The sequence below is a fragment of the Enterococcus sp. C63 genome, assembly GCF_040887215.1.
Taxonomy (GTDB): Bacteria; Bacillota; Bacilli; order Lactobacillales; family Enterococcaceae; genus Enterococcus_B; species Enterococcus_B hirae.
Window position 1 is genome coordinate 1 of the sequence record NZ_JBFOFI010000001.1, and the last position, 115,343, is coordinate 115,343.

At 36.0% G+C, this 115,343-nt stretch carries 96 protein-coding genes, 1 tRNA gene and 1 pseudogene (1 of these 98 running past the window's edge); 76 read left to right on the plus strand and 22 right to left on the minus strand.

The genetic code is table 11. The features are described from left to right. The 25 genes from AB3H90_RS00005 to holA form a co-directional block, all read left to right on the plus strand. Window positions 1-2,444 (plus strand): transposase (locus AB3H90_RS00005; RefSeq protein ID WP_368015889.1); only part of this gene is annotated, 2,444 nt, incomplete at its 5' end. Between the two features lie 192 nt (window positions 2,445-2,636). Continuing rightward, the gene (locus AB3H90_RS00010) at window positions 2,637-4,490 is read left to right on the plus strand and encodes a helix-turn-helix domain-containing protein (RefSeq protein WP_368015890.1); all 1,854 of its coding nucleotides are present in this window, start codon (window positions 2,637-2,639) and stop codon (window positions 4,488-4,490) included. Window positions 4,491-4,970: 480 nt separating this feature from the next. Continuing rightward, window positions 4,971-5,147, plus strand: a complete 177-nt coding sequence (locus tag AB3H90_RS00015; protein WP_158000817.1) for a hypothetical protein — start codon at window positions 4,971-4,973, stop codon at window positions 5,145-5,147. Continuing rightward, entirely contained in the window at window positions 5,147-5,500 is a 354-nt protein-coding gene (locus tag AB3H90_RS00020; RefSeq protein ID WP_368015891.1) for a hypothetical protein, read from the plus strand. Before AB3H90_RS00015 ends, AB3H90_RS00020 begins: the two co-directional genes overlap by 1 nt. A gap of 386 nt (window positions 5,501-5,886) precedes the next feature. Next, a complete protein-coding gene (locus tag AB3H90_RS00025; protein ID WP_368015892.1) occupies window positions 5,887-7,185 on the plus strand; it encodes a hypothetical protein in 1,299 nt (432 codons plus the stop codon). Between the two features lie 352 nt (window positions 7,186-7,537). Continuing rightward, the gene (locus AB3H90_RS00030) at window positions 7,538-7,984 is read left to right on the plus strand and encodes a hypothetical protein (protein ID WP_368015893.1); all 447 of its coding nucleotides are present in this window, start codon (window positions 7,538-7,540) and stop codon (window positions 7,982-7,984) included. A gap of 805 nt (window positions 7,985-8,789) precedes the next feature. After that, complete coding sequence (locus AB3H90_RS00035; RefSeq protein ID WP_368015895.1) at window positions 8,790-9,689, plus strand: hypothetical protein; 900 nt, start codon at window positions 8,790-8,792, stop codon at window positions 9,687-9,689. 289 nt (window positions 9,690-9,978) lie between these two features. Continuing rightward, a complete protein-coding gene (locus AB3H90_RS00040; protein WP_095454273.1) occupies window positions 9,979-10,254 on the plus strand; it encodes a UPF0223 family protein in 276 nt (91 codons plus the stop codon). Window positions 10,255-10,258: 4 nt separating this feature from the next. Further along, window positions 10,259-11,047, plus strand: a complete 789-nt coding sequence (locus AB3H90_RS00045; RefSeq protein ID WP_368015897.1) for an inositol monophosphatase family protein — start codon at window positions 10,259-10,261, stop codon at window positions 11,045-11,047. A 151-nt stretch (window positions 11,048-11,198) separates the two neighbouring features. Further along, on the plus strand, window positions 11,199-13,028 hold the full coding sequence (gene typA / locus AB3H90_RS00050) for a translational GTPase TypA (protein WP_010737451.1): 1,830 nt from the start codon (window positions 11,199-11,201) through the stop codon (window positions 13,026-13,028). Between the two features lie 673 nt (window positions 13,029-13,701). After that, entirely contained in the window at window positions 13,702-15,453 is a 1,752-nt protein-coding gene (recQ, locus tag AB3H90_RS00055) for a DNA helicase RecQ (RefSeq protein WP_368015898.1), read from the plus strand. 162 nt (window positions 15,454-15,615) lie between these two features. After that, window positions 15,616-15,918, plus strand: a complete 303-nt coding sequence (locus AB3H90_RS00060; RefSeq protein WP_010719354.1) for a DUF1507 family protein — start codon at window positions 15,616-15,618, stop codon at window positions 15,916-15,918. Window positions 15,919-15,920: 2 nt separating this feature from the next. Further along, window positions 15,921-17,087, plus strand: coding sequence for an FtsW/RodA/SpoVE family cell cycle protein (locus AB3H90_RS00065; RefSeq protein WP_010719353.1), 1,167 nt, complete (start codon window positions 15,921-15,923; stop codon window positions 17,085-17,087). 20 nt (window positions 17,088-17,107) lie between these two features. Further along, complete coding sequence (locus AB3H90_RS00070) at window positions 17,108-20,536, plus strand: pyruvate carboxylase (protein ID WP_010737454.1); 3,429 nt, start codon at window positions 17,108-17,110, stop codon at window positions 20,534-20,536. 13 nt (window positions 20,537-20,549) lie between these two features. Next, window positions 20,550-21,677 carry a CAP-associated domain-containing protein gene (locus tag AB3H90_RS00075; RefSeq protein ID WP_368015899.1) on the plus strand — a complete coding sequence of 376 codons (1,128 nt, stop codon included), beginning with the start codon at window positions 20,550-20,552 and terminating at the stop codon, window positions 21,675-21,677. Beyond that, entirely contained in the window at window positions 21,664-22,092 is a 429-nt protein-coding gene (locus tag AB3H90_RS00080; protein WP_034700682.1) for a YlbF family regulator, read from the plus strand. Before AB3H90_RS00075 ends, AB3H90_RS00080 begins: the two co-directional genes overlap by 14 nt. Beyond that, a complete protein-coding gene (locus AB3H90_RS00085) occupies window positions 22,085-22,426 on the plus strand; it encodes a YlbG family protein (RefSeq protein WP_010719349.1) in 342 nt (113 codons plus the stop codon). The genes AB3H90_RS00080 and AB3H90_RS00085 overlap by 8 nt, the downstream gene beginning before the upstream one ends. 70 nt (window positions 22,427-22,496) lie before the next feature. Further along, on the plus strand, window positions 22,497-23,129 hold the full coding sequence (gene rsmD / locus AB3H90_RS00090) for a 16S rRNA (guanine(966)-N(2))-methyltransferase RsmD (RefSeq protein WP_368015900.1): 633 nt from the start codon (window positions 22,497-22,499) through the stop codon (window positions 23,127-23,129). Next, window positions 23,126-23,617, plus strand: coding sequence for a pantetheine-phosphate adenylyltransferase (gene coaD / locus AB3H90_RS00095; protein WP_010719347.1), 492 nt, complete (start codon window positions 23,126-23,128; stop codon window positions 23,615-23,617). Before rsmD ends, coaD begins: the two co-directional genes overlap by 4 nt. Then, window positions 23,607-24,650: a SepM family pheromone-processing serine protease gene (locus AB3H90_RS00100; RefSeq protein ID WP_025480486.1), complete on the plus strand. Its 1,044-nt coding sequence runs from the start codon at window positions 23,607-23,609 to the stop codon at window positions 24,648-24,650. The genes coaD and AB3H90_RS00100 overlap by 11 nt, the downstream gene beginning before the upstream one ends. A gap of 595 nt (window positions 24,651-25,245) precedes the next feature. Further along, complete coding sequence (locus tag AB3H90_RS00105; RefSeq protein ID WP_088745726.1) at window positions 25,246-25,533, plus strand: hypothetical protein; 288 nt, start codon at window positions 25,246-25,248, stop codon at window positions 25,531-25,533. Between the two features lie 566 nt (window positions 25,534-26,099). Continuing rightward, window positions 26,100-26,795 (plus strand): helix-hairpin-helix domain-containing protein, encoded by a 696-nt coding sequence (locus tag AB3H90_RS00110; RefSeq protein ID WP_368015903.1) that lies wholly within the window; start codon window positions 26,100-26,102, stop codon window positions 26,793-26,795. Between the two features lie 18 nt (window positions 26,796-26,813). Then, on the plus strand, window positions 26,814-27,296 hold the full coding sequence (locus tag AB3H90_RS00115; RefSeq protein ID WP_010719343.1) for a ComE operon protein 2: 483 nt from the start codon (window positions 26,814-26,816) through the stop codon (window positions 27,294-27,296). After that, the gene (locus AB3H90_RS00120; RefSeq protein ID WP_368015904.1) at window positions 27,289-29,559 is read left to right on the plus strand and encodes a DNA internalization-related competence protein ComEC/Rec2; all 2,271 of its coding nucleotides are present in this window, start codon (window positions 27,289-27,291) and stop codon (window positions 29,557-29,559) included. Before AB3H90_RS00115 ends, AB3H90_RS00120 begins: the two co-directional genes overlap by 8 nt. A gap of 36 nt (window positions 29,560-29,595) precedes the next feature. After that, on the plus strand, window positions 29,596-30,639 hold the full coding sequence (gene holA, locus AB3H90_RS00125; RefSeq protein WP_034700673.1) for a DNA polymerase III subunit delta: 1,044 nt from the start codon (window positions 29,596-29,598) through the stop codon (window positions 30,637-30,639). A gap of 212 nt (window positions 30,640-30,851) precedes the next feature. Here holA and rpsT read toward each other — a convergent pair whose 3' ends face one another. The 8 genes from rpsT to AB3H90_RS00165 all read right to left on the minus strand — a co-directional run bounded on the left by rpsT (window position 30,852) and on the right by AB3H90_RS00165 (window position 37,300). Continuing rightward, a complete protein-coding gene (gene rpsT, locus AB3H90_RS00130; RefSeq protein WP_010719340.1) occupies window positions 30,852-31,106 on the minus strand; it encodes a 30S ribosomal protein S20 in 255 nt (84 codons plus the stop codon). Between the two features lie 401 nt (window positions 31,107-31,507). After that, window positions 31,508-31,777, minus strand: a complete 270-nt coding sequence (locus tag AB3H90_RS00135) for a hypothetical protein (protein WP_005878685.1) — start codon at window positions 31,775-31,777, stop codon at window positions 31,508-31,510. 318 nt (window positions 31,778-32,095) lie between these two features. Continuing rightward, window positions 32,096-32,227, minus strand: a complete 132-nt coding sequence (locus AB3H90_RS00140; protein WP_010719339.1) for a hypothetical protein — start codon at window positions 32,225-32,227, stop codon at window positions 32,096-32,098. A 77-nt stretch (window positions 32,228-32,304) separates the two neighbouring features. Continuing rightward, complete coding sequence (locus AB3H90_RS00145) at window positions 32,305-32,760, minus strand: DUF441 domain-containing protein (protein ID WP_368015905.1); 456 nt, start codon at window positions 32,758-32,760, stop codon at window positions 32,305-32,307. A gap of 82 nt (window positions 32,761-32,842) precedes the next feature. Continuing rightward, window positions 32,843-34,762, minus strand: coding sequence for a heavy metal translocating P-type ATPase (locus AB3H90_RS00150; RefSeq protein ID WP_368015907.1), 1,920 nt, complete (start codon window positions 34,760-34,762; stop codon window positions 32,843-32,845). Between the two features lie 180 nt (window positions 34,763-34,942). Then, the gene (locus AB3H90_RS00155) at window positions 34,943-35,776 is read right to left on the minus strand and encodes an undecaprenyl-diphosphate phosphatase (RefSeq protein WP_010737464.1); all 834 of its coding nucleotides are present in this window, start codon (window positions 35,774-35,776) and stop codon (window positions 34,943-34,945) included. A 165-nt stretch (window positions 35,777-35,941) separates the two neighbouring features. Then, window positions 35,942-36,646: a histidine phosphatase family protein gene (locus AB3H90_RS00160; protein WP_368015908.1), complete on the minus strand. Its 705-nt coding sequence runs from the start codon at window positions 36,644-36,646 to the stop codon at window positions 35,942-35,944. A gap of 27 nt (window positions 36,647-36,673) precedes the next feature. After that, window positions 36,674-37,300 (minus strand): MBL fold metallo-hydrolase, encoded by a 627-nt coding sequence (locus AB3H90_RS00165; protein ID WP_368015909.1) that lies wholly within the window; start codon window positions 37,298-37,300, stop codon window positions 36,674-36,676. A gap of 638 nt (window positions 37,301-37,938) precedes the next feature. Here AB3H90_RS00165 and AB3H90_RS00170 point away from each other — a divergent pair. Then, entirely contained in the window at window positions 37,939-40,290 is a 2,352-nt protein-coding gene (locus AB3H90_RS00170) for an ATP-dependent DNA helicase (RefSeq protein ID WP_368015910.1), read from the plus strand. A gap of 146 nt (window positions 40,291-40,436) precedes the next feature. Here AB3H90_RS00170 and AB3H90_RS00175 read toward each other — a convergent pair whose 3' ends face one another. Continuing rightward, complete coding sequence (locus AB3H90_RS00175; protein ID WP_010719331.1) at window positions 40,437-40,928, minus strand: YajQ family cyclic di-GMP-binding protein; 492 nt, start codon at window positions 40,926-40,928, stop codon at window positions 40,437-40,439. 152 nt (window positions 40,929-41,080) lie between these two features. On the opposite strand from AB3H90_RS00175, the gene AB3H90_RS00180 reads away from it, so the two are divergent. The 6 genes from AB3H90_RS00180 (at window position 41,081) to AB3H90_RS00205 (ending at window position 45,153) form a co-directional block, all read left to right on the plus strand. Then, on the plus strand, window positions 41,081-42,028 hold the full coding sequence (locus AB3H90_RS00180; RefSeq protein ID WP_174270241.1) for a YitT family protein: 948 nt from the start codon (window positions 41,081-41,083) through the stop codon (window positions 42,026-42,028). A 131-nt stretch (window positions 42,029-42,159) separates the two neighbouring features. Next, on the plus strand, window positions 42,160-42,504 hold the full coding sequence (locus tag AB3H90_RS00185) for a metal-sulfur cluster assembly factor (protein WP_010719329.1): 345 nt from the start codon (window positions 42,160-42,162) through the stop codon (window positions 42,502-42,504). Between the two features lie 298 nt (window positions 42,505-42,802). Then, window positions 42,803-43,081, plus strand: a complete 279-nt coding sequence (locus AB3H90_RS00190; RefSeq protein WP_010737470.1) for a DUF2089 family protein — start codon at window positions 42,803-42,805, stop codon at window positions 43,079-43,081. After that, window positions 43,074-43,364 (plus strand): hypothetical protein, encoded by a 291-nt coding sequence (locus AB3H90_RS00195; protein ID WP_368015911.1) that lies wholly within the window; start codon window positions 43,074-43,076, stop codon window positions 43,362-43,364. Before AB3H90_RS00190 ends, AB3H90_RS00195 begins: the two co-directional genes overlap by 8 nt. Window positions 43,365-43,771: 407 nt before the next feature. Further along, window positions 43,772-44,533: a class I SAM-dependent methyltransferase gene (locus AB3H90_RS00200; RefSeq protein WP_368015912.1), complete on the plus strand. Its 762-nt coding sequence runs from the start codon at window positions 43,772-43,774 to the stop codon at window positions 44,531-44,533. A gap of 83 nt (window positions 44,534-44,616) precedes the next feature. Beyond that, window positions 44,617-45,153 (plus strand): ClbS/DfsB family four-helix bundle protein, encoded by a 537-nt coding sequence (locus AB3H90_RS00205; protein WP_368015913.1) that lies wholly within the window; start codon window positions 44,617-44,619, stop codon window positions 45,151-45,153. 66 nt (window positions 45,154-45,219) lie between these two features. Here AB3H90_RS00205 and AB3H90_RS00210 read toward each other — a convergent pair whose 3' ends face one another. Then, window positions 45,220-45,837 (minus strand): LysM peptidoglycan-binding domain-containing protein, encoded by a 618-nt coding sequence (locus AB3H90_RS00210; RefSeq protein ID WP_010737411.1) that lies wholly within the window; start codon window positions 45,835-45,837, stop codon window positions 45,220-45,222. 343 nt (window positions 45,838-46,180) lie between these two features. On the opposite strand from AB3H90_RS00210, the gene AB3H90_RS00215 reads away from it, so the two are divergent. The 3 genes from AB3H90_RS00215 (at window position 46,181) to AB3H90_RS00225 (ending at window position 47,229) form a co-directional block, all read left to right on the plus strand. Beyond that, a complete protein-coding gene (locus tag AB3H90_RS00215) occupies window positions 46,181-46,615 on the plus strand; it encodes a universal stress protein (protein WP_010719320.1) in 435 nt (144 codons plus the stop codon). 12 nt (window positions 46,616-46,627) lie between these two features. Further along, window positions 46,628-46,930, plus strand: a complete 303-nt coding sequence (locus AB3H90_RS00220; RefSeq protein WP_010719319.1) for a hypothetical protein — start codon at window positions 46,628-46,630, stop codon at window positions 46,928-46,930. Between the two features lie 107 nt (window positions 46,931-47,037). Next, a complete protein-coding gene (locus AB3H90_RS00225; RefSeq protein WP_010719318.1) occupies window positions 47,038-47,229 on the plus strand; it encodes a hypothetical protein in 192 nt (63 codons plus the stop codon). An 80-nt stretch (window positions 47,230-47,309) separates the two neighbouring features. Here AB3H90_RS00225 and AB3H90_RS00230 read toward each other — a convergent pair whose 3' ends face one another. Continuing rightward, window positions 47,310-47,567 (minus strand): hypothetical protein, encoded by a 258-nt coding sequence (locus AB3H90_RS00230; RefSeq protein ID WP_010719317.1) that lies wholly within the window; start codon window positions 47,565-47,567, stop codon window positions 47,310-47,312. A gap of 163 nt (window positions 47,568-47,730) precedes the next feature. On the opposite strand from AB3H90_RS00230, the gene AB3H90_RS00235 reads away from it, so the two are divergent. The 3 genes from AB3H90_RS00235 (at window position 47,731) to AB3H90_RS00245 (ending at window position 48,798) form a co-directional block, all read left to right on the plus strand. Continuing rightward, window positions 47,731-47,994, plus strand: coding sequence for a hypothetical protein (locus AB3H90_RS00235; protein ID WP_368015914.1), 264 nt, complete (start codon window positions 47,731-47,733; stop codon window positions 47,992-47,994). 18 nt (window positions 47,995-48,012) lie between these two features. Then, entirely contained in the window at window positions 48,013-48,201 is a 189-nt protein-coding gene (locus AB3H90_RS00240; RefSeq protein WP_010719315.1) for a hypothetical protein, read from the plus strand. A gap of 225 nt (window positions 48,202-48,426) precedes the next feature. Then, a complete protein-coding gene (locus tag AB3H90_RS00245; protein WP_088775782.1) occupies window positions 48,427-48,798 on the plus strand; it encodes a YxeA family protein in 372 nt (123 codons plus the stop codon). Window positions 48,799-48,875: 77 nt separating this feature from the next. On the opposite strand, the gene AB3H90_RS00250 is transcribed toward AB3H90_RS00245, so the two are convergent. The 3 genes from AB3H90_RS00250 to AB3H90_RS00260 form a co-directional block, all read right to left on the minus strand. Continuing rightward, a tRNA-Gln gene (locus AB3H90_RS00250) sits at window positions 48,876-48,948 on the minus strand. A gap of 45 nt (window positions 48,949-48,993) precedes the next feature. Further along, entirely contained in the window at window positions 48,994-49,413 is a 420-nt protein-coding gene (locus AB3H90_RS00255) for a hypothetical protein (protein ID WP_010737477.1), read from the minus strand. Window positions 49,414-49,471: 58 nt separating this feature from the next. Next, window positions 49,472-50,203 carry a C39 family peptidase gene (locus AB3H90_RS00260; protein WP_010737478.1) on the minus strand — a complete coding sequence of 244 codons (732 nt, stop codon included), beginning with the start codon at window positions 50,201-50,203 and terminating at the stop codon, window positions 49,472-49,474. Between the two features lie 346 nt (window positions 50,204-50,549). Here AB3H90_RS00260 and AB3H90_RS00265 point away from each other — a divergent pair, with 346 nt between their 5' ends. From AB3H90_RS00265 to AB3H90_RS00275, 3 genes are all read left to right on the plus strand, one after another. After that, the gene (locus AB3H90_RS00265) at window positions 50,550-50,747 is read left to right on the plus strand and encodes a hypothetical protein (RefSeq protein WP_010719311.1); all 198 of its coding nucleotides are present in this window, start codon (window positions 50,550-50,552) and stop codon (window positions 50,745-50,747) included. 109 nt (window positions 50,748-50,856) lie between these two features. After that, window positions 50,857-51,345 (plus strand): hypothetical protein, encoded by a 489-nt coding sequence (locus tag AB3H90_RS00270; protein WP_094940446.1) that lies wholly within the window; start codon window positions 50,857-50,859, stop codon window positions 51,343-51,345. Window positions 51,346-51,740: 395 nt separating this feature from the next. Beyond that, complete coding sequence (locus tag AB3H90_RS00275) at window positions 51,741-54,197, plus strand: phosphatidylglycerol lysyltransferase domain-containing protein (protein WP_368015915.1); 2,457 nt, start codon at window positions 51,741-51,743, stop codon at window positions 54,195-54,197. A 555-nt stretch (window positions 54,198-54,752) separates the two neighbouring features. On the opposite strand, the gene AB3H90_RS00280 is transcribed toward AB3H90_RS00275, so the two are convergent. After that, window positions 54,753-55,349 carry a nitroreductase family protein gene (locus tag AB3H90_RS00280; RefSeq protein ID WP_368015916.1) on the minus strand — a complete coding sequence of 199 codons (597 nt, stop codon included), beginning with the start codon at window positions 55,347-55,349 and terminating at the stop codon, window positions 54,753-54,755. Window positions 55,350-55,713: 364 nt separating this feature from the next. Here AB3H90_RS00280 and AB3H90_RS00285 point away from each other — a divergent pair, with 364 nt between their 5' ends. From AB3H90_RS00285 to pheT, 6 genes are all read left to right on the plus strand, one after another. Then, the gene (locus AB3H90_RS00285) at window positions 55,714-57,180 is read left to right on the plus strand and encodes a peptide MFS transporter (protein ID WP_010719307.1); all 1,467 of its coding nucleotides are present in this window, start codon (window positions 55,714-55,716) and stop codon (window positions 57,178-57,180) included. Window positions 57,181-57,454: 274 nt separating this feature from the next. After that, window positions 57,455-60,985: a PD-(D/E)XK nuclease family protein gene (locus tag AB3H90_RS00290; protein ID WP_368015917.1), complete on the plus strand. Its 3,531-nt coding sequence runs from the start codon at window positions 57,455-57,457 to the stop codon at window positions 60,983-60,985. Further along, window positions 60,982-64,698: a helicase-exonuclease AddAB subunit AddA gene (gene addA / locus AB3H90_RS00295; protein ID WP_368015918.1), complete on the plus strand. Its 3,717-nt coding sequence runs from the start codon at window positions 60,982-60,984 to the stop codon at window positions 64,696-64,698. Before AB3H90_RS00290 ends, addA begins: the two co-directional genes overlap by 4 nt. 70 nt (window positions 64,699-64,768) lie before the next feature. Then, window positions 64,769-65,110: a helix-turn-helix domain-containing protein gene (locus AB3H90_RS00300; protein ID WP_010719304.1), complete on the plus strand. Its 342-nt coding sequence runs from the start codon at window positions 64,769-64,771 to the stop codon at window positions 65,108-65,110. A 294-nt stretch (window positions 65,111-65,404) separates the two neighbouring features. Then, window positions 65,405-66,448: a phenylalanine--tRNA ligase subunit alpha gene (gene pheS / locus AB3H90_RS00305; RefSeq protein WP_010719303.1), complete on the plus strand. Its 1,044-nt coding sequence runs from the start codon at window positions 65,405-65,407 to the stop codon at window positions 66,446-66,448. A gap of 5 nt (window positions 66,449-66,453) precedes the next feature. Then, window positions 66,454-68,874 (plus strand): phenylalanine--tRNA ligase subunit beta, encoded by a 2,421-nt coding sequence (pheT, locus tag AB3H90_RS00310; RefSeq protein ID WP_368015919.1) that lies wholly within the window; start codon window positions 66,454-66,456, stop codon window positions 68,872-68,874. A 62-nt stretch (window positions 68,875-68,936) separates the two neighbouring features. On the opposite strand, the gene trpS is transcribed toward pheT, so the two are convergent. Further along, entirely contained in the window at window positions 68,937-69,947 is a 1,011-nt protein-coding gene (gene trpS / locus AB3H90_RS00315) for a tryptophan--tRNA ligase (protein ID WP_010719301.1), read from the minus strand. Between the two features lie 250 nt (window positions 69,948-70,197). Here trpS and AB3H90_RS00320 point away from each other — a divergent pair, with 250 nt between their 5' ends. From AB3H90_RS00320 to AB3H90_RS00350, 7 genes are all read left to right on the plus strand, one after another. After that, window positions 70,198-70,935 carry an amino acid ABC transporter ATP-binding protein gene (locus tag AB3H90_RS00320; RefSeq protein ID WP_010719300.1) on the plus strand — a complete coding sequence of 246 codons (738 nt, stop codon included), beginning with the start codon at window positions 70,198-70,200 and terminating at the stop codon, window positions 70,933-70,935. 13 nt (window positions 70,936-70,948) lie between these two features. Further along, window positions 70,949-71,764, plus strand: coding sequence for a transporter substrate-binding domain-containing protein (locus AB3H90_RS00325; protein ID WP_010719299.1), 816 nt, complete (start codon window positions 70,949-70,951; stop codon window positions 71,762-71,764). 12 nt (window positions 71,765-71,776) lie between these two features. Beyond that, window positions 71,777-72,424, plus strand: a complete 648-nt coding sequence (locus AB3H90_RS00330; protein WP_010719298.1) for an amino acid ABC transporter permease — start codon at window positions 71,777-71,779, stop codon at window positions 72,422-72,424. Between the two features lie 15 nt (window positions 72,425-72,439). Beyond that, window positions 72,440-73,096, plus strand: coding sequence for an amino acid ABC transporter permease (locus AB3H90_RS00335; protein ID WP_368015920.1), 657 nt, complete (start codon window positions 72,440-72,442; stop codon window positions 73,094-73,096). Window positions 73,097-73,399: 303 nt separating this feature from the next. Next, the gene (locus AB3H90_RS00340) at window positions 73,400-73,609 is read left to right on the plus strand and encodes a hypothetical protein (protein ID WP_010737487.1); all 210 of its coding nucleotides are present in this window, start codon (window positions 73,400-73,402) and stop codon (window positions 73,607-73,609) included. A 514-nt stretch (window positions 73,610-74,123) separates the two neighbouring features. Further along, the gene (locus AB3H90_RS00345) at window positions 74,124-75,023 is read left to right on the plus strand and encodes a hypothetical protein (RefSeq protein WP_010737488.1); all 900 of its coding nucleotides are present in this window, start codon (window positions 74,124-74,126) and stop codon (window positions 75,021-75,023) included. A gap of 355 nt (window positions 75,024-75,378) precedes the next feature. Beyond that, window positions 75,379-77,172 (plus strand): hypothetical protein, encoded by a 1,794-nt coding sequence (locus AB3H90_RS00350; RefSeq protein ID WP_368015921.1) that lies wholly within the window; start codon window positions 75,379-75,381, stop codon window positions 77,170-77,172. 386 nt (window positions 77,173-77,558) lie between these two features. Here the strand turns inward: AB3H90_RS00350 and AB3H90_RS00355 are convergent. Continuing rightward, a pseudogene (locus AB3H90_RS00355) lies at window positions 77,559-78,257 on the minus strand (transposase). A gap of 470 nt (window positions 78,258-78,727) precedes the next feature. Between AB3H90_RS00355 and AB3H90_RS00360 the strand changes: the two are divergent. Further along, complete coding sequence (locus AB3H90_RS00360) at window positions 78,728-79,537, plus strand: hypothetical protein (protein WP_161638126.1); 810 nt, start codon at window positions 78,728-78,730, stop codon at window positions 79,535-79,537. A 192-nt stretch (window positions 79,538-79,729) separates the two neighbouring features. On the opposite strand, the gene AB3H90_RS00365 is transcribed toward AB3H90_RS00360, so the two are convergent. Then, on the minus strand, window positions 79,730-80,281 hold the full coding sequence (locus AB3H90_RS00365) for a DUF6580 family putative transport protein (protein WP_081129009.1): 552 nt from the start codon (window positions 80,279-80,281) through the stop codon (window positions 79,730-79,732). A 143-nt stretch (window positions 80,282-80,424) separates the two neighbouring features. On the opposite strand from AB3H90_RS00365, the gene AB3H90_RS00370 reads away from it, so the two are divergent. The 9 genes from AB3H90_RS00370 (at window position 80,425) to cbpB (ending at window position 96,543) form a co-directional block, all read left to right on the plus strand. Further along, on the plus strand, window positions 80,425-82,923 hold the full coding sequence (locus AB3H90_RS00370) for a vitamin B12-dependent ribonucleotide reductase (protein ID WP_368015922.1): 2,499 nt from the start codon (window positions 80,425-80,427) through the stop codon (window positions 82,921-82,923). A 22-nt stretch (window positions 82,924-82,945) separates the two neighbouring features. Continuing rightward, on the plus strand, window positions 82,946-83,509 hold the full coding sequence (locus AB3H90_RS00375) for a cob(I)yrinic acid a,c-diamide adenosyltransferase (protein WP_368015923.1): 564 nt from the start codon (window positions 82,946-82,948) through the stop codon (window positions 83,507-83,509). A 111-nt stretch (window positions 83,510-83,620) separates the two neighbouring features. Further along, complete coding sequence (locus AB3H90_RS00380) at window positions 83,621-84,019, plus strand: DUF4430 domain-containing protein (RefSeq protein ID WP_223603268.1); 399 nt, start codon at window positions 83,621-83,623, stop codon at window positions 84,017-84,019. A gap of 605 nt (window positions 84,020-84,624) precedes the next feature. Beyond that, window positions 84,625-87,324 carry a hypothetical protein gene (locus AB3H90_RS00385; RefSeq protein ID WP_368015924.1) on the plus strand — a complete coding sequence of 900 codons (2,700 nt, stop codon included), beginning with the start codon at window positions 84,625-84,627 and terminating at the stop codon, window positions 87,322-87,324. Between the two features lie 561 nt (window positions 87,325-87,885). Beyond that, window positions 87,886-92,982, plus strand: coding sequence for a hypothetical protein (locus AB3H90_RS00390; RefSeq protein ID WP_368015925.1), 5,097 nt, complete (start codon window positions 87,886-87,888; stop codon window positions 92,980-92,982). Between the two features lie 269 nt (window positions 92,983-93,251). Further along, window positions 93,252-94,073: a glutamate racemase gene (gene racE / locus AB3H90_RS00395; protein ID WP_010737494.1), complete on the plus strand. Its 822-nt coding sequence runs from the start codon at window positions 93,252-93,254 to the stop codon at window positions 94,071-94,073. 3 nt (window positions 94,074-94,076) lie between these two features. Then, window positions 94,077-95,426: a ribonuclease PH gene (rph, locus tag AB3H90_RS00400; RefSeq protein ID WP_368015926.1), complete on the plus strand. Its 1,350-nt coding sequence runs from the start codon at window positions 94,077-94,079 to the stop codon at window positions 95,424-95,426. After that, the gene (locus tag AB3H90_RS00405; RefSeq protein WP_368015927.1) at window positions 95,423-95,935 is read left to right on the plus strand and encodes a metallophosphoesterase; all 513 of its coding nucleotides are present in this window, start codon (window positions 95,423-95,425) and stop codon (window positions 95,933-95,935) included. The genes rph and AB3H90_RS00405 overlap by 4 nt, the downstream gene beginning before the upstream one ends. A 107-nt stretch (window positions 95,936-96,042) precedes the next feature. Then, on the plus strand, window positions 96,043-96,543 hold the full coding sequence (cbpB, locus tag AB3H90_RS00410) for a cyclic-di-AMP-binding protein CbpB (RefSeq protein WP_010719279.1): 501 nt from the start codon (window positions 96,043-96,045) through the stop codon (window positions 96,541-96,543). A gap of 90 nt (window positions 96,544-96,633) precedes the next feature. Here cbpB and AB3H90_RS00415 read toward each other — a convergent pair whose 3' ends face one another. Then, window positions 96,634-97,548 carry a mechanosensitive ion channel family protein gene (locus tag AB3H90_RS00415; protein ID WP_034697771.1) on the minus strand — a complete coding sequence of 305 codons (915 nt, stop codon included), beginning with the start codon at window positions 97,546-97,548 and terminating at the stop codon, window positions 96,634-96,636. A 168-nt stretch (window positions 97,549-97,716) separates the two neighbouring features. On the opposite strand from AB3H90_RS00415, the gene AB3H90_RS00420 reads away from it, so the two are divergent. Then, window positions 97,717-98,730: a branched-chain amino acid aminotransferase gene (locus tag AB3H90_RS00420; protein ID WP_063627060.1), complete on the plus strand. Its 1,014-nt coding sequence runs from the start codon at window positions 97,717-97,719 to the stop codon at window positions 98,728-98,730. A 451-nt stretch (window positions 98,731-99,181) separates the two neighbouring features. Here AB3H90_RS00420 and fabI read toward each other — a convergent pair whose 3' ends face one another. Then, window positions 99,182-99,937: an enoyl-ACP reductase FabI gene (fabI, locus tag AB3H90_RS00425; protein ID WP_010719275.1), complete on the minus strand. Its 756-nt coding sequence runs from the start codon at window positions 99,935-99,937 to the stop codon at window positions 99,182-99,184. 216 nt (window positions 99,938-100,153) lie between these two features. Between fabI and fabZ the strand changes: the two genes are divergently transcribed. Continuing rightward, window positions 100,154-100,594 (plus strand): 3-hydroxyacyl-ACP dehydratase FabZ, encoded by a 441-nt coding sequence (gene fabZ, locus AB3H90_RS00430; protein ID WP_010719274.1) that lies wholly within the window; start codon window positions 100,154-100,156, stop codon window positions 100,592-100,594. 127 nt (window positions 100,595-100,721) lie between these two features. On the opposite strand, the gene AB3H90_RS00435 is transcribed toward fabZ, so the two are convergent. Further along, entirely contained in the window at window positions 100,722-101,480 is a 759-nt protein-coding gene (locus AB3H90_RS00435) for a peptidylprolyl isomerase (RefSeq protein ID WP_010719273.1), read from the minus strand. Window positions 101,481-101,664: 184 nt separating this feature from the next. Between AB3H90_RS00435 and AB3H90_RS00440 the strand changes: the two genes are divergently transcribed. The 3 genes from AB3H90_RS00440 (at window position 101,665) to AB3H90_RS00450 (ending at window position 106,393) form a co-directional block, all read left to right on the plus strand. Continuing rightward, a complete protein-coding gene (locus AB3H90_RS00440) occupies window positions 101,665-102,759 on the plus strand; it encodes a DUF871 domain-containing protein (RefSeq protein WP_010719272.1) in 1,095 nt (364 codons plus the stop codon). A 342-nt stretch (window positions 102,760-103,101) separates the two neighbouring features. Then, window positions 103,102-104,037: an alpha/beta hydrolase gene (locus AB3H90_RS00445; protein ID WP_010737499.1), complete on the plus strand. Its 936-nt coding sequence runs from the start codon at window positions 103,102-103,104 to the stop codon at window positions 104,035-104,037. A gap of 355 nt (window positions 104,038-104,392) precedes the next feature. Beyond that, complete coding sequence (locus AB3H90_RS00450) at window positions 104,393-106,393, plus strand: hypothetical protein (RefSeq protein ID WP_368015929.1); 2,001 nt, start codon at window positions 104,393-104,395, stop codon at window positions 106,391-106,393. 131 nt (window positions 106,394-106,524) lie between these two features. On the opposite strand, the gene gap is transcribed toward AB3H90_RS00450, so the two are convergent. After that, entirely contained in the window at window positions 106,525-107,535 is a 1,011-nt protein-coding gene (gene gap, locus AB3H90_RS00455) for a type I glyceraldehyde-3-phosphate dehydrogenase (RefSeq protein WP_010719268.1), read from the minus strand. A gap of 329 nt (window positions 107,536-107,864) precedes the next feature. Here gap and obgE point away from each other — a divergent pair, with 329 nt between their 5' ends. The 7 genes from obgE to AB3H90_RS00490 all read left to right on the plus strand — a co-directional run. Next, window positions 107,865-109,178, plus strand: coding sequence for a GTPase ObgE (gene obgE, locus AB3H90_RS00460; protein ID WP_010719267.1), 1,314 nt, complete (start codon window positions 107,865-107,867; stop codon window positions 109,176-109,178). A 267-nt stretch (window positions 109,179-109,445) separates the two neighbouring features. After that, entirely contained in the window at window positions 109,446-109,997 is a 552-nt protein-coding gene (locus AB3H90_RS00465; protein WP_010737501.1) for a hypothetical protein, read from the plus strand. A gap of 164 nt (window positions 109,998-110,161) precedes the next feature. Beyond that, the gene (gene rnz, locus AB3H90_RS00470; RefSeq protein WP_368015931.1) at window positions 110,162-111,115 is read left to right on the plus strand and encodes a ribonuclease Z; all 954 of its coding nucleotides are present in this window, start codon (window positions 110,162-110,164) and stop codon (window positions 111,113-111,115) included. Further along, window positions 111,099-111,887: an SDR family oxidoreductase gene (locus tag AB3H90_RS00475; protein WP_010737503.1), complete on the plus strand. Its 789-nt coding sequence runs from the start codon at window positions 111,099-111,101 to the stop codon at window positions 111,885-111,887. Before rnz ends, AB3H90_RS00475 begins: the two co-directional genes overlap by 17 nt. A 10-nt stretch (window positions 111,888-111,897) precedes the next feature. Next, window positions 111,898-112,335: a lipopolysaccharide assembly LapA domain-containing protein gene (locus tag AB3H90_RS00480; protein WP_010719263.1), complete on the plus strand. Its 438-nt coding sequence runs from the start codon at window positions 111,898-111,900 to the stop codon at window positions 112,333-112,335. A 207-nt stretch (window positions 112,336-112,542) separates the two neighbouring features. Further along, window positions 112,543-114,840 carry a single-stranded-DNA-specific exonuclease RecJ gene (recJ, locus tag AB3H90_RS00485; protein WP_094940435.1) on the plus strand — a complete coding sequence of 766 codons (2,298 nt, stop codon included), beginning with the start codon at window positions 112,543-112,545 and terminating at the stop codon, window positions 114,838-114,840. A 13-nt stretch (window positions 114,841-114,853) separates the two neighbouring features. Next, window positions 114,854-115,343: the 5' portion of an adenine phosphoribosyltransferase gene (locus tag AB3H90_RS00490; RefSeq protein ID WP_010719261.1), read on the plus strand. 23 nt of this gene lie beyond the right edge of the window; the window shows 490 of its 513 coding nt (coding positions 1-490); the start codon lies at window positions 114,854-114,856; its stop codon lies off the right edge, out of view.

The following is a 115,343-nucleotide window of genomic DNA, read 5'->3' on the forward strand; positions in this document are numbered from 1 at the left end:
TGACAGAAGAAATAACGGAAATATTAATGAGATTTGATGAGACATTAAACTCAGGAAAAAAACCAATGAAGTATGTAATGGAATTAAGTGAACGTCAAGAATCGAACAAATTATTCGATGAATCGTCAAATAGTCAACAGGTAGAATATCCTATAATGGAACAAACAATGGCAGGAAAAGCAGTTAATCAGCCTGGTTCGGAAAATAATCAAGTAAACTTTATAGAGGATCAGAATCAGGAATATCTGATTGATGAAGAAAAACATCCCCAGAATCCGCATAACATACATAATGATAGGGGCACAGGTGAGTTTATACAAAAGAAACAGGATAAGAGTATAAAAAATTCAGAAAACACCCCAGTGAATCAGAATCAGGAAACGGCTCTTGATGAAGAAAGACATCCAAAAAGAGCTGCTGCTCATTTATCTGAGAATCTACATAGTATACAAAACTTAGAAAGTAACCTAGGGCATCAAACAACCAAACAAACGGATAAGCAGACTATTCCTCAAACGGGGTATATTCTTGATCCTGTTCTTCTACAAAATGTCACTAAGAATAATTATTTAGAATATATTCAACTATATCAATCTATTCAGTCGACCATCAAAATAGAGACATTTTGTGACATAATGGAATTGTCACAAGATACATTTCAAGAGTTGCTTAAAGAAGCTGTTCCAGCTGAGTCAACTAATAGTGAATTAGGATATATAGAGAATAAAAGGGAAATTATACCGAGAGAATATAAATTAGAAAAGATCAATTTATATCTCAATTCTCAACATTCTTACGAATCTAAACGGCAGTTTTGTGATAAGAACAATTTAGACTATGATTCCTTTAGATCTTGGATAAGGGAACATAAAAAGGGGGAATTACCTCGTCAATCAATATCGACTATTGAAGAATTGATCAGTAGGGAACAAGATGGGAGAAATCTGTATTGTACTGCTAAGGTTAAGAAAGCCTGTGTACTTTTATGGAGAAGTAAGCGAATAGCACACAAGGTATTGTGTAAAAAATTGAACATTTCTGATGCGACTTTAAGAACTTGGAATAATAGATACGACCAGGCACGTGGTAAGAAGCAGGAGTTAATAACAACTCTCACAGAATTAAAAGAAAGGAAGTTAAAGCTAGGAAAGCTGTGTTGTACGGAGGAAGTTAAAAGAGAATGTGTTCTTTTATATAAGAATCAAGAAATGTCCATAGAGCAATTATGTAAGATTTATCATTTGACTCCGAATACGGTTAATGCTTGGATCGAAGAATATGACCGATTACTCCAAAATTCAGAAAGAACATCCCAAGCACGCCAAACTTTTTCAACTAATGTCGGGAATGCTAAATTTACAACAGCAGACAATAATGCGAGGTTAGCTCATGAACAAGGTAAGAGTCAAGGCAATCAAAGGATGCAACATAGTATACAAAACTTAGAAAGTAACCTAGGGGATCAAACAACCAAACAAACGGATAAGCAGCTTAATCCTCCAGCGAGGCACTCTCTTGACCCTGTTCTTCCACAAAAAGTCAATCAATCATACACTAAAAATGATTATTTAAAATATATTCAACTATACCAATCCATTCAAACGACCATCAAAATAGAGACATTTTGTGACATAATGAAATTGTCGCAAGATACATTTCAAGAGTTGCTTAAAGAAGCTGTTTCAGCTGAGTCAACTAATAGTGAATTAGGATATATAGAGAATAAAAGGGAAATTATACCGAGAGAATATAAATTAGAAAAGATCAATTTATATCTCAATTCTCAACATTCTTACAAATCTAAACGGCAGTTTTGTGATAAGAACAATTTAGACTATAGTTCCTTTAGTTCTTGGATAAAGGAACATAAAAAGGGGAATTTAACTCGTAAATCAATCTCTACTATCGAAGAATTGATCAGTAGGGAACGAAATGGGAGAAATCTGGATTGTACCGCTAAGGTTAAGGAAGCCTGTGTACTTTTATGGAGAGGTTGCTCAATGACTAAGACTGAATTAAGTAACAAATTGAACATCAATGATATGGTTGTAAGATCTTGGGAAGATAGGTACAACCGGGCACATGGAAATGAGCAGAAGAAAATAATAACAACTCTCTCAGAATTAGAAAATAGGGATTTAAAGTTCAGGTATTTGAGTTGTACGGAGAAAGTCAAAAAAGAATGTATTCTTTTATTAAATGATACAAAAAATACCAAGGGACGAATATGTCAAAAGTATCATTTGAACGTTAAAACATTTTATAATTGGTACAATAAATATAAACTACTACTTAATGGTGCAGAAAAAGATTCAAAAGAACGCCAAACTTTTTCAACCAATGTCGGGAATGCTAAAATTACAGCAGCAGACAATAATGCGAGGTTAGCCAATGAGCAAAATAAGAGTCCAAATTTATTCTTGGGTAATCAAAAGATCCAATAAAATTCTAATAAGTTAATTATAGGTAAAGTGGAATGAACGTTAAATATAATTGAAATAAATTAAACAATTACTTTGAAAAAAAACAATAGTTGGATCTTGATCGAACATTTTTTTCTAAAAAGGAGAAAGAATAAACTATTTGCTAGAAAATTTGATATTAAAATAGATAAATAATTAGAAAAGGAAATTACTATGGAAAATGAATGGACGGAACAACGATACATAACAAAGAATGTAATAGGTTCCAATGGAAATGGGCAACAGTCATATGGTGAGCTAGGACAAGATAATCATCTGGTTAATGAGTCCAGTCCGGAGGAGGAGCTAGTAAGTCACATAATCAACCAAGGTCCTCCAACTATTCAAGAATTAGAAGCGGCGTATACTCTTTTTTCTAATCTTGAACCAAAGGAGCAAAGGATAGGGCAAATAGAGGAACAAGGAATAAAAGATGTCAATATGTTTGATTCAGGAAATAAGCGAGTGCACCCTAGATCAGACGAAAACGTGGGATATCCAAAAAGGCTAAAAGGCGCAAATAACCATTTATTTAATGAGCGAGACACCATAAATGATTCACAATTCCCACCTCAAACGACAAGAGAATCGGGCAATAAGCCCAGTCCAGAAGAAGACCTAGTACGCTACGTGTTCGAACTGGGTCCTCTGACTCGTCAAGAATTAGAATTAGCCGATACTCTTTTTTCTAATCATGAAACAAAAGAGCAAAGGATAGCCGAGGAGAGGAAAGGACAAACAGAGGGACAAGAAATAGAAACTGGAAATATGTTTGATCTGGAAAATAATCGAATGAACTCTGTAGTGGGCCAAAATTCGGAATCTTCGATTGATGAAGAAAAACATCTCCAGAATCCGCATAGCGTACATAATGATAGGGACACAAGTGACTTTACACAAAAGAACATACAAGACAAGAGTACGAAAAATTCAGAAAGCACCCCAGTGAATCAGAATCAGGAAACGGTGCTTGACAAAGAAAGACATCCAAAAAGAGCTACTGCTCATTTATCTGAGGGTCTACATAATATACAGCACTTAGAAAGTCAAACAACCAAACAAACCGATAAGCAGCTTAATCCTCAAACGAGGCACTCTCTTGACCCAGTTCTTCCACAAAAAGCCAATCAATCAGACACTAAGAATGATTATTTAGAATATATCCAACTGTATCAATCCATTCAGTCGACCATCAAAATAGAGACATTTTGTGACATAATGGAATTGTCAGAAGATATATTTCAAGGGTTGCTTAAAGAAGCTGTTCCAGATGAGTCAACCAATAGTGAAATAAGATATCCAAGGGATAAAAGAATAGTTTTCCCAAAAGAATACAAATTGGAAAATGTTAAATTATATCTTAATTCTAAACATTCTTACAATTCTATCACTTATTTTTGTTATAAGAAAAATTTACCCTATATGCCCTTTCTAAATTGGCTCAAAGAGTATACAGAGTGGAAATTAACTCGTGAATCAATATCGACTATCGAAGAATTAATAAGTAGCAAACAAACTGATGGGTATCTGGATTGTACTGATAAAGTGAAGGAGACCTGTGTACTTTTATGGAGAGGTTGCTCAAAGACTAAGACTGAATTATGTGACAAATTGAACATCACTGATGGGGTTTTAAGAGCTTGGATGGATAAATACAATCAAGCACATAGAAATCAGCAGAAGAATATAATAACAACTCTTACAGAATTAAAAGAAAGGAAGCTAAATTCAGGAAAGCTGTGTTGTACGAATGAAGTTAAAATAAAATTAGTTCTTTTATATAAGAATCGAGAAATGTCCGTGAAGCAATTATGTAAGATTTATCATTTGAATCCGAAAACGGTTTATAACTGGATCAAGAACTATGACCGATTACTCCAAAATTCAGAAAGAACATCCCAAGAACGCCAAACTTTTTCAACCAATGTCGGGAATGCTAAAATTACAGCAGCAGAAAATAATGCGAGGTTAATCCATGAGCAAAATAAGAGTCCAAATTTAGTCTTGGGTAATCAAAGGATTCAATAAAATTCTAGCCAGTTAATCACAAGTAAAATTGGAATGAACATTAGATACAATGAAAATAAACCGACAAATTATGTTGACCAAGTCCAATGGATTAATCTTGGTCGAACATTTTTTTCTAAAAAGAAGAAAAAGTAAACTAGTTGTTAGAACATTCGATGTTAAAATAGATAAATAATAAATGAATAAAAAAGGAAATGATTATGGAAAAGAAGTCAAGTTCCTTAGATTGCATTATATGAACGTTTGTAAGTCTCTGATAGTATTTTAGCGGCTGGACAAAAGCTATGGTTAAGTTGTTATTAAACAGAATCTCACAAAAACGGTAAACTTGTTTTATAAATATTGAATATAACAAAGATTTAGCAGCAAAAATAATAAATGGAGCTCTATTGTCAACGGGAATGACTTAATTTTATTTTTTGGAAAAAATCTATATACAATGAATCAAGTCAGATACGTTAGAAAGAAAGGTCGGGAATGATGAGTAAAAGAGAAGAAGGGGTTTATGTTGACCCTCATACAAAAGATGTCAGGTGCCATTCTCAATGGGACGATATTAGAAAAATCATCAACAAGAATCAAATGAACTATTTCAATCATCTATCAAAACTCTTTGAAAAAAAACCGTTAATTTATTTTGAAATTGAAAAAAAATGATGGATAAACAGGATATTAAAGGTATCTCTTTATTGGTTTTGTTAAAAAGGGAAGGAAAAGGTCTGGCATCCAGCGAATTATTATATCCACCATTGAAAAATATTCGAGAGATTATGATAAAAGGATTGATGAAGGAATGTAGACAACAGGCATTCATTCAATTGAATGAAAAATACCAACAAAATGGGCATAGAATTGTTGAAATCACAGACCCATACTTTATATCATCTGACAATAAAGAAGAAAAACGTGATCTAGTGGGGATAAGAAAACACCTGAAGAAGGAGTTCGCAAAATATCCTAAAGAAGAACAAAGTGTAAAAATAGAGGAGAATCGAGATAATCGCTTTTAGCTCTTTGTCCAGCCGGATAAGGTTAGCTAATACATATCAAAATTAGTTTTTTTACAACTAATGTTGGTAAAGAGAAATCTTAGAATAAAAAGGACAGAAAGAAGAAAAATTCCTTTTTGTCCTTTCTATTAGCTATAGATTGTTAGGTCTAGTGTATTTAAGGTATCTTTGATAAGTTGAGTATAAGACAGCTTGAATCCTTTTATGACTTGGTCAGTCAAATCCATTCTAAATGGTTTCGAGGTGTCTTTTCTTATTTTTACCTTTTTTTCTGAAAAATAAAAAAGCAATTGGATCGACACATTTCGATATCAATTATTTGATTTTTTAGCGGAAGTAGTTATTTACTAACTTAATGTTAAATTACTCTAAAGGAGAGTGCCCCTATGAAAAATGAAACGATTAAAATTCCTCAAGAGGGCTGTCATGTAGGTGATGAGAATGAGGAAATAAAAGGTTCGAATGATTTAAACGAGGCAAATGAAGATCATCGTTTGCTTCACCAAGACTCGGGCAATTTATTCAACCCTATATTAAAGGATAAACTTCCGATAGCTCAAACAGTGGAAGTGTCAGACAATACAGTTCACACAAAAAGAAAACAAATGTTTGATGAGCAGAAATCAGTTAATCTTCAAGGATGGGACGAATTATATAATCCGCTGTTAAATGGCAATTATACGATAGAGCAAGCAGTGAAAGTGTTAGGTGATATATATGAACCAAAAAGAATACGAATATCTGATGAGGCGAAATCAAATGAACATCAAGAACAATCTGATCATCAGAATCGAAATATAAGTGACTTTACAGAAAAGGAAATACAAGATAAGCGTACGAAAAGTTCCGAAAACATCCCAGTGGCTCAGGCAATCAAACAAATTGATAAACAGCCTATTTCTCAAACGGCGCACTCTCTTGAGCTTGCTCTACCAAAAAAAGTCAATAAAACATATCCTAAAGTGGATTACGTTCAACTATATCAATCCATTCAATCAGTTATCACAAGAGAGACATTTTGTGACATATTGGAATTATCAATTGATACATTTCAAAAGTTGCTTGAACATGAAGATGTTGTCCCCGATCAGTCAGCCAATAGTGAATCAGAACATATAGATAAAAAAGAGAAGTTAACTCGTAAAACAATATCGACTATCGAAGAGTTGAGGAGTAGGGAACAAACTGAGGAGTATCTGAATTGTACTAATGAGGTTAAGGAAGCTTGTGTACTTTTATGGAGAAGTAAACGATTAATTCAGAAAAAATTGTGTGACAAATTGAACATTTCTGATAGGAATTTAAGAAATTGGGATAATAAATACAATAAGGCACTTAGAAATAAGTACATAATAACAACTCTCAAAGAATTAAAAAATAGGGAGCTACTGCCAGGAAAGTTGTCTTGTCTAGCTGAAGTTAAAGTAGCATGCGTTCGTTTACTTAAGAATAAAAAAATGACTAAAAAGCAAGTATGTAAATACTATCGTTTGGTTCCGAAAACGTTGGATAATTGGATTAAAAATTATGATCTATTACTAAAAGAAATAGAAATAAAATCACAAGGACTTCAAACTTTTTCAGCAAGTATTGGAAATGCTAAAATTACGGCTACAGAAAGTAATATAAGGATAGAACATAAACAAGATACGAGTCCAAATTTAATTTTTGGCGGAAGGACGTAATAAAATTCTAACAGGATAATCATTAGTAAAATCGAATAAACCTTAGAAAAAAATAAAACAAACAAAAAATTATTCAGAAAAAGACCAAGAATTTGATTTTGATCGAACATTTTTTTCTAAAAAGAAGAAAAAGTGAATTATTTGTTAGAACATTCGATGTTAAAATAGAGAAACAATAAATGTATTAAAAAGGAATTGATTATGGAAAATAAGTGAAATGCCTGAGAGTGGATGTATAGACGTTTGTACATAAGTGGTAGTGTTTCTGATAATTGAATAAAATGATCTGAGCAAGTGCTGTAGAACAGAATCTTACAAAAACAGTAAACTTATTTATTAACGGAACGATATTATGAAAATTATCAAAAAGAATCAAATGAACTATTTCAACCATCTATCAGATCTCTTTGAAAAAAATCCGTTAGCGTATTTTGAAATTGAAAAGACCATTATGGATAAATACGAAATTAAAGGTATTTCTTTATTGCTTTTGTTAAAGCGAGAAGGAAAAGGGCTTGCTTTCAGCGAATTATTTTATCCGCCATTGAAAAATATTCGAGATTTTATGATAACAAGATTAATGAAGGAATGTAGACAACAGGCGTTCATTCAATTGAATGAGAAATACCATCAAAATGGGCATAAAAATACTGAAATTACTGGTCAATATATTAGTCAAACACCTTGTGATAAAGAAGAAAAACATGAATTAATGGAAATAAGAGAACGTTTGCAGAAGGGTTTCGTAGCATCTCATACAGAAGAACAACGTGTAAAAACAGAAGAGAAATCGAGATAATTATAGCTCTTAGTTCTTTATCAAATCTAATAAGATTTCTAATAAACATCAAAATTAGTAACTTCAACTAGTTTTGATGTTTTTTGCTTCACATTAAAGTATGTTCTTTCAGCATTTCTTGTAGTAACTAGGAAAAAGTAGCGTTTTCTCAATCATAGTTAGTTGGTATCTCTTTGTGGTAACAATAAGCTGAAGTTCCTGGGGAAAGTAAATGATCCACGACTTCATTTGCTGTTGAATAGTGCTATAAAAAATTCCGCATAATAACCTACAACACTCCATTATACTAAAAATTTTTCATATACAGTGTTGTAATATGAACATAATTTTCAAAAAAAAAAATAAAAGGGTCTGTCTTGTGACCGATTTCATGATAAGCTTTTTTTATAAAAAAGTTAATGAACTTATCTAGCTTAATTGGCAATAATTTTAGACTACGGTGATAGAATATGAAAATTGGAGAAAAAAGAGAAAACATCAAAACAATTTGCACACGCATTTATCTAGTTTGAATGATAAGATCTCGGTTACAACACAGAAAATTCAAATCAACCAGATGAGCGATGCACTACAAACCACAAATAAAAAATGATATAAAAGTAAAAAGTATTGAGAGGGACGTTAGAGAGTTATGTAAAAAAAGAAATGGGGTAAAAAGATGAAGTTTACTCAAATACAAAAAATTCATGTAAATCCAAATGTTGGCAATGTGAATCGACATAATGACTATCGAACAATCCAACTATACTTAATGTAGAACTAAATAGATAGCAACTATTAATATTTTGTAGGAGGTAGTCAACAGATGAATAAAGAAGATAATAAACTAACAAAATCTTTTTTACTTAGGCCAGACAAAGATCTTCAAACTTTTGCACATTCAAATAAGATTAGTACCAAAAGTATGAAACAAGTATTAGAAGAAAAGCTAAAATTTCCATGGGAAAAATTAAACGATTATTTACCAGAGCTATTAGAAAAATCAAGCTATCATTGTATCGTTGAAAAAATTTTGAGTGAACATTCAGAGTTTGGTAAAGTAGTTCCTCTCAGTGAAGAGGCCAATAGGGAAATAAGTATTATTATGAATAAAATAGGAATTTCTGAACAATCTCAGTTCAGTGAAATTTTACCCAAATCAATTTTAGAAAATCCAATAAGTTTGGAGAGGTTTTCTGAAAATTTAGAAAAATATGTTTCTTCGTCTGAATTTACGATGTATATTAATGCAGCAGAGATTCCAAGTACTATATCATCAGAAGAGATACTTAGCGATAATATAATAAATTTTGAACTAAACAAAACGATTCAAAAATACAATGAACTAGCTGTTAATGGAGGAAATATCATTACTAAACGAGATGTTAAAAGCACCTTACTTCATTATTTAAGTAGAAAGGATAATGAATCATATAGGCCTAAGGTCGATACAGAAGTACTTATTGAAGTTGTTGTCAAAGCATCGCCACATTGCCATTATATTAAAAATTCGTCTTTATCCTCTCAAAATTGGTTCTATAAGATTTTTTTAGAAAATGAAGGGAATTCTAAATTTGCTGAGCTACAGAAGGGAATGTTTAAATTAATTTCAAAAGATGAAACATACACTGCCACTAAAATAAATGAACAATATCGGATAAATCATAGTTTTGCTAATGAAGCGTCTATGAGCTCGTTAAACATACCTGAACATGAAGGACGTTAGTTTCATATGAAATCCCTTAGGAAAAGTAAAAATGTTAGATCTTTTTCTCTTATCTTAATAAATAAACATACGTCACCAACAGAATTTATTTTCTCTATTTTGTTGGTGACGGTTCTTTGTATGAATGTGTGAATTTTTATAGACTATTACTTATTTTTCTTAGCTAGCGATATAAACTTTGTTATTCAACCGTAAATTAATTATGTAAACCATTTAATCAAAACTATTTGGTTATGTACTTACTCTTATGATACACTGATTTTGACTATAGGAAATAGGAGAATGAAGCATGCAAGATTATCAATACCCGCTTGATTTAGATTGGACCACCGAAGAAATGGTCATTGTAATGAAGATGTGGGAGGATTTAGAGTTAGCCAACGAAAAGGGCATCGATAATGCTCGTTTTTTAAAATCATACCAACAATTCAAAACAGTTATTCCATCTATCGGGGAAGAAAAAAGATTAGGAAAAGAATTTGAAAAAGTATCAGGTTATTCATTGTATCGAACAGTTCAAGCAGCAAAAAAGAATCAGAAAAAAATCCTAAAAATGAATGGGTGAGAACATGAATAAACAAGAGCTGATCCATCAGATCAAAATCTGGCTTGAAGAAGCAGCGGAGAAAATACGTGCGGTACAAATCGAGACGCTTAAAGTTGATCAAAAATCCAATCGAAAAGATCTGGTTACCAATATGGATCGTGATATCCAAGCTTTTTTGATTGAAAAGATTCAGGCGTATAATCCAGAAGCGAAAATTCTTGCGGAAGAAGAAGGATATAGTGAGTTAGAAAATTTTGAAGGTCAGGTATTTATTATTGATCCAATTGATGGAACTATGAACTTCGTGCTTGAACAAGAGAATTTTTGTATTATGTTAGGTGTTTATCAAGATGGTATTGGACAACTTGGTTTTATTTATGATGTGATGAAAGAAGCGCTGTATTGGGGTGGAAAAGATTTAGGTGTTTATATGAATGACCATCCGTTAACTAAGCCAGAAGACCTTCGTTTAAAAGATGGACTTATTGGTTTGAACGGTTATCTTTTTAGTCATAATCGGTGGAATGTCCGAACGATTGGTGAACAAAGTATGGGTGTTCGTATTTATGGATGTGCAGGACTAGAAATGATTGCACTTTTAAAAGGGAAACATATTGGTTATATTGCAAATTTGAGCCCGTGGGACTATGGCGCAGGGAATGTTTTACTCGCTGAATTTGGAATGAAATATAGCGGTATCTCAGGAGAAAAGCTAAAATTTCGAGGAAGAGAATATTATATTGCGGCTACACCTCAAGCCTATGATGAAATTCGGGCACTTATTGCTGCGGCTGATTCGCTAAATAAGTAAAAAAACCGCAAAATTAAGAAAAATATGGCTAAAATATTAATTTTCTCGAAAAAATGAAAACATTTTACTATATTTCATGAAAAAAGTTTGCTATAATAAACAGTCGAGTAAAATTGCACTGTCATAAAGAACCGAGAAGGAGTTAGTTACATTGAACTATAGAAATGATATCCGTAACGTAGCGATCATCGCCCACGTTGACCACGGAAAAACCACATTGGTTGATGAATTATTGAAACAATCAGATACATTAGACGCACACACACAATTACAAGAACGTGCGATGGATTCAAATGCTTTAGAAAAAGAACGTGGAATCACGATTTTAGCAAAAAATACCGCAGTTGATTATAAAGGGATTCGTGTCAATATCATGGATACACCTGGGCATGCGGACTTTGGTGGCGAAGTTGAACGAATCATGAAAATGGTTGACGGCGTTGTCTTAGTAGTTGATGCTTATGAAGGAACGATGCCACAAACTCGTTTTGTTTTGAAAAAAGCGCTAGAACAACATATTACACCGATCGTAGTTGTGAATAAAATTGATAAACCTTCTGCACGACCTGAGTTTGTTGTTGATGAAGTATTAGAATTATTTATTGAACTAGGTGCAGATGATGATCAATTAGATTTCCCAGTTATCTATGCTTCAGCATTAAACGGAACATCTAGCTTGTCTGATGATCCAGCTGATCAAGAACCAACAATGGCACCGATCTTTGATACAATTGTTGAAAAAATCCCTGCGCCAGTAGACAATAGCGATGAACCATTACAATTCCAAGTATCATTGCTTGATTATAACGACTATGTTGGACGTATCGGGATTGGTCGTGTCTTCCGTGGAACGATCAAAGTAGGGGACCAAGTTGCCTTACTAAAATTAGACGGTTCAGTTAAAAAATTCCGTGTAACTAAATTATTTGGTTTCTTCGGCTTGAAACGTTTAGAAATTGACGAAGCAAAAGCTGGAGATCTAATTGCCGTATCAGGAATGGAAGATATTTTCGTTGGGGAAACAGTGACACCTGTGGACCATCAAGATGCTCTGCCAATTCTACACATTGACGAACCAACACTGCAAATGACTTTCTTAGTGAATAATTCACCATTTGCTGGCCGTGAAGGGAAATATGTCACTGCTCGTAAAATTGAAGAACGCTTGATGGCTGAGTTGCAAACGGATGTTTCATTGCGTGTTGAACCAACAAATTCTCCAGATGCTTGGACTGTTTCTGGTCGTGGAGAACTTCATTTGTCAATCTTGATCGAAAACATGCGTCGTGAAGGTTATGAACTACAAGTATCTCGTCCTGAAGTTATCGAAAAAGAAATTGATGGCGTGAAATGTGAACCTTTTGAACGTGTTCAAATCGACACACCTGAAGAATATATGGGTAGCGTAATCGAATCATTAAGCTTACGTAAAGGTGAAATGCAAGACATGATCCATACTGGTAATGGACAAATCCGTTTGACATTTTTAACACCAGCTCGTGGCTTGATCGGTTATTCAACTGAATTCCTTTCAATGACTCGTGGCTACGGAATCATGAACCACACATTTGATCAATACCTACCAATGTTACCAGGTCAAATCGGTGGACGACACCAAGGTGCGTTAGTATCGATTGATACTGGAAAAGCAACAACTTATTCAATCATGAGTATCGAAGAACGTGGAACTGTTTTTGTTGAACCAGGTACAGAAGTTTATGAAGGCATGATCATTGGTGAAAATAGTCGTGACAATGACTTGACTGTTAACATTACGAAAGCAAAACAAATGACTAACGTTCGTTCTGCTACCAAGGACCAAACATCTGTTATCAAAAAACCAAAACAATTGACGTTAGAAGAATCGTTAGAATTCTTGAATGACGATGAATATTGTGAAGTAACACCGGAAAGTATCCGTTTAAGAAAACAAATCTTAAACAAAAATGCACGTGAAAAAGCTTCTAAAAAGAAAAAATAATCATCTGTTCAACTTGTTGATACAGTGATGTTTAGTTTTGAGAAATAAACCGAAGAAGTCCCAAAATAGGAGTAACTATTTTCGGGCATCTTCGGTTTATTTTTTGTTCAGATGACTGGTAAATCAGCATTAAAGTGGATGAAAAGAAAAATACTGTCGGAAAATTTTGCTTCTCAATTTTTTAGAACGTATTCAATTGTTTGAAATTAAAAGGAGAGAATTGTTTTTCCTTTTTCTAAAATTGTTATCTGTGGAGAAGTTAATAAAAATTAAAAGAAAAATTCAATAAGTACGCTAAAAGTTTATTAAAAGTCTTTTTAAAATCTTTAATTACCTCGGTTTTTGTTTCACGAAAAGCGTAAGTTTCACAAAAAGCATGTTGTACTTGATTGCTTGGAGAAGTAAAATATAATTGACGTATTATAGTTATAGAGGGGCGATAGAAGAGTCAATAATAAAAGATTGCTCTAGGCTTTTTATAAATAAAAAAACTAAACCGGGACGAGCGACAGTTTTTTGACATAAAGCTGAATTTCGTAAAACATGGGGAGCTGTTTCGAGATTTTCATCCTTAATGCTCCTTCGATTACTCGGCGCAGTTTTTACTTGGTGAGCGCTCAGGTCAAAGCGCCCTTTTCACAACCTCTTAAATCAACTAAAAAGTAGGGATAAAATGAATGATATATTAAAACAATACTTTGGTTATGAAGTATTTCGCCCTGGACAAAAAGAAATTATCCAAAAGGTACTTGATCATGAAGACGTCCTAGGGATCATGCCTACAGGAAGTGGGAAGTCCATTTGTTATCAATTGCCAGCGTTGATGCTGGATGGCTTGACTGTAGTCATTTCTCCTTTGATCTCTCTGATGAAAGATCAAGTAGATGCTGCCAATCAGTTAGGCATTTCAGCGACATTTATCAATAGTTCATTGGATAGTTATGAGACTGCTTCTCGGTTTCGATTACTCGAACAGCAACAAATCCAATTATTATATGTTGCGCCAGAACGGTTTATCATGCCAGATTTTATCCAATCAATGAAACGTTGGCACGTGCAACTGATAGCGATTGATGAAGCGCATTGTATCTCACAATGGGGACATGATTTTCGTCCAAGCTATCTTCATATGGCAGAAACATTAAACACGTTTGATCAACGACGGGTCATTGTGGCATTGACTGCTACTGCAACAAAGCAAGTAGCAGAAGATATTAAAAGACTTTTAAAGATACCAATGGATAATCATATTCAAACGGGTTTTGCACGAGAAAATCTACGTTTACAAGTAGTAAAAGATCAAAAAAAAGAGCAGTACTTAATTGAGTATCTACGTATCAATAAAAAGCAATCAGGGATCATTTATGCCGCTACCCGCAAAGAAGTTGATCGAATCTATCATTTGTTAAAGAAATTTGATTTCAGTGTTGGCAGATATCATGGTGGGATGAGTGAAAGCCAACGAACAGAAATCCAAGAAGACTTTTTATATGACCGTACAGAATTATTAGTTGCAACGAATGCTTTTGGCATGGGGATCAATAAGAGTAACATCCGCTTCGTCATTCATTATCAGATTCCTGGTTCTTTAGAAGCTTACTATCAGGAGGCGGGAAGAGCAGGTCGTGATGGGCTCTTAAGTGAGGCTGTCTTGTTGTTTGCTCCCCAAGATATCCAGGTCCAAAAATTTTTTATCCAACAATCCCAACGAGAAGAGTCACAAAAACAAAAAGAATACGAAAAATTAAAAGCAATGACGGAATACGTCTACATCGAATCCTGTCTGCAACAATATATTCTTACTTATTTTGGCGAAAAAAGTATCCCATGTGGAAGATGTGGTAACTGTTTAGATGAACGTGAACTAGTCGATGTAACGACTGAAACACAGATGGTGTTGTCTTGCTTGAAACGCATGGGTGAAAATTATGGGAAACAATTGTTGATGAAGGTATTAGCTGGTTCGAAAGAACAAAAAGTCAAGATGCTAGGTTTTCAAGCGTTATCAACTTATGGCTTATTAAAAAAATGGGCACAAAAAGATATTCTTCAGTTGATCGAGTATCTTATTTCTGGTGGTTATCTGTATTCAATGAACGGTGAATACCCCACGTTGAAAGTAACGGAACTAGGAATCGAAGTGTTAAAAGGGAAACAAAAAGTATTTAAAAAAGAAGCTGAAAAAGTCCAACAACTTTCTGATGAAGAAGCTGACACCTTATTTGAAACGCTAAGAGAGTTACGAACTGACTTAGCTTCTGAAGCAGGCGTGCCGCCTTATGTGGTGTTTTCAGATGCGACTTTAAAAGAAATGAGTCGACAACGTCCAAAAGATCGACTTTCTTTATTGCAGATAAAAGGGGTAGGACAAAGCAAGTTAGACAAATACGGGGACGCTTTTTTAGCACTGATACTTTCTAGTTAAGTAGTGTATCGTTTGTAAAATTAGTGCATCTATTGTTTTTGCTCATGATAGGCTAGCAAATAGTAAAAAAAGAAGAAAATCCCTGAGCGAAAACTGGGATTTTTCCCCGTTAGAATTTTAAGTATGTTATAATAAATAAACTTAGAATGGGGGTAGGCTTAGATGGATTCTCTATCAAATGAATTTGCAGTTCAAGTGCTTAAAGATGAATCAGAACGAATCAAACGCTTGATCAAAAATCAAAAAAATAGCCTGTGTATCTCACAATGTAAGGCATTTGAAGAAGTAGTAGATACGCAAATGTATGGCTTCTCACAACAAGTCGGATTTGCCGTTCGTGTAGGCATCATCGATAAAACGGAAGGACAATTGTTGCTGAGTGAGCTAGAGCGTGAACTGAACCGATTATATAGTGAGGTTTACCAAGAAAATTACGATAAAAAAGAAATTGGCAAGGAGGAGTAAACTTGCCTAAGAAAGTAAAAAAAAGGCATTTATTAAACTATAGTATTTTGATTCCTTACTTGATTCTATGTATTTTAGGTTTAATCATGGTCTATAGTTCATCATCTTATTTATTGCTAGAAAATGGAAGCAGTCCTTCCGCCTCTTTTTTTAACCAAAGTTTGTTTTGGGGCGTTAGCTTAGTAGCTATTGGACTTTTATATAAAATGAAAACATCCGTATTAAAAAATCAACGACTGATTATGGCAGCTATTGCTGTACTGACGATCTTGCTATTGATCGTTTTATTCTTCGGGAAAGAGATCAATGGAGCGAAAGGATGGCTTCAAATCGCTGGATTCTCTCTCCAGCCAGCTGAATACTTAAAGATCATTGTGATTTGGTACTTAGCATTAACGTTATCTAAAAGACAAAGAAGCGTTCAAAAAGATTTTGTTTCTACTGTTAAAAGACCGTTACTGTTAGTGTTGGCACTAACAGCGCTAGTTGCTATTTTACCCGATTTTGGTAATGCAACTGTCATTTTTTTAATTATCTTAGTCTTACTTTTGGCTAGTGGTATCAACTACGTTTATACGTTGATCGTTGGGGTCGGTGGGGTTGGCTTGAGTGCTTTAGCAATCTGGTTGATCAATATCACCCACGGGAAAATATTTCCCGGACGTTTACAATATATCTATAACCGATTTGCCATTTATCAAAATCCTTTTTCTGACGAGTTGAACAAAGGTCATCAATTAGCTAATGGTTATTATGCGATGTTCAATGGAGGGCTTTTTGGTCGAGGTCTTGGAAATAGTATCCAGAAAAAAGGTTTTTTAAATGAAGCGCAGACGGACTTTATTTATGCCATTGTGGTAGAAGAGTTAGGCGTGATCATGGGGATCTTGATTCTTGCTTTACTGTTTTTCATGATTGTTCGGATCTTTTTGGTGGGGATTCGCTCAAAAGATCCATTTAATTCTCTATTATGTATTGGGATTGGTGCCATGTTCATGATCCAAATATTTATCAATTTGGGAGGTATAACAGGCGTTATTCCGTTAACTGGGATCACTTTCCCATTTTTGAGTCAGGGAGGATCTAGTTTATTGATGTTATCAATTTGTGTTGGCTTCGTCTTGAATATCAGTGCAGATGAAAAACGAAAAAGTTTAGGTTTATACTAAAAAGATGTAGGAGTGGTTTGATGGAAAAAGTTTTAGTTGCTAACAGAGGAGAAATTGCTGTACGAGTGTTTCGAGCATGTACAGAATTAGGAATTAAAACTGTAGGTATCTACGCAAAAGAAGATGAGTATTCCGTGCACCGGTTTAAAGCAGATGAAGCATATCTAGTTGGCGAAGGGAAAAAACCGATTGATGCTTACTTAGATATTGAAGGGATTATTGCCATTGCGAAAGCCTGTGGAGCGGATGCGATCCATCCAGGCTATGGGTTGTTATCTGAAAATCTAAGTTTTGCAAAACGATGCAAGGAAGAAGGCATCACTTTTGTAGGACCAGACTTACATCATTTGGATATCTTTGGTGACAAGATCAAAGCAAAAGCAGCAGCTATCGCAGCTGGAATTGCTTCGATTCCTGGGACTGATGGACCGATTGAAAAGGTCGAAGATGCTTTGTCTTTTGCTGAAACGTACGGTTATCCGATCATGATTAAAGCCGCTCTAGGTGGTGGGGGACGAGGCATGCGTGTCGCCCATGATGAAAAAAGCGCTCGAGAAGGCTATGATCGTGCGAAAAGTGAAGCAAAAGCGGCATTTGGCAGCGATGAAGTGTATGTTGAAAAATATATTGCAAATCCTAAACACATCGAAGTCCAAATTTTGGGCGATAAACATGGAAATGTGATCCATTTATTTGAAAGAGACTGCTCTGTACAAAGACGTCACCAAAAGGTAGTAGAGGTAGCACCTTGTGTCTCCATGTCGACTGAACAACGCGAACGCATCTGTCAAGCAGCCGTTCAATTAATGAAACACGTTGGTTATGTCAATGCTGGGACGGTTGAATTTTTAGTTGAAGGAAATGACTTTTATTTTATCGAAGTCAACCCTCGAGTCCAAGTGGAACATACGATTACAGAGATGATTACCGATGTGGACATCGTGACTACTCAATTATTGATTGCCCAAGGGAAAGATTTACACAGTGAAATTGGTCTGCCGCAACAAGCAGATATCAAACTAAATGGTTCTGCGATTCAATGTCGGATCACTACAGAAGACCCGTTGAATCATTTTCTTCCTGATACAGGGAAAATCGATACTTACCGTTCACCTGGTGGTTTCGGAGTGCGTTTAGATGTTGGTAATGCTTATGCAGGATATGTGGTTACCCCATACTTTGATTCACTTTTAGTCAAAGTTTGTACGCATGCGGCAGATTTTGATACGGCAATCCAAAAAATGGAACGTTGCTTAAAAGAATTTCGGATTCGTGGAGTCAAAACCAATATCCCATTTATGTTGAATGTGATTTCCCATCCTGAATTTCAATCAGGAAATGCTAAAACGACATTTATCGATAATACAAAAGAACTGTTTGAGTTCCCTCGTTTACGCGACCGTGGGAATAAAACAATGAAATACATCGGTGAAATTACCGTGAATGGCTTCCCAGGAATCAAAAATGGTGAAAAACCATTTTATGAATCTCCTCGGGTACCGAAAGATTTGATTAAACGCCCAGATTATCTGACAGCAAAAAATGTTTTAGATTCTGATGGTTCGGATGCGTTAGTCCAATGGATCAAATCGCAAGAAAACTTGTTATTGACTGATACGACATTTAGAGATGCTCATCAAAGTTTATTAGCAACTCGTGTTCGTACGAAAGACTTTAAAGAGATTGCTCAATTGACCGGTGAAGGATTACCTGAACTATTCTCAAGTGAGATGTGGGGAGGAGCAACCTTTGACGTCGCTTATCGCTTCTTGAATGAAGATCCTTGGCAAAGATTAAGAAAGATCCGAGCATTGATGCCAAATACGCTGTTACAAATGTTGTTCAGAGGTTCAAATGCAGTCGGTTATTCCAATTATCCGGATAACGTCTTAGTAGAATTTGTGAAAGAAGCAGCGGCTCAAGGAATTGATGTGTTTCGAATCTTTGACAGTTTGAACTGGGTACCGCAAATGGAAAAAAGTATCCAAGCGGTTCGAGACACAGGTAAGATTGCAGAAGCTGCGATCTGCTATACCGGAGATATCAATGATCCTAGTCGTGCAAAATATAATGTCCAATATTACAAGGACATGGCGAAAGAACTAGAACAACTTGGGGCGCATATCATTGCGATCAAAGATATGGCTGGCTTGCTGAAACCACAAGCTGCTTATCGCTTGATCAGTGAATTAAAAGAGACTACTGATCTGCCAATCCACCTTCATACACATGATACGAGTGGAAATGGAATCATTACCTATTCTGCAGCTTCGAAGGCTGGGGTAGATATCGTTGATGTGGCGATGAGTGCGATGAGTGGGAATACAAGTCAACCAAGTATGAGCAGTTTGTATTATGCTTTGGTCAACGGTCCACGGTTGCCAGAGATCAATATTCAAAATGCACAACAATTGAATCATTACTGGGAAGATGTCCGTATGTACTACAAACCATTTGAGAACGGTTTGAATGCACCAGAAACAGAAGTATATATGCATGAAATGCCTGGTGGACAATACTCTAATCTCCAACAACAAGCCAAAGCAGTTGGTTTAGGAAATAAATGGGATGACATCAAACAGATGTACCATACAGTGAACCTGATGTTTGGTGATATCGTGAAAGTTACCCCTTCATCAAAAGTTGTAGGAGACATGGCCTTGTTCATGGTTCAAAATGATTTAACGGAGGAAGATATCTATGAAAAAGGTGAAACACTGAGTTTCCCTGAATCTGTCATTACTTTCTTCCAAGGAGAGCTAGGACAACCGGTTGGAGGATTCCCGGAAAAATTACAAAAGATCATCCTTAAAGGACGAGAAGCGATTACTGAACGTCCTGGAGCTTTAGCTAAACCAGTTGATTTCCAACAAGTTAAAGCAGAATTAGCTGAAAAAATCGGCTATGAACCTAAACAAGAAGAAGTGCTGAGCTATTTGATGTATCCGCAAGTCTTTCTAGATTATCAAGCAGCCTATAATCAATTTGGTGATGTGACATTACTTGATACACCAACATTCTTCCAAGGGATTCGTTTAGGAGAAACGGTGAATGTTCAAATTGAAAAAGGCAAGATTTTGATTATTCGCTTGGATGAAATCGGCGAACCAGATATTGAAGGAAATCGTGTCTTATTCTTTAACTTGAATGGCCAACGTCGTGAAATCACAGTGAACGACCATTCGATCATCAGTACTGTACAAACACGTGTGAAAGCTGAACCAACAAATCGTGAACATATCGGTGCAACGATGTCTGGTTCTGTATTAGATGTATTAGTCAAAAAAGGAGATCATGTCAAAAAAGGCGATACATTGATGATCACGGAAGCAATGAAAATGGAAACGGCAATTGAAGCTCGTTTTGATGGTGAAATTGCGCATGTCTATGTAACAGATGGCGATGCGATCGCTTCTGGTGATTTATTGATTGAAGTAACTGAAAAATAAAGGTGGGAAAAAGATGAAACGGCTAGGGTTATTTGGTGCGATATTGTTATCAGTGATCATTGCATTTTACATGCAGCCGGTGTTGTTTCCTCCTAAACTTGAAGTAAAAAAAAGCTCAGAGCAAATCACTCAAAATCAAATGACTACGTGGAAATACCAGAAGTTGGAAACATCTGGCTTTTCCACGTATGTTGGTCAATCAGTTGATGAATTAGAGCAACGTTTTGGTGATCCCTATGAACGCTTGACGAGTGGGTTTGGTTTTGAAACAAGATATTACCATGATCAAATCAATCACTTATCCTTTGAAGCGAATATCACAAAAGATAAAGTTTCCACGATTAAAGTATTAAATACGGACAACTCAACGATTGCTCCTTTTTACTTAGGGATGACAATGCAAGATCTAACAGAGATCACCACGATCTATACGAATTTTAATTTTCAATACAATGGAACAGATGTCGGGATCGAATTGATGGAAGAAGATATGAATTATCGACCGTTGATTGCGTTTGATAATGATACGTTTGCTATTTTATTCTTCGACCAAAGTAGTAATGGACTGTTTTCGATCGTTTATTTGGATAAAGCTAGTTTGTTGAAACTTCATCCCTATCAAGTATTTGGTTCAGACTTACCGCAATATAAAATAGACGATCAAGTAGATTGGGCTGAAATCAATCAAGCAAAAGAAGGTCATAGTGTTCGATTGTTGAATCAGTTAAGGCAATTGGATCGCTTACCACTTTATAAGCAGACGACCGGTTTTTCTACTCAAACGAAACTGCTTTTAAGTGATTACCTTAATAGACCAGAAGATATTTTGACGAAAGAACGATTAGCAGAATGGCAACAAATAGCGGGTAGTACAAACGCAACTGCTAAGTTTTCAATGACTACTGATGAAATTGATTCGTTAGTCGCAAAAAGAAAGCTTCCCCAATCGACCGGTGTCTTTACACATCCAGTGATTGATCCAACGTTTACATTTTTATTTTTGTATAGTGATCCGTATTATCACGACCGCTTTTTAGTTAACACTTCCGATCTATTAGGAATTGCTTTTTCAAAAGAAAATATGTTAGTCTTAATGCAAGAAGAAGTTAAGGAGAGTACCGATAGCAGTGATAATCAATGAGGAATTATTTGCCTTAGAAGATCAATGTCAGAGCTTATCCAATTGTATCAAAAAAAGCGAGACGATGAAAAAATATTTAAAAGCTAAAAAAGTGATGGAACAATCAGCGGATGTCAATTTATTGATTAATGATTTCTCAATAAAAAAAGAACAGTTTGAAAAAGTTGTTCCTTATCAAAAATATGCACCAGAATTTCGAGAGAAGCAAAGAGCTGTTCGGTTAGCCAAACGCCAACTTGATTTGCATGAAAAAGTAGCGGATTTTCGTTTTATGGAAACACAATTGCAAGATCTATTGGATAAAATTAGCCAACAGTTAGCAGAAACGGTATCGTTGACGATTAAAATTGATGCGGGAAATCCTTTTTTTGAACAAAAGGGGCGTAGTGGATGTGGAGGTAACTGTCATGAATGATGAAAAAAATGAATTTCAACTAACGAAACGACGTGGGTTGATTGTCTGGGTATACAGTTTGAAACAATTAAAAAATTTGAAGAAATTTGGATTGCTTCATTACGTTTCACGTAAAATGAAATATGTCGTATTGTATTTGAATGAAGACACATTTGAGCAAACTGCAGAACGAATCAACAAACTTCATTTTGTTCGCAAAGTTGAACGCTCTTATCGTCCAGACGTCGAAATGAACTTTGCTGATAAGATTGGTACGAAGCAACCAGTCAAAGAAGAAGGTTTTGAGATTGAGGAGATCAATACTAAGATTCGTTTAGCAGACCATGTCTTTTAAACCTGTTTTGTGTAAATCATTCATCTCTTAAATAAAAAAGATAAAAATAACTTGAGAAAGCATGAAATTAATGGCGATCCAAGTTTTTTTATCTTTTTTTTGGTATACTATTAACAGCACGATTTTTAAAAGGAGTGAGTCAATGCGAGTCATATCAGGAACATATGGTGGACGACGCTTAAAGAGTTTAGCAGGGGCTAATACACGTCCCACCACAGATAAAGTGAAAGAATCGATCTTCAATATGATCGGTCCTTACTTCGACGGAGAAACAGTCTTAGACCTATTTTCTGGTAGTGGCGGGTTAGCTATCGAAGCAGTTTCTCGTGGCTGTGGGCATGCCTTTTGTGTAGACAAAAATTACCAAGCGCTAAAAATAATCCAAGAAAACATTAAAGTAACGAAAGAGCCAGAAAAATTCACCACGTTAAAACTTGATGCGGACAAAGCCATCGAAAAGCTGGCAAATGATCAGCAAAAATTTGATTATTTATTTCTTGACCCACCATATGCCAAACAAAAAATACTTGACCAAATAATCAAAATGACGGAGCTGGACCTTTTTAATGATTCGGCAGTTATTGTATGTGAAACTGATAAAACAGTGGAATTACCAGAAAAGATTGCTGATTTTACGCAAATCAGAAAACAAACGTATGGTATTTCAACTGTGACTATCTACAGAAAAGAGGAAGACCTATGAAAAAAGCCTTGTTTCCAGGCAGCTTTGATCCGTTCACGAATGGGCATTTAGATATGGTCGAACGAGCAGCAAAAATGTTTGATGAGGTCATCATTGGGGTATTTGTGAATACGTCAAAAAAACATCTATTTACCGTTGATGAAAAAGTTACATTGATTACTCAAGCTGTTCGTCATCTTCCGAATGTTAAAGTGTACCACCAGGAAAATCAATTAACAGTCGAGATTGCGAATGAATTAGCTGTTCAAACCATCATTCGTGGTATCCGTAGTGTAAAGGATTTTGAATATGAACGGGATATTGCTCAAATGAACCATCATTTAAATCAAGAAATCGAGACGGTCTTTTTATTGGCTAAACAAGAATATAGTCACGTTAGTTCTAGTTTATTAAAAGAAGTCTTACACTTTGGGGGAGATGTCAGTGACTATCTTCCACCAGTAATCAACGAAGCGTTAGCTGGAAAGCGTGAAAATGATGGACTTTAAAAGATGGTTAAAGACAATTCTTGTCATTTTTTTAGGGATATTTATTATTGGGTTCGTGGTAATTCCACTTCCTTTTTATGTGGAAGCACCAGGAGCAACCATCAATTTGAAAGAGCTGATTACCGTCAATGGGAAAAAGGACAAAGATTCAGGTTCCTTTTCATTAACTTCAGTGGGCATCCGTCGAGCAACTGGTTTTACAGCAGTCAAAGCCAAGCTAGCACCGTTTGAAGATTTGATTAGCGCTGAGGAGTTGACTGGCGGGGCGACTAGCGAAGAATACAATCAAATCCAACAATATTATATGGAGTCTTCCCAAAATGCAGCGATTGAGCAAGCGCTAAAATTGGCAGGGCGCTCTTACCAGATGGAATTTAAAGGTGTCTATGTCATGAGTGTCGAGAAGAATTCCAATTTCTATGGAAAATTAGCAGTTGGTGATACAGTCACAAAAGTTGATGGACAAACCTTTAAAAGTGCAGAAGCATTTATGAAGTATGTCAAAAGTAAAAAAGTCGGCGATACGGTCACGATCACCTATCTCCGAGATGGCAAAGAAAACGAAACTTCAGGTAAATTGATCGAACTGCCAACGGATAATAAAGCAGGGATTGGGATTACTTTAACCGATCATACGAGTATCAAGTCGGATACAGATGTAATGATTAATTCAGGATCAATCGGAGGGCCGTCTGCTGGTTTGATGTTTACCCTGGAAATCTATGAACAATTGACCGGCAAAAATCTTCGTCAAGGGAAAGAAATTGCTGGTACTGGAACGATCAATAGCGACGGTGAAGTTGGGCGAATTGGTGGTATTGATAAAAAAGTGGCTAGTGCAGACAAAGCTGGCGTTGAAATATTCTTTGCACCGGATGATCCAATCTCAGATGAAATCAAGAAGAAACATCCAGAAATCAAAACCAATTACGAAGAAGCCAAAGCTGCTGCGAAAGAATTGAACTCTTCAATGAAAATTGTACCAGTGAAAACCGTCCAAGATGCCCTTGATTATTTAGAAAAGATGAACTAAAGATTCATTATAAATCGTTTTGTTTCAACAACATTTTTTTATCGTTGTTCATGAAACGGTTTTTGAACGAATAAATAGACAGACAAAATTTCCTTTAAGATTGATGTTTTCAATGACTCAGCCTTAACGGAAAGCTTGTCTGTCTCTTTTTTATAGAGAAACTAAAATGAATAGAAACTAGCCATGAAGGGATCTATGTGTATGAGGTAAGCTTTTTTATTCGTTTGATCAGTAAAGGTAAAGTTATTTTTAACTGCGTCAGTTGATAAAGAGTTTAAACTTATAATGGAAAAATTTTCGGTTAAATGAAAAAATAGGAAATAAAGTGAAGATGTATGATATAATCGAAGGACAGAAAAATGAATACAGTAAGATGATCAGATCGTTCTAAGTCAGTGTTTTTTTACTGATTCCCTAGTAAAAACTACGTTGGCACTCAGCTTTTGATTTTTACATTTATCCGATTCATTGGGTATTCTGAAAAGAGAGGAAAGAGCTGGAGAATTTTATTCTTGAAATCTATTTAAAACCAACTACCACTTTTATTTTGTGATCAAGTCCTGTTTGTTTTTCTAAATTTACTTGGAGAGGATTAATGATGAGAAAAAAAGCGATTGTAATTATAATGATTCAAATGGTGATTTATGTTAGCTCAATCATAGGTGCGTTTATGAATAGAGGAGTTATTACAAATTGGCCTTTTTTACTTTTGTTATTCGGAATATGTATCGGTAATTTTGTGCCAATCGAGTATCGGACTAGTTTCAATTCTACTGATCCTGGGATTATCCTAAAAAATCATACAAGACGGTTAGAAAACATCATTTACATGATCGTTACATGTCTCGTAATCGTACTAGTTACCTATCTGGATATGGTATAACGACTAGTTTAGACAATGGAATATTTTGTCCGTAAAAAAATATCTTATAAAATCTATGTAAACTAGCTCACGATTGTTCATGAGGAGAAGCGAGTCTTTGACTTATTTAGGAGATTTGAACACTGGGAAAGTTGATATAATCGAGGCGTTGCGTTTTAGTATAGTGAGAATAATTGTACATAGCCTCTAGAGAGACAGTGGCAAAGATATCGTATTTAGGATTGCTTAGGTAAGTCGGGTACATGCTCAAAAAAATCAAGGAAGAGCTTCGCTAAGAGTGTGAACTTGAAACTATTTTTCAAAAACGGATAGAAAAATAGATAAACATCAAAGTCAGTAAAAGTGATTTTGATGTTTTTTGCTAGTTAATGAAAAGAGGAATATAGACCCTATGTCAACGCCTATTCCTGAAATGTTTAAAGGTATGAAAGATTCATTCTTCATAAAAATAATTGTCCCAAAAGTAGGTTTATTTTCATGCAGAAAAATGGTTTGACGTATTTAATCATGAAGAGAAAAACTTCTTCAGAATTTAAAGAAAGGAAACCAATCGGAAAATTGTCACAATGTGCGAAGAATGGAAAAACAAACGAAAGCGTTTCTATAGTTCCAACTTTTCTTCACCAAAATTTGTGATCGGAGGGATCTTTGGCATCATAGGGGTCATCATCCTTGGTGGAATGATGATTCATTTTTTCAGTCAATCAAGTAAAAAGGATCAACTATTTTTGACAAACCAATCGATTGAAGCTCCGGAAAAGAACAGTTCTGAAACGAAACCAATTGATGAAACGGTGAGTACATCGACTAGGTCAGTGATTTATGTCGATGTGAAAGGCGCGGTAAAACAACCTGGAATGTACGCTTTTGTGGCAGAAGATCGGGTATTTGATGTTATTCAAAAAGCAGGTGGGCTGACGGAATCAGCTGACGAGAAACAGATCAACTTTGCAGCAAAAATAACGGATCAACAAATGCTGTACGTTCCTGAAGTAGGCGAAGAAATTCCAGAAAGCTCAAATGCTAGTCTAGCGACGGTAGATTCAGCGGACACAAACCCAGATCGAGTGCATCTTAATACCGCTGATCTTTCGCAATTGCAACAAATACCGGGGATCGGTGAAAAAAAAGCCCGAGAAATTATTCAGTATAGACAAGATAATGGATCGTTCAAAAGTATTGACGAGCTTCAAGAAATAGATGGAATTGGTCAGAAGACAGTTGAAAAAATCAAAAACTTCGTTACAATTACTATAGAATAAACGATAGAGGTGGCTAATATGAGCAATGAACGGATTCCTTGGGACCAATATTTTATGGCTCAAGCAGTATTATTATCATTGAGAAGTACTTGTACACGATTAGAAGTCGGCGCAACTTTAGTAAGAGAAAAACGGATCATTGCTGGAGGCTACAATGGCGCTGTTAGTGGGGATGTTCATTGCATTGATGAAGGCTGTTATATCGTCGATGGTCATTGCTTGCGAACGATTCATGCGGAAATGAATGCTTTATTACAATGTGCAAAACTAGGCATACCTACGGAGGGCGCAGAGATTTACGTGACTCATTTCCCTTGTTTAGCTTGTACAAAAGCCTTATTACAAGCAGGAATCAAAAAAATCAACTATTTACATGATTATCGAAATGATCCGTATGCACAATCATTGATCGAACAATTAGGTGCAACTGTTCATCAAGTATCATTGGATTCTACTCACTTTTCTAAACTCCAAAAAGAATTATCAGGAGAACATGTTTAGTAGATTTTGTGATCAAACACAGAATCGATTCATTTTTCCAGCGATTTCTTCGATTTTTATTTGTTTGTTTTATTATACAGACAGATGGCATTATCGTTTGATTTTCGCTGGATTTTTTTTGTTTTTTTTACGGAAAGAAAATAAACAAATTATTGGTTTAAGTCTCATTTGTAGTACGCTGGTTTTATTTTCTTGCTGGCTTAAAGAAACAAAACCAATCGATGATCAAAGGACGTTGGAACGTATCATGGTCGCCTCAGACACAGTGAAAATGAATGGAGATTTAGTGACTTTTATTGGGCACACAACGGACAAGCAAAAGATTTCTTGCAGCTATTATGCCAAATCTGAACAAGAAAGAAATTCTTTTCTTGTTCTTAGACATGAAGCGATTGAATTAATTATAGTCGGGGATTACCAAGAAACTTCCAAACAAAGGAATCCTTATGGGTTTGATCAAAAAAAGTATGACCAAATACATCGGATCAAAGGACGCTTTCAGATACGCCAGATCAAAGAACATTTGAATCGTAATGCTTGGAAGAATATGCTGAGCAGAACACGAGGAAGGTCTATTACGTTTATTCAAGAACACTTTAGTCACAAGGTGAGTGTCTATATGAATGCTTTGATTTTTGGCTATAAAGATAGTCAGTTTTTAGCATCAGAAGACACATATAAAGAAACTGGCTTACTTCATTTATTCAGTTTGTCAGGCATGCACATCCAAACTTACTTAGGTTGGCTCTATTATCTGTTTCGCAGAGGAGGGATGACATTAACTGCTAGTTATCTCCCACTAGTTGGGGGGACTTTGGGGTATTTTAGCTTATCTGGGGGCTCTGTGTCAGTGAAAAGAGCGGGGCTGTCATTCTTATTGAAATTAGGGCTAAAACTCCTCAATATCAAATTTTCTTCTTTCGATCATTATTCGATTATTTTATGGATACTTTTGCTGATCGAGCCGCTTTGTCTTTTCCAAGTAGAGGGCCAGCTAAGTTTAGGAATGAGCTTCTTCTTTCTTTTGTTGTCTCACCCAACCACTAAGTTTCAAAAGTTCACTACTATCGTGTTATTTAGTATCGGCATCATGCCACTGACAGCTTGGCATTTTTATGAGTGGCCACTATTAGGGAGTATTTTGACTCTTCTTTTTGCTCCTGTTTTTAAGAAAGTATTTCTTCCTTGTTTGACGTTTTTATTTGTTTTTGGCAGGGTATTACCTCCAAGTGTTAGCGAGTTGCTTGATTCTTTTTTAGTCCATTTCGAGAGATTACTAGATTCGTTGAGATTTGCCAATCTAGTGATTGGGCGACCGAATGGCTGGTTGTTAATATTTAGTTTAGGCTTTCTTTTATGGCTTATAGAGAAAAAGCAACATGAACCATTTCAATGCGTGACCGCTGCACTCCTTGTACCCATTATTCTCATTTTTGGTCGTTTTCTTCAATTCGGAAGTAGCATCACTTTCACCGACGTAGGGCAAGGAGACAGTATTTTTTTTAAAGCGCCGTTTTTAAAAGAAATCGTTATAATTGATACTGGTGGAAAATTGAGTTTTCAAAAAGAAGCTTGGCAAGAGCGAAGGGTTAGACCATCTGCAGAGTTCAATCTTGTCCCATTTTTAAAAGGAAATGGCATCCGACACATCAATAAACTGATATTAACGCATGACGATATCGATCATGTGGGAGAAATCACGACATTAGCAAAACATTTCAAGATCGATACGATTTATATTGGTTGGGGAGCTGGCAAAAGCACCTGGCTCCATACGCAGTTGCAGAAATTGGAAAAAGCAGGAACCACTATTTGTGAAGTCAGGCAGGGTGATTGGATCAAAGGTTATTTTGATTTTTTTGTGTTGTCTCCGATTACCCAGGGGAAGGGCGAAAATGAAGATTCGATTGGCTTGTCAGTGACTCATCAGTCCTGTCGTTTTCTCTTTTTAGGTGATTTAGATCAGCACGCAGAAGAAAAGATCGGAAACGCTTATCCAGATTTAAAAGCGGATGTGATCAAATTAGGACATCATGGCAGCCGCACATCTAGTCATCCACAGTTCATTTCGCAATTAGAAGCAACCTATGGTGTTTTATCCTGTGGCGTGAATAATTTATTTGGTCATCCTCATGAAGACGTACTAGCGACGTTAAAGCAGAATAAAGTCACTCCTATGCGTACCGACCGTCAAGGCGCAATTACTTTTAAATGGCATCCCTTTTGGTATCCAAACGGAAAGATCCACACGATGATAGACTAGCAATTCCCAGCTACTCATGGTAGGATAAATTTGAAAGTGGTGAACGAAATGAGTATTCAAGCAGATTTACAAAAAATCCGTAAAGAAAAGCTTGCGCCTTGTTATTTGATTCTAGGTACTGAAAAATATTTACAGGATCAGGTAAGAGCAGAAATCCAGAAAAAAATTCAAATCGATAGTCAAGATGACTTGAATTTCTTAAGTTTTGATATGGGGAATGCTAGTATTGATGAGGTGGTTGCTGAGGCAGAGACTTTGCCATTTTTTGGTGATCAACGCCTAGTATTTGTAGAAAATCCCTACTTTTTAACAGCTGAAAAAGTGAATAATGGGATTGAACAAAATACGGATCTACTGATTGATTATTTAAAAGAACCTTTAGAATCAACAGTTTTAGTGTTTTTTGCTCCCTATGAGAAATTAGATGAGCGAAAAAAAGTAACGAAACAATTAAAAAAGGCTGCTGTGACCATCAATGTTCAGCAATTGAATGAAAAAGAAGTACGTCAGTATTTATTGAATACACTGGAAAATGCACCGTTTCAAATGGACCGTAAAGCGATTGATCTGTTTTTACGGTTAACGGATCTCGATCTATCAAAAATGATGAGGGAACTGAATAAATTACTATTGTATGGGCAACAACAAGAACTGATCACTGTTAAAGAAGTGGAACAGTTAGTCCCTAAAACCTTGGAACATAATCTTTTTGATATGACACAATATATTCTTTCCGGGAAAACAGAACAAGCGCTACGGTTGTTTGAAGATTTAATTACCCAAGGAGAAGAAACCATTAAGATCAATGCCATCTTGCTTTCACAAATACGTTTGTTTTTACAGACCAAGTTTTTGATGAAAATCGGTTATCAGCAGGCTAATATTGCTGAGACTTTAAAGATACATCCTTACCGTGTAAAATTGGCGATGCAAGAGGTACGTAAATTTGATGAAAAGATCCTAAGGCGTTTATTTGACGATCTGGTTGAAATGGATTACCAAATCAAAAGTGGTAAAATCGAAAAAGAATTAAGCTTTCAATTATTTGTCTTACGAACAGGTCAGCTTTTGAAGAGTTAAAAAGAAGAGAAAAACAATCGAAATAAATCCAAAAAGAACGCTTGAAACGATGATATTTTGAGCGTTTTTTAGACATCAATTGTTTTAGAGTAGGAAGTGCTGAGTCAGCCGCAGCTGGTTTACTAATAAAAAGAATGGAAAGAAACCCAACAGAAGGGTGATCGAATAGACTGTTTGAGACAAAATAAAAAAACCGGCCGTAGCCGATTTCCTTATTTAGCGATTTTTTTGCTTAAACGAGATTTGTCGCGGTTAGCTTTGTTTTTATGAATTAGACCTTTTGTTTCAGCCATATCAATAGCTTTAACAGCTTCTTTATATAACGCATCTACGTTTTCAGCACCTGAAGCTACAGCATCTTCAAATTTTTTGATTGCAGTACGCATAGCGCTTGTTTGAGATGAATTTTTAACGTTCGCATTTTCGCTTGTACGAACACGTTTGATTGCAGATTCAATGTTTGGCATTAGTTTCACCTCCGATAAATTAAGTTCTTACGCGTGTTACCGCATAATTCAACATTCATTATTATACCTAAATGAAGTAATCTTTGCAATATGAACATGACAAGTTTTTTTCCTTAACACTAAAAGAAACTTAATTCTAGGCTCTACTAGCATTGAAAGAGAAGGAAAAAGGGAAAATAAAAAACGCTATTGTGGGAGACAATAGCGTTCAACCAAAGCAGATAAATTTATCTTTTTAAACAAAATTTGAATGGGACTGTTTGGTACTCGAACATTATATAACAAAGCGAACCGTTTGCAAAGCTTTTTTTGAAAAGGGATACGTTCCTTGTAGACTAAGCAATCGTAACGATACCATTCTTTAGTTATTTTATAACCGTTAACCGTTGGTGTAGCTAAATTTATTCCGGAGTCCCAATAATTTTAATGTATTCATCAATATTTTTGATCATCATTTTTTTGATGACTAATTGATTGCGGCGGTTCCATTTTCCACTGACTTCTAATACATATTTATTTAAAGGGAGCCGAAGAATATATTTTGCCAAGTAACGATCTTTCAACAGACCGTTAATGACACGATCTTCCAGTTGAAGATTTAAGCCAGTCAACATCATAGGTTGTTCTTGTAAGACATACGTATCAATTAAAAGACCTTCAAAGGTTTCCATGAGCGTTTTCCTTTCTATATATAAAGCATAATAGCGAATGATTAAAAATATAAGTGATGCTATCTTGTGTTCTAGTATAACAAAAAATGAAAGGAGGAGCCAAAAAGAAATGAGGATTATTTAATAATATTTTAGGAAACATAAAAGGGGGTAAGTGGTGTAGGGGTAAGAGGAAGAGGTAGGAACATTAAAAACATACTTGATGAAACTCACGCAACTTTTATCAAGTAGATTCCATAAGTAAAGATAAATGGAAAAACAATAAACCCGATAGATAAAGTTTTTTCACTTCATCTATCGGGTTTACTTTTTTCACGATCAATTAAAGTAGGTATTGAACACATTTTGGATCAGATCTGGAAATAAAAGATAAGCTAGTCCTAAAATCAATACGATCGCTAATAAAAACCAACCAACCGTGCCGATAAAGTATTTTAATTTTTCTAACATGTGATCACCTCGGAATAAGTATATCACGAACGATTCGATTCAGAGGACTCAAAACACTTTAACTGTGTTCGATTTTTTCATTTACTTAAAGAAAATAATTGCAAGAGACAATAGGTAATACCAGAAGCAATGACTGGACCAGCAGCGACCCCTTTTAAGAAAACGACTCCGAGAATTGTTCCAAAAACCAATGCAACAGTAATCTGCGGGTCTGAAGCAATCAAACCGACTCCTTTGGAAGAAAGGACGGCTACTAGACCACCACAAAACACAGCAATCCAACCGATGGGTGATTTAAAGGCATCTAGTAAATCTTTTAAGCCAATCTCGCCAGTAGCGATTGGAACTAAAATAGCAGCTGTGATGATGGTGACTCCTAGATTAATTCCTTTGCCTTGAAGCCAAGTAAGAAAGACTTTCGATGTCGGTATCAATTTGACTAGTAATATAAAACCTGTAGCGATGATCAAGCTTTGATTTTTAGCAAGCAGGGCAACAACCATGATCAATCCAAGAAAAATCCAACTTTCCATAAAAAAAGAACCTCACTTTCCTGCCATCAATCATATCATTTTTTCAACGGTTACAAAAGTGAGGTTCATCAGAGTGGAAAAACTAGATAGAGTGGTGATTCGGCTGTAAGGGACAGCCAGTGCAACGTGATTTTTTGGAAGTATCTTCAGGTAAGGGTTTCAATAAACGTAACCCATTTAAGATAACCAAGATCGTGCTTCCTTCATGACCAATCACGCCAAGAGGTAAATTTAAAAATTGCAGAAAGTTAGAAAGGATCAGTAAACAAATCACTGTAAGAGAAAAAATAATATTTTGCTTAATGATTTTCTTCATTCTTAGTGAAAGACGGTGGGCATAACTTAATTTTTGCAAGTCATTTTTTACCAAGACGATATCAGCGATTTCCATAGCGACATCCGTTCCTTGTCCCATGGCTACTCCTAGTGAAGCAGTTGCAAGAGCTGGGGCATCATTGACACCATCACCAACCATTGCTGTGACAGCGTACTTTTCTTTTTGCTGTTGTGCATAGTGTGTTTTATCCGATGGTGTGCAGTTAGCCAGTAAGTGTTGAACACCAATTTTCTCTGCAATAGCTGCAGCAGTCCCTTGGTTATCTCCAGTGATCATGCTAGTATCAATTTGCTGGTTATTGAAATAGTCAATGACTTGTTGGGCATTTTCTTTCGGCACATCTAATAAGCCGATGAGTGCTATCAATTGATTGTCTTTGGTTAAAACAATCACTGTCTTTCCCTGTTGTTCGAGTAAATGAATTTTATCAAGAAGTTCTTTTTCAGCTATCGACATTTTTTCTGGTTCCCATTTACCTACAATCCACTGAGCTTCTTGGTAAACTGTTCGTAAACCAAACCCCGTGATTTCTTCGATTGGTAATTTTTGGATGTCTTTTGGTATAGCAATGTCAAAATGTGTTACGATTGCTTGAGCTAAGGGGTGCGTTGTTTTTTGTTCCATTGAAACTAAGATTTGTTGCGCCAGATTCTGATCTTTTACAAAATAGCTATCAGTTACTATCGGTTTACCTTTCGTTAAAGTTCCGGTTTTATCAAAGGCAATTGCTTTTAAATCAGCTAATTGTTCTAAATGGAGTCCACCTTTGATCAGCACACCGTTGCGGGCAGCGTTAGAAAGGGCTGCTAGTGTTGCAGGTGTCGCAGAGGCAACCAACGCACAAGGAGAGGCGACAACCAGTAAAACCATTCCCCGATAAAAACTTTCTTGAAAACTCCAGCCAAAAATGAAATATGAAACAAGAATCATTAATGGAACAACGACTAACACACCTTTAACGTAGGTATTTTCAATACGAGAGATAAAAGAAGCGGTCTTTGTAGGGGTGCTTTGTGCTTTTTCAACCAGCTGGATGATTTTAGCAAAAACGGTCTCATCATTTTTTTTAGTCACCTGTAAGATTAAAGGATTTCCTCGATTGATCGTTCCTGCAAATAACTCATCATGAGGGACTTTTTCAACTGGTACAGATTCACCACTCAATGTTGCTTCATCAACCGTTGCTTGTTGACTTTCTAAATAGCCGTCAATTGGGATCGTTCCACCTTTTGGAACAAATACCCGATCATTGATCTTAAGATCAGTTACAGCTATTTCTTCTAATTCTTCGTTTGCAGTTAAACGTTGTGCTTTTCGTGGCTGTAGATTCATTAAAGCGGTAATTTCTTGCTGACTTTTACTGGTCGTATATTCTTCGAGAGCGCCACTTAAACAGAAAATAAACGTAAGCATCGCACCTTCTAAAAAATTACCGATCAAACAAGCGCCAATTGCTGCCAAGGCCATCAATAAGTCAACATTCAATGTGTTTTCCTGCCAAAGTTCGGTCAACCCTTCACGAGTCTGCTTGAAACCGCCGAATGAGATGGCGCCTAAATAAAAGATGATACTTAGAAAAGGCACAAAAGATTGAGTAGCCAAACCTAAAATTATAAGTAATAAACAACCGATTGTCGGGATAAATGTCTGTATTAAACGAGTCATATTTGTTTCCTCCTTTACAAAATCAATATACCACACCAAATTTCTAATTGATAATGAAAATCGCTAAATGAGAACGATAATAGTTATCATTTAGAATAATGCTTTTTTGGAAAGGGGATAATTAGAATAAATATAAAAAAGCACCGTAATCATACGGTGCTTTGACTTCGTTTTATTCAGTTACATTGCGATAAACCAGTAACCAATCAAAATGATCCCTAAAATGATCCGATACCAACCAAAAATTGTAAAGTCGTTTTTCTTCAAATAACTTAACAAGAATTTGATGGCTAAAACGGAGACAATAAATGATACGAGGGTTCCAACGAGTAAAATAATCGTTTCTTCCATTTTAAAGGAGTTTCCTTCAGCTAGATACTTCACGATTTTTAAACCACTGGCACCAAACATCACTGGGATACCAAGGAAAAATGAAAATTCTGTTGCTACAAATCGAGAAGCACCAATCAAAATGGCTCCGAGGATCGTAGCTCCTGAACGAGAAGTTCCAGGAACTAACGCTAATACTTGGAATAATCCAACCAGTAACGCCGCTTGATAAGTAAAATCGTTTAAGGTTGTCCAACGTGGTGTTTTTGTCTTGTTTCTTTTTTCCACAACAATGAATGCAATCCCATAAACGATTAAGACGATCGCAACTGGTAGAAATTTATGAAAATGTTCTTCTAACCAATCATCTAAAGGTAATCCAATAATAATTGCTGGAATACAAGCGACTACGACTTTGAACCATAATGTCCAAGTATCTTTTTTCTCAATAGTGGTTTTGCTTGGAGAAAAGGGATTTAATTTATGAAAATATAAAACGACGACTGCTAAAATAGCACCTAATTGAATAACGACGTTGAACATCGACATAAACTGTGTGCTAGCATCTAGCTTGATGAATTGATCTGCTAGGATCAAGTGACCAGTACTACTGATCGGCAACCACTCGGTAATCCCTTCGATAATTCCTAAGATAGCTGCTTTGATGATATTTGCAAAAAACATACGGACCTTCCTTCCCAAATAAAATACAGTATTAAGTATACCGTTCTTTCTAATGAAAACCAAATGCTTTCTTGATGTTAAGAAAAACTTGAGAAATAGCAAGAGGGCATAAGAAAGCGAGTACTCAAGTGAGTACTCGCAAACCAGTGTTTGATAACGGAATGATTATAGGAAAGAATCTTGCGAGTGGTTTTTTCCCTGCTCAATGTAACTAGTATCGTTGATTCCTTCAATTGAAAAATTGCCTTTTTCATACGTCACTTTTGTCACGCTGCCATTTAATAAGCCTGCTCGAACAGGTTGATGTACGTCAATTAGGCTGAGTAAAAAGCCAATCGTCAATCCATGAGAAACGACTAGGACGTTGCCACCACCATTTTTTTCGCAATGATGCGCAATGTCTTCAAATCCTGACCATACACGATTTTTTAAAGTATCGTAGGTCTCAGCCCAGCCAGCAGTATCCAAGTTATAAATAGCATTAGCAATTTGTTCAAAAGTTACGTCCGTCGTGAACATCTCATCATAAGTTTTGAAGTTTAATACTCGGGGGATAACACCCCACATTTCCATGTCATAGCCACCTTCTAAGGAGCCAAAACACCATTCACGAATCCTTTGATCGATAAAGTAAGGGATATCTTTTCCTTTGGCATGTTCACTGAGGATGATACGTGCCGTTTCAATAGCACGACCACTATCGCTAGAATAAGCAAAAGAAAAATCAACGTCTTTCAATCCTTTTCCAAGATAGTGGATTCCTTTTTGGCCTTGTTTGGTGAGTGGTGTGTCACACCAACCTTGGACACGTTCAATCGTATTGAACATCGTTTTTCCGTGTCTGACGATGTAAAGAGTGGTTTTAGTCATATTTACAGCCTCCAATCGATTTGTTAGTTAAGCATTAAAGAAAGGGTTGGTTCTTTTTTCATGTTCAATGGTCGTAGCATCTCCATGCCCAGGATAAACAGTAAATTCATCTGGCAACACAAACAACTGGGTTTGAATACTGTGTAGCAGCTGCTCCAGATTCCCAGTATATAGATCAGTTCGACCGATACTGCCTTTAAATAGTGCATCACCTGATACGACAAAATCATCAAAGATAAAGCTGACACTTCCAATCGAATGACCAGGTGTAGGGACGACCCGAAATGTCATATTCCCTAGACGATAGGTTTTCATTTCAAATTCATACTCAGCAGGTGAAACGATGATATTCGCAATGTCATCATGTCTTCCCAAACCAGAAAGATTCAATATCGGATCGCCTAACCAACTTTGTTCTAATGGACTAACATATACAGGGATCTGATAAAACTGACGAAGTTCTTCGACGGCTCCGATATGGTCATAGTGGGTATGTGTTAGTAAAATCGCTACGGGTTGTTGTTGCGTTTTTTCGATTTGCGTTTTGATTTTTGCTGCATCTTCACCAGGATCAATAATCAGTAAAGCTTCATCGTTATAAACCAAATAACAATTTTCTTCGATCATCCCAGTTTTGATTTGTTCAATATGCATAAAGAGTTCCTCCTGATCGCTTACTTAATTCTAGTATAACTCAATTGATAAGATGAAACAAAAGACCCTACTTGAGGAATGGTCCACGCTGAATCTAAATCGAATTGAATGAATAATAAATGAATTAATTGAATTAATTTATTATAGTAGAGCTGAGTCATGTTTTTTTGTAGCTGAGTTTTCTTGCTTCCTAAATGAACCACTTATTTCAATGACAAGATGTAAAATAAAAGTATTGAGAGATTTTAAACAAGAGGACAGAAAATTCTCACTTCTTTTTAATAAGTTGGTGTTAGAGTGAGCTCATCCAAAAATCCTAATTCTATATCCTATTCGAGCTTGCGACAGTGATGTCCAACTCTGAAAAACAAAGGGAAGCATCCGAAAATGCAAAAAGCTATTTTCGGATGTTTTACTTTACTTTCAAGTGAACGATGATGAATGTAAAGGGAGAGAGATATTTGAATAATGTAAACAAATCTATAGCTTTGTAAACATACTTATGAAAGGAAAAAGTGAGTAAATAGTAGTATTTCTTTCATTTGCTGAGGTTTATAAATCGGTAAATGAATAAGAACAATTTTTGTATTTTGCGATTCTTTTCTTTTTCAGGTAAGCTTATAGTCAAAGGAGTGGGAGTGGTGAAGCAATCAAAAATATCGGTACGTAACCTTGTTGAATTTATCTTAAGGCGTGGCAGTATCGACAATCGTAAAAAAAGTAACCATACCGCACTGGAAGGTGCCAAGATCCATCGGAAGCTTCAAAAAGATGCTGGAGAAGACTATGAAAAAGAAGTCTTTTTAAAGACGACTGTCCACTTCGAGGAATACCAGCTAATCATAGAAGGGCGAGCAGATGGCGTGTTCCAAAAAGAAGGCATCTATTATATTGATGAAATAAAAACTTCGGAACCGAGGTATGAAGACTTAGAAAAAGAACAAATTGAATTATTTTTCCATCAAGCAAGAACCTATGCTTATATTTATTGTCATGAACATGATTTAAAAGAAATTAATTTGCAACTAACTTATTATCAAACTACTGAAGGAATCATTACCCGAAAAGTTGAGCATCAAACTATCGAACAATTAAATGAGTTTTTTAAAAAACTTACAGATGACTATAAAGAATGGCTGAATTTTCAAGAGAATTGGCGTACCGTTCGAAATGCTTCTTTGATGGCTTTGAAATTCCCCTATGACAACTACCGTAAAGGTCAAAGAGAGTTAGCAGTCGCTGCCTATAAAACGATTCGTACAAAACAAAAATTATTTGTCGAAGCACCGACAGGAACTGGAAAAACAGTTTCTACACTGTTCCCCGCTTTGAAAGCAATAGGGGAAGAAGAGGGAGAACGCATTTTTTATTTAACGGCTAAAACAATCACGAGACAAGTCGCTGAAGATGCTTTGGAGGCGTTAAAAGATGTGGGTGCTGAGACCAAAAGTGTGACTTTGACAGCCAAAGATAAGATTTGTTTTTTAGACGAAACAACATGTAATCCAGATCAATGTCCATATGCCAACGGTTATTACAACCGGATCAATGAAGGATTATGGGATTTATTGAATCATGAAAATCAAATCACCAGAGAAGTTATTGAAACCTATGCGAAGAAACATACGTTATGTCCTTTTGAGTTGTCGCTAGATGTGAGTTTATGGTGTGATGTGATTATTGGGGATTATAATTATTTGTTTGATCCGACTGTTTATTTACGACGTTTTTTTGAAGGCGAAAAAAATGAGGATCATCTTTTTCTGATTGATGAAGCCCATAATTTGGTCAGTCGTTCCCGAGAGATGTACTCCGCAAAACTTTCATATCGAAGCGCTAGAAACGTCTATGCACTCATTCCAAAAGAATTTAAAAAGCTAAGACGACGTTTTAATAAATTACTCAAAGCGTTCGATCAGATCCAGGAAATTTCAAATGAAGATGGGTGGACCTACCACCATCAAAAAGCACCCGCGGACACATTGGTTAATGCTGGTTATCAATTGAGTGAGCACATCCAAGAGTGGTTGGCAGAGTATCCTGAACATGCCATTCAAGAGACGTTACTCCCCTTTTATTTTGACTTACTTCACTTTTTGAAAATCAGTGAATTTTACGATGATCATTATGAAACAACTGTAGAGAAAACTTATCAAGATTTCATCATCAAAGCATTTTGCATCGATCCTAGTGATTTTTTAGAACAATCGTTAGCTAAGGGGAGAAGTAGTATCTTATTTTCCGCTAGTTTTTCGCCATTGTCTTATTACCAAGAAACGCTAGGAGGAAAAGAGAGCTTAGCTTATCGCTTGCCAAGTCCTTTTCCAGAAGAAAACCAAAAAGTGCTGATCACAAATTATTTAGAAACAACCTATCGTAAACGAGAAGAGAACATGCCTCGATTAATTGAAACGATCCAACATTTTACAAAAGAAAAGATCGGAAATTACTTGATATTTTTCCCCTCTTACCAATATTTGGATCAGGCAGTGACAGCCTTTCAAGAAAAACATCCAGATGTTAAGGTGCTGATTCAAGATACCATGATGAGTGAAACTGAGAGAGAAACATTTTTGAAGCAATTTCAAATTGATCCAGACGAAACCTTACTAGCTTTTTGTGTGTTAGGCGGAATCTTTTCAGAAGGGATCGATTTAAAAGGAACCCGATTAATTGGCAGTATGATTGTTGGCGTTGGGTTACCACAAATGAACCATGAGCAGGAGTTGATCAAAGAATATTATGACGAAAAAGATCAGCTGGGATTTGCTTATGCGTACCAATTACCTGGTATGAATAAAGTCTTACAAGCAGCGGGGCGTGTCATTAGAGATGCCAGTGATCAGGGAATCGTTTTGTTAGCAGATCAGCGTTTTACTCGGTTGGATTATCGCCAATTGTTTCCAAGACATTGGCAGTCAGCGACCACTGTCAGAAACCTATCTGAACTCACAAAAGAAATCACCGATTTTTGGCACAAAAGTAAATAATTGGAGATGCGAAAAAACTCTAGCGCTAGTAGTTTAAAATTAAAAACACCTGAATCAACCACAAACGACTGGTAGATTCAGGTGTCTTATCTGTTCAAGCGCGTATTGGATCAATTGTTTCATTGTCTGACAAGTAAAGCTATCTGTTAACGATAGTTAGTAAACTGAAGTTCGATTGGCAGATCTAATTTTCGCAATAAAGCAATCACCGCTTGAAGGTCATCACGGTTTTTTCCAGTTACACGAATTTGATCTTCTTGAATCTGGGTTTTTACTTTAATCTTTGAATTTTTGATCTCAGTTGTGATTTTCTTGGCATTTTCCCGATCAATGCCATTGATAAGTTCAGCGGATTGGCGTGCTTTTCCTCCAAGGGCATGCTCTGATTCAGAGAAATGGATATTTTTGATTGGAACATTTCGTTTGTTTAATTTACTGAACAAGACATCTTTGATTTGTTCGATCTTGAAATCATCGTCACTGAGAATGGTTAATTTATTGTTATCAAATTTGATATCAATAGTCGAATCTTTAAAATCAAAACGGTTGGTTAATTCTTTTATTGTTTGCTGGATCGCATTTCTGACTTCCTCGATTGTGACCTCTGAAACAATGTCAAAACTTGCATCTTTTGCCATAGTGATCCTCCTGATTTGTTTTTATTTTATTGTATCATAGTCAAATGATTGTGTTGAAGCTTTACTAAAATTATTCTCATTTATGATTCAAGTATTTTAATTTAATTCATAACCTGTTATTCTTACAATTGGAATAACTTTGAAAGGAAGAGGTGCTTGTGAGTAAGATTATGACAGTGTATCAAAGAAATGAAATATTAAAAAAGATTGTGGTTATCTTAGTCACCGGATTGACCGCAGCGGTTGCCTTAAATTATTTTTTGATTCCAGCAAACGTCTTTTCCGCAGGGATGAATGGGATTGCCCAAATCATTGCCTCGTTATTATCTGACTGGCTCCACGTAAAAGTGGACACAGGTGCCTTTATCTTTATTTTGAATATCCCTGTCTTTATTCTAGGGTTCTTGAAAGTAGGCAGACGAGCAACGATTTTAAGTTTTGTCAATGTAGTAGCCGTATCGGTAGCAACTACCTTACTTCCCACTGGGCAAGTGACGGACAATATTTTAATGAATGCCTTAGTCGGCGGTGTTTTGTTAGGTGTTGGTGTAGGGATCTCACTTAAAATGGGGTTTACAACTGGAGGAATGGATATTATTTCTTTAGTCCTTTCACAAACTACGGGGAAAACCGTTGGAAATTATATGCTGATGTTAAATGGTTTGATCGTGGTGATTGCGGGATTTCTTTTTAACTGGGAGAGTGCGCTCTATACGATTATCTCTATCTATGCTATGACTCAAGTGATTGATGCGATTCATACGAGTCATCAAAAAGTGACCGCCATGATTGTGACGGTTAAACCAGATGAAGTGACCGCAGCGATCGCTCAAAATATGGTTCGAGGAATGACCCTCTTACCATCAATCGGTGGCTATTCTAAAAAAGAAGGTAAAACGATCATGATGGTGATCACTCGTTATGAAATGTATGATTTAGATCAAATCGTCCATGAAATCGACGAAGATGCTTTTATCAATATTTTACCAACGCATTCGGTATTTGGCCGTTTTGCGAATGAAAGCGAACAAAATCTTTACCGTTCTACGGGTGTCTTTCCCGAAATAAAGAAAACTCCTTCAAAAACTAAAAAACAATAATTGATTTAAATAAGTCAGAAGAATTTTCTGTTTTCAACCTGCTAAATGAGAATAGAACCTCTCGATTCTCATTTACAAATGAGCAAAAAAAGAGTATGATAAATGAAAATTGCATGAAGGAGTGCTGCAAGATGAGCGAAGCAAACCAAAAATGGTCTGCAGAAGAAGTCAATGAAATCAAGGAACGAATCTTAGCTGCCTTAGAAATGGTCATCGACCCTGAACTAGGGATCGATATCGTCAACCTAGGCTTGATCTATGAAATCGAATTTGATCCAGAAAACGGAGAAACAGTCATTAAAATGACCTTAACAACCATGGGTTGCCCGTTAGCTGATATCCTAACTGAATCAATCCACGACGCCTTAAAAGAAGTACCAGAAGTAACTAAGGCAGAAGTCAAACTAGTTTGGTATCCAGCCTGGACGACGGATAAGATGAGTCGCTATGCACGAATTGCACTTGGTATCAGATAATTTTGACACGGGTTTCATATTCAACGAGTAAACAACGAGTAAACAACTTTTAAACTCCTTTATCAACTTTTAGAAAAAGTTGGTGAGGGAGTTTTTGTTTTGTAAAAATTGATGCTTGATGAAGTAAAATTGTCAAAATATGAATAAATGATAACGACTTTTATCCCTTTCTCTTTTTCTATTCAAATCGCATCTCGAAATTCTTTATAAATCATACTTAATAAATTAAGTTGTGTTTTGTTTTTAATAATGTTAAACTTTGTTTAATTATATTTATATTTTGTTGGGAGGTTAATGAATGGAATGGTTTTTTAATTTAGAACCTGAGGAACAAGTATTTATTAAGAAATTTTTGTTGGCATCAGGATCCTTAAAGCAGTTAGCAAAAGAGTATGAAGTTAGTTACCCAACAGTAAGAATAAGGTTAGATAGATTAATTGAAAAAATAAAACTTTTTGATGGAAAGCAAGAAGATTCTTTTGAAGTATCAATGATGCAACTCGTGATTAACGAAAAAATAAGTTTAGACGTAGCAAAAGAAATTATAAAAAAACATAGGGAGAGTATAGATGAATAATATAATACAACTTTTATTTATTGCAGGTGTGATTGGGTTTCAAACACTAAGTGGTTATATAGGGAATAAATATATGGGAGCGATCTTACCAGTGATTTTCAGTGGTTTAGTTGTTTTTATCGTTTTGACAGGTCATTTAAATCTAACATTTAGAAATATATTAATGCCTATTGTTGGTTTGATTACATTGATCTGTATTTATGAAGGCGGAAAAGAATCAAAGAAAAAAAAGACAATAAAAAAAATGGAAAAAATGAAAGCAAAGGACATTTTGAATCAATAATGAGTTATTGGCTGATACACTAACTTAAACTCTTTTAACAGCTTTTAGTAAATGCTGATAGAAGAGTTTTTTTCTATGTAAAATATTCGGATAGCTGATGTACTGAAAGATTGTACAGTATAGGAAAATAATTGCGAAAGAGGTTGTTGAAAATCAAAAAATTTATAGCTTCCAAATTATCTAACAATCTAAGCAAACGCACAAAACAGTTTTTTAGTAAGCGTTTTCTGTTCCTGGTTTTCATGATATACTGTTTTTAAGTCAATCAAAAGGAGAATGAACATGAGAAAACAACGAGGTAGCTACTCGATATAGTGGAATGGATAGACCTATATCGAGTATGCTTTATCCAATCGACTATATCGCCGTCAACGATTATAAAATCATAATGACTGGAGCGATAAAAGATGATGGACCAATTAAAAAAAGAGTGGCTTAAAAGTGAGGAACAACAGAAAAATTTTACTGGCTGGGATTTTTCCTATTTAGATGGGAAATGGTCGTGTGAAGAGCCTCCGTGGGATTACCGGGAGCTTGTTTTAAATTATTTAACTCCAACTATGTCTCTATTAGATATGGGAACAGGTGGAGGTGAATTGTTACAAACATTTAACCATCCTTATGAACAGACAGCAGTAACGGAAAGGTATCCGCCTAATTACCAGCTATTATTACAAACGCTTGACCCTCAAGGTGTAACAGTAAAATTTGTGGGGGAAGAGGACGTATTGGATTTTCCAGATGATTCATTTGATCTAGTGATCAATTCTCATGAATCTTTTGCAGTAACTGAAGTGAAGCGTGTCTTGAAACCAGATGGGTTATTTATTTCTCAACAAGTAGGAGATTTCAACGGGTTGAATTTGGCTTCTCGTTTAATGCCAGAAGTAAGGAAAGAATGTTTTGATTTTCATCTTTCCTTAGTGAAAGCAGAACTAGAACAGCACCATTTTGGTCTTTTGTTTTGTGACGAAGCCTATTTGAATCAACAATTCTTTGATATGGATAGTTTGATCTTTTATGTACGGACGATTGAATGGGAGTACCCAGGATTTACAGTTGAGAAAAATTTCAAAGAGTTATTGGGACTTTATGAAGAGTTGAAACGACATGGTACGATTTATAATTTGCAACATCGTTTTGCTTTTGTTGCTCGTAATACAAAATAATGAACACATAAAAGTTACTACAAATCATTTTGAAATTCCTTATGGTGAGCAGGTGATTTAGCAAAAAAGAGGGGGTGCGTTATATGCGACCAAAATCAAAAGATGAATTGCTTGAAAAAGCAAACAGCCAATTCGATGATTTATGGAAATTAATTAACGGTATGAGTGAGGAAGATAGCAAGCAATCCTTTCAATTTAGTGAAGCGTTTTTGGCGAAAAAAAAGGAAGCACATTGGCGACGAGACAAAGACTTAAAAGATGTATTGATCCATTTGTACGAATGGCATTTACTATTGTTACTATGGCTTGAAAGCAACTTTAACGGAGAAGAAAGAAATTTCTTGCCTGAACCGTATAATTGGCGAACCTACGGGAAGATGAATGAAGAGTTTGTAGAAAAGCATCAAACAACTTCTTTAGTGGAAGCTGAAAACTATTTGAAAAAAAGCCATGAGCAAGTAATGAAAAAATTAGACGCCTTGAGTAATGAAGAGTTATTCCAGAAAAAGCAATTTGCATGGGTGGGGAATACCACATTAGGTAGTTATTTCATTTCTGCAACTTCCAGTCACTACGAATGGGCGATCAAGAAGTTAAAACAATCTCAAAAAAATAAATGAATAGAATCAATAAAAAAGCGAAGATCCTAAAGAGGGACCTTCGCTTTTTAAACAAGCTATTTTATATTAGTACCAACCGTTTGCTTCCCAGAAAGATTTAGCTGCTTCCCATGAGCCATAACGAGAAGATACGTATTGTTCAGCAACTCGTTCTTGGTTTGCTGCTGAATAGTCACCATTTAAGTAAGAAGAATCTAATTGGTAACGTCCGATGTAACGACCGTTTGTTGCTGTATAAGAACCGCTAGATTCTTTTTGAGCGATCCATTCTTTCGCTGAGCTTGTGTTTGTTGTCGCTGGTGTTGCTTGTGCCGCTGTTTGCGTTGCTTGAGCAACTGGTTGAGCAGGTGCTGCTTGTTGAACTGGTTCTTGCTTCACTGGTTGTTCAGCCACTGTTTTTGTTTGAGCAGGCGCTTGGTAAGCTGTTTGTGTTGTTGCTGCTTGTTCGCCTGTTGGGATTGTTAATTGTTGACCTGAATAAATCAAGTTGATGTTTGAGATTGAATTTTTTTCTGCAATAGTTTGGATCAAGGAGTTATCACCAACGTATTTTTGAGAAATCGTTGATAGCGTATCACCTGATTGAACGGTATAAGCTTCGTCCGCATGTGCAGATGTTCCCATAAAGAATAGTGCGCCGGCAGTCAAAGTTGTTCCTAATAGTAATGTTTTAAGTGATTTCATGTAAGATCTCCTTCATAAATTTAAAAATAGTTTTGTTGTGACCAACGAGGAATACTTTACCATGGGAAAATATTTCATAGGTAAAAGCTCTATGACACTTTGTAACAAAGATACGTTTTTTGTAACAAACAGATTATCATAAAATGTGAAAAACAATGAGAAAACCGTCATAAACGTTTAAAATAAACCACTAACAAGGACAATTGATGAGAAAAATAAACACTAGAAACAAGTAAAAAAAAGATACATTTTTTGAAAATAAATACGAAATAATTGAAAACAGCGAAATTTTTTTTAAATTTAGCATGAGATGTTACAATAATAGAAACAAGGAGGCGATAACATGAGTAAGAGATATCAAAAAATAATGGTAGCTGTCGATGGGTCTAAGCAATCAGAACAAGCTTTTTTGGAAGCGCTAGATTTAGCGAAAGATAATGAAGCCGAATTATTTATCGTTTCGATCATCAATAAAGTAGAGTTGACACATAGCGCCTACGCATTTTCAAAAATCTATGCAGAAGAAAAACAGAAGATAGAAGTCGAAATGTTAAAAAAGATCCATGATGCGAAAGAATATGGGATCAATGACATCCATGCCATTGTTGAAACGGGTGACCCACGTAACTTGATTGGGACGGTGTTTCCACAACAAGAAGCGATCGATTTGATTGTCATGGGGGCTACTGGTAAAGGAGCAATCCAACAAGCTTTAGTCGGCTCTACAGCTTCTTACGTTGTTACTCATGCGCCCTGCAGTGTGTTAGTGGTCAAATAAGGAGGGGAAAGAATGGTACGTCCACAAGAGGTTACAGCTCCTAAAGAAAAAATTGAAATTCTCAAAATTTTAGAAGATGGTACGCAGACGAAAAAAGGTTATTCTGTTGCTTTAGTGAAATGGTCAGGCAAAACAGCGATTGCCTTACGCTGGGATGGTGATAGTCTGCAGGAGAAAGGATTTCCTGTCACTGTAAATGGGTACCATCCAGCTTGGTTCGTTTTGCCAGATCGATTAACAGATCTTTATAGTAGAGACTATCGGGAGTACCAAGAGTCGATCCGATTTATCACGTCAAGTGATCAAAAAGAATAGCTTATGTGCTGCGGAAGAAAGTTCATTGTGTGAAAGAATCGTAAACATTCAACATTGAGATAACCTTTTATATCAACAGGTTCCTAATAACTGAAGTAGGTGAAAAGATGAGTGCTGGTGATGTATTGAATGAAGTCAAGCAACTATGTAAAGAAAAGAAGTACGAAGAAGCAAAAATTTTGATTGAATCAAATAAAGAATTGCTAGAGGACAAATTTTCTGTTGCCCAACAGTTTATTGATTTAAAACAAGCATCAATCCTTGAACGGTTCAAATCTTTCTTTGGTGTAAATGAATGATCAAAAATGAGTGTGAAAAAGTGGGTGCTCACTTTTTTCACACTCATTTTTTGTTCGATTGTTCACAATCTATACACACACTAATCTTGTTTATTTAATAAATAAAATATCCAAAGTATCAGTATAATGACTGAAATAACTAAACTAATGACATGTCTAATTAAGACAGAAGGGATTTCCCAATGGCGGAAAGAAAAGATTTGATAAGTAAAATAGATGCTTGGAAGAGAAACAAGTAAAACAGATAGTTTCTTTTTTGTCCAATTTATGTAATAGAAAAGAATACTTAGCATGATGAAAAATGGAATGTAAAAAACAAGCTGACCAATCGCAATCACGAGAGTGCCTCCCAGAATAATAATGATATCTGATACAAAATAACATTTTGTATCAAATGATGCAAGTATTTCTTTAATTGATAACCAAGAAGGACATACAAAGGTTTTTGATTAACAAGAAGTTTCTTGCTATAATTGATCCGAAAGAAAGGATGAAATTTTCATGGATCAAGTAATGTTAGAAGTTGATTTACATTTAGTAAACAATATACGTGTGATTTACTATGTGGTCAGTAATAGTGTAGAAAAAAGAGTACTGATGAATAAAATCAATGGTATTCTGACGAAAAAAGGTGTATACCAATTCAGCAGTAGCGAAGACAATTATTATAGTATACCTGTTGAAAAAGTTTTATATACAACGGTAAATGTCAGAACAGACCTAGATACAAAAGTAGATCATGAACCAATTTTTACTACGTATTGATTGTGACGGAGGAGAACAATGAATCCATACGAAGCACTTATCCAAGAATTGATTGACGGAAAAATTGAAAAAATTGAGGTCAAAAGAGAAGAGGTCATGCTTTTTCGTGAAGCGTGGCTAAAATTAGAGAATCGTAAATATGTCGTAGGTAAGGCATTATTGAACGGGAATGTAGTTTATCATTATGATCCAACTAGGCTGTATTAATTACAAGAAATTAATCATATGGCAAAATTGTTGCTCATGATTTTATTATTAAAAAAACGCTTGAAATGGTTTTAGCCATTTTGAGCGTTTTTTAATATTGAGCATTATTTAGAACAAGGGTGAGCAAAAGCTTTTGTGCCAAAGTAGGAGAAAAATCTCCAACTAGAGGCGGATGAAGCCGTTTATTTTTATGGATATAATGAAATAAAAATAGGAGGTAGAAAAATGAAAGTAGTAAAAGTAGTTATTGGAACGGTATTATTTGCAGGAGTCGCATTAGTGGGCTTGAAGTTTTATACGCAAAATTCCCACGATGAGATGGCAGGTGTGGTAGACCAATTAAATCCGTTGGTAACAAAAGGAGAGGTATACGTTAAGACGAAAAAACCAGATGAAGTCAATTCATATGGAACAGCGACTTATATCCAAAAAGCTGCCGATCAGGAGGGACATAAACGAACGATTGAATTTACAGGTTTATCTATTTTAAAAGAAGGACATTATTTAAAGATCATTAATAAAGGCGCTCACGTCGAGTCATATGAAGAAGTTGACAAAAAAGAAGTACCTAAAAAAGCATTAGCTATCATTGGATAAATATAATTTTATTATGTAAACTTAAAGAGAATATAAAAAAACCAATCAGAAACTCAGTTTTCTGATTGGTTTTTTTATTGGGATGGTAGGGTTCGAACCTGCAATTGCTTGATTCAGAGTCAAGTGCCTTACCAGTTTGGCTACATCCCAATCAAACAATTTGATCATAGCACGACACAAAGAAAATGCAAGAGATTACTCTTTATCCAGCATTTTTTTGACAGTGATCATTCGTCTTTCTAACTTCTTGATTAAACCAGATGGAAGTGGGATTAAATTGGCAATTGATAATGTATTAGAAAGTAACTGAAATTCTTTTAGTGGAGCATCGATGATTCGATAGATCGTTGCCAAACGTTCGATGTATTCAAAATGTGTATAGTTTGTTTGTGAGATTAAAAATTTCAATAAATCAATCGCTTTTGCATAATCTTTCTCAGAATAATAGGCTAATGCTTGACGATAAAGTTTGATCTGTAACTCATTGAGTGAAACTGGGCTATAGCGATCCGTCCATTCCTTGACGGAAACTTTGGTTGGTGTATGGCCATTTACATCACGAACGAAAATAATCGGAATTTCATTAGGATCTATTTTTTTATGAATTTTTTCCATTTCCCTCAATCCTTTCCATCATATTTAGCTAGAGTATAATGTATTTTTTATAAAAATACTAGCTTTTCTCTAAAGTCAACATTTGACCACCCATTGAGGTGAAAATTGCCTCAAAATCTTTGATTGCTACGGGTCTATTTTTTTCTCCATAAGGATCATTTACATAAATATTGTCATTATCATAACCAGTAACTACACAGGCATGGTTTAATGGTGTCACTTTTACTTGCCCATTGTTTGTTTGCCAAGTAACGAAATCAGTATCAGTAGGCACTTGGAAATCTAAAGTAACGGAGGCCCACACAGGCTTTCCTTGTTGTAAAGCTTTCTTAATGTCATTGATTGTTGCATCGGTTTTTGGAAGAGTATGATAATCTGTTTTTACGATTGTCTGTGCCAACGAAGCGATAGGCGGGACATAGACGCCCATTGCCCAATCTCCACCGCTGATGTCCCCAACAAACCCTTCATTAGGATCGCCATGTGTACCATCAGCATTAAAAACAGGAACGTAATTCAATTGTTGAGCTAACTGATTTTTAGAAGTCTCGTAACCATAATAAGAAAGCAGCATGGACAGTGAAGTGACTTCACAGCCATTTCCTAACGCTGGCTCGGTGAATTGGCTTTCCAAGGGGACATCAAGTAAAACTTGTTTTTTAGCATAACTACTCACTTTTTCAGTATCCTTTCCAACATTGTGTGAATGGTGAAAATAAGTGGTGGCAGAAAAAATAACGAATAATAGGACTGCCACGAATAATATTTTTTTACCAATGAATCTTTTCATAATAATTCCCCTTTTTTCTGATATTTACATATTATAATGCTTTTTTTTAAAAATAAAATAAAAAATTTGACATGTTGTTTTCCAAAGTTAAAATAAGAAGACAAAAGTCCTGAAAAATCACAGGATCAATAGCCGAATAATTTTTTTTAAATTGAAAAAAATGTTTCGATTTATTGATAGTTTTTAATTGTGAAAACGAAAACAGTACGCTATAATGCCAGTAAGGTCGAAATAAATCGCAGGTCAAATAACAAATGTTTTTAGATGATGTTTATTTGAAAGAGCAATTACTGTTTGAAAAAAACAGTTACCTTATAAAAGAGCTTGGTAGTTTAGGAGGATTTTGATGACGGAAGAAATGATTAATTTAGGAGAGCAATATTCATGTAAACCGATTGGGTTTACAAAAGCAGTTATCGGAGAAGTTGTTTCAAAAATGACGAATTGTGCCGTAGTCAAAGTTGCTCAATGCGCAATGGAAGATCAAGAGTTATTAGAAGAAAAAGCAAGTATGGTTGTTGCAAAATACGAAACATTTGAATAAGAAGAAATGATTTTGGACGTACAGTAACGAAATCGGTACTGTATGTCCTTTTGCTTGTAATTTTTATTTCTTTTTCGAGTATTTGGAAAGAGAAAAGAGGTGTAGTTAGATGATTAGTATATTTACTTTACTATTATTTTTATTTGTCTTTGTTATGTGTTTGTTTTTATGGTTGGTACGTCGAGAAATCGTCTATCGAACGGTTAGAAATCGCTGGGTTTACTTAGTCGTGCCTTTTCTGGCAATCTTAGTTCTTTGGTTTACGCTGGTTAGTCAACCAACTGCAGATGAATTGGCAAAAGGGGTCTTGTCAGCGCTAATTTTCATCAGCTTTTTGCTAGATAGTCGTGGTATAACAGAAGATGGGCTTGTTCTAAATAGCTTTGATAAAAAAGGTGTTCCTTTTTCTGAGATCAATAAAATCGTTTTGTATCAACCGGAAGGATCTTCCATCATAAAAATGAATTTCTTTCGTAACGGTTGGCGTGGCCCCATGCTGAAATTTTCTGTATCAATGGAAGAGTTGGTCACTTTTTTAGCACAGCATTTAAATGATGATGCCGAAATTGATATTATGATCGATTCTGATCAAGAGTAAGTTACTTTAGAATAAGAACAAAGAACGATAGTGAGCGATATATGGGATGAACCTATTTCGGAGTCGCATATATAATAAGAGACTGAGGCTAGTATTAGCTCGGTCTCTTTTTTCTTTGCCTTGCAGACGCTAGATTATACAGCATTTCAAAATGATTCTTCGTATGAGAAAGAGTTTGTTTATTTATTTTTGAATCGTTGCGATCACTTTTATAATAACATTAAAAAAATTGTTTCACTAATTTGATATATATTAGCTCTATTATAATGAAAGGACTTTTAATTTTAATGAAGAGGATAAAACTCAATTTTTTCAAAATTATATTCTCACTATTCATTTTTTCGATCTCTGTTTTAAAAATAAATAGTGAACTTTCTACCATTAGGTTAAGCAAAGTGTTACAAACAATTAGTAATGAATCTATCTTAAAAATTTTCAGTTTGTTTTTAGTAGGTGCTTTAGGCATTTTTATTCTTTGTCTCTACGACTTTGCATTGATCCGAAAATTGAAGACGATGAAAATTTCTAAAATAAAACTATTAAAAATCAGCTGGATTGCCAATTCATTCAATGCAGTTTTGGGATTTGGTGGAATTTTTGGTGCCAGCGTACGTTATAATTTCTATAAAAACTATATTGACCAAAGCAGAGTAAACCAACTAAAAAAAGCGATTTCGCTATTATTGATCTCATCTATTTCTGGTGTGGGTGTATTATCTGCAATGGTGCTGCTAAATGTTTTTCCAGAAAGTCATTTATTAGAGGGAAATGATACGATCAAGATTGGTTTAATTGTCAGTGCTTGTTTGTTGCCTCTATATATCGGCTACATTAGTATCAAACCGCCACTTCCAGCTGCGAGATGGTTAGGTTTACAATTCACGATCGTATCAACGATTGATTATCTCACTTCTGGTATTGTGATGTACGTCGCGTTTCGTTTTCTTAACTTGCAGGTTCAATTCGTTGATATGGAAAGTATTTTTATTTTAGCAACGATTGCTGGAATTATTAGTATGGTACCAGGTGGTTTTGGTGCGTTTGATGTCATTTTCCTTTTAGGCGCTACACAGGAGCTGCAGATAGATAAAGAAGCAGTATTGATGGCGCTGATTCTGTATCGTTTAGCGTATTACTTCATTCCACTATTGTTTGGTTTATTGTTCAGTGTGAGTGAAGTTCAAATGCTGATTAGTCAAAAAATCAGCAATAATCAATTTACGATTCTTACGAAGGAATTTACGACAGTAGTATTTTCGATTACGCAAGCACAGATGAAGCAAATTGGAAGAACGCTCAGCACAACCATTTTTCTATTTTGTTCATTAACATTTTTATTTGATTCATGCATTTTATTTTTTGAATATGCATATATGGGAATGAAGTCGGCTTTTTTTATTGCGCCAATTTACGTATGTCTGAGCATTTTATTACTGACAGATGTTGTAGGGATTTATAAAGGGGCGATTGATACTTGGGAAATGTTGCGTTTCAAACTGATGTTATTAGCACTTTGTCAGTTTTATCTTTTTTGGGAAGACCAAAGTTTGACAGCCCTCTTATTAACAACGGTATTATTTGTAGATACTCTTTTTTATAGGAGATGGTTAGAGGTCGAAGTCATCAAACAAAGTGTTTTAGAAAAATTGATTTGGACTTTAGCGTGTCTCTATGTATTTGATAGTCTAACTGAAATTTTTCCGATATTGCCTAGACAATCATTCTTTATTCTGAGTGGAACGACACTATTATTGCTTTTACTTTCTGGGCTATGGTCAGTTATACACCGAAGAAGAAAAAGGAAATCATTAAAGCTTGATTTAAAGCTATTAGATGATGCTGAATATCGAAATTTCTTAGAACAAAATGGTGGAAATCACTTAGCTCATTTAGGTTTTTTAAAGGAAAACCGAGTTGCGTGGTGGGAAGATGTTGCAGTGATTTATCAAGAAAATAACCATTATCTCTTTATTTTAGGTGATCCAGTTGGTAAACAAGAAGCCATTTTTCCTTTTTTGAAAACTTTAGTGTCTAAAGCGAATCAATTAGGCAAACGAATTGTTTTTTATCAAGCTTCCACACAGTACCTTAGTTTTTATAATGATCTAAATTGCAAATTTTTCAAGTTAGGAGAAGAAGCAGTCATTGATTTATCTGAGTTTTCACTATCAGGGAAGAAGAAGAGAGGGTTTAGAGCAACATTAAACCAAATGGAAAAACTAGGGTATACGTTTGAAATCATCGAACCGACAATTGTTTCAGAGTCATCAGAAAGCGTGGGCTCAATTTCTTCGGAATTTTCACCAACATCACAGTTATCCCATGATCGTGAACTGTTGTCAGAATTGAAAGAAGTATCTGATCAATGGTTAAGGTCAAAAAATGAGATGACTTTTTCTGTCGGACGATTTGAGAAGGAATATTTAAATTGTGCAGCAGTTGGTATTATAAGAAATCAAGAACAAAAAATTGTTGGCTTTGTTTCCATGATGCCAACTTATACTAATGAGACCATTTCAGTCGACTTGATCCGTTGGTCTATCAGTGAAGAAGTGGCAATGATGGATGCTCTTTATTTATATTCCATCCTATGGGCTAAGGAACAAGGTTATCAAAAATTCAATTTAGGAATGGCTCCGTTCTCTTCTACTTATAAAAACACAATTAATTTAGAGAATACGTTTATTTACAGCGTCTATAATAATACTCAGTATTTGTATTCATTCAAAGGGTTAAGGAAATACAAAGAAAAATACAAGCCTCAGTGGGCTGCAAAATATCTCGTTTACGAAAATAAAACCTGGGTGTTGAAAAACTTATATGCTTGTTATAAATTAATTCATTCAAAATAATAGAAAAAGATGATAATCGTAACAAAGCCATCAGGAAGAGGTTGAGACAAAAGTGTTTAGTATCAAGAAATAAGAAGGAATTTCCGGAAATTGACAAGAAACACAAAAACTCATTTTATTCGTTTTAGAGATACTAGAAGAGACTGAGACAACTTTTGTCCCAGTCTCCATATTTTCTAATTTTTTAAGATCATTAAAGGTATCTCTAAATTTTTTAGTGAAATTTGATAGAATTTATTAATAGGCAAGTCTAATAGAACGCATGAATAGACTATTTTAAGATTTTTATGTAATTAATGTAACAAGTCCTTCTGGTTAAAGGTAGGATAAAAGAAAATTGATAAAGAGCTCAGGGCGACCTTCGCCCCGAGCTCTTTATCTTTAGTAGTTTAATATAGATAGAAATGGTATCACAGAGTGAACATTAAACCATAAGCAGACACTTTTAAGGAGTTGAAAAGCTATTTTAAAAATGTGCACTTATTGTTCAAGTTAAAGCACGCTATTCACAACCATTAAAGTATTGGGCTAAAAGTTGGTTATTACATAGAGGTTTTAGTTAAATACACGGAAACGATCTTCGTCGTTCATATATTCTTTTTCTCCAGCTGGTGTTTCTGGTGAGCCAAACACTAATTGAGAACGTAGTTTCCAATTAGATGGGATGTTCCATTCTTTAGCGACAGCTTCGTCAATTACTGGATGGTAATGTTGCAAGTTAGCTCCTAAACCTTGTTCTGTTAAGGCTACCCATGTATTTGCTGTAGCAATCCCATTTGATTGTTCTGACCAATCTGGGAAGTTGTCAGCATATAATGTAAATTGTTCTTGGAGATTTTTGATGATATCTGTATCTTTAAAGAACAAGACTGTTCCATAGCCTTTTTTGAAGCCAGCTAATTTATTTTGCGTATTTGGAAAAGCTTCAGCAGGTGTCAATGGGCGAAGAGCTTCTTCGGTCATTTCCCATAATTTTTCGTGAGCATCTCCAAAAAGAATGACTGCTCGTGTTGATTGTGCATTAAATGCAGTTGGACTTTCTTTGATTGCTTCTTTGATCAAAGCTGTTAATTCTTCATTTGATAGTGTTACGTTACGTCCTAAATCATAGATAGAACGACGGTTTTGCAAAGTTGTTGTAAATGTTGTCATGGTGAAATCTCCTTTAGTTGCGATCTGCATATTTTATGAGTACAAACGAAGTATATCACCTTACAAAAAGTAAGTGAAATAATATGCTCACAAAAAATAAGTAAATTTTTTAATGAATATTAAAATAATAGAGGTTATTTTAGTTAACGTTTCCATTGTTGTTAAACTAAGTAAAACTCGATCATTTTAAAATAGCAATATATAATTATTAAATATCTGTTTATTTTTTATTATCATTTTCCCATTAAATTTTATTCGTTTTTATAGAAAATAAGTATATATTTCTTAAATAAGTTTTTTAGTTAAATTTTTCAGTGAATATTTATAGTATTTTCTGAAAATTTAAAGAATTGGGGTATGGATTATGGAAAATCAACAAGACAAGGGCTTCTTCGGTCAGCCGAAGGGGTTGTCAACATTGTTCTTCACAGAGATGTGGGAACGATTTAGTTATTATGGTATGCGTGCGCTGTTGCTTTACTACATGTACGATACTGTAGCAAACGGTGGACTTGGATTACCTACCGCAACAGCATTAGCAATTATGTCAATTTATGGTTCACTGATTTATATGTCTAGTATCATCGGTGGTTGGGTTTCAGACCGGGTACTAGGTGCAAAAAGAACTGTTTTCTTCGGTGGAATATTTATTATGCTTGGACATATCGTCTTAGCATTGCCATTTGGTGTTTCCACTTTATTCGTCTCAATGGCTTTGATTATCTTTGGGACAGCCTTTTTGAAACCAAATGTTTCCGGAATGGTTGGACATCTTTATTCAAAAACTGATTTAAGACGAGATGCCGGCTTCTCTATTTTTTATATGGGGATCAACTTAGGTGCGATGTTAGCACCGATCATCGTAGGAACGATCGGACAAGAATACAACTACCATCTTGGCTTCTCATTAGCTGCAATCGGAATGTTCTTTGGACTGTTACAATACGTGATCCAAGGACGTAAAACGTTGGATGGTATAGGAACAGTTGCTCCTAACCCATTAACAGCAGCAGAGCGTAAAAAATTCATTCGTAACTTAGTCATTGCTTTAGTTGTGATTGTAGCAATCTTTGGTGGCGCACAAGTCACTGGACATTTAACCATTGATTTCTTTGTCAATTCAATTAGTGTTTTAGGTATTCTTTTACCGTTATACTATTTTGTTAAAATGTTAACAGCTAAAAATGTTACAGCAGAGGAAAAACCAAAAGTATGGGCGTATATCCCATTATTTTTAGCAGCAATCATTTTCTGGTCGTTACAAGAACAAGGATCTTCCATCTTGGCTCTGTTTGCACAAGAACGGACACAATCAACATTGTTCGGTATGAATATTCCAGCTAGTTGGTACCAATCATTGAATCCGATTTTCATCTTCGTCTTGACACCAGTATTCGTTACATTGTGGACGAGATTAGGAAAACGACAACCATCAACCGTAGTGAAATTTTCACTAGGATTATTATTTGCTGGGTTATCTTTCTTATTAATGATGTTACCAGGCATGCTTTATGGCACAGATAGTAAAGTAAGTCCAATGTGGTTGATTGGCAGCTTCTTCATTGTCGTAATCGCTGAATTATGTTTATCACCAGTTGGCTTGTCTGCGACAACAAAATTAGCACCTAAAGCTTTTGAATCACAAACCATTGCTATCTGGTTCTTGGCAGATGCTTCTTCACAAGCGATCAATGCACAAATCGCGCGTTTCTATACACCAGGTACTGAATCTGCTTATTTCGGGATTGTCGGTGTCGTAGCAATCGTCGGAGCAGTTGTATTGTTTATGATCAAAGAACCAATCAAAAAATTGATGGGTTCCATTCATTAAACCAAATGAAGTTATAAAAGAAAGCACCAAAGTTAGTGGAAATAACTAGCTTTGGTGCTTTTTTTATATGGATAAGTATAAGAAATAAGTAAAGGATAGCGATTGATGGATGTGAATCGCAAGAAGTAGTCTTAAACTTTTTTTGAGAGGATTTGGTAAAATAATCTCTATAAGCGCAAACAATAATTTCTAAAAAAATAGGAGAAAGAACAAATGTTCAGTTGTTTTTGGTATAATGAATGAGGAATGAATCTAAGGAATAAGGAGAGGGAAAATGTCTTTACAATTTATTCTCGGGACAGCCCGAAAAGACCACCGTACAGCGTTGATTGATGAATCAGTCGAATGGTTAGCAAAAGATAGCATACACCAGGTATTTTTCCTTGTACCTAACTATAATAAATTTGAACAAGAACAAGAAATCTTGACAGAGCTGCGTCAAAGAAGTGGCAAAACTTCATTTAGTACAACGAATGTCCAAGTCTTTAGTTTTTATCGTTTAGCGTGGTATTTGTTGCAGCAAACAACGTTATTGTCTGGTAATGAACTTTCAGAATCTGGTTCGGCAATGATCTTGCGACAGATCCTAGAAAAAAATGAAGAAAATTTAACGATTTTTCGGGGAGAAATCAATAAAAAAGGGTTTATTCGCCAGTTGCAAGAACTGCACAATGAATTACGTATTGGAAATATTTCACCTGAAGATCTTGTCTTTTCAGAACTAGCGGATACGGTAAAAGCTGAAAATCAACAGTTGAAAATGAAAGATCTTCAATTGATTTTTACAGCTTTTGAAGAAGAATTAGTCCAACGTGCGCTGCAATCTGAAGATGCTTTGACCATTTTGGCAAATTATCTGCAAACGCAAGACATGTCCAAGGTGAAATTTATCGTTAGTGGTTTCACTCGAGTCAATGCGCAAGAATATCAATTGTTACAGGTCATGATGGAAAAGGGACAGCTAGTGATTGATTTGCTTCTTGATCGTCCTTATATCACGGATATGCCTGAAGTGTTGACATTGTTTCATGAAACAGGAAAGCTCTATTTCCAACTGATCAACAGTGCCAAAGAACGAAGAGTGCCGGTTTTAGTGGAAAAATTTGCCCCAGAACATGAAAGACCGCTTGCACTCATGCACTTGCAAAAAATGTGGGAAGAAACTTCTAGCAACAAAAAAAGCCAGCCGCTGAAGGTTGGGCAACAAGAGGCGTTGAGAATTTGGGAAGCAGAGAACGCCACCGAAGAAGTCAGACAACTAGCTGTGGAGATCCGTCGTTTGGTCAGCGAGGAAAATTATCGCTATCGTGACATTCAAGTGTTAACGAAAGATATGGCGTTTTATGGTAACTTGCTACAACCTGTTTTCAAAGAAATGGCGATTCCTTTTTATATTGATGAAGAGCAGTTGATGGAGAATCATCCATTGATCGAATGGATCAATAGTTTATTCGCTTTAGATCGATATGCCTATCGTTTGAATGATATCATGCGTTTTTTCAAAACTGAATTATTCATTTGTGAAGCGGATGATACACTAGACTTAGCCAGTTGGCGTGAGCAAAGAAATCAGTTCCGAGCAAAATTAGATGTCACAGAAAATGTAGCACTTGCTTATAACTATCAAGGTTCATACTGGACGAGAGAAAAAGATTGGCAGTTCGTGTCTTACGATTTTGAAGCAGAACAACTGGAAGATGTTCAAGAATTAGAAAAACGCTCGAATGATATTCGGCACTTCTTCAAAGAGAAAGTCCCAACATTTTTTGACAAGATAAAAAAATGTAAAAATGGACAAGAAGGCGCGACGGTCTTTTATCGTTTTTTGGTGAACAGTGGCGTACAACAACAATTAGTTTTTTGGCGAAATCAAGAAATTGAACGAGGCAATTTAGCAGCAGCCCGAAACCATGAGCAAACATGGGGGGCGTTGATTGATTTACTGGACGAGTATTCGCTCATTTATGGGGAATCTGAATTTGACTGGCATTTGTTTCAGGAAATCATTACCAGCGGGTTAGAAAATTTAAGTTACGGGAAGATTCCTACAGCAATCGACCAAGTACGCATCAACCGCTTGGAACTGGTACGATCAAACCAGGCGAAAGTCACGTTTGCCATTGGCTTGAATGATCAAGTATTTCCTGATCGGCACGAAACGAAAGGCTTGCTTTCTAGTGAGGAAAGGGAAACGTTGAATGCTCGTTTAGCGGAAGAGAAATTTTTATTTGATCCCGCAAAAGAGAACTTGTCTTTTGAACCATTGCAAGCCTACTTGGTGTTTGCTTCAGCCACTCAGCGTCTATACCTCAGTTACGCTCAAAGTTATGATACAAACACGTTGAAAATCTCTCCTTATTTGAAACGAATCATGGAATACTTGATGATCCCAGCTGAAAGAAAAGAGCATTTGGTTTTAGACAGCGATCCGAGTTGTTATATCGGTACGTATCGTAGTGGGATCAATACAATCAATCATATCTATCGTTTAGCAAAGGAAGAGAAGAAAAAAGTTCCGGTGTATTGGCGCCAACTAAGAGAGCAGATCTTGCAATCACAATGGCGAAATTTTGCATTGCGCATTTTTGAAAGTCAAGAACATCTGAATGTCCCGGTGTCATTACCTAAAAAGATGGCAGAGGAACTCTATGGTAAAGATATTTATACCTCTATTTCCAGATTAGAAAATTTCTATAATTGTGAATATAAATATTTTGTCCAATTTGGTTTGAAACTGAAAGAACGAATGGTCTATGGTTTAACGCCGGCTGCTACAGGTGATTTTTATCATGAATCACTAGATCGTTTCTTTAAATTACTATTTTCAAATCAGATATCGCTAGTAGAAATGACCGATACACAACGTAAAGAGTTTACTGAAAAAGTCTTGCAAGACGTCTTTGGCGAGTTACGCTTTGAAATTTTAGATAGTTCAGCTCGAATGAACTATATTCGTTATCAGTTAGGACAAACGATCCAAAAAGTAGCTTGGGCATTACAAAAGCAAAGTAAAAATACAGGGATGAAGCCCCTTCAAACAGAAATATTGTTTGGCCAAATTGCGGGCGCTCAAGGTATCCCAGGGTTGGAATTACCACTGAATAATGGAGGGAAACTACATGTTCGTGGGAAGATTGATCGTGTGGATGTTGCTGTTGAACAAGCGGATACCTGGCTTAGTGTTGTCGATTATAAATCAAGTGGACGTTCCTTTGATGTCACTGAAGCTTACTACGGGATGGCTATGCAACTGTTGACTTATCTAGACGTGGCGTTGATGGATGCTGTCAAATTGACTGGAAAAGCATTGGTTCGACCGGCTGGTTCCTATTATTTACATGTCCATAATCCGATTTTGTCTGAAGCAAATGAAATTGAAAAAGAGACATTGAAAAAATTCAGTTATGACGGCATCTTTGTCGATGAACCTGAGTTATTGGAAGTATTAGATCATTCACTGGAAGCAAAAGAGAACTCTTTGATTTATCCGATCAAGAAAAATGCGAAAGATGTCTATCAAAAGGGAAGTTTTAGTAAAGAAAAATTCTATACAGAACAGGAACTCCAACTTTTTATGGCGCATAATCGTGCGAATATGCGTTTAGCAGGGGATAAAATCACGTCAGGGGAGATCAAACTTAATCCAGCTTACAAAGACAAGGAGCGGCTTGCTTGTCAAATGTGTCCTTTTAGAAGTGTTTGTACGTTTGATGTGATGTTGCAAGAAAACAATTATCACCGTTTAGAAAAATTATACAAGGAAGAAGCCCTGCGAAGAATAGAAAAAAGGAGTGAGGAAGAATGACCAAAATTCCTTTGAGACCAGAAAACGAACGATTCACTGACGAACAATGGCAAGCCATTTTTGATCAGGGAGATAACTTGCTGGTATCAGCTTCCGCTGGTTCTGGAAAAACCACAGTGCTTGTCCGTCGAGTAATCGAAAAACTAAAAATGGGGTTCAATATTGATGAACTTTTGATCGTGACGTTTACAGAAGCGGCAGCGAAAGAAATGAAAGAACGGATCCAAGAAGCTTTACAAGAAGCAGTCAATAGTGAAAGCGATCCGGCACGCCAACAACATTTCACGAAACAGCTGATTTTATTGCCGAGTGCTAATATTTCTACTTTACATGCTTTTTGTTTAACGGTTATCCGCCGATTCTACTACTTGATCGATATTGATCCAGTTTTTCGGATGTTAACGGATGAGACAGAAACGATCTTAATGAAAGAAGATGTTTGGGATGAATTACGCGAGGCTTGTTATAGCGAAGATCGGGAAGAGTTTTTCCAATTAACAATGAATTTTTCAAATGATCGTTCAGATGATGGATTGACCAATCTGGTTTTCTCTCTTTATGAATTTGCGCGAGCGAATCCTGATCCCAAACGTTGGTTAGATCAATTAGTGGATAACTATCGTTTAGATGATGGATTAGCTCATTCACCATTGTACCAAGAACAATTGCGACCACTTCTACTTAAAGATATGGCACAAAGTGTGCAACTTTATGAAGAAATGGTTGGATTAGCGCAAGAAGAAGGTCTGGAAAAAATGTTGGAACAAGTTGCAGGAGAAAAAGAACAAGTCCAACGCATTTATGATCACTTATTACAAGATCAATTGCCGGAAGCCTATACGGGTTTAGAAACATTGACTTTTACTACTTTTAAAAGCAGTCGCAAAGCAGAGCTGAAAGAACGTTCAGCCGAAGTTAAAAATTTAAGAGATCAGGCGAAAAAAATCATTCAGAAAATTGGAAAAACATATTTTCCGATTTCTCCTGAACAATTGACCGAACGGACGAAAAAAGCTGCTGTCCTAGTGGAAGAGTTGACGAATGTCACCAAACGTTTCATGGATGGCTTTAGCCAACGAAAAAGAGAAAAGGGAGTAGTAGATTTCAATGATTTAGAACATCTTGCTTTGCGAATCTTGACGACCCAAACAGAAGAGTCATGGCTTCCAAGTGAAGCATCAAAGCTTTATCGTAAGCAATTCAAAGAAGTAATGGTCGATGAATACCAAGATATCAACCAGTTGCAAGAAGCTATCCTTTATTGGCTTAGACAGCCTGATCCGACAAATGGCAATTTATTCATGGTTGGGGATGTCAAACAGTCGATTTATTCTTTTCGACTAGCTGATCCTAGTTTGTTTATTGAAAAATATGAAGCATTTGCAACAGCTGAGGGTGGAAGACGGATCATTTTGGCAGAAAACTTTCGTTCCCGAAAGGAAGTCCTGTCATTTACCAATCTAGTGTTCCAACAATTGATGGACCCTGTTGTGGGACAAATCGCTTATGATGATGCTGCACAATTACGATTAGGATTTCCTGATTTCCCCGAAGTCGATCGCTTTGAACCAGAACTATTGATTTACGAAAAAGAAGAAGAGCCAAACAGCGACTTTCCAATTGATGAGAATCTGGAGGACAAAACAGAAGGTGAACTCTTTATGACGGGCTTAAAAATCCGCGAACTGATTGATGAAAAATTCCTGATCTATGATAAAAAAATGAAACAGAATCGTCCAGTCGAATATAAAGATATCGTACTTTTAACACCTACAAAGAAGAATAATCTGACGATATTAGAGATCTTTAAAACATTGGATATTCCTTTAGAAATGAACGATGCCCAAAATTATTTTCAATCTACGGAGTTGCGTACGATGATTTCTTTACTCCAATTGATTGATAATCCATATCAAGATATTCCATTGGCAGCCGTTTTACGTTCACCGATCGTAGGACTGATTGAACCAGAACTGGCACAGATCCGTTTAGCTGATCGAACGCATACCTATTATGATGCGGTGCTGGCTTACCAAACAGCAAATCAGAATGAATTAGCTGATAAATTGCGCCATTTCAATGACCAACTCGAATTGTGGCGGGAACTGGCTCGGCGGTCTTCAATCACTGACTTGCTGTGGGAGATCTATTTACAAACCGGTTATTTAGAATATGTAGCAGGTTTACCAGCCGGTGCCCAAAGACAAGCAAACCTTTATGCCTTAGCTGATCGTGCGAAAGCGTATGAACAAAGTTCGTTTAGAGGGTTGTATCAATTCGTTCGCTTCATCGAAAAGATGCAGGAAAAAGACAAAGATTTAGCGGAGCCGGTGATTTCCTCCAGCGATAATGCTGTTCGGGTCATGACAATTCACGCAAGTAAAGGCTTAGAATTTCCTATTGTCTTTTTATTAGATATGACCAAACAATTCAATTTGCAAGATTTAAAAAAGCGATATGCTTTTGAAGAAAAACTAGGTGCGGGGATTCGTTATATGGACCCTGATACTCGGGTGTTGTATGATACCTTGCCTTACCAAGCAATCAAATCAGCCAAACAAAATAAGTTATTGTCAGAGGAGATGCGTAAACTCTACGTTGGTTTGACCCGTGCGGAACAAAAATTATTTATTATCGGCTCGTATAAAAATAAAGAAGATACCTTGAAGAATTGGTCAGAAGCTTCTGAACAAACCAAATTAGTCTTAGAGCCAACGACTCGATTAAAAGGGAATAGCAGCTTGATGAGCTGGATCGGTCTTAGTTTGATGCGTCATCCATTGATGCAAAACTATTTTGCCGAAGCAACCATTCTTTCAGAATTAAAACACTCTGATAGCCAATTTGCGATTACTTGGATGAATCAACAATCTCTGCTTGAAAAAAGGCAACGTTTAATAGCGCAAGAAAACGATGCTGCTGAAAATAATGACGTGGATCAAACACCACTATCACCTGCTCTGAAAGCACGACTCGATTATCGTTATCCTTTCAAAGAGTCAACGCAAACCACAAGTTATCAATCGGTCTCTGAAATTAAACGTTTGTTTGAAGATCCAGATGATACGCTTGATGCTAAACTTGTCTGGGAAAGTAATGAAACAAGAGGGTTAAACCGCCAATTCCGTTATACGCAAGATACATTGGCTGAACCACGTTTCTTACAAAAAACGCAACAGGTTTCAGCTGCGGCAATCGGAACTGCAACACACTATTTATTGCAATTGCTGCCATTAGAAATGCCGACTACTGAGTCGATCCAAGCATTGCTAGATGAATTAGTCAAAAAGCGTTTAGTGGATCAAAAGGTAGCCAAAAAAATTGATTTTTCTGCTATTCTTTGGTTTTTTGAAACCGAGCTAGGAAAAGAATTGATCAAGCAAAAAGCGCATGTCAAACGGGAACAACCGTTTTCGATGTTATTACCTGCAGAACGGGTCTTTGAACAATACCCAAATGAAGAAGATGAATTGCTGATCCATGGGATTGTCGATGGTTATATCGATTTATCCACGACGATTCAATTATATGACTTTAAGACGGATTTCATTTTAGATCGCAACGATGAAACAGCGATTGATGCTGTCATTCAAAAATATCGTGGGCAATTGAATCTCTATCAACAGGCGTTGACAGAATCATTAGAAAAGCCTGTCACAGATGTCTTTCTTGTCTTATTAAGTGCAAAGAAAATAATAAATATTAATAAATAATAATAATTGAGCAACTAGGACTTACACTTTGTAAGTAATATGCTATACTCTTAGCAAAGAGGTGAGTAAAATGGAGCTAACACAGACAGAGTTCACTTTATGTCCTAAATTTGAAAAGACCTTTTCGATTTTAGGTAAAAAATGGAATGGGCTGATTATTGATGTATTGCTTGAAAATGGTCCGCAACGCTTTGTTGATCTCGCAGCTAAAATACCTATGGTGAGTGATCGGGTTTTAGTTGAACGATTAAAAGAACTTGAAAAAGAAAAAATTATCGCCAGAAACTTCTCATGTAAAGAGTCCAGCCGTTCAGAATATATGTTAACTGAAAAAGGAGCGGATCTTCAAAAGGCCATTGTTCAGTTACAGGTTTGGAGTGAAAAATGGGTGACAGAAGAAGAATGCAGTTGATTTTGGAAGTGAAATCTTGTAAACTGGCATTAGATGAATAGCTAAAGAACGTTGACGAAAAAGAGTAGTTTGGCTAAACCAGTCCAGGGAGATCTGTCATAGACTGTAAGCAGATCCTGAGTTTGAAAAATGAAGTTCACTTTCTGAGTTCGTCTGATTTATTCAGACCGGCAAATGTCGTTAAAAAAATAAGTGTACGGTTTTGACCGTAAATTAGGATGGTAACGCGAAGACCTCGTTCCTTTGTAGGAATGAGGTCTTTTTTGTATTTGAATTTGAAGGAGGAAATAGGGAATGTCTCTACAAGCCCAATTAGAAAGCTTGAAAGAAGCCACAATCGTTAAAATAGCGACAGCACGCGATTTAAAAGAATTAAATCAAATTCGTGTAGAAACTTTAGGAAAAAAAGGACCAATCACCGAAGTTTTACGGGGAATGAAGGATCTAAGTCCTGAAGAACGTCCGAAAGTTGGTAGTTTTGCCAATGAGATTCGTGATCTGTTGACAGCAGAAATTGAACGTAAAAAGCAAGCGTTAGAAGAAGCGGCACTTGCAACAGCTTTAAGCAAAGAAACAATTGATGTGACCTTGCCAGGACGACAAGTCAAACAAGGAAACCGCCACATTTTGACACAAATCATGGAAGAAATCGAAGACATCTTTGTCGGAATGGGCTACCAAATTGTTGAAGGGTATGAGGTGGAGTCTGATCATTATAATTTTGAGCGAATGAACTTACCAAAAGACCACCCAGCTCGTGATATGCAAGATACTTTTTATATTTCAGAAGAGATCTTGATTCGTACGCATACCTCACCAGTACAAGCACGTACGATGGAAAAACATGACTTTTCAAAAGGTGCACTTCGAATGATCTCACCTGGGAAAGTATTCCGTCGTGATACGGATGATGCTACTCATAGCCACCAATTCCATCAAATCGAAGGATTAGTGATCGATGAAAATATTACGATGGGTGACTTAAAAGGCACTTTAGAAGTCGTAATGAAGAAGATGTTTGGTGAAGAACGTGAAATTCGACTACGTCCTAGTTATTTCCCGTTTACTGAACCTTCTGTTGAAGTGGATGTCAGCTGTTTCAAATGTGGTGGCGCTGGCTGTAATGTCTGCAAGCACACCGGTTGGATTGAAATCTTAGGAGCTGGGATGGTTCATCCAAATGTATTGAAAATGTCAGGAATCGATCCGGAAAAATACTCTGGTTTTGCTTTTGGCCTTGGCCCAGATCGAGTAGCAATGCTACGTTACGGTGTCAATGATATTCGTAATTTCTATCAAAATGACTTGCGTTTCTTAAGTCAGTTCAAAGGGGAGTAAAAAGCATGTTAGTTTCTTATAAATGGTTAAATAAATATCTTGATTTGTCAGCAGTTACGCCAAAAGAACTAGCTGATAAAATGTCAGTGACTGGGATCGAAGTGGAAGGAATCACGGTTCCTGAAGAAGGCTTAAAAAAAATCGTAGTCGGCGAAGTCAAGGAATGTGTGCCACATCCTGATTCCGATCATTTATCGATTTGCCAAGTGGATATCGGTGAAGAAGAACTTTCACAGATCGTTTGTGGCGCACCTAACGTGAAGGCAGGGATCAAAGTCATCGTTGCTTTACCTAATTCACGGATCGCAGGGAATGTAAAAATCAAAAAAGGGAAAATGCGTGGTCAAGTTTCTAATGGAATGATTTGTGCCTTACAAGAAATTGGCTATCCAGATAGTGTTGTTCCCAAAGAATATGCTGAAGGAATCTACTATCTTCCACAAGAGGCAGTCAATGGAGAGCCCGTCTTTTCTTATTTAGACATGGACGATTCAATTATCGAGTTATCGATTACACCGAACCGCGCAGATGCTTTATCTATGCGAGGAGTAGCATATGAAGTGGGGGCGATTTATCGTCAAACACCTCATTTTGCAGAGGAAGAATTAGTAGAAGCAGCACGTCCGGCAAAAGACAAAATCAAGGTGACAGTCGAAGATCCAGAAGCTGTGCCTGCTTATCAAATTCGAATCATTGAGGGCGTAAAAATCCAATCTAGTCCACAATGGTTACAAAATATCTTGATGAACGAAGGGATTCGACCAATCAACAACGTAGTAGATATCACAAACTACATCTTACTGTTGTTTGGACAACCATTACATGCGTTTGATTATGATCGGCTGGGATCACAAGAAATCGTCGTTCGTCAGGCAAAAGCAACAGAAAAAATCGTTACGTTAGATGGCGAAACACGTGAGCTAACACCCGAAAATCTCGTGATCACTAATGGAGAACAACCAGTCGCTTTAGCAGGTGTGATGGGCGGCTTGGATTCTGAAATCACTGAGACAACGACTACGGTTGCTCTAGAAGCAGCTTTGTTTGATCCAATTTCGATCCGTCGAACAGCGAAACAATTCAATTTAAGAAGTGAATCTTCTGCTCGTTTTGAAAAAGGAATCAATCAAGCAACAGTTGCTGAAGCATGTGACGTTGCTGCTGCAATGATCGTTTCGTTAGCAGGCGGTGAGGTTCTTCAAGGTGCGGTTGCTGGTTCGACTTATCAAGTAGAAGATGTAACAGTAACGATCACTCTCTCACGAATCAATCATTATCTAGGAACTGACTTAACAGTTAAGGAAGTAAATGAGATTTTTGAAGCACTTGGCTTTGGCTATCAAAGTGAAGGGGAAACGTTCACCGTTACTGTTCCTCCTCGTCGCTGGGATATCAAGATTGAAGCGGATATTATTGAAGAAGTTGCTCGTATCTATGGCTATGATCGCTTGCCTTCCAGATTACCAAGTGGAGAGACTGTTGCAGGAAGTTTGACCCAAGAGCAATCAACAACACGCAAGATCCGTACATTACTTGAAGACAGTGGTTTACATGAAGCCATCAGCTATGCTTTGACAACGGAAGAAAAATCTCGTCAATTTACAATCAAAGATTCCTTAGTTACACGTCTTGATTGGCCAATGAGCGAAGACCGTTCTGTCTTACGAATGAACTTGATCAGTGGGTTACTGGATAATGTGAACTATAACGTAGCTAGAAAAAATAGTGATGTCGCTTTTTATGAAGTCGGAAGAGTCTTCTATCAAGAAAACGATCCATTGACTCATTTGCCGCAGGAAGTGAAACATGTTGCTCTTGCATTGACAGGTACTTGGCAGGATAAAGGTTGGCAAACTCAAGCAGAAGTAGTTGACTTCTATACGATCAAAGGTCTTTTAGAAAACTTGTTTGAACAATTAGGAATAGCAACAGACATTTCTTATCAAGCGACTGATAGTTTGAAAGACATGCATCCAGGAAGAACAGCGGAAATCTATTTAGGTGAAACAGTGATTGGATTTGTTGGACAGGTTCATCCGAATACAGCTAAAGAATACGATGTTCCAGAAACCTATGTTGCAGAATTTGACTTGAGCTCAGTGATCGAAGCTGCTCAAAAAGGGATGACTTTCCATGCGGTGACAAAATTCCCTTCCGTTTCTCGTGACATTGCGATGTTAGTTGCAGAAACAGTAACCAATCAAGAAATCGTAACGGTTATCCAGTCTGCTGCAGGTAAGTTCTTAACAGACATCCAATTGTTTGATGTGTATCAAGGAAAAAATATCGAGGAAGGACATAAGTCAATGGCTTACAGTCTGACATTCGAGAATCCTGAAGCAACAATGACAGATGAAGAAATTAACCGATCAATGACTAAGATCGAAAAAGCACTAAGTGAAACAGTTGGTGCAAATATTCGTTAAACTGTAAAAAAAGACGCCCTCACAAAGAATGAGGACGTCTTTTTTATTCATTAACAAGCCAATCAGTTAAAATAATTGATTCCCATTGCAGTTTTGACTTCTGCTAGAGTTTGAGCAGCGACTTTCGCAGCTGCTTCACTACCGTCTCTTAGGATCGCCATCACAGCAGCTGGATCTTTCGCTAATTCTTCTCTTCTAGCACGAATTGGAGCAAACTCTTCTTCCAAAACATCAATCAAATAGCGTTTGATTTTCACATCACCTAGACCACCACGACGATAATGAGCTTTCATTTCTTCAATCGCATTTTTGTCTTTTCCAAACACATCAAGATAAGTGAACACCATATTGCCTTCGACTTGACCTGGATCTTCCACGTGGATGTGATTTGGGTCTGTGTACATACTCATTACTTTTTTCTTGACCACATCAGCAGGATCAGAAATATAGATGCCATTACCCAATGACTTGCTCATTTTTCCATTCCCATCGATGCCAGGCAAACGGCCCATTCCTTTTGGTGGGAAAACGCCTTTTGGTTCCACTAAGACGTCGCCATACGTGTGGTTGAAACTTTGAACTATTTCTTGTGTTTGTTCAAGCATTGGTTTTTGATCTTCACCAACAGGAACTAAATTCGCTTTGAAAGCTGTGATATCAGCAGCTTGCGATACAGGATAAATAAAGAATCCAGTTGGGACACCTTCACCAAATTTTTTCTGTTCGATTTCTGTTTTAACTGTAGGATTACGACGGACACGCCCGACGCTGACTAGGTTTAAATAGTACATAGTCAATTCAGCTAATTCTGGTATTTGCGATTGGATAAAAAGCGTTGATTTCGTAGGATCTAATCCAACAGCTAAATAGTCTAAAGCAACTTCAAGTACATTTGAAGAAACCTTCTCAGGGTTTTTAGCGTTATCGGTTAGGGCTTGCATATCTGCAATCATTACAAAAAGTTGATTGTTTTCATCTTTTTGCATTTCTACCCGTGTTTTGAGTGATCCTACATAATGCCCTAAATGTAACTTGCCAGTCGGGCGATCACCTGTTAGAATAATATTTTTCAAAAAAAACACCTCTTTACGATTTGTAAGACTAAGCACTTAATATCTTACCGTTTTTTGGAGGAAGAAACAACCGTTCTAAATCAAAAGACGAACAAAATGCAGAAAAATAGCAGATGTAAGAAGCAAAGGAGAAAAATAACGAAAGAAAGTTTCAAAGAAACTTTACAAAATACGTAAGTTTCAGATATAATATGTTCTATTATATATCTTTAAATATTTTCTTACTAAATAATAATGGGAGTGTAATGATATGGCAATGATTAAATTTGATAACGTGGAAAAATACTACGGCAAATTCCATGCTTTGAAAAACATAAACCTCGAGTTTGAGAAAGGGGAAGTCGTCGTTGTCATTGGTCCTTCAGGTTCAGGTAAAAGTACAATGTTACGATGTATCAATGGATTAGAAACGATCTCTTCTGGAAGATTGTTAATCAATGATATCGACCTTCAGGACAAAAAAACAAAATTGACCGAAGTCAGAAAAAATGTTGGAATGGTTTTTCAGCATTTTAATCTATATCCTAATAAAACCGTTTTAGAAAACATTACACTTGCACCGATTAAAGTATTAAAGCAAGATCAAGCAAGTGCAGTGAAAAACGCGGAAAAATTCTTAGAAAAAGTCAACATGCTCGACAAAAAAGATTCTTATCCATCTATGTTATCTGGAGGACAACAACAGCGTGTGGCAATTGCCAGAGGTTTGGCGATGAATCCGGAAATGCTGTTATTTGACGAGCCTACATCTGCTTTAGATCCGGAAATGATCGGGGATGTACTTGATGTGATGAAAAAATTAGCTCGTGATGGGATGTCAATGATCGTCGTGACCCATGAAATGGGATTTGCAAAAGAAGTAGCAGATCGGGTTATTTTCATGGCGGATGGCCAAGTATTAGAAGATAGCCGCAATGTAAAAGACTTCTTTGAGAACCCTAAAGAACCTCGGGCACAACAATTTATTAGTAAAGTAATCAATCATTGATAGGAGGAATAAAATGCGTAAGAAAACAATGATTCGTTTGCTTTTCCTTTTGGGTCTGGTCTTTTTGATATTAGCAGGCTGCAAAGGAAAAAGTGTCGCTGAAGAAAATATTCTGGAACGAAGTAAGCAAAACAACACCATAACGTGGGGTGTAAAATACGATACTCGCTTATTTGGGATGATGGATATCAAAAGTAGTACGGTTCAAGGATTTGATATCGATATCGCTAAAGCGATTACGCAAGAGATTCTTGGAAAGGATGGGAAAGCAGAATTTGTGGAAGTTACCTCTAAAACACGGATTCCGCTATTAAAAAATGGAAATATTGATGCGATTATTGCGACAATGACCATTACAGATGAACGAAAAAAGCAAGTTGATTTTTCTGATGTTTATTTTGATGCCGGACAATCTTTATTAGTCAAAAAAGGAAGCCCGATTAAAAGCGTAGATGACTTAAATGCTGAAACAACTGTGCTTGCAGTCAAAGGATCAACTTCTGCAGTAAATATCCGAGAACATGCTCCAGATGCAAAAATTCTTGAACTAGAAAACTATGCCGAAGCGTTTACTGCTTTACAATCAGGACAAGGAGATGCTATGACGACCGATAATGCCATTTTGTTGGGAATGGCTGACGAGAACCCTGACTATACTTTAGCAGGTGGGACGTTTACCAATGAACCTTATGGAATTGCGATCAATAAAGGACAAACAGAATTTTTGGATGCCGTAAATCAAGCGTTAAAAGAACTCATTGCTAACGGCACATATGATCAGATTTACCAAAAATGGTTCCCAGATACCACCCAAGGAAAAGTGAATTAAGGAGGGGAAAGAATGGCTGAGTTGCTGCAAACATATGGATCAACCTTCTTAGAAGGGTTTAAAATCACTATCTATTCAAGTGTGTTAGCTTTATTATTTAGTTTGATTATTGGAACACTGATGGCAATTTTTCAATTGTCAACGAACAAAGTGATCAGTGGACTAGCTAAAGCGTACGTGGAATTTTTTCGAAATATCCCATTGTTGATTATTGTGATGTTCTTTTATGTCGTCCTTCCGATCTATTGGATTAGTTTTGACGGCTTTCAAGCAGGGACGATCGGTTTGACGATCTATACTTCGGCATTTATTGCAGAAACCGTTCGTTCAGGGATTCAAACAGTGCCAAAAGGGCAAACAGAAGCGGGATTATCAGCTGGTTTGACCTATGCGCAAACGATGCGGTTTATTATTTTGCCGCAGGCTTTCAAGATCGTCGTACCACCATTAGGAAACCAATTTATTAATTTAGTAAAAAATTCATCGATTTTAGCTATCGTTGCTGGGTTAGATTTAATGTATCAAGGGGACTTAATTGCCAGTGAAACTTTCAACACTTTTGATACCTATATCATCGTGGGTCTTTTTTACTTAGTAATTACATTACCTTTGTCTTACTTGATGACATATTTAGAGAAAAAATGGGCAGTTCGTTCATAGGAAGGGGAGAACAAAATGGATTTTAGTGGTGCTTTTTCATGGATGAATATCCGCTTCTTATTAGAAGGATTAAAAGTGACTGTGGAGGTTTCATTATTTTCAATCATCTTTAGTTTTTTGATTGGCGGGATTTGTGGTGTGGTTCGTTTTGCCAATATACCTTATCTTTCAAAAATACTAGGAATACTAATTGATATTATCAGAAATCTTCCATTGTTATTAATCATTTTCTTTACGTATTTTGCCTTACCACAAATCGGTATCCAAATGAATATTTTTTGGTCAGCCGTAGCAGCATTGACGATTTTTGAATCGGCTATGTTATCAGAAATTTTTCGAGCAGGGTTGAATGCCGTTCCTAAAGGACAAATGGAGGCTGGTCTTTCCACAGGATTGTCTTATGTAGAAACGATGAGAATCGTCGTTTTACCCCAAGGATTTAAATCAATGATCCCAGCAATCGTGAGTCAGCTGATTTCATTGATCAAGGATACATCATTAGCAGTGATCATTTCCTTACCTGAATTGACTCACCAAGCACGAATTGTTTACGGACAAAATACCAATTATGTATTGCCAATGTTTGTGGCAATGACATTGATGTATTTTGCTGTCTGCTATGCTTTATCCTTACTTTCTTCCTATTTAGAAAAAAGAAAGTACAGCTATTAGTCAAAAACTTAGCATGCTCGTTGTTCAATGAAAATTGTTCAGCGAGTATTTTTATTTGATTCGTCAATGTAAAACTTAGATCGTTTTTCTCTTCAACGATATTGTGAGAGAAAGTAGTCGTAGACAAAGATCAGCTTAAAAACATAGCTTACAGTTTTGTTCGTTCAGTTCATTTAAAAATATGGACTGTCTTGACAGTAGGAAGTATACTAAGTGTCGTTAGGTAAACGTATTGAAATGAGAGAATGCCTAACAGAGTTTGTGGTAACTATAATGGATAGATAGAGAAAGAGATGTTGTTAGATGGAAGAGATTATAAATGCTTTTCAAGCAAACCCGATATTTTCTACGGGATGTATTATTTTTATCATAGGTGTGTTAATTTTTTGTTTTGGAAGAAAATTATTTTTCGTTCGTTGGCTATTGGGAGATACCAGTATGTTCGGACAACTATTTTGGGGACTGATTTTATCAGGTATCGGACTAGCAATCATTGTCTATTATCGAATGTAATTGGACTAATTGTATACGAATGATCCATTGCTTGTGACAAACAGGAAATGGTAAAAAGAAAGAAGTTTCTGTAAGATTTTCTAGAAATTTAGTACATTTTTTGTGTAAGAGTTCGTTTATTTAGGAAAATGTCAAAAATGAATGAACAAATTGGTCGGTTAGAAAACCAGCTGTTCTGAACGACTGCTAAAGCAAAAAAGGGGAGCTCGCGTGAAGTAGAAGTACGATGTTCTAGTGGTCGATAGATCATTCAATCAACAATTTGTGACAAACAGAAGTGGATAAATTAAGAATCTTCAATTTTAATCTAGTATAGGCAGGCATCATCCATTCTCTATAAGTGGGTGATGACTGCTTTTTGACAGAATGGTTATCGGATAGTAACTCGAAAAACAACATGTCTAGTGATATCAGATGCCAAAAAATTCTTTCTGCAGAAATAAAAGTTACTTAGATACTCCTTTTTTCTGATAGTTTAACAAGGTAGTATATAACTTTTAAAGGAGAGAATAACATGCCAAATGATAAACAAAAAATAGCAGTAATACGGACAGGAAGTCAATATGCTATTGCTCTTCAACTAATCAAGGATCATAAGCTTGTGAGGGGAGAAGCTAATAGTTCGGAAAAGTTAGCAACATTAGGTAAAATTCTTTCTAACTATAAGAGAGATTCTGCAGAAGGGATTATCTCCTATCTTCCGCTTCTTCCAGAAGAGAAAAAACTGTTACGACAAAGGAACATCCAAATGAATAGTGATGATAGAATAGTAGTGGATGATAAAAATAAAACCTTTTATATTAACTACCTTAATCAAAAGTATGATTTAAGCAAAAAAGCAGTTTTGTCGAAAGAAACAAAACATGCACTAATTCAAGACCTTGATAAATTCTATTTCGATTCTTTGGACCTTAACAGGTTTACTTCCTTTATTTATGATTTAGATGTGATCGCTAGAAGAGATGTTCAGACACTCTTAAAGAAGCAAACGCCCAAGATAGAAAAATCAATAAAAAAGGCAAGAGAAGATATAGCGGTTGATCAAGTGAAAGAAAGATTTAAGATGAACAGACACTATACTGAAATTCCCCCAACACTAATGGTGCAATTTCAAGACGAGTTGAAAAAATCTGAATACATAAGCAAAAAGAGGCAAAAAATAGAAATTGAGAAATTAAAAAATGAATATAAGTCTCCAAGTAAACCAAATGAAAGACAGGAATATTTCAAGATGAGTGTAAAAGAATTTCTTGAAAAAGGAAGCTCAGAACAAAGAAGCCTTAATAAAAGAAAACGTGAGCAAGGAAAATCCGAGCAAGGAAGACTTACGAAAAAAAGAATTGAGCAATTAAAAACATCTGTACTACCAAAGTCACAGGCATATCTAAACAAAAAGGATCAATTTCAAAGATAGTGATCAATAAACTCTAAGAATAATTACATAATAAATGAGTGTGGGATATTGATCTGATTAATATCCCACTTTTTATGGCTAAATTAAAACTGGGATTAAAAAATCAATGAAATATTATGAAAGGAATTGTTATGTATAGGAATACTCAAATATAATTTCATGATGCATTTTTCTTTGAAAATACTATTCTTGACCTTGTATTCTCAGAAATTAAAAGTAATAACCTAGAATTTTAATCAATTAAATGGTATTAAATTGCAAAATTTTCTTTTCTTGGAAATAAAAGTTTTCTTATGTATTTTTTTTTCTGATAAATTGATGAAGCAGTACATAAAATTTTAAAGGAGAGAATAACATGCCAAACATGGAACAGAAAAAAGAAACAAATCAAAAAATTGCAAATAATGAAAGCGAACGACCTCGAAATACTTTGTATAATCATGCTACTATAGCTTTTCAACTAATCGAAGAGTGTAAGCTTGAGGAGGGTGAACCTGTTAGTTCGGAAACATTAGCAGCAATAGGTGAATTTCTTTCTGAACTTAAAGATGATGTAGCAGAAGGGGTCATCCAACGACTTCCACTTCATCCAGATGAGAGCAAACTCATACAACCAAACAACCTAATAGAGACCCAAAATACAATAGAAGTAACTAGCCAAAATAAAACTTTTTATATTGACTACCTTAAGACAAGGCATAAGATTCACTCAGATACACGTTTGCCGAAGGAAACAAAAGATGCACTAATTGGAGACCTTAATAAATTTAAGTTTAATCCCTTGACTCCTGATACGTGTATAGCATTTATTCATGATCTAAAAATAATCGCTGAACAGGACGTTAAGGAACTTATAGGAAATCAAACGTCAAGAGTGGAAAAATTAATTGAAGAAAGAAAAGAAAATGAAGCGGTTAAGCAAGCGATAGCAAGTTTTATGAAGAATAGACACTTTACTAAACTTAACCCCACCATATTAAAGCAATTCATAGATGAGTTGGAGAATAGACCAAGAATAAGCCGAGAGAGACGAGAAAAAGAAATTGAGAAGTTTAAGAGTGAATATAACTATGATGAAAAAGAATATTTTAAGGTAAAAGCAACAGATCAAGTTTCATTAAGTGAAAGACTAAATAATTCAGATTTAAAACCAGAAACTCTACTAAACCAAAATGTACAACAAAAGACTCCACCACCGATTCCACCAAAACCAAAAGTATCTGTTCAAAGTAATTCAATAAATGCTACGGCACAGGATAAGCTAGTATCCATGTTGGCTGAATCAGCAAAAAGACATTATCAACTTTCAAAGAATCAACCGACAGCTCCAGAAAAACTACATACAATAGCAAATGAAGTGGTGGATTTAGACCTTAATATAGACCAGAAACAAGAGCTTATAAGTACGCTTCCTATGTCAAAATCAGATAGAGACAAACTTCGGAATATATTCCAAAGTAATGCAATAAATGATAAGGCAGTATCCCTGCTGATTAAAATAATAAAAAGCGATTATCAACTTTCAAAGAGTCAATTTACAGCTCCAAAGGTTTTACATGAAATAGCCGTTACCATTGAGAATAGTGTACTTGATCAAAATTATATGAAAAAAGTTCCTGAAGCTCTTGGCATGCGAATAGAAGATGAAAAAACACTTCGAGATATGATCAGCGAAAGCCTGAAACAGCAACCCAAAAAATTACAAGAAAATAAGACAGACACTAAAATAAATGGGAAGACTATAGATCAAGTGCAGACTGAAAACATGATATTGTTATCTGATGCAATGAACGCAGCATTGGGACTTAAAGCGAACAAAAAGGTAGACCCGGAAACGCTATCTATGATGGCCGAATTTATTGTTAACAGTAGCCTTGATAAACTCTCTCAACGCAATTTAGTTGATGAGATTTTGATTACTAAAGAAGATAAAAATAACCTTATCAAAATAATGAAAGAAAAAACAGCGTTGCTGAACAGGGCGCACGGAACTTCACAAGAACCAGCTAAAACAAACCTAAACTCAACAAATCAAGTTTCATTGAGTGGAAGACTAAATAATTCAGATTTAAAACCAAAAACTCTACTAGACCAAAATGTACAACAAAATAATCATTTACCTAAAAAGTCAGATGAATTTAGTCGATGAACAATAATTGCTGGCTCTTTATCAAATGATGTTGGTAAAGAGAAATCTTAGAATAATTTGGACGAGATTGGGACAATAATACTTTTCAAAAAGAAAATCAGGCTGATTTTTCTTATTTTAGACACTTTTTCCTGCATTCTGCTTTGAAATAGCACCAATTATTATTTAAAGGCAACATCCGTTTCTGGAATATATTATTGTTCTACATCTAGTGGTAAAGTTGTTTGATTGATGGTATAATTTTTAAACATAAAAGCATGCTCCTTTTTGATTGGGTTGGGTTACTTTAATCTCACAAGGTTGCGTGCTTTTTGTGTACCTTAAAATCAAAAAAATGGGGCAATAATCAGATTTTTTTTCTGACTATTGTCCCAGTTCAGTTCTTTTTATTTGGTTAAAATAGTTTTATCGTGTCGAATTGTGATCCGTCGTTTGAAATTATAAAAATTTCGAAAACAATAAGTATTGTGTTTTAATACTTTAATATGGTTGTTTAAACATTCTAGTGGTCCGTTTGAATAACTGTAGCGGAGGACATTTTGGATCTGTGGCAGAAACTTTCTAAATGTTCGCAAAGTTATCGCATAAGTTTCAGGTAACTGGCTGACTTCTCTGGATAAACAGTCCTCAAATAGTGAATGATCTCTTTTCTTTACTCATAAAGAACATCTTGGTATAACTGATAGCCTTGTCGTAGATCGGGACAAGTAGCTAACAATCGGTCGACAATCTCACTTTCAGTTAAGTAATCTTTGAAACTGGAACACCAAACCCGTTTTTCATAGTTCAACTTTGCTTCTTCTTTTTGTAGGAGTTTCCAATAACGTTTCATTTTTCTACCAAGCCCACGTTGGTATTGAGAAGTACTTTTAAGTCGTGCATTGGTTTCCTTCACTCGGTGGTTTAAAAAAGTTCTTCCTATATGTTGAATAATGTGGACACTCTTCGGGCGTGTATTGAAGAGTACCTTTGTAAATCAAGCAAAATTTCTCTTTATATCTTTCTTTGGTTTAACAATTTACCTCAAAATAGATAGTTAGGTCTAGAATATTTAGGGGATCTTTGATAAGCTGAGTACAAGACATCTTGAATTATCCTATGAATTGGTTCGTCAAATTAATTCTAAAGGATTTCAGGGTGTCTTTTCTATGTTTTTACATCATGAAAAAGATGTTGGTAAATTTCACCAACATCAAAAAATATAGAGCCCAAATTACATAGTATATGAGCTCGGGTCGTTAATCAGAAAAAATTGGATGAACGATCCGATTTTTATAGCTAAATCAAAAATAGGATTAAAGAATCAATGAAATATTATGAAAGGAACTGTTATGTATAGGACTACTCAAATACAATTTTTTGATGCATAATTCTTTGAAAATACTATACTTGACCTTGTACTCTCAGAAACTAAAAGTAGTAACCTAGAATTTTAATCAATTAAATGGTATTAAATTACAAAAATTTCTTTTCTCGGAAATAAAAGTTTATTATGTATTCTTTTTTTCTGATAAATTGATGAAGCAGTATATAAAATTTTAAAGGAGAAGATAATATGCCAAACAAGGAACAGGAAAAGACAAAAACTATTCAACAGGAACCAACTGAATTAAATCCGAGTACAACTAAAGAAAAAGAGAATAGTCCATTCATAAGTAAAAAGAGAGCAAAAGAATTGAAGAAGTTTGAGAGTAAAGTTAGGAAAAAAGAGGATAAAGCGGTTAAACAAGTGATAAAAAAAGTTATGAAGGATGCAGACAGGATTCAAGATCATTCCCAAATATTTAAGTATCTCACATATGAATTTAAGAATAGTCCATTCATAAGTAAAGAGAGAGCAGAAGAAGAATTGAAGAAGTTATATAGAAAAAAAGAGGATAAAGCGGTTAAACAAGAGATAAAAACAGTTATGAAGGATGCAGACAGGACTCAAGATCATTCCCAAATATTTAAGTATCTCACATATGGATTTGAGCATAATCCATTCATAAGTAAAGAGAGAGCAGAAGAAGAATTGAAGAAATTTAAGGGTAAAAATAGAAAAAAAGAGGATAAAGCGGTTGAGCGAGCGATAAAAACAGTTGTGAATAATAGAGACATTACTGGAAGTAGTGTATTGAGGTATCTTAAAAATGAGTTGACAAAAAGTCCATCCATAAGCCGACAGAGAGTAGAAGAAGAAATGGGGAAGTATGAGGGAGGGAATAATGTTAGAAATAGTTCTGAAGTTCCAGAGAACAAAGATAGAGGAGAAGATCTTAAAGAAAAATTAAATAGAGTATCTAAAGAAGAAAACTCATCCCCAGAAAGAGCAGCTGTATCTCAAGACCTACAGCATAAGCAGGATAACCCGTTACATAGATAATAATCAATAAACTCTAAAAATGATTACATAATAAATGAGTGTGGGATATTAATCAGAAAAAAATTGATTAATATCCCACTTTTTATGGCAAATTTAAAACTGGGACAGAAGAATCACTTCTGATTCTATACCCCCAAAAAAAGTTAGACAAAAATAATCAGAGGGCTGATAAAATAAGGATTCTCACGTCATTTATTTTTTATATCTGTCATCAAGCGTCTTACTGTATAGCGGAAATAGTATCCGTTGAAATACGGGAAAGAGAATCAAATAAAAAAAGAAATTACCTATACCATGGGCGAGATCAAAAGGAAGTCCTTGAAAATAGTAAGCCCAAAAAGAGGGAAGTTGATAGATGAAAGTTTCAATTCGTGAAACAATCAAACCGTAAATTAATCCACAAATAAAGCTCAAAATTGCTTGAATAGTCACATGCTTAGCGACTATAGGTAACTGATTCATCCAATGAAAAAACAAAACAATCCCGCTGAAGGCGAGCATTTGACTGATTGTCCAAGTCCCTAATCCTAAATATAGATTAGTGATGAATAAGCTCAATATGGAGACGATTAAAGCATCTGTTAAAGAACCAAATGCCGCAAGTAGTAAAAGAATGGCTGTCATAGGTTGAATATTTGGTAACCAAGCAAAAAAAAGTCTGCCTACGACACAGGCAGCAATTAATAATGACAAATAAGCAAATTTGTGAATCGTAAAGTAAGGTTTTTGTTTAAATGTGTTCATCTTTTGAGGCTGCTCCTTCACTGATAATAGTTCTCATTATATCATAAATTTTTTTTATTACAAGATTGAAAAACACATGATGTAGTGTGATAATAATTAACAGACACTATATATAGTGTTTTTTATGATAAGGTGGCGATGGAATGGGAATTTATTCAAAAAAATATATAGAAAAACTTAATCAGGATATACGGAATTATCCAGAGGTCAAACCTATTGATCCACAAATGAAACTGACATTTGAAGGGATTTCACGCTTGGTCATGTTGGATCGATATACTTACAAAGATCCACATAATCAGACGTTAACCATAGGTGATCTAGTCGTCTTGACGGTACATGCGGATCCACAATACCCGGCTCGTGGAATTGGAACGATCATTCAGCACTCTGGAGACGATTTAACGATCGAAGTGGAAGAGGAATTTCGCTCCTCTTTGACTGATCCTGAAGAAATAGCTCGTGGATTCGTTAAAAGAAACAAAAGTGAAGTTGAAAAACCTTTAGAGCTGTATTATGAACAAATTGCTGCTCGAGTTGCTTTCGGAATTAGTCAAGTCGAGGGCGATAGAAAAGCTGAATTTTTTGAAGATTTTTACAAACAATTGACTGAACAAAATTTGATTCCTGCAGGAAGGGTGTTATATGGTGCTGGTACGCAATCAGAAGTCACATACTTTAATTGTTTTGTCATGCCATTTATTCAAGATTCTCGTTCTGGTTTAGCAAAACACCGAGAAGAAGTCATGGAAATCATGAGTCGTGGTGGTGGAGTAGGAACGAACGGCTCAACCTTGAGACCAAAATCGGCTGTCGTACATGGCGTAAATGGAAAATCTTCTGGTGCTGTTTCTTGGCTCAATGATTTAGCTAATCTCACCCATTTAGTCGAGCAAGGAGGAAGTCGCAGAGGGGCGCAAATGATCATGCTCAATGATTGGCACCCAGATATTTTTGAATTTATTATTTCAAAAATCCAGAATCCGTTGATCCTGCAACAGTTGATAACTACAAGTCAAAATCCCCTAATCAAACAATTAGCAAGCGAGAAACTAGCTTTTTCTCCTTTAACTCAAGAAGAAAGGGAGCTATTTGAAGTCTTGGTTAAGGAAGAGGGGCTTTTGCAATTTGCAGAACATGCTTTCATCAAAGAGGCTAAGCAAAAATTAAAAATGGGTGGAAGTTATAGTGTCAAAGATCCTGACTTCTTAACAGGGGCGAATATTTCAATCTGTCTGACAAAGGAATTCATGGCAGCTGTCGCACAAGATAAGACCTATGATTTGCGTTTTCCTGCTATTGACGAGTATACAGAAGTAGAAATGGCTGATTATGATCAACATTGGGCTGAAATCGGTGATGTTCGTGAGTGGGAAGCGACAGGACGTAAAGTGAAAGTTCATCAAACAATTCGAGCCAGAGAGCTTTGGGAATTGATCACTTACTGTGCTACTTATTCTGCGGAACCAGGGATCTTTTTTATTGATAACGCCAATGAGATGACTAATGCTGCTGCCTATGGACAAAAAGTCGTTGCAACAAATCCTTGTGGAGAACAGCCATTGACACCGTATGCGGTATGTAATCTTGCAGCTATCAATTTAGCGAATATGGTAGATGAGCACCAAGAAATCGATTTTCAAAAAGTTGCAGAAGTGGTTAGAACCAGTGTACGTTTCCAAGATAATGTTATTGATGCGACCCCTTATTTTTTTGACAAGAATGAGCAACAAGCAAAAGGGGAACGTCGTATTGGTTTAGGGGTGATGGGCTTAGCCGACTTATTGATCTATTGCGGCAAAACGTATGGCTCTAAAGAAGGAAATGCGTTAGTCGATCAATTGTTTGAAACGATTGCCGTTACAGCTTATCAAACGTCGATCGAATTGGCAAAAGAAAAAGGAAGTTTTCCTTATTTAGTTGGTAAGAACGAAGAAGAAACACGACAATTACGTGAGCGTTTTATCCATTCTGGGTATATGAAAAAGATGCCAGAACATATTAGGCAAGGTGTCTTAACTTATGGAATCCGTAATTCACACTTATTAACCGTTGCACCAACTGGCTCGACAGGTACGATGACTGGTGTTTCCACGGGATTGGAACCTTATTTCTCTTTTTCCTACTTTAGAAGCGGTCGCTTAGGAAAATTCATTGAAGTACACGCTGAAATCGTTGACGAATATCTAGCGAAACATCCAGAGGCAGATGCCTCAGAGTTACCGGAATACTTTGTCTCAGCAATGGAGCTTTCACCAGAAGCTCACGTGGATGTCCAATGTACGATCCAACGATGGGTTGATAGCTCCATTTCCAAAACAGTCAACGCACCTAAGGGATATCGTGTTAAAGAAGTAGCTGATATTTACGAACGACTTTATCAAGGTGGGGCAAAAGGCGGTACGGTATATGTTGACGGTAGCCGAGATTCACAAGTCCTGACTTTATCAGCGGAAGAAAATAGTTTTACCGATGAGCTAGTAACATCAGAGGTACACTCAGATGTTTTGCTAACAGAAGCTTCAAACGACTCAGCAACGAGTGAAGAGCGCTGTCCGATTTGTCATGAAGGTACAATTGAAGAAATCGGAGGTTGCAGTACTTGCACCCATTGTAAAGTACAACTAAAGTGTGGATTATAAGGTTAAAAAGGAGCATGGTACCATGAAAATCTATACTAAAAGTGGTGATGCTGGGATGACTAGTATTATCGGAGGGCAACGGCTAGCTAAGTCAGCTTCTCGTGTTAGAGCTTATGGAAGTGTGGATGAAATCAATTCTTGGGTAGGAACGATCGTTGCAGAATTAGATCCTGATAAATTTGCGCTTTTGATCGAACAATTAATCCAACTTCAACGATTACTATTTGATATCGGAACAGATTTTGCCACACCAACGGAAGTCAAAGAACGGATCGTGACTAAAAAAGATTTGGAGAAAATGGAAGAAATGATTGATTTTTATCAAGAAAAACTACCGGTGATCGACAAATTTATCTTGCCTGGTGGACATCCAGTAGCAGGGCATTTCCATCTTGCCCGAACAGTGACCCGAAGAGCGGAACGTGAAATCACTCAATTGATTTTGGAAGAAACAGAAACGAATCAAATGAGTTATAAACTGATTAATCGGTTATCGGATCTCTTTTTTGTCTTGGCACGTTATGTCAATGTGGTTTATCATATTAAAGAACCATTCTATGAGCGAGCTGAAAAAGTATTCCATTAATTATTTATCAGACCTTACTGTTTGAATTAAAATCTAACTGTCTAAGAATCATATCTATAATGGTTAAAGTGATAACTTAAGTAAATTCTTTTTACAAATTAATAAATAGGAGTGTTTTTTTTGAAGAAATTCATAGTATTATTAGCTGCTTTATCAAGTATGATCGTTATGACTGGTTGTCAATCACCTACCACGACAGAACAATCAAGCGCTCAATCACAAGCCACTACAAAAAAAGTGACCATCACTTTGCAAGAAGAGGGAAAAGAACTATCGGCAAAAAACGTTACTTACCAACCAAATCAGACCTTGCTGGAATTACTAAAAAAACAGTTTTCAGTGAAAGAAGACAATGGTTTTGTGACGGCAATTGATGGGCATGCACAAGACAAAGATAAAGGATTATATTGGACGTTCACAATCAACGGCAAAATGGCGGAAAAAGGAGCAAATGATATTAAATTATCACCTAACGATCAGATAGTGTTCAATTTAGCAACATTCAAGTAAGAGTGTAACAGTTCAAAAATTAACTTGAGCGTGCGGTCAAAGTATTCGTATGAACAAGCTGAAAAAACGAAAAGCAGTTATTCTGATTTTCGTTTTTTTTTGATTAGTTTGAATATCTGTTAAAAAAAGGTTTTTGGTCAATAAGAACTGATAAGTTGCGCAAAATCAAATCTGGGTCAGAATGTACCTCATTCTATCTCAGCTTTTTTGTTCTTTCACTTTGTCTCATAATTTGATCAAAAAGCTTCTAATTTTCATGTTGATATTGATTTGAATTTGCAGGCTACATGTTCTTCTGCTTTTTATAAAGTAATACTATTTTTGCAAATCACCGCACGTGGATGCCAAATATTCAAAAAATTATTTTTAAAGAAATAGTTAGGTATAGCAGTACCTAAATAAAATTCTGTTGATGTAGAAAATCCTTTGAGAATACTATTTATGATCAAATATTCCCAGAGATTAAAAACGATAATCTAGATTTTGAATAAATGCAATAGTATTAAATCCCAAGAATTTCTTTGTTTAGAAATAAAAGTTTTTGATGTCCTTTTTTTTCTGATAAATTTATAAAGCGTATATAAAATCTCAAAGGAGAAAACAGCATGCCAGACAAGGAACAGAATATAAATAAAAACAATGAAGAGAAAGTTAGCATACAGTCCCAAGATCAGCGTGGTTTTTTTTATAGACTATTCAATAAGTATAAATTTACGAAAAAGAAACGTACTGATCTGGAAACATCAGCAGCATTGGATAAAGATCTTTCTAAAGATCATCAAGCTTCAACTGAAGAAATTCCCTCCTATCTAAAATCTCTTCTAGAAGAGAAAAATCTGTTAAAACAAAGAAATATAGAAATAAATAGTAATAATAGAACCTTTTTTATTAACTATCTTAATGAAAAACATAGACTTAATTCAAACATGCCTTTGTCGGAAGAAACGAAAGCTGCACTAATTGAAGACCTTGATAAATTCTATTATATTCCTTTAAAAACTAGTACGTGTCATAACTTTATTTTCGATCTGAATATAACTAGAAGGGAATTAACTAGGCTTAAAGATGATCAATTTCTAAAGGTGAATGAATTAATAGCGCAGCTAACAGATGATGCTACTATAGCTATTACAAATAAATACCAACTTTTAGAGAACCACACTGTCTCCGAAGAAAAACTAGAGGCAATAGCAAATGAGGTCATGGATTTAAATCTTGATGAGGAAATGAAAAGGGCGGTTATAGCTAAACTTGAACTATTAAAAGAAGATCGAGCCACTCTTCGGAAAATATACAGAAAAAAACAAGACACATTGAAAACACAGGAAAGTAAGACAGATGCTAATTTAAAAGAGATTACAAAAGATGACGATGAAATATTATTTTATCAGCAAGTAGATGATGCAGCTATAGCTATCATAAATAAATATCAGCTATCTATCCCCGAAAATAAACTAAAGGCAATAGCAGATGAGATAATGGATTTAAATCTTAGTGGGGAACAAAAAGAGGAGGTTATTTTCCAACTTGGACTACAAACAGAAGATAGTGCCACTCTTTGGAAAATATACAAAATAAATTTGATGAAAGCAGGACAGTTATTTTATCAGCAAGCAAACAATGCTGCTATTCATGCTACTATAGCTATTATCAATAAATATCAGCTTTCAGAGAACCAATCTGTCCCTGAAGAGAAACTAAAGGCAATAGTAAAGGAAATTATGGATTTAAATCTTAGTGAAGAATACAAAAGAGAGGTTATTTTCGAGCTTAAAATATCAGAAGAAGATCGAGCCACTCTTCAAACAATATATAGAGAAAGACAAGACTTTTTAACAGCGCAAGAAAGTAAGACAGATGCTAAAATAGATGAGAACACAAAAGGTGAAGATAAAGTATCATTTTATCAGCAAATAGGTGATGCAGTTATAGGCATTATAAATAAATTTCAACTATTTGTCTCCGAAGAGGAGTTAAGGAAAATAGCAAAAGAGATTTTAAATTTAAAATTAAGCGAGGAACAGAAGAAAGAGGTTATTATCTATCTTGGAATACAAAGCGAATATAAAGATGTTCTTCTGGAAATATTTAAAGAATTACAGAGATGGCCAACACCACCCCAAAATAAGTTAGAAGTTATAATAAGAGGGGCTAAAGCATTACAGTTATTTAATCAGCTAGTACATGATTCAGTTACTTATATTACAAATAAATATCAACTTTCAGAAGATCAAGCTACTCATCCTAGGAAACTAAAGGCAATAGCAAAAGAGATTATAGATTTAAACCTTAGTGATGAACAAAAAAGAGAGGTTATTAATGGTCTTGAAATACCAGAAGCTGATAGAGAAGCTTTTTGGAAAATATACAGAAAACTTGAGATATTGCCAAAAAAACAAGAAAGTAAGACAGACTCTAGAGTGAATGGGCGGACACAAGATGGGTATAGTGACGATAGGGCACAATTGATTCATAAAAATAAGAAGCAAATTGTCAGAAGAAATTTTGCCGAAGCAGCACCATTTTTTTTTAAGGGAATAAATGATGCTACTATAGCTATTACAAATAAATATCAACTTTCGAATGACCGACCTACCTTCCGAGATAAACTAGAGAAAATGGTAAATGAGATTATAGATTTAAATCTTAGTGAGCAACAAAAAAGGGTGGTTATTAGAGTACTTGAAATATCAAAAGAGGATAGAGTCGCTCTTAAGACAATGTACAGAGAAAGACAAGACTTGTTAAAAATACAAAAAAATAAGACAGACGATGAAGTGTTCTTTTATCATGGAGTAGATGATGCAACTCTAACTATTATAACCAACTATCAACTTTCAGAGGACCAACCTAATCCCCCAAAAAAACTAGATGCAATAGCAAATGAGATTTTGAATTTAAATCTTAATAAGCAACAGAAAAGAGAGGTTATTTTCGAACTTGAAATACCAGAAATAGATAGAGATAAACTTAATGAATTAATAAATAAAAAAACAACGTTGCTAAACCAGGTAGAAACTTTACAAGAATCAGCTAAAACGAACCTGGGCTCAACATTAAGTCAGGGACTAAATAATCTTGAATCAAAACCCACTACGCCACTACAGACGTCATTAAAATCAAAATTAAGATCTCTACTAAAGAAAAGTGAGGATAATCTAGGATCGGAACCACCGATATCGCTAAAACCAAATGCATCAAAAGATAATCCTTTAAAAAGAGTAAACAGTCTAAGCTCGAAACCACAGACTCCACTAAACCCAACGATTCACTTATCTAAAGGTTTAGATGAATTTAGTCGATGAACCATAATTGCTCAAGCCGAATCATTTTCTGAAAAGGGATTGTTCGGCTCTTGCTGTTTTAGGGATGGTTAATATTTTTCATCTCTTCGTCAATAAGTACTGATGAGTGATGCAAAATCAAATCTGGGCAAGAAAGCACCCCGTTCTTTCTCAGATTTTTTTGTTTTCTCACATTTGTTCGTTAATTAATCAAAAAGTTTCTATTTTTCATGATGTCATTGAATTAAATTCATAAATTACGTATTTCTATATTTTTATACAGGAATACTATTTTTTTCAAATCACTACACGTGGTTACGCAAATATATTCAGAAAAAAATTATGAAAGAAATAGTTATGTATAAGTGGACTCAAATAAAACTTTATTCATGCATAATCTTTTTGAAAACACTATTCTTGACTAATTATTTTCAGAAATTAAAAATAATATTCTAAAATTTGAACAAATACCATGGTATTAAATTCCAAGAATTTCTTTATTTGGGAATAAAAGTTTTTGATGTCCTTTTTTTTCTGATAAATTTATAAAGCAGTATATAAAAGTGCAAAGGAGAAAACAACATGGAAAAACTAAATAAAAAAAATAAAGAGAAAGTAAGCGTACAGTCCAAAAATCAGCGTGGTATTTTTTATAGACTAAAGGATAGGTTGAAACTAAATAAAAAAAACGGAAAAAAAGTAATTGTACAAGCCGAAGATCAGCCTTCACTTGCTTATGAACTAACTAATAAGTATAAACTTGAGAAAAATAAATCTGATGATATGAAAGCACTAGTAGCATTAGGAAAAGATCTTTCTAAATATGACCCAGCTACAATCGAAGGAATCCTCTTCTATCTTCCATTGACTCCAGAAAAGAAAAACCTGTTTCAACCAAGAAATAGAATAGTACAGCCTGAAGATCAGCAAAGTCATGCTTCTAGACTAACCAATAAGTACGAACTAAAAATGGAACGTACTAATCCGGAGAAATTCGCAAAATTAGGTAGAGAACTTTCTAGATATGATCTAGCTACAATCGAAGGAATCCTGTTACATCTTCCACTGATTCCAGAAGAGAAAGACCTGTTACAACCAAGAAATAGAATAGTACAGCCCGAAGATCAGCTTGAACTTGCTGATAGATTAATCGATAAGTATAAACTAAAAAATAAACATACTAATCTGAAAACAATGGCAGCATTAGGAAAAGATCTTTCTAAATATGATCCAGATTCAACCGAAGGAATCCTCTTACATCTTCCATTGATTCCAGAAGAGAAAAAACAGTTAAAACCAAGAAATAGAATAGTACAGCCCGAAGATCAGCTTGAACTTGCTTATAGAATAACCAAAAAGTATAAACTAAAACATCAACATACTAATCTAAAAACATTCGTAGCATTAGGAAAAGATCTTTCTAGATATGATCCAGATTCAACCGAAGGAATCCTCTTACATCTTCCGCTGATCCCAGAAGAGAAAAACCTGTTACAACCAAGAAATAGAATAGTAAAACCCGAAGATCGACTTGAACTTGCTGATAGATTAACCGATAAGTATAACCTAAAAATGGAATGTACTGATCCGGTGACATTCGCAAAATTAGATAGAGAACTTTCTAAATATGATTCAGATTCAACCAAAGGAATCCTCTTACATCTTCCGCTGATTCCAGAAGAGAAAAAACTGTTACAACCAAGAAATAGAATAGTAAAACCCGAAAATCAGCCTAATCTTGCTTATAGATTAACCAAAATGTATAAACTAAAAAATCAACATACTAATGTGAAAACATTAGTAGCATTAGGTAAAGAACTTTCTAAATATGATCCAGATTCAACCGAAGGAATCCTTTTACTTCTTCCGTTGATTCCAGAAGAGAAAAACCTGTTACAACCAAGAAATAGAATAGCACAGCCCAAAGATCAGCCTGCTCTTGCATATGAACTAATGGAAGAGAAAAAGCAATCTACTAATACGGAAACACTAGTAGCATTAGATAAAGATCTTTCTAAAGGTGATCCAACTTCAAGCGAAGGAAACATCTCCGATCTTCCATTGATTCCAGAAGAGAAAAACCTGTTACAACAAAGAACTATTGAAATGGAAAGCATAGATAGAACCTTTTTTATTGACTATCTTAATGAACAACATAACCTTAATTCAAACACGCCTTTATCGGAAAAAACAAAAGCTGCACTAATTGAAGACCTTGATAAATTCTATTATCTTCCTTTGAAACCTAGTACGTGTTATAACTTTATTTCCGATCTACATATTATAAATAGAGATGATGTATATGAGCTTCTAAATGATCAAATTCCCAAGGTGAATGAATTAATAACGCAGGTAATAAATAATGCTACTCTAGCTATTACAAATAAATATCAACTTTTAGAGAACCAATCTGTCCCCAAAGAGAAACTAGAGACAATAGCAACTGAGATCCTGGATTTAAATCTTGGTGAAGAACAGGAAAGGGAGGTTATTGCTAAACTTGAAATCTCAAAAGAAGATCGAGCTACTCTTGAGGAAATATACAGAGAAAAACGAGACTTATTGCAAACACAAGAAAGTCAGAAAGACGCTGAAATAAAAGCTGCTACTCTAGCTATTACAAATACATATGAACTTTCAGTTGAAAAAACTACTCCTCAAGAGAAATTAAAGGCAATAGCAAATGAGCTTATAAATCGAAATCTTAGTACATTACAGGAACATGAGATTATTTACCTGCTTGAAATAGAAACAAAAGACAGAGACACCCTTCGGACAATATACAAAGAATTAAAAAAAATACAAGAAAGTCAGAAAGACGCTAACGTAAAAGCTGTTACTATAGCTTTTACAAACATATATAAACTTTCAGAGGATCAACCTAACTCCCAGAATAATTTAAAGGCAATAGCAAAAACGATTATGGATTTAGATCTTAGTGATGAACAGAAAAGAGAGGTTATTCTCGAACTTGAAATACCAAAAAAAGATAAAGACACTCTTCGAAAGATGTATACGAACGAATTAGAGAAGAACTTGAATGGGGAAAGAATTGCTACAGCTATTTCAAGTAAATATCAACTTTCAGTTGAAAAAACGACTCCTCAAGAGAAACTAAATACAATAGCAAAAGAGATTACGAAATTAAATCTTAGTGATGAACAGAAAAGAGAGGTTATTCTCAAACTTAAAATACCAGAAAAAAATAAAACCACTCTCCGAGAAATGTACTCGAACGAATTAGAAAAGAACTTGAATGGGGAAAGAATTGCTACAGCTATTTCAAGTAAATATCAACTTTCAGTTGAAAAAACGACTCCTCAAGAGAAACTAAATACAATAGCAAAAAAGATTACGAAATTAGATCTTAGTGATGAACAGAAAAGAGAAGTTATTAGAATACTTGAAATACCAGAAAAAGATCAAGACACTCTTCGAGAAATGTACTTAAACAAATTTGAGGAGAAATTGAATTGGAAAATAGTTACTAAAGCTATAGATATTTCAAGTAAATATCAACTTTCAGTTGAAAAAACGACCCCTCAAGAGAAACTAAAGGCAATAGCAAATGAGCTTATAGATTTAAATCTTAGTAAAGTACAGGAAAAGGAAAAGGAAATTATTCATCTACTTGAAATAGAAACAGAAGATAGAGACACTCTTCGGACAATATACAAAGAACTAAAAAAAATACAAGTAATTAAGAAAGTTGCTCCTCTAGCTATTACAACTAAATATGAACTTTCAGAGGATCAATCTAACTCCCCAGAAAAACTAAATAAAACAGCAAAAAAGATTGCGAATTTAGATCTTACTGATGAACAGAAAAGAGAGGTCATTCTCGAACTTAAAATACCAGAAAAAGATAGAGACACTCTTCTATCTATATACGAAGAACAAAAGAAAGTTGCTAATATAGCTATTATAAAAAAATACCAACCTACCGCCCTATATGATCTAAAGGAAATAGCAAAACATATTGCGAATGAAAGACGTAATAATGTCAAAAAAAAATCAACAGAATCAGAACAATTATTTCAGCAGAATGTAAATGCTGTTGCTACTACTATTACAAATAAGCATCAGCTTTCAGAGAATCGACCTGCAACCTCGAATAAACTACATAGAATAGCAAATGAGGTTGTGTATTTAAACTTTAATATAGAACAGAAACTGGAGCTCATGCGTACGCTTACCTTGGCAAAAGCAGACAAAGACAAGCTTCTGAATATATTCTCAAATAGTGTAATAAATGATAAAATCGTATCCCTATTGGCTGAAGAAATAAAAGTAGCTTACCAACTTTCAGAGAATAAAACTATCTCTCCAAAGGATTTACATGAAATAGCAATTATCATTGAGAATAGTTATCTTGATGAGAAGTATATGGAAACGGTTCCGAAAGCTCTTGACATGGGAAGAGAAGATAAAAAAGCACTTCGAGATATAATCAGAGAAAGAGCGAAACAACAAACAGAAAAAAAACAAGAAAATGAGGCGGACATTAAAATAAATGGGAAGACTATAGCTGAAGTACTAGATGACAACGCACTTTTGTTATCTCGAGCAATGAACACTGCATTAGAACTTAAAGAGAACAAAAAGGTAGAACCAGAAATACTATCTATGATGGCGGAATTTATTGATAGCAGAAAACTTAATGAAATAAATAGACGGAATATGCCTTATATGCTTACTTTGACTAAAGAAGATAAAGAAGAGCTTAGTGAAATAACAAATGAAAAATCAAAATTGCTAAATAAGGAACTCGAAATTTCACAAGAACCAGCTAAAATGAACCTAAGTTCAACATTAAGTCAAGGACTAAACAATTTAGATTCAAAACCAAAGAATCCACTACAGACATCACCAAAACCAAATTTAAGAACTCTACTAAATCAAAGTGAGAATACTCCAGGCTTGGAACCAAATACGTCGCCAAAACCAGGAACTTTACCAAAAGCACCAGCCCGGATTAATCTATTAAATGCTGTGGTACAGAATAAGATAGTCTCCCTATTGGCTGAAACAATAAAAGTAAATTATCAACTTTCAGAGAATAAAACTACCTCTCCAAAGGATTTACATGAAATAGCAATTACCATTGAGAATAGTTATCTTGATGAAAAGTATATGGATACACTTTCTGATAATCTTGTCATGAGAATAGAAGAAAAAGAAGCACTTCGGGATATAATCAGAGAAAGAGCGAAACAACAAACAGATAAAAAACAAGAAAATGAAGCAGACATTAAAATAAATGGGAAGACTATAGCTGAAGTAGTGGATGACAACGCGCTTTTGTTATCTCGAGCAATGAACACTGCATTAGCACTTAAAGAGAACCAAAAGGTAGAACCCAAAATGCTATCTACGATGGCGGAATTTATTGGTAGCAGAAAACTTAATGAAATAAATAGACGCAATATACCTTATATGCTTACTCTCACTAACGAAGATAAAAAAGAGCTTAATGAAATAATCAATGGAAAAACAACTTTGCTAAGTAAGCTTCCCGAACTAGATAGAACAAACCCAAATCCAATAGATCAAGTTCCATTACCATTGAATCAAAGACTAAGTAATCGAGGATCGGAACAAAATACTCTACCAAAACCAAACAAAAATATAAAACAAATGAATTCTTTATCTCAAGGATCAGCTGAAGTTAGTCGATAAACCATAATTGCTCAGAGACTGGGACAAAACTTGTCTCAGTCTCTTCTAGTATCTCTAAAACGAATCGCAATCATTCATGATAAGTGTAGATAAAGAGCAATCTTCATCTGCTAAAAACAACTAACTTAAGATCATTAAGTCAAACTAGTGATTCTTTAGATCGACTGTGTGAGCTATTCAAGCTTTATGGATAGAAGTACAAAGGTAGTACTTGAAAAATCACCTTAAAAAGTCCACAATAAGGAAGATAGAATTTATTGAGAAAAAGGATGATACTATTGACTGATAATCGCCCGATTGGTTTTATTGATTCAGGTGTTGGTGGATTGACGGTGGTCAAAGAAGCATTGAAACAATTACCAAATGAAAATATCTTATATGTTGGAGATACTGCCCGTTGCCCCTATGGTCCTAGACCGGCAGAACAAGTGATCGAATTTACTTGGGAAATGACGAATCATTTGGTGGAACAAAACATCAAAATGTTAGTGATTGCCTGTAATACTGCTACTGCGGTTGCTTTAGAAGAAATCAAGGCGGCACTTCCTATTCCAGTCATTGGTGTGATCTTACCTGGGACAAGAGCAGCTGTTAAACAAACAAGAAATAAACAAGTAGGGATTATCGGAACCCTCGGAACGATCAAAAGTCGTGCTTATGAAACAGCGCTGAAAACGAAGGTACCTGAACTTGCCGTGACTAGTTTGGCTTGTCCAAAATTCGTTTCGGTAGTGGAAAGTAATGAATATCATTCGTCAGTGGCAAAAAAAATCGTTGCCCAGACACTAGCGCCATTGGTTACTAAGAAAATCGATACATTAGTATTGGGTTGTACCCATTACCCTTTGTTACGTCCGATTATCCAAAACGTTATGGGAGAAAGTGTAACATTAATCGATTCAGGTGCAGAGACTGTCGGGGAAGTTTCGATGTTGCTGGACTATTTTGAAATCAGCAATTCAGTCAATGAGGGGCGGACGTTATGCCAATTCTATACGACTGGTTCAGCTAAGCTTTTTAAAGAGATTGCACAAGATTGGTTGATGCTCGATCAGTTGAATGTTGAGCATATTGAATTAGGAGGAAAATAACAGATGCGTCACGATGGAAGACAACCTCAGCAGTTAAGAAAAATAAAGATTGAAACAAATGTTTTTAAACATCCAGAAGGTTCTGTTATGATTCACTTTGGTGATACGATCGTCAATTGTTCTGCTACGATTGAAGAAAACGTTCCGCCATTTTTAAGAGAAACAGGAACTGGTTGGGTAACAGCAGAATATAGCATGTTGCCACGTGCGACTCATACTAGAAATCGAAGAGAAAGCAGCAAAGGAAAACTTTCAGGACGCACAATGGAAATCCAACGGTTGATTGGTCGTTCGTTAAGAGCGGTCGTTGATCTGAAAAAGTTAGGCGAACGTAGTATTATCATTGATTGCGATGTTTTGCAAGCAGATGGTGGGACAAGAACGGCTAGCATCACAGGAGCTTTTATTGCGTTAAAATTAGCAGTCGAAAAGTTACTTCAAACAAAAGTTTTACGTGAAGATCCAGTTATTGAACATTTAGCTGCTATCAGTGTTGGGATTTTACCCGATCAGACATGTGTGGCAGATTTAGATTATGAAGAAGATGCTGCAGCGCTAGTCGATATGAATCTAGTCATGACTGAATCTGGCAAATTTGTCGAGATTCAAGGAACTGGGGAAGAAGCAACCTTTGATGGAGAACAATTAAACGATCTGCTCTTTTATGGAAAAACAGCGATTGAGCAATTGATTCTTGAACAAAAAAATGTCTTGTTCGAGCAACGAGCAGAAAGAGAGGACGATTTGAAGACGATCGTTATTGCTACCAAAAATGCTGGGAAAGCAGAAGAATTTAAAGCGATGTTTGGCAAAGCTGGTTATGAAGTCAAAACATTGTTTGACTATCCTGAATTACCTGATGTAGAAGAAACTGGTTCAACGTTTGAGGAAAATGCTCGTCTGAAGGCGGAAACGATTGCTTATTTGTTGAATCAACCTGTATTAGCTGATGACTCTGGTTTGAAAGTAGATGCTTTAGGTGGCATGCCAGGAATCTACTCTGCACGATTTGCCGGTGAACACAAAAGTGACGCAGGAAACAATGCGAAATTACTTTATGAGATGACGGAGATTCCAGATGAGAAAAGAACGACGCAATTTCATTGCACCTTGGTTTTTGCTGCACCGGATAAAGAAAGTCTAGTGGTGGAAGCGCAATGGCCAGGAAAAGTAGGAAGAATCCCAAGAGGAGACAACGGCTTTGGGTATGATCCACTATTTATTCCTGACGGTTCAACTGAAACTGCAGCCGAAATGTCAAGTGAAGAAAAAAACCAAGTCAGCCACCGGGCACAAGCAATGAAAAAATTGAGCCAAGTATGGCAAAGCTGGTTGGAAGGTGAAAACAAATGAAATATTTAGTTGTCAGTGATAACCATGGTGATCGGGAAATCTTAGCTAATCTAGTTGCTCGTTATCAAACGAAAGTGGATTTCTTCTTTCACTGTGGCGATTCAGAATTATCTCCAGAAGATCAATTGTGGACGCACTTCCATGTAGTCAAGGGAAATTGTGATTTCGGACCGGGATTTGTTGAAAAAGAGTGGGTTGATACTGGGAAAGATAAAATATTTATCACTCATGGACATTTGGCAAATGTTCGTTTTGGTCTTACTCAATTAGCGCTTGAAGCGCAAGCCAACCAAGCAACAATGGTCTTTTTTGGTCATACGCATCAAATTGGTTGTGAGGTAGTAGAAGGGGTCTTGTATTTGAATCCTGGAAGCATTTCGCAACCACGAGGACCGATCCAAATCCCTTCTTATGCCTTGATTGAACACAGTGGAGAACAAGTCAATGTTCAATATTATAATCGAGCGCATCAACCTGTCGAGGAACTGGCTTTCACTTTTTCCTTGTAAGCAAAAAATCTCTAATTTTTACTAAAATCTCGATTTTTTATATGAATTTTGCATCCGTTTTCGGTAAAATAATTATGTTGAAATGAAATTGAAATGGAGGCCCTCCAATGATTGGACCGATTGTAAGAGAGTTATTGCTACAAAATCGAGAGACTTTTTTGATCTCAGCTGAAAATGTAGCGAATGTCATGTATCAACATCCATTATCACATGGTTTGCTTGTTTTATCGAAAGTAGGTTATACGAAGATCCCTGTACTAGGAAAAGATGACCGTTTTGTGGGATTAGTTAGCTTATCTGATGTCGTCAATAAAATGATCGATCTACAAACGATCAGCATGGACCCATTAGAAGGACTAACCGTTGCAGATGTAATGGAAACGAATGTTGCAACGATCGATGAAAATTGGGAACTAGAAGAAGTTCTCCATTTATTAGTTGATTCACCTTTTCTACCGGTTGTTACAGAAGACAAAGTTTTTAAAGGGATCATTACTCGAAAAGAACTACTAAAGGCAGTCAACTATATGGTGCATGAATTGGAACGACGAAACATTGTTTCGCCTAAAGTCGAAGAATTAAAAGAAAAGTTAGACATCGTTAGTTAACGATTAAAGCAAAAAAGATTGAGACTGATTACACTTATTTCTCCATTAAGGTCATTTAATGGAAAGCGTAAGGAATCGTCTCAATCTTTTTTATTTCAAGCTGATCGGGCTGTTAGGAATGGTAAATCCTGCTGTTGTCAATTCTTTTACATAAGAACTCAAAAATTCTTCTTTCAAAACAAATTGTTTTCCATTCAAGGCATAACAAATGGTTCGAATCGCAAAATTACTGTTCCCTAAATCGACTAATCCAAAAATTGTTGGTTCAGTTTGTAAGTCGTCTTGGTATTTTTCAGCTAATCGTTGATTTACACGATCGATGATTTCGTAGATAGAATCATAGCCTTCTTCCGGCACGATGCGAATATCAAGTAGAACTTGCATATTCGCTCTGGATAGGTTGCTGATAGTCGTGATGTTTCGATTGGGAATAAAGTGAACCGTACCGTCTACAGCCTTTAGCTGTAACGTCCGAATACCGACAGAAGCCACTGTTCCTTCAATTGACAGATTTGCTAATTTTACATAATCTCCGACATCCATTTGTTGTTCCATAATAATGAAAAAGCCAGTAATCACATCACTCATAAAGCCTTGTGCGCCCAATCCAATTGCTACCCCAGCAATTCCCGCTCCTGCCAACAATGAACCAATCGGAACACCAATGACGGATAAAATCGCATAAATAAAGAAAAAACCCATCGTGTATTGGAAAATCGTATTTAACAGACTGTGTAACGTTTTTAAACGACTTTCATTCAAAACCGATTTCTTAGAATATTGTTTAAAAGATTTATCAATTAAATATTTTCCGACACGGTTGAGTATGGCAAATAAAAGAATTAAAAAAACTAAATAAAGTCCTTTTTGGATGAAGGTTGCAAAAATTGCATCCCAATCGATCGTATTCCAGAAACGTTGAAAAGCATTCACTTGGTGGACTGCTTGGTCAGTTAATGTTTCACCTGTGGAAGTGGTTGCTGTTGTCGCTAGTTGTAAAAACATAAGATCCCCTTTTCTAAAATATATACTCACTACTGTATTGTAACAAGAACGAGGGAAAAAGAAAATCAGCAAAACTGTTTCAAATTTCAGAAATTTTCCAAAAAATAAAATGACAAACCTCAAGGATAGTGCTAAAATATTCACAAAACAAAGATAGGTGGAATGAATATGCAATTGGATTGGAATAATTTAGGTTTCTCATATATCAAAACTCCTTGGCGTTACGTTGCAAAGTGGAAAGATGGTCAATGGGAAAAAGGAGAATTGACGGAAGACAACTATTTAACAATCCATGAAGGTTCTCCAGCGCTTCATTATGGACAACAATGCTTTGAAGGATTAAAAGCTTACCGAAGAAAAGATGGCAAGATCAATCTTTTTCGACCAGATCAAAACAGCCGTCGTTTGAATCAAAGTGCTAGACGATTATTGATGCCGATGGTACCAGAAAAAATGTTCATTGATGCTGTGAAAGATGTAGTCAAAGCGAACGAAGCATTTGTACCACCTTATGGGACAGGCGCAACATTATACTTACGTCCTTTTCTGATTGGTGTCGGTGAAAACATTGGTGTGCACCCAGCGCCAGAGTACTTATTTGTCGTTTTCTGTACACCAGTTGGTGCTTACTTTAAAGGTGGTTTGAAACCAACGAACTTTATCGTATCAGAGTACGACCGGGCAGCACCTAATGGAACAGGGGCAGCAAAAGTAGGAGGGAACTATGCAGCTAGTCTGTTGCCAGGTACACAAGCGAAGGAATTAGATTATTCAGACTGCGTGTATTTAGATCCTGCTACTCACACGAAAATTGAAGAAGTCGGTGCAGCGAATTTCTTTGGTATTACTAAAGATGGGCAATTTATCACACCGCAATCGCCATCGATTTTACCAAGTATCACGAAATATTCACTCTTACAATTGGCTGAAGAGCGTTTAGGCTTAACTGCTGTCGAAGGGGATATCTTTATTGATCAATTAGACCAATTTGCCGAAGCAGGAGCGTGTGGCACAGCAGCGGTCATCTCACCGATCGGAGGGATCTATTATCAAAATAACTTACATGTTTTCCATAGCGAAACAGAAGTTGGTCCTGTAACTAAACGATTGTATGATGAATTGACAGGGATCCAGTTTGGCGATGTAGAAGCGCCTGAGGGTTGGATCGAAGTAGTAGAATAAACAACAGTATAATCTAATAAAAAAGAGATGCTACGATTTCTAGGACAGATAAAGACGATCTGTCCTAGTTTTTTTATAAAATTAGTTCTACAAGCTTTCTTGCCACATACTACTTTAGAAGAGTTTGTCCATCACCAAATAGAAAATACAATTTCACTCATATTAAAATATAAACTATTTATATTTTAACAATCAAATGGCTTGTAATCTGTCACAATAATCTAGATAGGCATATTTCATGCGTATCATTGTCTGGGTCTCATATTTTTTTAGGGATCAATCAAAATACGACGACCTACTATTGATAAGCCTATCAATAGTAGGTCGTCGTTTAAAGTTTATTTGAAACCGGTGAGTTCGTTAGTGTTAAACGAATTTTTCCGTTATCTTACTTAAATAAAAAGCGATTCGTGTTGTTTTAAATGGGATGACTAAAGTAAATAGGGTTCTCTTAAGATAAGTGGACGCCTTTATCTACATAAACGATGTCGCCAATCATTCCGCTTGATAATGGGCTAATTAAAAAGGCACAGGCATTCCCGACTTCTTCGATCGTCACACCTTGTTGATCTGGTGTACGTGATTCAGATAATTGGATCAATTTTTGGTAATCTTTCACGCCAGTAACCGCTAATGTTTTGATCGCCCCAGCTGAAATACCGTTGACACGAATGCCTTTAGGAGATAGTTCTGCAGCTAAGTAACGGATGGCTGCTTCTAAAGATGCTTTTGCAATTCCCATCATGTTGTAGTTAGGAATAGCGCGTTCTGATCCTAAATAAGACATGCTTACAATTCCGCTGTTATGTGCTAGATACTTTTGTGCATATTTTGTTACAGCGATTAATGAATAGCTACTGATATCTTGCGCTAATTGATAGCCATCACGTGAGATATCGGATACGTTTCCTGATAATTCTTCTTTGTTTGCGTATGCGATCGCGTGTACTAGGCCGTGGATTTCTCCAGCATATTCGCCGATTGCATCCATTGCTTTTTCAATACTTTCATCACTTGATACATCACATTCCACCGTAAAGGCATCTTCGCCGACTAATTTAAGCAATGATTTTTTCATGCGTTCATTTTGATAAGTATAGATGATCTCAGCACCTTGTTTCATCATTGCTTCGGCACAACCCCAAGCAATACTACGCTTATTTGCGACGCCCATAATGACGATTTTCTTTCCTTCTAAAAAAGACATATTGACACTCCTTTGATCTTAAAAAGATTTAATAGGTTGTATAATAAACAATAATTGCAAAATAATAACCTCTTGATTTTCTATTATTAGTCAAAATGCTTTGATTGTCAAACTATTTTTTTTAATAATAAAAAAAGATTGCTAAAAATTTAAGAATATGATACTTTGATAATCAAAGTAATAATCAAGGCAATTAGCCAAAAGAAGGAGTATATTATGTCTTACGTATTATCAGCTACTGAAGTAATGGACTTGATTCCCAATCGTTATCCAATATGCTATATCGATTATGTCGATACCTTAGAACCAGGAAAGAAAATCGTCGCAACGAAAAATGTAACGATCAATGAAGATTTCTTCCAAGGACACTTTCCTGATAATCCAGTAATGCCTGGTGCATTGATTCTAGAAACCTTAGCGCAAGCTGGATCGATTCTGATTTTAAAATCAGAAGAATTTTTAGGCAAAAGAGCGTATATCGGTGGGATTAACAAAGCGAAATTTCGCCAGAAAGTGGTTCCTGGTGACGTGATGAAATGTCATTTTGAAATCACAAAAATGAAGGGTGCAGTAGGGACCGCTTTATCTGCGGCTTATGTCGAGGATAAAAAAGTTTGTGAGTGTGAGTTTACTTTTATTGTGAACAAAGATGCTTAATTGGGTAAAGCGGCTTTTTTTATAAAAGCAGAATTTACAAGGACCCAGTTATCAGTAAAAGCCGAAGAACAGCGAAGGGCAATGGAGTACCTTTCGTTATTCTTCGGCTTTTACTTAATGATTCGTCTTATGATTCTTTCGCTTCTTGTAAAATATTGATTTTTTCAATTTTAACCGCTTCTTTTGGTTTATCTGAGGCATCTGTTTCAACCTCTGCGATTTTATCTACAACGTCCATTCCTTCGATGACTTGTCCAAAGACCGTATATTCACCATCTAAACTAGGATAGCCACCATTTTTATACGCATTGATGATTGCTTGAGGGTAATCATCTTTTAATAGTCCGTCATGCATATCATCTGAGTTTTGGACGATAAAAAATTGGCTCCCATTACTGTTAGGATCTTGGGCACGTGCCATGGATAAAGCTCCGCGGATGTTGTAAAGCTGGTTAGATATTTCAGTTTCAAATCCTTTGCCCCAAATACTTTCACCGCCAGTACCATCCCCTTTAGGATCGCCTCCTTGGATCATGAAATCTTTGATCACTCGGTGGAAAGTCAAGCCATCGTAATAGCCATCTTTAGCATGTGTCATAAAATTCTCAACTGCTTTAGGGGCCAATTCAGGGAATAATTTCATTTTGATTGTCCCTTTTGATGTGACCATCTCAACCAGATCTTCATTGGCAGCGACCTCATTGCTCAATTGAGGAAGAGGGAGTGCGTTTAAATCGACACTTTCTTTTGTACTGCTTTCCGTTGTTTTTTCTGTTGAACTTGTTGTTTCAGAAGTGTTTGTTTTTGGTTCACTTTGATTACACCCTGCTGCAAATAGTAGGGTTGCAACCAATCCCATACTTAAAAGAAGTTTTTTTGTTTTCATTTTTGGTTCCTTTCAAAGATAATCAGTTTGTTATCTATAATGATAACAAATAATGATCAATTTACCTATTCTTTTTCTCATAATTTCTTCGTTTATGATCACTTTTCTCAAAGGTGTAGACCATTTAAAGCGCTTTTGTTATAATGTAAGTGGATACAAAAAAGATTTTGGGAGGATTCAACTGATGGGGAAATTAGGTATTTCGATTTATCCGGAACGTTCAACGTTCAAAAAGGACAAAGCATATTTGGATTTAGCACATAAATATGGATTCAAACGTGTATTTACTAGCTTATTACAAATAGAAGATGACAAAGAGAAGGTTTTAGCTGATTTTTCTAAAGTTGTGGAATATGCGAACCAATTAGGAATGGAAGTTATGGTAGATATCAATCCAGCATTATTTGAACAATTAGGGATATCCTACGATGATCTTTCCTTTTTCCATAAGATGGGAGCGTACGGCATCCGTTTAGATATCGGGTTTACGGGAGCTGAAGAAGCAAAAATGACACGTAATCCATACGGTATTAAGATTGAGATCAATATGAGTTCTGGAACTAGTTATGTTGACAACATCATGAGTTATTCTCCGAATACTAATAATTTGTTAGGGTCTCATAATTTTTACCCTCATCGCTATTCTGGTTTGAGTTATGATCATTTTGTGTATTGCTCAGAAAAATTTAGAAATTATAATTTGAATACAATGGCATTCGTCAATTCTCAAACCGCTGATTTCGGACCATGGCCAACGCAAGACGGTTTGTGTTCGCTTGAAGATCATCGAAACTTAGAGATTTCTACACAAGTCAAGCACTTGATGCTTACGGGTTTGATCGATGATATTTCTATCGGTAATGCTTATGCAAGCGAGGAAGAACTAAAAGCGATGGCAGAAGCATTTAATGCAGATTATCCAACGTTGAAAGTAGATGTTGAAGAAGATATCACCGAAGATGAACGGATTTGTTTGTTTGATAATCTCCACAGCTATCGTGGTGATCGTTCAGAATATATCCTTCGATCAACAATGACACGAATCTACTATAAAGATAAACCATTCCCACCACATAATACCCGGGACATGTCTCGCGGGGATGTCTTGATTGATAATGTGGGGTATGACCAATACAAAGGTGAAACTCAAATTGCGCTAAAAGAGATGAAAAATGACGGTCGTGTGAATGTAGTCGGACGTATTTCAGAAGATGAATTGTTCTTATTAGACTTCTTAAAACCGTGGTCAAGTTTTAAAATGATCGAAAATAAAAAATAATGGTTCCTAACTTTTAAACTATTTTTGTTTAAAAGCTAAGAACCATCGGGGAAACTTCAAAGCCGGTTAATTCTACTGGTTTTGAAGTTTTTTTGTAAAAATGATTGAAAAATTGATTAGTCTAAATAATTTGTCAAGATGTTATGTCTCTGAGATAACAAGACTGATCTTGATAGATTAGTTGTGTGAAGATGTTTTTTTTACAACCATTTATAATGAAATTTGAAGAGAAATGGGTGATGTGGAGCTTTATATTTACTCTTGGAAGGATTGCATCGAATAACTTCTTTGTTTATACTTAATCAAGAATTAGTATTAATAATGGAATAAGGAAGGAAAGCGATGAAACTTTTGACAAAAATAGTAATCGGAATTGCTATTGTCGTGATAGTGGTTCTATTATTTGCAGGCAACTATTTTTATAATTATGCAGTTGTCCCATCAGAAAAGGATTTTTTAGAAAACGATACGCCGGGAACTTCTCAAACAACAAAAGAAAACGAGGCGACAAAGTGGTTCAATCAGAAAGAGAATCGCACTTACTGGCATCTAACATCAACAGATCATTTGAAATTGTCTGCGATCTATCTGCCAGCAGAAAAGAAAAGTGATAAAACAGTTATTGTTGCCCATGGTTATATGGGGAATGCAGAAACAATGGCAAATTATGCAAAAATGTTTCATGATTTAGGCTACAATGTGTTAGTTCCAGATGCTCGAGGCCACGGGCGTAGTGAAGGGGATTATATCGGATTCGGTTGGCCAGAGCGAAAAGATTACGTCCAATGGATCGATAAAATCATAGCAGAAACAGGGCAGTCGCAACAAATCGTGCTTTATGGAGTAAGTATGGGTGCTGCAACTGTGATGATGACGAGCGGTGAGAAGCTACCAAATAACGTGAAAGCGATCATCGAAGACTGTGGGTATTCGTCAGTTGATGAAGAACTTGCATATCAACTAAAAGATATGTTCAATTTACCTTCTTTTCCATTGATCCAAGTGACTAGCTTGATTACAAAAATTCGAGCAGGGTATTTTTTTGGGGAAGCAAGTGCCGTTGATCAATTAACTAAAAATACGAAACCAATGTTATTTATCCATGGTGATGCGGATACATTCGTTCCCTATAATATGTTAGCAAAAGTATATGCTGCAACTAAGGGACCAAAAGAAAAATACGTGGTCAAGGGAGCCGAACACGCAAAAGCGTATCAGGCAGACCCAGAAAAGTATCAGCAAACCGTCAAAGAGTTTTTAGCAAAATATGTCCAATGAGTTGTTTGCTAATAGCTAATACAAAAATAATTTTAGGATTCTAATAGAGAGAACTCATTCTTTTTATTTACCGGCAGTCATCCGTTCACAATAGAAATATGGGTGACTGCTTACATATATGGTTGAGAATTTTACATAAATCAGACAAAAAAACGAACGAAAATCAAGAATAGGCAAAGAGGAACCTTTCTGTCATTATCGAAAAATACATTGTGAAGAATGAAAATAGAGAAAATGAATTTAGGAGCCTTTTTGACATAAAAACGGATATAAAATCGTTTCATGAAAAAAAGCGAATCAATCGTACGAAACGATTTTTATTATAAAAAATGATCTCAAGAAAGGGAGCGAAAAAATGCCACTGGCAAATAAACTAGAACTAGAACAAGCTTTGCGCGCACGATTATTAGTCAATTCAATATCCTCTAAAGACACTAAACATTCAATTGTGAACCGTACAAAACGTTTGTTCAAAAAAAAACCTTCGATTGAAGTAAATAAGCAAGACAAATTTGGGAATTTCAAAATGTATGAACAATTTTTTGATCTTCCAGTTGGAGATATTCGGCATATTCCTGATTTGAATGAGACGAAAGCGATGTTTAAAGAGTATTTGAAAAATTGGAGTCATATGATCAATGTGAGTGACGATCCTAACATAACAAGTTTAGCTGAAGAAAAAGGTCAGTTTACAATGTACGATTCATTCGAACGGAGTAGCGATGCTATCCAAGAGACACAAAAAATAGAACAGGAACTTTTACACTTAAGTGGAGATGAAGCTCGTTTTCTCATATTACCACTCCTAAGTGGGAGACCGTTACATAAAGAGGAAAAAGAGTTGATTAAGGACACAACAGAAAACGAGCCTGTATATACTAGTTTAACAGGAGCAATTATCCAAAATCAAAAAAATAAATATCTCGTTACATTGGTAGCCTCGAATGACCAAGAGCTCACGATTCGCAAATACGCAGTCGATCAAGACAAAACCAAAGAGTTAGCCAATCTATTGGGCACGCCATTACACTCTAGCCATGAGAATATGACTACACTAGTGGATAAATTTGAGAATCTTAGGAATAAACAAGAAATAAAAGAAACGGCAAAGAATATATCACATTCAAAAAAATTTCATTTCTTACTTCCGCAACTATATTACACTGTTGACTACATTTTTTATGGGAATGCTATTGATCAAATTCATGAGGATGTTCAAAAGAGCGGTCAAATACAAGGTCAGAAGGTTAAGGCCATTGATGAACAAACGAAGCCCCAAATGGATTACTTCAATCTTACACCAGCAACTCAACAAAATAATCATAAACGTTTGATGAATGAGTTTCATTACGCAGCACTTAAGAGGATGAACCAATTACAATATTCGGAAGATCTTCTTCATTCGATGGTTATTGTACATAATAAAACTGAACAAGTGGAAAATATGGATAAGAATTGGAAAACAAAAATTGAAGATACAATACTCACAACTTCTCAACAAAGAAAATCGCTGTCTAGACAAGATTCAGTAGAAGTAGAAGACAGAGGGATTTACCTAGCTGAGCTGCGGGAACCAAAAGGAATATTTGAGAAAGCAGAAGAACAATTAAAACAGTCAAGAGGGATTGTTCTGCCAAATGAAGTGGCAGCAATTAGCCGTTCACTTCAATATAGTAAGTATTATCAGTTAGAAAAAAATTCGATTGTACAAGAACTCTCTCGATTAATGCCAGGCGATCCAACTTCTTTTCTAGTTACTTCTCATGATATTCAGATCAAGTTGAAGGACAAGGGTCCTCATGAAAAACAGAATCTTGGTTGTGTGATACGGAAAAATACTTTCGGGAACTTTATCGTTTCAGTGGTTGATCCCACAGGTTACTATCAAAAAAGAACGCAAGTAAATGGTCTGTTACCTTGTGTACATGAATTTGAAATTTCTAAATCTAACCTATCAGAACTAGCACAAGCACTCAATAAGAGCAACGATAAGAACAAAAGTGACTTTATCCTTCAAAGGGATTTATCTTTAATTAGCAATGGAGGAAAAGTTACGGATTATATCATTGATCAAAGTGCTTATTTAAAATCAAAACAGGGATTTCATCATTTTTCTGCCGCAGTAGATTTTGCTATTTTTTCAAGTACAATGCAGTTAGGGCGTTATGTTTATATTAATGATCTTGAGAAATTGAGTGGAAAAAATACAGAGTTAGCGAATAATTTAGGAGAAGAAAGAGCATTGAAAATAGCTTATCCAGAACACTTTGCTCAAAAGAAAGTGAAAAAAACACGAGCTAGTAATTCGCAAATAAGGGACGTTTATAAAAATTCTATCTTTGATCAAGAGAGATGATAAGGTTTACCATCACTCGTTCTTTTTGAACCAGTTTAGAAGAACTAGACAAAGAGACCGTTTGAACCACTCAACGAGTCGTTCAAACGGTCTCTATTTTCTATCTTTGAAAACGTGTGATCTTTTGGCGATTAAAGATTAGCAAATTTTTCCAACAAACGGATCATTTGACAAGTGAAGCCATATTCATTGTCATACCAAGCAACGGTTTTTACGAGTTGGTAATCGCCAGCCGTTGTGACTTCTGTTTGAGTTGGATCGAAAATCGAACCTTGGGTGGTACCGATTACGTCACCGGAGACGATTTGACGATCATCGTAACCAAATGATGGATTGTCTTCAGTATGTTTCTTGATCGCTTCGTTCACTTGTTCAGCGGTCACTTTTGTTTTTAAAATGGAAACTAGTTCTGTTAATGAACCATCCACTACAGGTACTCGTTGTGCGTGACCTTGCAATTTCCCTTGAAGCTCTGGAATAACTAAGCCAATTGCTTTTGCCGCACCTGTTGAGTGAGGGATCGTGTTGTCAGCTGCTGATCGAGCTGCCCGTAAATTTCCACCTTTTACTGGTCCGTCTAATAACATTTGTGTAGAAGTATAAGCATGAACGGTAGTCATAGTCCCCACTTCGATACCAAATTCATTATTTAAGAAATAAGCCATCGGTGCTAAACAGTTTGTCGTACAAGAGCCTGCCGAAATGATTTTATCATTAGCATCTAACGTATCATCATTTACATTGTATACGATAGTTTTCATTGCACCAGCAGGAGCAGAGATCACTACACGTTTTACCCCAGCGTTCAAATGGGCTTGTGCTTTTTCTTCCGAAGTATAAAAACCAGTACATTCCAGTACGATATCGACCCCGTTTTCTTTAACCCAAGGGATTTTACTTGCATCTGGTTCAGCATAGACACGCGTTTCTTCACCATCTACTACGATTGAGTCTTCTGTTGCAGTAACTGTACCGGGATAGGTTCCATGAGTTGAATCAAATTGTAGCAACTGTGCCAACATGGTTGGGCTAGTTAAGTCATTGATTGCTACGACTTCAATATCATCAGATACTTCTTTGATTCGGCGGAAAGCTAAACGTCCAATACGTCCAAATCCGTTAATACCTACTTTTACTGTCATAATCAAAAGTTCCTCCTTTAGTGATATTGAGGGTGCAAACTTCGCATCCTTGATTAATACACTGTCATTTTCCTCCTGTTCACAAAATTTGTCAAAAAAAGATACTTACAAAAGTAAAGTGATAAAATGGTCTGAGAGATGTCAAGTACTAGGAGATCTTTGAAACAATTTCCTTAAGTAGAATAGAAAAAATGAACAAAACCTGGAAAGTTTAATTGAAACGATAGACAAAATAGCTTTTGACCGATAAAATAAATAAGACTTTTGTTTATTGTGGAAATTCAGGCAGTCAAATGAATAATAGATAATTAAAATAGGAGGACTTAAAGATGTCCATGTTTTTAGATCAAGTAACCATCGATGTGAAGGCCGGTAAAGGCGGCGACGGAATGGTCGCTTTTCGCAGAGAAAAATATGTACCTGATGGAGGACCTGCTGGTGGTGACGGCGGTCGTGGCGGTGACGTCATTTTGATTGTTGATGAAGGTTTACGTACATTAATGGATTTTCGTTTCAATCGCCATTTTAAAGCACAGCCAGGAGAAAACGGAATGAGTAAAGGGATGCACGGCCGTGGCTCAGAAGATACTTATGTGAAAGTCCCTCAAGGAACGACTGTCCGTGATGCTGAAACAGGGGCTTTGTTAGGCGATTTGATTGAAAATGGTCAAACCTTAGTCGTTGCTAAAGGCGGTCGAGGGGGACGAGGAAACATCCGCTTTGCTTCTCCACGAAACCCAGCACCAGAAATTGCAGAAAACGGCGAACCAGGTCAAGAACGCAGAATCGAATTAGAACTAAAAGTCTTGGCTGATGTTGGGCTGGTTGGCTTTCCATCTGTAGGTAAATCAACGCTGCTTTCAGTTATTTCTTCTGCTCGTCCTAAAATCGGCGCGTACCATTTCACGACATTAGTACCAAATCTTGGTATGGTAACAACTAGCGATGGACGCAGTTTTGCAGCAGCGGACCTTCCTGGATTGATTGAAGGAGCTTCTCAAGGTGTTGGCTTAGGAACGCAGTTTTTACGTCATATCGAACGTACTCGTGTTATTTTACATGTGATTGATATGAGCGGGATGGAAGGCAGAGATCCTTACGAAGACTATTTGGCGATCAACCATGAATTGTCTACTTATAATCTTCGTTTATTGGAACGACCTCAAATAATTGTAGCCAATAAAATGGACATGCCAAACGCAGAAGAAAATTTGAAAAAATTCAAAGAGCAGCTTAATAAAGAAAAAACAGATGAATTTGCAGACGATATGCCGATTTTTCCAGTTTCAGGGGTAACAAGAAAAGGCATTGATCCATTGCTGAATGCGACAGCGGATCTTCTAGAAGTAACACCAGAGTTTCCGTTATATGATGAAGAAATCGAAGAAGAAACAGTTCAATATGGATTCAATCCAGAAGGGCCAGAATTTAAAATCGATCGCGATCCTGATGCTACTTGGATCTTATCAGGAGAAAAAATTGAGAAACTATTCCAAATGACGAATTTCGATCACGATGAAACTGTTATGCGTTTTGCTCGTCAGTTGAGAGGAATGGGCGTTGACGAAGCTTTACGTGCCCGTGGAGCAAAAGATGGCGATTTAGTGAGAATTGGTGAATTTGAATTTGAGTTTGTCGAATAAGATTACGTATGCTCATGAAAAGAGCCCATGTTAACACTCAATAACAACAAAGCGTCAAACCAGAAAAATGGTTTGGCGCTTTTTTGGTTTAAGCAATGGTAGGATTTGTCTTTTGGTAAAAATTTTTAAGCTATCACCAATAGTATTCAGAAAGATTTTTTAATAGGAAAAATTTATATTTCTTATGTGTTATTTATTAAAGGGTTTTTCCTTTTGTTTTTTTAAAATAAAAGTTAGAATAAAGAAAATGAATAGAGGAGTGTTTTTATGAGCAAACGAGTGATTATTTTGAATTTCCCTGTAGAGAGTCAAGCTTACCAAGCATTTTCTGAAATCAAACGATTACACGCTTCTCGTGCCATCAAGGGTGAACAAATGGCAGTGATTAGTCATGATCCTAATGGAACGCATCAATTCAAAATAGAGGATTTTTTGGATTTTACTGGAAACAATAAATCTTCAAAAGGTGGTTTAATCGGAATGTTAGTCGGTGTCTTGGGGGGCCCACTAGGGATTCTTTTAGGCTGGTTTGCTGGCGGGATGATCGGTGCTACGCAGGATGCCAAAGAAATCCAAGATGCTCAGACAGTTTTTGATTTTGTGGGCAATAAAATTGGCGAAGGAGCAACCGGTTTGATTTTGATTGCTGAAGAAGAAGATAATCGTCCTTTGAACCAATTAGTCATGATGGATTTAGGTGGCGAAATTACTCGCTTAGATTATGAAGAGGTCGAAGAAGACGTCCACGCTGCCAAAGAAGTCGAAAAACAAACACAAGAAACGGCACGGAAATCGTGGAAAGACAAACATCCTCAATAAAGAGACGAACAGAATAAAGAAAGAGAAACGCGTGAAAAAGGCGTTTTTCTTTTTTTAGTACCAATAAAAATGCAATTATTTAGGAAGCAATACGGACTTTCGGTTGATTATCCGACACATTTCCCATAAAATTAATAGTGAGTTTAAAGAAAGTCAGGTAGATTATGGAATTACAATTTTTAGGAACTGGTGCAGGGGTACCTGCCAAACATCGAAACGTTACCAGTATTGCATTAAAACTTTTGGATGAAAGAAATGAAGTCTGGTTATTTGACTGTGGTGAAGGAACGCAAATGCAAATCTTACGTACCAACATTCGTCCAAGAAAGATTGAAAAGATATTTATTACTCACTTACATGGTGACCATATCTTTGGGTTGCCAGGCTTGTTAAGCAGTCGTTCATTCCAAGGGGGAGATACGCCCCTGGAAATCTACGGACCAAAAGGAATCGAAACATTTGTCAAAACTTCGTTAGCTGTTTCGCAAACACGTTTAGGCTATCCGTTGAAATTCATCGAGTTAGTTGAAGATCAGCCGATTTTTCAAGATCAGCATTTTTCTGTCTATACTAAAAAATTAGATCATGGAATTGCCAGCTATGGCTTTCGGGTTGTGGAACATGACCATAAAGGAGAGCTTCAAGTTGAAAAATTACAAGAATTGAATATTCCGGCTGGACCAATATATGGAAAGTTGAAAAAAGGAGAATCTGTTCAATTACCTGATGGAAGGGTTGTGGACGGGAAGCAGTTTGTGGGACCAGACAAAAAAGGGCGGATCTTTACGATTTTAGGTGATACGAGGAAGACAGCAAATTCAATCGTATTAGCCCAAGACTGTGATGTTTTGGTTCATGAAAGTACGTTTAACAAAAATGAAGCCAAGTTGGCAAAGAACTACTTCCATTCGACGACTTATCAAGCGGCTGAAGTAGCTAAAGAAGCAGCAGCGAAAAGTTTGTTATTAACCCATATCAGTGCGCGCTATTTAGGAAAAGCTGCGCAAGAGCTAGAAGAAGAGGCACGTGAGGTCTTTGCAAATACAAGGATCATGAAAGATTTTGATACTGTCGATATTCCATTTCGTGAGGAGGAAAAGAATGAATTTAGAAAATAAAGTTGTCTTAGTTACCGGTAGTTCTGGTGGATTGGGCGCTCAAATCTGTTATGAAGCTGCAAAAAAAGGTGCTATCGTCATTGCTTGTGCTCGACGCAGCCAATTGATTGATGAGGTTAAAGCAGAATGTCAGAGATTAAGCGGAAAGGAAGCCTATGCTTTTCCAGTAGATGTGAGTGATCCTGACAGCGTCGATCGGCTCTATGAACAAGTGATGCAAACAGTCGGACGTGTAGATGTGTTAGTCAATAATGCCGGCTTTGGCATTTTTGAAGATTTTTTAACTTTCGATTTAGGAAAAGCTTACGATATGTTTGAAGTAAATGTACTAGGTATGATGGTCTTAACCCAAAAATTTGCGATTGATATGGCTGAAAGAAGGCAAGGACATATCATCAATATCGCTTCAATGGCTGGGAAAATGGCGACGGCGAAATCAACGATCTATTCAGCAACAAAATTTGCTGTCTTAGGCTTTTCTAATGCCTTACGATTAGAATTAAGACCACTTGGAGTGGCAGTCACTACGGTGAATCCAGGACCGGTTGCTACTGAATTTTTTGATAAAGCTGATCCTACCGGCAGTTATTTAGAAAAAGTTAGTCAACTTGTTTTAGAACCGGAGAAACTAGCAAAAACAATTGTACGAACAATGGAACATCCAAAGCGTGAAGTGAATCGTCCTGTCCTTCTTGAAATAGCGGCTAAATTTTACACTCTCTTTCCGACTATTGGCGACTACCTCGCAAGTGGGATTTTTAATAAAAAGTAGGTGAAAGAGTATGAAAAAACAAAGTAGTGTGATTATTGGATTTTTGCTTGTCTTGATCATTGTCGTATTTGCTGTATTAAACAACAGAAATGTTCCTGTTAACTTTGGGATTGCTTCATTTTCTGCACCATTGATTTTAGTTATCATTGGTTCGGCGATTATTGGTGCATTGATTGTTTTTGTTACTGCATCAACCACTTTATGGCAACAGAAAAAACAAATCAAACAATTAAAGCAGGAACTATCAGATTATCAAGAAAATCTTGATAAAAAAATTGCTGAAGCAAAGGAAGAACAACAACGAACATTCCGAAATGAACGAGCAGAATTAGAAGCTGCTTATCAGGCAGAATTACAAGCAACGAAAAAACAACTACAACAAGCACAGTCGTCAACATCTGATACGCAGAAAATTTCAGCAAAGCAAAGCTATAATTATTTTGACTAAAGTTTCATGAACGAGACCAAAATAAAAGATGGCAGGAACCATTGTCATATTTGGCTGAGAAGTTAAAGGCTGAGTTTCGGGTTTGTCAAATGGTCTTCAAAAAGTGAGTAACGACTTTTTGAAGACCATTTTAATGTGTTTGTGGCTATCTTTCTTCTTTTTTTTAAACTTTTCGTTTGCTATAATAACTAGGTTAGGGGTGAGCAAGTGAGACAAGCAAATTATGATTGGCAATTAAGTGAATCAGAACCGACTGAAATGTTTCTTCAAAGTATAAAGCAAGAGAATCTATCGCCTTTTATTGGCAAATTACTTTGGCAACGAGGCTATCGTGATGTAGAGAAAGTAAAAGAATTTTTGAATCCCAAACATCAAGAATTGCATGATCCTTACTTAATGCATGACATGGATAAAGCCATCAGTCGAATCCAAGAAGCGGTGATCAATGGTGAAAAAATAGTCGTTTATGGTGACTACGATGCAGATGGGATTACAAGTACGACAGTGATGAAAGAAACATTGGAGCTACTCGGCGCCAATGTCGAAACATTTTTACCCAATCGTTTTATCCATGGCTATGGACCAAACAAAGCCGTTTATCAAGAAAAAATTGATGCAGGTGCGCAATTGATCATTACAGTGGACAATGGTGTAGCTGGTCACGATGCCGTAGCTTATGCGCAACAAGCAGGTGTTGATGTAATCATCACAGATCACCATGAAATGCCCAGTGAATTACCTGAAGCCTACGCTATCGTGCATCCACGACATCCACAAGGGAATTATCCGTTTCCTGATCTAGCAGGTGTCGGAGTAGCTTTTAAAGTGGCAACAGCATTATTAGAAGAACCTCCTGCTGAATTTTTAGATTTAGTGGCGATTGGAACGATTGCAGACTTGGTATCAATGACAGGCGAAAATCGCACACTTGTTGCTTTAGGGTTAGATACGATCAAAGAAACCGAACGGATCGGTTTACAAGCTTTATTTAATGAAAGTGGCGTCTCCATGAAAGAAGCAGATGAAACGACCATCGGCTTTTCAATTGCCCCTCGGCTCAACGCGATTGGCCGAATGGGTGATCCTAATCCAGCTGTCGAGATGCTAGCTACCTTTGATGAGGAAGCGGCACTCACGTATGCCAAAAAACTCAACACGATCAATGAAGAAAGAAAAGCAGTCGTTGAAAAAATTACCCAAGAAGCATTGGAAATGATTGATGAAACGAATCAGATCCACCTTCTTGCCCATCCTGGGTGGCATGAGGGAGTGTTGGGGATCGTAGCTGGTAAGCTGATGAATGCCACTGGTAAACCGACGATCGTCTTAACGATCAAAGAAGATGGTACAGCGAAAGGATCTGGCCGAAGTGTCGAAGCCCTGAATCTATATGAAATGTTAGATGCGATGCGTGACTTATTTACTTTCTTTGGAGGACACCATGCTGCTGTAGGGTTAACGATGCCTAGTGATAATCTTCAAGAATTACAAAAACGAATGAATCAGTATGTTTCCGAACAAAAAATAGATTTGACAAAAGGCGCAGCTCTACCGATCGACGAAGTCCTTACACCCAAAGATGTAACCATTGAATTGCTTAATGAATTAAAGTTACTTGCGCCATATGGTACAGACAATGCGGTACCTCACTTTCTGTTTCGCCAAATCTTGGCTGAAAATGTGAAAAGAATTGGTACGAGTCAGCAACATTTGAAGTTAACATTGATGGAAGAAGCTAGTCCGTTAGATGCGGTAGCATTTGGTTTTGGCGACCAAGAAGCTGAGCTGTTAAATAATCCAGTGGATATCGTTGGGAAATTAGCTATCAATGAATGGAACGGTCGGAAAAAACCGCAATTGCTGGTATCAGACTTTGTTGTTGATGGATTTCAAATTTTTGATTGGCGTTCAAAGAGATACCGTCAGTTAACGAAGGTTGATCCACAAACATTGTATCTTGCGTTTGATCGCTCTTCTTTAAAAGAAATCTCTGGACTGGCTACAGACAATGTCCACGTGTTCGAAAGTGTGGAACATATCAAGCAGTTGATCCACGATAATTCATATCATTCCTTGCTGGTAGTTGATTGTCCAAATGATTTAGAAATATTAAAAGAAATCCTTGCCTTTGGTTCTTTCGATCGAATGTACTTATTAGGGATTTCTTATGAAGAAGCTTATTTGAATGGAGTTGGATCAAGAGAACAATATGCCAAATTGTTCAAACTAATCCATACACAAGAAAAAATAGATATTCGCTATAAATTAGGCTCAATTGCTCAATATCTAAAAATACCACAAAAATTATTAATTTTTATGATTCAGGTGTTTTTTGAATTGAAATTTGTTACAATAGAAGATGGCGTTTTGCAAAAGATCGCTAATCCCAAAAGTCATCCGTTGACTGATAGCGTGCGTTATCAGCAACGAATAAAAAAAATCAAAGTAGAGGAATTCTTATTGTTAAGTGATATTCCCTCTATTAAAAAAAGGTTAACAACCTAGGAGGAGACAAATGGTGGATTTAAAAAAATATATTGCAAGTATTCCTGATTATCCAGCAAAAGGAATTATTTTTCGTGACATCTCGCCCCTTATGGCTGATGGAGATGCCTACAGAGAAGCAACGAAACAGATCGTAGATTATGCGAAAGAAAAAAGAATCGATATGGTTGTAGGACCAGAAGCGCGAGGATTCATCGTTGGCTGTCCTGTAGCTTACGAATTAGGAGTTGGATTTGCGCCTGTACGTAAAAAAGGGAAGTTGCCTCGTGAAACGATCGAAGTAACTTACGGACTGGAATACGGTACAGATACATTGACACTCCATAAAGATGCGATCCAACCTGGACAAAGAGTTTTGATTTGTGATGACCTATTAGCTACAGGGGGAACGATCAAAGCAACCATCGAATTAGTAGAAAAATTGGGCGGTGTCGTTGTTGGCTGTGCTTTCTTGATCGAACTAATGGACTTAGATGGTCGTGAAAAAATCGAAGGATATGATA

What these genes read in the sequence shown, in the direction of transcription:
- AB3H90_RS00010 (WP_368015890.1), top strand. Translation starts at nt 2,637, where the DNA reads ATGGAAAATGAATGGACGGAACAACGATACATAACAAAGAATGTAATA.
- AB3H90_RS00015 (WP_158000817.1), top strand. Translation starts at nt 4,971, where the DNA reads ATGAGTAAAAGAGAAGAAGGGGTTTATGTTGACCCTCATACAAAAGAT.
- AB3H90_RS00020 (WP_368015891.1), top strand. Translation starts at nt 5,147, where the DNA reads ATGGATAAACAGGATATTAAAGGTATCTCTTTATTGGTTTTGTTAAAA.
- AB3H90_RS00025 (WP_368015892.1), top strand. Translation starts at nt 5,887, where the DNA reads ATGAAAAATGAAACGATTAAAATTCCTCAAGAGGGCTGTCATGTAGGT.
- AB3H90_RS00030 (WP_368015893.1), top strand. Translation starts at nt 7,538, where the DNA reads ATGAAAATTATCAAAAAGAATCAAATGAACTATTTCAACCATCTATCA.
- AB3H90_RS00035 (WP_368015895.1), top strand. Translation starts at nt 8,790, where the DNA reads ATGAATAAAGAAGATAATAAACTAACAAAATCTTTTTTACTTAGGCCA.
- AB3H90_RS00040 (WP_095454273.1), top strand. Translation starts at nt 9,979, where the DNA reads ATGCAAGATTATCAATACCCGCTTGATTTAGATTGGACCACCGAAGAA.
- AB3H90_RS00045 (WP_368015897.1), top strand. Translation starts at nt 10,259, where the DNA reads ATGAATAAACAAGAGCTGATCCATCAGATCAAAATCTGGCTTGAAGAA.
- recQ (WP_368015898.1), top strand. Translation starts at nt 13,702, where the DNA reads ATGAATGATATATTAAAACAATACTTTGGTTATGAAGTATTTCGCCCT.
- AB3H90_RS00060 (WP_010719354.1), top strand. Translation starts at nt 15,616, where the DNA reads ATGGATTCTCTATCAAATGAATTTGCAGTTCAAGTGCTTAAAGATGAA.
- AB3H90_RS00070 (WP_010737454.1), top strand. Translation starts at nt 17,108, where the DNA reads ATGGAAAAAGTTTTAGTTGCTAACAGAGGAGAAATTGCTGTACGAGTG.
- AB3H90_RS00075 (WP_368015899.1), top strand. Translation starts at nt 20,550, where the DNA reads ATGAAACGGCTAGGGTTATTTGGTGCGATATTGTTATCAGTGATCATT.
- AB3H90_RS00085 (WP_010719349.1), top strand. Translation starts at nt 22,085, where the DNA reads ATGAATGATGAAAAAAATGAATTTCAACTAACGAAACGACGTGGGTTG.
- rsmD (WP_368015900.1), top strand. Translation starts at nt 22,497, where the DNA reads ATGGCGATCCAAGTTTTTTTATCTTTTTTTTGGTATACTATTAACAGC.
- coaD (WP_010719347.1), top strand. Translation starts at nt 23,126, where the DNA reads ATGAAAAAAGCCTTGTTTCCAGGCAGCTTTGATCCGTTCACGAATGGG.
- AB3H90_RS00100 (WP_025480486.1), top strand. Translation starts at nt 23,607, where the DNA reads ATGGACTTTAAAAGATGGTTAAAGACAATTCTTGTCATTTTTTTAGGG.
- AB3H90_RS00105 (WP_088745726.1), top strand. Translation starts at nt 25,246, where the DNA reads ATGATGAGAAAAAAAGCGATTGTAATTATAATGATTCAAATGGTGATT.
- AB3H90_RS00110 (WP_368015903.1), top strand. Translation starts at nt 26,100, where the DNA reads ATGTGCGAAGAATGGAAAAACAAACGAAAGCGTTTCTATAGTTCCAAC.
- AB3H90_RS00115 (WP_010719343.1), top strand. Translation starts at nt 26,814, where the DNA reads ATGAGCAATGAACGGATTCCTTGGGACCAATATTTTATGGCTCAAGCA.
- AB3H90_RS00120 (WP_368015904.1), top strand. Translation starts at nt 27,289, where the DNA reads ATGTTTAGTAGATTTTGTGATCAAACACAGAATCGATTCATTTTTCCA.
- rpsT (WP_010719340.1), bottom strand. Translation starts at nt 31,106, where the DNA reads ATGCCAAACATTGAATCTGCAATCAAACGTGTTCGTACAAGCGAAAAT.
- AB3H90_RS00135 (WP_005878685.1), bottom strand. Translation starts at nt 31,777, where the DNA reads ATGGAAACCTTTGAAGGTCTTTTAATTGATACGTATGTCTTACAAGAA.
- AB3H90_RS00140 (WP_010719339.1), bottom strand. Translation starts at nt 32,227, where the DNA reads ATGTTAGAAAAATTAAAATACTTTATCGGCACGGTTGGTTGGTTTTTA.
- AB3H90_RS00145 (WP_368015905.1), bottom strand. Translation starts at nt 32,760, where the DNA reads ATGGAAAGTTGGATTTTTCTTGGATTGATCATGGTTGTTGCCCTGCTT.
- AB3H90_RS00150 (WP_368015907.1), bottom strand. Translation starts at nt 34,762, where the DNA reads ATGACTCGTTTAATACAGACATTTATCCCGACAATCGGTTGTTTATTA.
- AB3H90_RS00155 (WP_010737464.1), bottom strand. Translation starts at nt 35,776, where the DNA reads ATGTTTTTTGCAAATATCATCAAAGCAGCTATCTTAGGAATTATCGAA.
- AB3H90_RS00160 (WP_368015908.1), bottom strand. Translation starts at nt 36,646, where the DNA reads ATGACTAAAACCACTCTTTACATCGTCAGACACGGAAAAACGATGTTC.
- AB3H90_RS00165 (WP_368015909.1), bottom strand. Translation starts at nt 37,300, where the DNA reads ATGCATATTGAACAAATCAAAACTGGGATGATCGAAGAAAATTGTTAT.
- AB3H90_RS00175 (WP_010719331.1), bottom strand. Translation starts at nt 40,928, where the DNA reads ATGGCAAAAGATGCAAGTTTTGACATTGTTTCAGAGGTCACAATCGAG.
- AB3H90_RS00185 (WP_010719329.1), top strand. Translation starts at nt 42,160, where the DNA reads ATGAGCGAAGCAAACCAAAAATGGTCTGCAGAAGAAGTCAATGAAATC.
- AB3H90_RS00190 (WP_010737470.1), top strand. Translation starts at nt 42,803, where the DNA reads ATGGAATGGTTTTTTAATTTAGAACCTGAGGAACAAGTATTTATTAAG.
- AB3H90_RS00195 (WP_368015911.1), top strand. Translation starts at nt 43,074, where the DNA reads ATGAATAATATAATACAACTTTTATTTATTGCAGGTGTGATTGGGTTT.
- AB3H90_RS00200 (WP_368015912.1), top strand. Translation starts at nt 43,772, where the DNA reads ATGATGGACCAATTAAAAAAAGAGTGGCTTAAAAGTGAGGAACAACAG.
- AB3H90_RS00205 (WP_368015913.1), top strand. Translation starts at nt 44,617, where the DNA reads ATGCGACCAAAATCAAAAGATGAATTGCTTGAAAAAGCAAACAGCCAA.
- AB3H90_RS00210 (WP_010737411.1), bottom strand. Translation starts at nt 45,837, where the DNA reads ATGAAATCACTTAAAACATTACTATTAGGAACAACTTTGACTGCCGGC.
- AB3H90_RS00215 (WP_010719320.1), top strand. Translation starts at nt 46,181, where the DNA reads ATGAGTAAGAGATATCAAAAAATAATGGTAGCTGTCGATGGGTCTAAG.
- AB3H90_RS00220 (WP_010719319.1), top strand. Translation starts at nt 46,628, where the DNA reads ATGGTACGTCCACAAGAGGTTACAGCTCCTAAAGAAAAAATTGAAATT.
- AB3H90_RS00225 (WP_010719318.1), top strand. Translation starts at nt 47,038, where the DNA reads ATGAGTGCTGGTGATGTATTGAATGAAGTCAAGCAACTATGTAAAGAA.
- AB3H90_RS00235 (WP_368015914.1), top strand. Translation starts at nt 47,731, where the DNA reads ATGGATCAAGTAATGTTAGAAGTTGATTTACATTTAGTAAACAATATA.
- AB3H90_RS00240 (WP_010719315.1), top strand. Translation starts at nt 48,013, where the DNA reads ATGAATCCATACGAAGCACTTATCCAAGAATTGATTGACGGAAAAATT.
- AB3H90_RS00245 (WP_088775782.1), top strand. Translation starts at nt 48,427, where the DNA reads ATGAAAGTAGTAAAAGTAGTTATTGGAACGGTATTATTTGCAGGAGTC.
- AB3H90_RS00255 (WP_010737477.1), bottom strand. Translation starts at nt 49,413, where the DNA reads ATGGAAAAAATTCATAAAAAAATAGATCCTAATGAAATTCCGATTATT.
- AB3H90_RS00260 (WP_010737478.1), bottom strand. Translation starts at nt 50,203, where the DNA reads ATGAAAAGATTCATTGGTAAAAAAATATTATTCGTGGCAGTCCTATTA.
- AB3H90_RS00265 (WP_010719311.1), top strand. Translation starts at nt 50,550, where the DNA reads ATGACGGAAGAAATGATTAATTTAGGAGAGCAATATTCATGTAAACCG.
- AB3H90_RS00270 (WP_094940446.1), top strand. Translation starts at nt 50,857, where the DNA reads ATGATTAGTATATTTACTTTACTATTATTTTTATTTGTCTTTGTTATG.
- AB3H90_RS00280 (WP_368015916.1), bottom strand. Translation starts at nt 55,349, where the DNA reads ATGACAACATTTACAACAACTTTGCAAAACCGTCGTTCTATCTATGAT.
- AB3H90_RS00285 (WP_010719307.1), top strand. Translation starts at nt 55,714, where the DNA reads ATGGAAAATCAACAAGACAAGGGCTTCTTCGGTCAGCCGAAGGGGTTG.
- AB3H90_RS00290 (WP_368015917.1), top strand. Translation starts at nt 57,455, where the DNA reads ATGTCTTTACAATTTATTCTCGGGACAGCCCGAAAAGACCACCGTACA.
- addA (WP_368015918.1), top strand. Translation starts at nt 60,982, where the DNA reads ATGACCAAAATTCCTTTGAGACCAGAAAACGAACGATTCACTGACGAA.
- AB3H90_RS00300 (WP_010719304.1), top strand. Translation starts at nt 64,769, where the DNA reads ATGGAGCTAACACAGACAGAGTTCACTTTATGTCCTAAATTTGAAAAG.
- pheS (WP_010719303.1), top strand. Translation starts at nt 65,405, where the DNA reads ATGTCTCTACAAGCCCAATTAGAAAGCTTGAAAGAAGCCACAATCGTT.
- pheT (WP_368015919.1), top strand. Translation starts at nt 66,454, where the DNA reads ATGTTAGTTTCTTATAAATGGTTAAATAAATATCTTGATTTGTCAGCA.
- AB3H90_RS00320 (WP_010719300.1), top strand. Translation starts at nt 70,198, where the DNA reads ATGGCAATGATTAAATTTGATAACGTGGAAAAATACTACGGCAAATTC.
- AB3H90_RS00325 (WP_010719299.1), top strand. Translation starts at nt 70,949, where the DNA reads ATGCGTAAGAAAACAATGATTCGTTTGCTTTTCCTTTTGGGTCTGGTC.
- AB3H90_RS00330 (WP_010719298.1), top strand. Translation starts at nt 71,777, where the DNA reads ATGGCTGAGTTGCTGCAAACATATGGATCAACCTTCTTAGAAGGGTTT.
- AB3H90_RS00335 (WP_368015920.1), top strand. Translation starts at nt 72,440, where the DNA reads ATGGATTTTAGTGGTGCTTTTTCATGGATGAATATCCGCTTCTTATTA.
- AB3H90_RS00340 (WP_010737487.1), top strand. Translation starts at nt 73,400, where the DNA reads ATGGAAGAGATTATAAATGCTTTTCAAGCAAACCCGATATTTTCTACG.
- AB3H90_RS00345 (WP_010737488.1), top strand. Translation starts at nt 74,124, where the DNA reads ATGCCAAATGATAAACAAAAAATAGCAGTAATACGGACAGGAAGTCAA.
- AB3H90_RS00350 (WP_368015921.1), top strand. Translation starts at nt 75,379, where the DNA reads ATGCCAAACATGGAACAGAAAAAAGAAACAAATCAAAAAATTGCAAAT.
- AB3H90_RS00360 (WP_161638126.1), top strand. Translation starts at nt 78,728, where the DNA reads ATGCCAAACAAGGAACAGGAAAAGACAAAAACTATTCAACAGGAACCA.
- AB3H90_RS00365 (WP_081129009.1), bottom strand. Translation starts at nt 80,281, where the DNA reads ATGAACACATTTAAACAAAAACCTTACTTTACGATTCACAAATTTGCT.
- AB3H90_RS00370 (WP_368015922.1), top strand. Translation starts at nt 80,425, where the DNA reads ATGGGAATTTATTCAAAAAAATATATAGAAAAACTTAATCAGGATATA.
- AB3H90_RS00375 (WP_368015923.1), top strand. Translation starts at nt 82,946, where the DNA reads ATGAAAATCTATACTAAAAGTGGTGATGCTGGGATGACTAGTATTATC.
- AB3H90_RS00385 (WP_368015924.1), top strand. Translation starts at nt 84,625, where the DNA reads ATGCCAGACAAGGAACAGAATATAAATAAAAACAATGAAGAGAAAGTT.
- AB3H90_RS00390 (WP_368015925.1), top strand. Translation starts at nt 87,886, where the DNA reads ATGGAAAAACTAAATAAAAAAAATAAAGAGAAAGTAAGCGTACAGTCC.
- racE (WP_010737494.1), top strand. Translation starts at nt 93,252, where the DNA reads ATGATACTATTGACTGATAATCGCCCGATTGGTTTTATTGATTCAGGT.
- rph (WP_368015926.1), top strand. Translation starts at nt 94,077, where the DNA reads ATGCGTCACGATGGAAGACAACCTCAGCAGTTAAGAAAAATAAAGATT.
- AB3H90_RS00405 (WP_368015927.1), top strand. Translation starts at nt 95,423, where the DNA reads ATGAAATATTTAGTTGTCAGTGATAACCATGGTGATCGGGAAATCTTA.
- cbpB (WP_010719279.1), top strand. Translation starts at nt 96,043, where the DNA reads ATGATTGGACCGATTGTAAGAGAGTTATTGCTACAAAATCGAGAGACT.
- AB3H90_RS00415 (WP_034697771.1), bottom strand. Translation starts at nt 97,548, where the DNA reads ATGTTTTTACAACTAGCGACAACAGCAACCACTTCCACAGGTGAAACA.
- AB3H90_RS00420 (WP_063627060.1), top strand. Translation starts at nt 97,717, where the DNA reads ATGCAATTGGATTGGAATAATTTAGGTTTCTCATATATCAAAACTCCT.
- fabI (WP_010719275.1), bottom strand. Translation starts at nt 99,937, where the DNA reads ATGTCTTTTTTAGAAGGAAAGAAAATCGTCATTATGGGCGTCGCAAAT.
- fabZ (WP_010719274.1), top strand. Translation starts at nt 100,154, where the DNA reads ATGTCTTACGTATTATCAGCTACTGAAGTAATGGACTTGATTCCCAAT.
- AB3H90_RS00435 (WP_010719273.1), bottom strand. Translation starts at nt 101,480, where the DNA reads ATGAAAACAAAAAAACTTCTTTTAAGTATGGGATTGGTTGCAACCCTA.
- AB3H90_RS00440 (WP_010719272.1), top strand. Translation starts at nt 101,665, where the DNA reads ATGGGGAAATTAGGTATTTCGATTTATCCGGAACGTTCAACGTTCAAA.
- AB3H90_RS00445 (WP_010737499.1), top strand. Translation starts at nt 103,102, where the DNA reads ATGAAACTTTTGACAAAAATAGTAATCGGAATTGCTATTGTCGTGATA.
- AB3H90_RS00450 (WP_368015929.1), top strand. Translation starts at nt 104,393, where the DNA reads ATGCCACTGGCAAATAAACTAGAACTAGAACAAGCTTTGCGCGCACGA.
- gap (WP_010719268.1), bottom strand. Translation starts at nt 107,535, where the DNA reads ATGACAGTAAAAGTAGGTATTAACGGATTTGGACGTATTGGACGTTTA.
- obgE (WP_010719267.1), top strand. Translation starts at nt 107,865, where the DNA reads ATGTCCATGTTTTTAGATCAAGTAACCATCGATGTGAAGGCCGGTAAA.
- AB3H90_RS00465 (WP_010737501.1), top strand. Translation starts at nt 109,446, where the DNA reads ATGAGCAAACGAGTGATTATTTTGAATTTCCCTGTAGAGAGTCAAGCT.
- rnz (WP_368015931.1), top strand. Translation starts at nt 110,162, where the DNA reads ATGGAATTACAATTTTTAGGAACTGGTGCAGGGGTACCTGCCAAACAT.
- AB3H90_RS00475 (WP_010737503.1), top strand. Translation starts at nt 111,099, where the DNA reads ATGAATTTAGAAAATAAAGTTGTCTTAGTTACCGGTAGTTCTGGTGGA.
- AB3H90_RS00480 (WP_010719263.1), top strand. Translation starts at nt 111,898, where the DNA reads ATGAAAAAACAAAGTAGTGTGATTATTGGATTTTTGCTTGTCTTGATC.